This is a genomic window from Megalodesulfovibrio paquesii (genome assembly GCF_054653055.1).
In genome coordinates this window covers 669,743-783,798 of the sequence record NZ_BAAIGQ010000006.1, presented here as the reverse complement: position 1 = coordinate 783,798, position 114,056 = coordinate 669,743, and the positions used below count along the sequence as shown (strand labels likewise).

The 114,056-nt window shown below is 61.4% G+C and carries 103 protein-coding genes and 1 tRNA gene (2 of these 104 running past the window's edge); 19 read left to right on the top strand and 85 right to left on the bottom strand.

What is annotated here, in order from left to right; genetic code table 11:
• The 5 genes from ACYQ00_RS16365 to ACYQ00_RS16345 all read left to right on the top strand — a co-directional run.
• Positions 1 to 238, top strand: the 3' portion of a protein-coding gene (locus ACYQ00_RS16365; protein WP_460032544.1) for a hypothetical protein. The gene continues 2,051 nt to the left of window position 1, outside the view; 238 of the gene's 2,289 nt are visible here — the last part of the coding sequence; its start codon lies beyond the left edge, outside the window; the stop codon is at positions 236 to 238.
• Positions 239 to 247: 9 nt separating this feature from the next.
• The gene (locus ACYQ00_RS16360; protein ID WP_460032472.1) at positions 248 to 1,207 is read left to right on the top strand and encodes a tail fiber protein; all 960 of its coding nucleotides are present in this window, start codon (positions 248 to 250) and stop codon (positions 1,205 to 1,207) included.
• A 158-nt stretch (positions 1,208 to 1,365) separates the two neighbouring features.
• The gene (locus ACYQ00_RS16355; protein ID WP_460032471.1) at positions 1,366 to 1,845 is read left to right on the top strand and encodes a hypothetical protein; all 480 of its coding nucleotides are present in this window, start codon (positions 1,366 to 1,368) and stop codon (positions 1,843 to 1,845) included.
• A gap of 125 nt (positions 1,846 to 1,970) precedes the next feature.
• Positions 1,971 to 2,207, top strand: a complete 237-nt coding sequence (locus tag ACYQ00_RS16350) for a Com family DNA-binding transcriptional regulator (RefSeq protein WP_460032470.1) — start codon at positions 1,971 to 1,973, stop codon at positions 2,205 to 2,207.
• Complete coding sequence (locus tag ACYQ00_RS16345) at positions 2,204 to 2,935, top strand: DNA-methyltransferase (RefSeq protein ID WP_460032469.1); 732 nt, start codon at positions 2,204 to 2,206, stop codon at positions 2,933 to 2,935. The genes ACYQ00_RS16350 and ACYQ00_RS16345 overlap by 4 nt, the downstream gene beginning before the upstream one ends.
• Here the strand turns inward: ACYQ00_RS16345 and ACYQ00_RS16340 are convergent.
• From ACYQ00_RS16340 to ACYQ00_RS16150, 39 genes are all read right to left on the bottom strand, one after another.
• The gene (locus ACYQ00_RS16340; protein WP_460033168.1) at positions 2,870 to 3,913 is read right to left on the bottom strand and encodes a GGDEF domain-containing protein; all 1,044 of its coding nucleotides are present in this window, start codon (positions 3,911 to 3,913) and stop codon (positions 2,870 to 2,872) included. The genes ACYQ00_RS16345 and ACYQ00_RS16340 overlap by 66 nt on opposite strands.
• 482 nt (positions 3,914 to 4,395) lie before the next feature.
• Complete coding sequence (locus tag ACYQ00_RS16335) at positions 4,396 to 5,274, bottom strand: hypothetical protein (protein WP_460033167.1); 879 nt, start codon at positions 5,272 to 5,274, stop codon at positions 4,396 to 4,398.
• Positions 5,271 to 5,657: a hypothetical protein gene (locus ACYQ00_RS16330; protein ID WP_460033166.1), complete on the bottom strand. Its 387-nt coding sequence runs from the start codon at positions 5,655 to 5,657 to the stop codon at positions 5,271 to 5,273. The genes ACYQ00_RS16335 and ACYQ00_RS16330 overlap by 4 nt, the downstream gene beginning before the upstream one ends.
• Positions 5,657 to 6,652, bottom strand: coding sequence for a type III-B CRISPR module RAMP protein Cmr4 (cmr4, locus tag ACYQ00_RS16325; RefSeq protein WP_460033165.1), 996 nt, complete (start codon positions 6,650 to 6,652; stop codon positions 5,657 to 5,659). Before cmr4 ends, ACYQ00_RS16330 begins: the two co-directional genes overlap by 1 nt.
• Positions 6,649 to 9,657, bottom strand: a complete 3,009-nt coding sequence (locus tag ACYQ00_RS16320; protein ID WP_460033164.1) for a CRISPR-associated protein Csx11 — start codon at positions 9,655 to 9,657, stop codon at positions 6,649 to 6,651. Before ACYQ00_RS16320 ends, cmr4 begins: the two co-directional genes overlap by 4 nt.
• Positions 9,654 to 10,661, bottom strand: a complete 1,008-nt coding sequence (locus ACYQ00_RS16315; RefSeq protein ID WP_460033163.1) for an RAMP superfamily CRISPR-associated protein — start codon at positions 10,659 to 10,661, stop codon at positions 9,654 to 9,656. The genes ACYQ00_RS16320 and ACYQ00_RS16315 overlap by 4 nt, the downstream gene beginning before the upstream one ends.
• Positions 10,658 to 11,632, bottom strand: coding sequence for a type III-B CRISPR module RAMP protein Cmr1 (cmr1, locus tag ACYQ00_RS16310; protein ID WP_460033162.1), 975 nt, complete (start codon positions 11,630 to 11,632; stop codon positions 10,658 to 10,660). Before cmr1 ends, ACYQ00_RS16315 begins: the two co-directional genes overlap by 4 nt.
• Before the next feature lie 16 nt (positions 11,633 to 11,648).
• The gene (locus tag ACYQ00_RS16305; protein ID WP_460033161.1) at positions 11,649 to 14,561 is read right to left on the bottom strand and encodes an ATP-binding protein; all 2,913 of its coding nucleotides are present in this window, start codon (positions 14,559 to 14,561) and stop codon (positions 11,649 to 11,651) included.
• The gene (locus ACYQ00_RS16300; protein WP_460033160.1) at positions 14,558 to 17,449 is read right to left on the bottom strand and encodes a DUF1156 domain-containing protein; all 2,892 of its coding nucleotides are present in this window, start codon (positions 17,447 to 17,449) and stop codon (positions 14,558 to 14,560) included. Before ACYQ00_RS16300 ends, ACYQ00_RS16305 begins: the two co-directional genes overlap by 4 nt.
• Positions 17,446 to 19,512 (bottom strand): ATP-dependent helicase, encoded by a 2,067-nt coding sequence (locus tag ACYQ00_RS16295; protein WP_460033159.1) that lies wholly within the window; start codon positions 19,510 to 19,512, stop codon positions 17,446 to 17,448. The genes ACYQ00_RS16300 and ACYQ00_RS16295 overlap by 4 nt, the downstream gene beginning before the upstream one ends.
• Before the next feature lie 4 nt (positions 19,513 to 19,516).
• Positions 19,517 to 23,035: a helicase-related protein gene (locus ACYQ00_RS16290; RefSeq protein WP_460033158.1), complete on the bottom strand. Its 3,519-nt coding sequence runs from the start codon at positions 23,033 to 23,035 to the stop codon at positions 19,517 to 19,519.
• Positions 23,028 to 23,306, bottom strand: coding sequence for a helix-turn-helix domain-containing protein (locus ACYQ00_RS16285; RefSeq protein ID WP_460033157.1), 279 nt, complete (start codon positions 23,304 to 23,306; stop codon positions 23,028 to 23,030). The genes ACYQ00_RS16290 and ACYQ00_RS16285 overlap by 8 nt, the downstream gene beginning before the upstream one ends.
• 416 nt (positions 23,307 to 23,722) lie before the next feature.
• On the bottom strand, positions 23,723 to 23,875 hold the full coding sequence (locus ACYQ00_RS16280; protein ID WP_460033156.1) for a hypothetical protein: 153 nt from the start codon (positions 23,873 to 23,875) through the stop codon (positions 23,723 to 23,725).
• Between the two features lie 4 nt (positions 23,876 to 23,879).
• Positions 23,880 to 24,683, bottom strand: a complete 804-nt coding sequence (locus ACYQ00_RS16275; RefSeq protein ID WP_460033155.1) for an ExeA family protein — start codon at positions 24,681 to 24,683, stop codon at positions 23,880 to 23,882.
• Positions 24,680 to 25,936, bottom strand: coding sequence for a DDE-type integrase/transposase/recombinase (locus tag ACYQ00_RS16270; protein ID WP_460033154.1), 1,257 nt, complete (start codon positions 25,934 to 25,936; stop codon positions 24,680 to 24,682). The genes ACYQ00_RS16275 and ACYQ00_RS16270 overlap by 4 nt, the downstream gene beginning before the upstream one ends.
• A 1,020-nt stretch (positions 25,937 to 26,956) precedes the next feature.
• Positions 26,957 to 27,532: a gamma-glutamylcyclotransferase family protein gene (locus ACYQ00_RS16265; protein WP_460033153.1), complete on the bottom strand. Its 576-nt coding sequence runs from the start codon at positions 27,530 to 27,532 to the stop codon at positions 26,957 to 26,959.
• A 20-nt stretch (positions 27,533 to 27,552) separates the two neighbouring features.
• Positions 27,553 to 28,335: a class II glutamine amidotransferase gene (locus ACYQ00_RS16260; RefSeq protein ID WP_460033152.1), complete on the bottom strand. Its 783-nt coding sequence runs from the start codon at positions 28,333 to 28,335 to the stop codon at positions 27,553 to 27,555.
• Positions 28,335 to 28,835: a DUF5049 domain-containing protein gene (locus tag ACYQ00_RS16255; protein WP_460033151.1), complete on the bottom strand. Its 501-nt coding sequence runs from the start codon at positions 28,833 to 28,835 to the stop codon at positions 28,335 to 28,337. The genes ACYQ00_RS16260 and ACYQ00_RS16255 overlap by 1 nt, the downstream gene beginning before the upstream one ends.
• Entirely contained in the window at positions 28,832 to 29,902 is a 1,071-nt protein-coding gene (locus ACYQ00_RS16250; RefSeq protein WP_460033150.1) for an amidoligase family protein, read from the bottom strand. The genes ACYQ00_RS16255 and ACYQ00_RS16250 overlap by 4 nt, the downstream gene beginning before the upstream one ends.
• Positions 29,903 to 30,115: 213 nt before the next feature.
• The gene (locus ACYQ00_RS16245) at positions 30,116 to 31,429 is read right to left on the bottom strand and encodes a glycoside hydrolase family protein (RefSeq protein ID WP_460033149.1); all 1,314 of its coding nucleotides are present in this window, start codon (positions 31,427 to 31,429) and stop codon (positions 30,116 to 30,118) included.
• Positions 31,426 to 31,731: a VrlD gene (locus ACYQ00_RS16240; RefSeq protein ID WP_460033148.1), complete on the bottom strand. Its 306-nt coding sequence runs from the start codon at positions 31,729 to 31,731 to the stop codon at positions 31,426 to 31,428. The genes ACYQ00_RS16245 and ACYQ00_RS16240 overlap by 4 nt, the downstream gene beginning before the upstream one ends.
• 13 nt (positions 31,732 to 31,744) lie before the next feature.
• Positions 31,745 to 35,338: a DUF4815 domain-containing protein gene (locus ACYQ00_RS16235; RefSeq protein ID WP_460033147.1), complete on the bottom strand. Its 3,594-nt coding sequence runs from the start codon at positions 35,336 to 35,338 to the stop codon at positions 31,745 to 31,747.
• 11 nt (positions 35,339 to 35,349) lie between these two features.
• Entirely contained in the window at positions 35,350 to 35,883 is a 534-nt protein-coding gene (locus tag ACYQ00_RS16230; protein WP_460033146.1) for a hypothetical protein, read from the bottom strand.
• A gap of 13 nt (positions 35,884 to 35,896) precedes the next feature.
• Positions 35,897 to 36,358 carry a hypothetical protein gene (locus ACYQ00_RS16225; RefSeq protein ID WP_460033145.1) on the bottom strand — a complete coding sequence of 154 codons (462 nt, stop codon included), beginning with the start codon at positions 36,356 to 36,358 and terminating at the stop codon, positions 35,897 to 35,899.
• Between the two features lie 122 nt (positions 36,359 to 36,480).
• Positions 36,481 to 37,467: a hypothetical protein gene (locus ACYQ00_RS16220; RefSeq protein WP_460033144.1), complete on the bottom strand. Its 987-nt coding sequence runs from the start codon at positions 37,465 to 37,467 to the stop codon at positions 36,481 to 36,483.
• A 9-nt stretch (positions 37,468 to 37,476) separates the two neighbouring features.
• Positions 37,477 to 38,070: a hypothetical protein gene (locus tag ACYQ00_RS16215; RefSeq protein WP_460033143.1), complete on the bottom strand. Its 594-nt coding sequence runs from the start codon at positions 38,068 to 38,070 to the stop codon at positions 37,477 to 37,479.
• A gap of 9 nt (positions 38,071 to 38,079) precedes the next feature.
• Positions 38,080 to 39,651, bottom strand: coding sequence for a phage tail protein (locus ACYQ00_RS16210; protein ID WP_460033142.1), 1,572 nt, complete (start codon positions 39,649 to 39,651; stop codon positions 38,080 to 38,082).
• Positions 39,651 to 41,015 carry a baseplate J/gp47 family protein gene (locus ACYQ00_RS16205; RefSeq protein ID WP_460033141.1) on the bottom strand — a complete coding sequence of 455 codons (1,365 nt, stop codon included), beginning with the start codon at positions 41,013 to 41,015 and terminating at the stop codon, positions 39,651 to 39,653. Before ACYQ00_RS16205 ends, ACYQ00_RS16210 begins: the two co-directional genes overlap by 1 nt.
• Before the next feature lie 112 nt (positions 41,016 to 41,127).
• Entirely contained in the window at positions 41,128 to 41,583 is a 456-nt protein-coding gene (locus ACYQ00_RS16200; protein WP_460033140.1) for a GPW/gp25 family protein, read from the bottom strand.
• A complete protein-coding gene (locus ACYQ00_RS16195) occupies positions 41,583 to 42,527 on the bottom strand; it encodes a hypothetical protein (protein ID WP_460033139.1) in 945 nt (314 codons plus the stop codon). Before ACYQ00_RS16195 ends, ACYQ00_RS16200 begins: the two co-directional genes overlap by 1 nt.
• A gap of 6 nt (positions 42,528 to 42,533) precedes the next feature.
• Positions 42,534 to 43,175 carry a hypothetical protein gene (locus ACYQ00_RS16190; protein WP_460033138.1) on the bottom strand — a complete coding sequence of 214 codons (642 nt, stop codon included), beginning with the start codon at positions 43,173 to 43,175 and terminating at the stop codon, positions 42,534 to 42,536.
• Between the two features lie 76 nt (positions 43,176 to 43,251).
• Positions 43,252 to 43,578 (bottom strand): Ig-like domain-containing protein, encoded by a 327-nt coding sequence (locus ACYQ00_RS16185; RefSeq protein ID WP_460033137.1) that lies wholly within the window; start codon positions 43,576 to 43,578, stop codon positions 43,252 to 43,254.
• Positions 43,579 to 43,587: 9 nt separating this feature from the next.
• Positions 43,588 to 43,854: a PAAR domain-containing protein gene (locus ACYQ00_RS16180; protein ID WP_460033136.1), complete on the bottom strand. Its 267-nt coding sequence runs from the start codon at positions 43,852 to 43,854 to the stop codon at positions 43,588 to 43,590.
• A gap of 2 nt (positions 43,855 to 43,856) precedes the next feature.
• Positions 43,857 to 44,231: a hypothetical protein gene (locus ACYQ00_RS16175; RefSeq protein ID WP_460033135.1), complete on the bottom strand. Its 375-nt coding sequence runs from the start codon at positions 44,229 to 44,231 to the stop codon at positions 43,857 to 43,859.
• Positions 44,224 to 45,009 carry a glycosyltransferase family 2 protein gene (locus tag ACYQ00_RS16170; RefSeq protein WP_460033134.1) on the bottom strand — a complete coding sequence of 262 codons (786 nt, stop codon included), beginning with the start codon at positions 45,007 to 45,009 and terminating at the stop codon, positions 44,224 to 44,226. Before ACYQ00_RS16170 ends, ACYQ00_RS16175 begins: the two co-directional genes overlap by 8 nt.
• Positions 45,006 to 46,055 carry a phage baseplate assembly protein V gene (locus ACYQ00_RS16165; protein ID WP_460033133.1) on the bottom strand — a complete coding sequence of 350 codons (1,050 nt, stop codon included), beginning with the start codon at positions 46,053 to 46,055 and terminating at the stop codon, positions 45,006 to 45,008. Before ACYQ00_RS16165 ends, ACYQ00_RS16170 begins: the two co-directional genes overlap by 4 nt.
• Positions 46,056 to 46,070: 15 nt before the next feature.
• Positions 46,071 to 46,397, bottom strand: coding sequence for a hypothetical protein (locus ACYQ00_RS16160; RefSeq protein WP_460033132.1), 327 nt, complete (start codon positions 46,395 to 46,397; stop codon positions 46,071 to 46,073).
• On the bottom strand, positions 46,384 to 46,815 hold the full coding sequence (locus tag ACYQ00_RS16155; RefSeq protein WP_460033131.1) for a YcbK family protein: 432 nt from the start codon (positions 46,813 to 46,815) through the stop codon (positions 46,384 to 46,386). The genes ACYQ00_RS16160 and ACYQ00_RS16155 overlap by 14 nt, the downstream gene beginning before the upstream one ends.
• A gap of 13 nt (positions 46,816 to 46,828) precedes the next feature.
• Positions 46,829 to 48,094 (bottom strand): phage late control D family protein, encoded by a 1,266-nt coding sequence (locus ACYQ00_RS16150; RefSeq protein WP_460033130.1) that lies wholly within the window; start codon positions 48,092 to 48,094, stop codon positions 46,829 to 46,831.
• 218 nt (positions 48,095 to 48,312) lie between these two features.
• Here ACYQ00_RS16150 and ACYQ00_RS16145 point away from each other — a divergent pair, with 218 nt between their 5' ends.
• Complete coding sequence (locus ACYQ00_RS16145; protein ID WP_460033129.1) at positions 48,313 to 49,506, top strand: ATP-binding protein; 1,194 nt, start codon at positions 48,313 to 48,315, stop codon at positions 49,504 to 49,506.
• A 10-nt stretch (positions 49,507 to 49,516) separates the two neighbouring features.
• Here the strand turns inward: ACYQ00_RS16145 and ACYQ00_RS16140 are convergent, their stop codons facing one another.
• From ACYQ00_RS16140 to ACYQ00_RS16065, 16 genes are all read right to left on the bottom strand, one after another.
• The gene (locus tag ACYQ00_RS16140) at positions 49,517 to 49,807 is read right to left on the bottom strand and encodes a LysM peptidoglycan-binding domain-containing protein (RefSeq protein ID WP_460033128.1); all 291 of its coding nucleotides are present in this window, start codon (positions 49,805 to 49,807) and stop codon (positions 49,517 to 49,519) included.
• A complete protein-coding gene (locus tag ACYQ00_RS16135; RefSeq protein ID WP_460033127.1) occupies positions 49,804 to 50,274 on the bottom strand; it encodes a CIS tube protein in 471 nt (156 codons plus the stop codon). The genes ACYQ00_RS16140 and ACYQ00_RS16135 overlap by 4 nt, the downstream gene beginning before the upstream one ends.
• Positions 50,275 to 50,276: 2 nt before the next feature.
• Positions 50,277 to 50,588 (bottom strand): DUF7768 domain-containing protein, encoded by a 312-nt coding sequence (locus ACYQ00_RS16130; RefSeq protein WP_460033126.1) that lies wholly within the window; start codon positions 50,586 to 50,588, stop codon positions 50,277 to 50,279.
• Positions 50,589 to 50,595: 7 nt separating this feature from the next.
• Entirely contained in the window at positions 50,596 to 54,501 is a 3,906-nt protein-coding gene (locus tag ACYQ00_RS16125; RefSeq protein ID WP_460033125.1) for a phage tail tape measure protein, read from the bottom strand.
• A 145-nt stretch (positions 54,502 to 54,646) separates the two neighbouring features.
• A complete protein-coding gene (locus ACYQ00_RS16120; protein ID WP_460033124.1) occupies positions 54,647 to 55,324 on the bottom strand; it encodes a T4 family baseplate hub assembly chaperone in 678 nt (225 codons plus the stop codon).
• 16 nt (positions 55,325 to 55,340) lie between these two features.
• Positions 55,341 to 55,802, bottom strand: coding sequence for a phage tail protein (locus ACYQ00_RS16115; protein ID WP_460033123.1), 462 nt, complete (start codon positions 55,800 to 55,802; stop codon positions 55,341 to 55,343).
• Positions 55,803 to 55,813: 11 nt separating this feature from the next.
• Complete coding sequence (locus ACYQ00_RS16110; protein WP_460033122.1) at positions 55,814 to 57,670, bottom strand: phage tail sheath C-terminal domain-containing protein; 1,857 nt, start codon at positions 57,668 to 57,670, stop codon at positions 55,814 to 55,816.
• 3 nt (positions 57,671 to 57,673) lie between these two features.
• Positions 57,674 to 57,943: a hypothetical protein gene (locus tag ACYQ00_RS16105; RefSeq protein ID WP_459921947.1), complete on the bottom strand. Its 270-nt coding sequence runs from the start codon at positions 57,941 to 57,943 to the stop codon at positions 57,674 to 57,676.
• A 17-nt stretch (positions 57,944 to 57,960) separates the two neighbouring features.
• A complete protein-coding gene (locus tag ACYQ00_RS16100; RefSeq protein WP_460033121.1) occupies positions 57,961 to 58,509 on the bottom strand; it encodes a hypothetical protein in 549 nt (182 codons plus the stop codon).
• 74 nt (positions 58,510 to 58,583) lie between these two features.
• A complete protein-coding gene (locus ACYQ00_RS16095; RefSeq protein ID WP_460033120.1) occupies positions 58,584 to 59,069 on the bottom strand; it encodes a phage virion morphogenesis protein in 486 nt (161 codons plus the stop codon).
• On the bottom strand, positions 59,059 to 59,421 hold the full coding sequence (locus ACYQ00_RS16090; protein ID WP_460033119.1) for a hypothetical protein: 363 nt from the start codon (positions 59,419 to 59,421) through the stop codon (positions 59,059 to 59,061). Before ACYQ00_RS16090 ends, ACYQ00_RS16095 begins: the two co-directional genes overlap by 11 nt.
• Positions 59,418 to 59,876: a hypothetical protein gene (locus ACYQ00_RS16085; protein WP_460033118.1), complete on the bottom strand. Its 459-nt coding sequence runs from the start codon at positions 59,874 to 59,876 to the stop codon at positions 59,418 to 59,420. Before ACYQ00_RS16085 ends, ACYQ00_RS16090 begins: the two co-directional genes overlap by 4 nt.
• Complete coding sequence (locus tag ACYQ00_RS16080; RefSeq protein ID WP_460033117.1) at positions 59,863 to 60,225, bottom strand: hypothetical protein; 363 nt, start codon at positions 60,223 to 60,225, stop codon at positions 59,863 to 59,865. The genes ACYQ00_RS16085 and ACYQ00_RS16080 overlap by 14 nt, the downstream gene beginning before the upstream one ends.
• 12 nt (positions 60,226 to 60,237) lie before the next feature.
• Positions 60,238 to 61,101, bottom strand: coding sequence for an HK97-fold major capsid protein (locus tag ACYQ00_RS16075; protein WP_460033116.1), 864 nt, complete (start codon positions 61,099 to 61,101; stop codon positions 60,238 to 60,240).
• An 18-nt stretch (positions 61,102 to 61,119) separates the two neighbouring features.
• Positions 61,120 to 61,488, bottom strand: coding sequence for a hypothetical protein (locus ACYQ00_RS16070; RefSeq protein ID WP_460033115.1), 369 nt, complete (start codon positions 61,486 to 61,488; stop codon positions 61,120 to 61,122).
• Positions 61,489 to 61,498: 10 nt separating this feature from the next.
• A complete protein-coding gene (locus ACYQ00_RS16065) occupies positions 61,499 to 65,362 on the bottom strand; it encodes a DNA adenine methylase (protein WP_460033114.1) in 3,864 nt (1,287 codons plus the stop codon).
• A 243-nt stretch (positions 65,363 to 65,605) separates the two neighbouring features.
• On the opposite strand from ACYQ00_RS16065, the gene ACYQ00_RS16060 reads away from it, so the two are divergent.
• Genes ACYQ00_RS16060 through ACYQ00_RS16050 form a run of 3 tightly spaced genes read left to right on the top strand, consistent with a single transcriptional unit; the run spans position 65,606 to position 69,034 of the window.
• Positions 65,606 to 65,815, top strand: coding sequence for a helix-turn-helix domain-containing protein (locus tag ACYQ00_RS16060; RefSeq protein ID WP_460033113.1), 210 nt, complete (start codon positions 65,606 to 65,608; stop codon positions 65,813 to 65,815).
• Complete coding sequence (locus ACYQ00_RS16055) at positions 65,812 to 68,022, top strand: DUF1156 domain-containing protein (protein ID WP_460033112.1); 2,211 nt, start codon at positions 65,812 to 65,814, stop codon at positions 68,020 to 68,022. The genes ACYQ00_RS16060 and ACYQ00_RS16055 overlap by 4 nt, the downstream gene beginning before the upstream one ends.
• Positions 68,003 to 69,034, top strand: a complete 1,032-nt coding sequence (locus ACYQ00_RS16050) for a hypothetical protein (RefSeq protein WP_460033111.1) — start codon at positions 68,003 to 68,005, stop codon at positions 69,032 to 69,034. Before ACYQ00_RS16055 ends, ACYQ00_RS16050 begins: the two co-directional genes overlap by 20 nt.
• Here the strand turns inward: ACYQ00_RS16050 and ACYQ00_RS16045 are convergent.
• A complete protein-coding gene (locus ACYQ00_RS16045) occupies positions 68,970 to 70,601 on the bottom strand; it encodes a phage head morphogenesis protein (protein ID WP_460033110.1) in 1,632 nt (543 codons plus the stop codon). The two genes, ACYQ00_RS16050 and ACYQ00_RS16045, sit on opposite strands and share 65 nt — an antisense overlap.
• A complete protein-coding gene (locus ACYQ00_RS16040) occupies positions 70,598 to 72,202 on the bottom strand; it encodes a phage portal protein family protein (RefSeq protein WP_460033109.1) in 1,605 nt (534 codons plus the stop codon). Before ACYQ00_RS16040 ends, ACYQ00_RS16045 begins: the two co-directional genes overlap by 4 nt.
• A 235-nt stretch (positions 72,203 to 72,437) precedes the next feature.
• Here ACYQ00_RS16040 and ACYQ00_RS16035 point away from each other — a divergent pair, with 235 nt between their 5' ends.
• Entirely contained in the window at positions 72,438 to 73,751 is a 1,314-nt protein-coding gene (locus ACYQ00_RS16035; RefSeq protein ID WP_460033108.1) for an ATP-binding protein, read from the top strand.
• Between the two features lie 134 nt (positions 73,752 to 73,885).
• On the opposite strand, the gene ACYQ00_RS16030 is transcribed toward ACYQ00_RS16035, so the two are convergent.
• Genes ACYQ00_RS16030 through ACYQ00_RS16020 form a run of 3 tightly spaced genes read right to left on the bottom strand, consistent with a single transcriptional unit; the run spans position 73,886 to position 75,977 of the window.
• Entirely contained in the window at positions 73,886 to 75,412 is a 1,527-nt protein-coding gene (locus ACYQ00_RS16030) for a terminase large subunit domain-containing protein (protein WP_460033107.1), read from the bottom strand.
• On the bottom strand, positions 75,412 to 75,690 hold the full coding sequence (locus ACYQ00_RS16025; RefSeq protein WP_020046765.1) for a hypothetical protein: 279 nt from the start codon (positions 75,688 to 75,690) through the stop codon (positions 75,412 to 75,414). Before ACYQ00_RS16025 ends, ACYQ00_RS16030 begins: the two co-directional genes overlap by 1 nt.
• Positions 75,687 to 75,977, bottom strand: coding sequence for a hypothetical protein (locus ACYQ00_RS16020; RefSeq protein ID WP_460033106.1), 291 nt, complete (start codon positions 75,975 to 75,977; stop codon positions 75,687 to 75,689). Before ACYQ00_RS16020 ends, ACYQ00_RS16025 begins: the two co-directional genes overlap by 4 nt.
• Before the next feature lie 218 nt (positions 75,978 to 76,195).
• Between ACYQ00_RS16020 and ACYQ00_RS16015 the strand changes: the two genes are divergently transcribed.
• Positions 76,196 to 76,597, top strand: a complete 402-nt coding sequence (locus tag ACYQ00_RS16015; protein WP_460033105.1) for a hypothetical protein — start codon at positions 76,196 to 76,198, stop codon at positions 76,595 to 76,597.
• Entirely contained in the window at positions 76,551 to 77,510 is a 960-nt protein-coding gene (locus tag ACYQ00_RS16010) for a tyrosine-type recombinase/integrase (protein WP_460033104.1), read from the top strand. The genes ACYQ00_RS16015 and ACYQ00_RS16010 overlap by 47 nt, the downstream gene beginning before the upstream one ends.
• A gap of 311 nt (positions 77,511 to 77,821) precedes the next feature.
• Here ACYQ00_RS16010 and ACYQ00_RS16005 read toward each other — a convergent pair whose 3' ends face one another.
• The 19 genes from ACYQ00_RS16005 to ACYQ00_RS15915 all read right to left on the bottom strand — a co-directional run bounded on the left by ACYQ00_RS16005 (position 77,822) and on the right by ACYQ00_RS15915 (position 96,790).
• Positions 77,822 to 78,352, bottom strand: a complete 531-nt coding sequence (locus ACYQ00_RS16005; RefSeq protein WP_460033103.1) for a hypothetical protein — start codon at positions 78,350 to 78,352, stop codon at positions 77,822 to 77,824.
• Between the two features lie 84 nt (positions 78,353 to 78,436).
• Complete coding sequence (locus tag ACYQ00_RS16000; protein WP_460033102.1) at positions 78,437 to 78,703, bottom strand: hypothetical protein; 267 nt, start codon at positions 78,701 to 78,703, stop codon at positions 78,437 to 78,439.
• Entirely contained in the window at positions 78,700 to 79,557 is an 858-nt protein-coding gene (locus ACYQ00_RS15995; RefSeq protein WP_460033101.1) for a hypothetical protein, read from the bottom strand. Before ACYQ00_RS15995 ends, ACYQ00_RS16000 begins: the two co-directional genes overlap by 4 nt.
• 415 nt (positions 79,558 to 79,972) lie before the next feature.
• A complete protein-coding gene (locus tag ACYQ00_RS15990) occupies positions 79,973 to 83,293 on the bottom strand; it encodes a CHC2 zinc finger domain-containing protein (protein ID WP_460033100.1) in 3,321 nt (1,106 codons plus the stop codon).
• Positions 83,294 to 83,322: 29 nt separating this feature from the next.
• Complete coding sequence (gene recD2, locus ACYQ00_RS15985) at positions 83,323 to 85,551, bottom strand: SF1B family DNA helicase RecD2 (protein ID WP_460033099.1); 2,229 nt, start codon at positions 85,549 to 85,551, stop codon at positions 83,323 to 83,325.
• The gene (locus tag ACYQ00_RS15980) at positions 85,521 to 85,985 is read right to left on the bottom strand and encodes an ERCC4 domain-containing protein (protein ID WP_460033098.1); all 465 of its coding nucleotides are present in this window, start codon (positions 85,983 to 85,985) and stop codon (positions 85,521 to 85,523) included. Before ACYQ00_RS15980 ends, recD2 begins: the two co-directional genes overlap by 31 nt.
• Before the next feature lies 1 nt (position 85,986).
• Positions 85,987 to 86,481, bottom strand: coding sequence for a DUF669 domain-containing protein (locus ACYQ00_RS15975; protein WP_051445405.1), 495 nt, complete (start codon positions 86,479 to 86,481; stop codon positions 85,987 to 85,989).
• 24 nt (positions 86,482 to 86,505) lie between these two features.
• A complete protein-coding gene (locus tag ACYQ00_RS15970) occupies positions 86,506 to 87,285 on the bottom strand; it encodes an ATP-binding protein (protein WP_460033097.1) in 780 nt (259 codons plus the stop codon).
• 26 nt (positions 87,286 to 87,311) lie between these two features.
• Entirely contained in the window at positions 87,312 to 88,328 is a 1,017-nt protein-coding gene (locus ACYQ00_RS15965) for a PD-(D/E)XK nuclease family protein (protein WP_460033096.1), read from the bottom strand.
• Positions 88,328 to 88,642: a hypothetical protein gene (locus tag ACYQ00_RS15960; protein WP_460033095.1), complete on the bottom strand. Its 315-nt coding sequence runs from the start codon at positions 88,640 to 88,642 to the stop codon at positions 88,328 to 88,330. The genes ACYQ00_RS15965 and ACYQ00_RS15960 overlap by 1 nt, the downstream gene beginning before the upstream one ends.
• Before the next feature lie 137 nt (positions 88,643 to 88,779).
• Complete coding sequence (locus ACYQ00_RS15955; protein WP_460033094.1) at positions 88,780 to 89,367, bottom strand: sigma-70 family RNA polymerase sigma factor; 588 nt, start codon at positions 89,365 to 89,367, stop codon at positions 88,780 to 88,782.
• A 182-nt stretch (positions 89,368 to 89,549) separates the two neighbouring features.
• Positions 89,550 to 89,882, bottom strand: a complete 333-nt coding sequence (locus ACYQ00_RS15950; protein ID WP_460033093.1) for a hypothetical protein — start codon at positions 89,880 to 89,882, stop codon at positions 89,550 to 89,552.
• 308 nt (positions 89,883 to 90,190) lie between these two features.
• Positions 90,191 to 91,252, bottom strand: a complete 1,062-nt coding sequence (locus ACYQ00_RS15945; protein WP_460033092.1) for a hypothetical protein — start codon at positions 91,250 to 91,252, stop codon at positions 90,191 to 90,193.
• Positions 91,242 to 92,408, bottom strand: coding sequence for a hypothetical protein (locus ACYQ00_RS15940; RefSeq protein ID WP_460033091.1), 1,167 nt, complete (start codon positions 92,406 to 92,408; stop codon positions 91,242 to 91,244). Before ACYQ00_RS15940 ends, ACYQ00_RS15945 begins: the two co-directional genes overlap by 11 nt.
• Before the next feature lie 21 nt (positions 92,409 to 92,429).
• The gene (gene lexA, locus ACYQ00_RS15935; RefSeq protein WP_460033090.1) at positions 92,430 to 93,104 is read right to left on the bottom strand and encodes a transcriptional repressor LexA; all 675 of its coding nucleotides are present in this window, start codon (positions 93,102 to 93,104) and stop codon (positions 92,430 to 92,432) included.
• A gap of 233 nt (positions 93,105 to 93,337) precedes the next feature.
• Entirely contained in the window at positions 93,338 to 93,769 is a 432-nt protein-coding gene (locus ACYQ00_RS15930; RefSeq protein ID WP_460033089.1) for a hypothetical protein, read from the bottom strand.
• Positions 93,766 to 95,382: a recombinase family protein gene (locus ACYQ00_RS15925; RefSeq protein ID WP_460033088.1), complete on the bottom strand. Its 1,617-nt coding sequence runs from the start codon at positions 95,380 to 95,382 to the stop codon at positions 93,766 to 93,768. Before ACYQ00_RS15925 ends, ACYQ00_RS15930 begins: the two co-directional genes overlap by 4 nt.
• Positions 95,366 to 95,917 carry a DUF2924 domain-containing protein gene (locus tag ACYQ00_RS15920; RefSeq protein WP_460033087.1) on the bottom strand — a complete coding sequence of 184 codons (552 nt, stop codon included), beginning with the start codon at positions 95,915 to 95,917 and terminating at the stop codon, positions 95,366 to 95,368. The genes ACYQ00_RS15925 and ACYQ00_RS15920 overlap by 17 nt, the downstream gene beginning before the upstream one ends.
• Positions 95,918 to 96,714: 797 nt before the next feature.
• A tRNA-Asn gene (locus tag ACYQ00_RS15915) sits at positions 96,715 to 96,790 on the bottom strand.
• 272 nt (positions 96,791 to 97,062) lie between these two features.
• Here ACYQ00_RS15915 and ACYQ00_RS15910 point away from each other — a divergent pair.
• Entirely contained in the window at positions 97,063 to 98,490 is a 1,428-nt protein-coding gene (locus ACYQ00_RS15910; protein ID WP_460033086.1) for a M14 family metallopeptidase, read from the top strand.
• A 106-nt stretch (positions 98,491 to 98,596) separates the two neighbouring features.
• Here the strand turns inward: ACYQ00_RS15910 and ACYQ00_RS15905 are convergent, their stop codons facing one another.
• Positions 98,597 to 98,767 carry a hypothetical protein gene (locus ACYQ00_RS15905; protein ID WP_460033085.1) on the bottom strand — a complete coding sequence of 57 codons (171 nt, stop codon included), beginning with the start codon at positions 98,765 to 98,767 and terminating at the stop codon, positions 98,597 to 98,599.
• A 583-nt stretch (positions 98,768 to 99,350) separates the two neighbouring features.
• Between ACYQ00_RS15905 and ACYQ00_RS15900 the strand changes: the two genes are divergently transcribed.
• Entirely contained in the window at positions 99,351 to 100,661 is a 1,311-nt protein-coding gene (locus ACYQ00_RS15900) for a citrate synthase (protein WP_460033084.1), read from the top strand.
• Positions 100,662 to 100,748: 87 nt separating this feature from the next.
• Here the strand turns inward: ACYQ00_RS15900 and ACYQ00_RS15895 are convergent, their stop codons facing one another.
• Both ACYQ00_RS15895 and panB read right to left on the bottom strand, forming a co-directional pair.
• Positions 100,749 to 102,911: a tetratricopeptide repeat protein gene (locus ACYQ00_RS15895; RefSeq protein ID WP_460033083.1), complete on the bottom strand. Its 2,163-nt coding sequence runs from the start codon at positions 102,909 to 102,911 to the stop codon at positions 100,749 to 100,751.
• Positions 102,908 to 103,819: a 3-methyl-2-oxobutanoate hydroxymethyltransferase gene (panB, locus tag ACYQ00_RS15890; RefSeq protein WP_460033082.1), complete on the bottom strand. Its 912-nt coding sequence runs from the start codon at positions 103,817 to 103,819 to the stop codon at positions 102,908 to 102,910. Before panB ends, ACYQ00_RS15895 begins: the two co-directional genes overlap by 4 nt.
• A 236-nt stretch (positions 103,820 to 104,055) precedes the next feature.
• Here panB and ACYQ00_RS15885 point away from each other — a divergent pair, with 236 nt between their 5' ends.
• Both ACYQ00_RS15885 and ACYQ00_RS15880 read left to right on the top strand, forming a co-directional pair.
• A complete protein-coding gene (locus ACYQ00_RS15885) occupies positions 104,056 to 104,424 on the top strand; it encodes a hypothetical protein (RefSeq protein WP_460033081.1) in 369 nt (122 codons plus the stop codon).
• 191 nt (positions 104,425 to 104,615) lie between these two features.
• Complete coding sequence (locus ACYQ00_RS15880) at positions 104,616 to 105,347, top strand: S1C family serine protease (protein WP_460033080.1); 732 nt, start codon at positions 104,616 to 104,618, stop codon at positions 105,345 to 105,347.
• 96 nt (positions 105,348 to 105,443) lie between these two features.
• Here ACYQ00_RS15880 and ACYQ00_RS15875 read toward each other — a convergent pair whose 3' ends face one another.
• The 3 genes from ACYQ00_RS15875 to ACYQ00_RS15865 all read right to left on the bottom strand — a co-directional run bounded on the left by ACYQ00_RS15875 (position 105,444) and on the right by ACYQ00_RS15865 (position 109,784).
• Positions 105,444 to 105,791 carry a hypothetical protein gene (locus ACYQ00_RS15875; protein ID WP_460033079.1) on the bottom strand — a complete coding sequence of 116 codons (348 nt, stop codon included), beginning with the start codon at positions 105,789 to 105,791 and terminating at the stop codon, positions 105,444 to 105,446.
• Between the two features lie 142 nt (positions 105,792 to 105,933).
• Positions 105,934 to 107,268: a radical SAM protein gene (locus ACYQ00_RS15870; RefSeq protein ID WP_460033078.1), complete on the bottom strand. Its 1,335-nt coding sequence runs from the start codon at positions 107,266 to 107,268 to the stop codon at positions 105,934 to 105,936.
• Complete coding sequence (locus ACYQ00_RS15865) at positions 107,265 to 109,784, bottom strand: glycosyltransferase (RefSeq protein WP_460033077.1); 2,520 nt, start codon at positions 109,782 to 109,784, stop codon at positions 107,265 to 107,267. Before ACYQ00_RS15865 ends, ACYQ00_RS15870 begins: the two co-directional genes overlap by 4 nt.
• Positions 109,785 to 110,074: 290 nt before the next feature.
• Here ACYQ00_RS15865 and ACYQ00_RS15860 point away from each other — a divergent pair, with 290 nt between their 5' ends.
• The 3 genes from ACYQ00_RS15860 to ACYQ00_RS15850 all read left to right on the top strand — a co-directional run.
• The gene (locus tag ACYQ00_RS15860) at positions 110,075 to 111,115 is read left to right on the top strand and encodes a putative 2-aminoethylphosphonate ABC transporter substrate-binding protein (protein ID WP_460033076.1); all 1,041 of its coding nucleotides are present in this window, start codon (positions 110,075 to 110,077) and stop codon (positions 111,113 to 111,115) included.
• Between the two features lie 97 nt (positions 111,116 to 111,212).
• Positions 111,213 to 112,364 (top strand): putative 2-aminoethylphosphonate ABC transporter ATP-binding protein, encoded by a 1,152-nt coding sequence (locus tag ACYQ00_RS15855; RefSeq protein ID WP_460033075.1) that lies wholly within the window; start codon positions 111,213 to 111,215, stop codon positions 112,362 to 112,364.
• On the top strand, positions 112,361 to 114,056 hold the 5' portion of the coding sequence (locus ACYQ00_RS15850) for a putative 2-aminoethylphosphonate ABC transporter permease subunit (RefSeq protein ID WP_460033074.1). Its footprint extends 98 nt past the window's final position; the window shows 1,696 of its 1,794 coding nt (coding positions 1-1,696); it begins with the start codon at positions 112,361 to 112,363; its stop codon lies off the right edge, out of view. Before ACYQ00_RS15855 ends, ACYQ00_RS15850 begins: the two co-directional genes overlap by 4 nt.

Genomic DNA, 114,056 nt, shown 5'->3' with positions numbered 1-114,056 from the left:
TTGGGACGCGGCCAAGCACACCTGCGAGGTCAAACTGCGCAGTGGCGCGGAAACCTACACCGGCACGGTGCAGGATCAGGCCCTGGACGCCACCACCATCCGCCGCACCGTGACCTTCACCCCCACCTCTCCGGAAGTCCCGGACGGCATCGCCTCCTACAAGATCCAGATCGAAGGCACCACCACCACGCCCCTGAGCTGCTTCCACGTGGCCCAGCGCATGGACGTGGCGCTGTAGGAGGCCGCAATGACGCTGGACCTGGAAAAATTCGTCTTCATCGACGGCAAGACGCCCCTCAGTGCCGAGGAACTGAACCGGCGCTTTTACAGCCTGGTCCGCCGGCTCCATGAGCTGGAGCAGCTCAAGGTGGACTGGGAGGCCGCCGTGGCCGAGCTGCAAAACGCCGGCCTGGAACGCATCAACTCCGCCGTCATCCCCCTGGTGGACGATCTGGCCGCGGACCTGGACGCCCTCATCGAGGTGGGCAACGCCAACCTGGAGGCCTGGAACGGCACCGTGACCGATTCCCTGGCCGCCTGGGGCGCGGCCGTGGACGCCAAGCTGGCCGAGGTGGACGCCGCCCAGGCCCAGCTGACGGCGGACCTGGCCGCGGCCATTGCCCAGGCCCAGGCCGATGTGGCCGCCTGCGTGGACCAGGCCCGGCAGGACGTGGCCGTCGCCGTGGCCACTGCCGAAGCCGCCGCCACGGCACTGGCCGCCATCCTGCCCGCCGGCGCGGTGCTGGCCTTCGCCATGGCCGCCGCGCCGGCGGGCTGGCTCAAATGCAACGGCGCGGCCATCAGCCGCACCACCTATGCCGCCCTGTTCGCGGCCATCGGCACGGTATTCGGCGCGGGCGACGGCTCCACCACCTTCAATCTGCCGGACCTGCGCGGCGAGTTCGTGCGCGGCTGGGATGACGGGCGCGGGGCCGACGCCGGGCGCACGCTGGGCAGCGCCCAGGCCTCGGCCAACCTCTCGCACTCCCATGGAGTGAATGATCCATCACACCGGCACACCACCAACTACAGCGGCTACAACCCCGGCAGCACCCCCGCCAACCAGGTGATGACCAGCGTCGGCAACTATTTGTTCGGCGTCAACAGTGTCAGCGAATTCAGCGTCACCGGCATCTCCATTGCGGCCAACGGCGCGTCCGAGGCCAGGCCCCGCAACATCGCGCTGCTGTACTGCGTGAAATACTGAGGAAACGGCACAAAAGAAACGGCTCTCGGGGGAACACCGTCCCCCCGAACCCCCCGGATAGGGGGGGAAGGAAAGGCAAGTGTTGTGCGTGAACCCATAGTTGGAAGGGGTTTGGGGAAACTCAGTTTCCCCAAGAAACTCTTAAAAAGGAGCCTCTTGTGATCGTGTACCAATTAGACGCCGCCGGCTACTACCTCGGCGAGGCGGTGGCCGACGAATCGCCCCTGGAGCCTGGCGTATGGCTCATCCCGGCCGGCTGTGTGGAAACACCCCCGCCGGCCATCCCTGAGGGCCAGCGGGCGCGCTGGGAGGCCGGGGAAGCCGGGGAGAATGGGGAGGCCGGCGGGGCCTGGATCCTGGAGGCCATTCCAGAGCCGGAGCCAGAGCCCGACACGACCGAGCCCGAACCCATGGACCGCTCGCGCATCCTGACGCGGGTCGAATTCATCCGCCGCCTGTCGCCCCAGGAATGGGCCACGGCCAAAACCAGCAGCCTCCCGGAAGTGATGTACTTCACGGACCTGGTTCTAGCGGCCGCGGAAATCGACCTGGACGACGCCCAAACCCAGGCCGGCCTGGCTGTGGCCGTACAGGCCGGGGTGCTGACCAGCGAGCGGGCCGCACAGGTGCTGGCATGAGGTGAGATGAGTTGCGGGCGTTAACAGCGCGTTAACGCCCGCCAAAACGGAGGCGCAGGCGGGGTGGTGACACACCCCACCGGCCCGGTGCGACAACACCGGACCACGGCCGAGGCCGCTGCGCCATGCGGAGTCCAGAGCGTACCCCCGGACGCCGCATGGGTAGCAGGCCCAAGGCCCAACAATCAAGCAGGGATATGGACCAAATCCGATGCGGACAGTGCAATAAACTCTTGGCCAAAGGCGAAGCCCTGAACCTCGCCATCAAATGCCCCCGCTGCGGGGCCATGAATCACGTGCGGGCCGCGAGCCCCAGGCAAGAGGCCCGAGAGGCTCCAACGGGAGCAGGCAAGTGCGGATGATCTTTGACAATGGCAAAGTGTTTCAAGGAGAGGCGGTCACGGTGTTGCGGGACCTGCCGGCGGCCTCGGTGGATGCCGTGGTGACAGACCCGCCGTATTCCAGCGGCGGCACCCATGCGAGCGCCCGGCGGCGTGATCCGGCGACGAAATATCAAAACACCGGGACTGCCAAGAGCTACCCAGCCATGCTGGGCGACAGCAAAGACCAGCGCAGTTACGCCCTGTGGGCCACGCTCTGGCTGGCAGAGTGCTGGCGCATCGCCCGGCCTGGCGCACCCTTGCTTATGTTCACGGACTGGCGGCAACTGCCCCTGGCCTCGGACGTGGTCCAGGCCGCGGGTTGGGAATGGCGCGGCCTGGTTATCTGGCACAAACCCAGCGCCCGCCCCATGCTCGGGGAGTTCAGACGGGACGCCGAATATGTGGTGTATGCGGTCAAGCCGCCGTTTCAGCGGGTGCACGATCGCTGCCTGCCCGGCATCTTCCGCCACGCGGTCAACACCGCCGCCAAGGTGCACCTGACCAGCAAACCCATCCCGCTCATCAAGGATCTGCTAGCTGTAACGCCCGAGGGCGGCACCGTCCTGGACCCGTTCCTGGGCGGCGGCACCACGGCCCTGGCCTGCATCGAGACCGGCAGGCAGTTCGTGGGCGTGGAGCTGTCACCAGAGTACGCAGCCCTGGCGGCAGACCGGATCAGACAGGCGGAAGAGGGGATGGGAAACTGAGCAAACACCATGCCGTGCATAATCCATCCCGCAACAGGAGGTGATAAAAGCACGTGCAGGTTGTGATAAAAGCAATCGCTGGCGTACATCAGCCATCTGCAGAGTTTCAAACAATCCACTGGAAGGCAGGATCACGACAAATTCCTCTCCACCCCAACGCCCCGCCACATCCGTGGCCCGAATCACCCTTCGCAACACCTTCCCGAACTGGCGTAACACGGCATCGCCCGTGGTGTGGCCATGCTGGTCATTGACCGTCTTGAAATGGTCCAGGTCGATCATCATGAGTGTGACCGGGTACCCGTAGCGATTGAGGCGGGCCACCTCCTGCCGGGCAACGGCCTCAGTATGCACGCGGTTCCAGCAACCCGTCAGCCTGTCCTGCATGGCTGCCGTGAGCAGCTGCTCGTCGGAGCGGGCCTTGGCCATCAGGTAATAGCCGTTGGAAACAAAAAGAATCGACACAAAAGACGACAGATAGGTGACCACCTGCACCGGCGAGACCTTGAACAGGGCGTCCACCTCCACGGGATGCAGCAGTGCTGCGCCGGTTCGCCAGAGTGTGACCGCCATGGTAAGGACCAGGCCGAACAGCATGAGGTTGCGTCCCAGGGAACGAAACGTGAACCGTTGGGAAGCCAGCGCAACAATAACCAATGCATTCTGCAGGCAAAAAATACTGTTGCCGATGAGCATGCGCGGCCGGATGCTCTCCAGGGACAGGCTGAAGGTGATGGCTATCACCACTGCCGGCAGCCACTGTGGCACCGGAGAAAGCGGCCTCCCTGTAAATATGTGAATTGCTTTTAGAAAACTTGAATAAGCCAGAGCAATGCACACATTTGCCACAACAATGGAGCTGAAGTCCCAGATGACCCCGCGCAAGGCGAACAACCCGTAGCCTGCGGCATGAAAACACAGGGCGATAGCCCAGGTGCGCAACCCGTCCCGATCATCGTTCCAGACCACCCAGCCCACGGAAAACGCCTGGGCCAGGGAGGCCAGTATGATCATCACGAAAATGGTTGGAATGTGCAGACTCTCCAGCATCCCCCCGCTGCTCCTCCGCGATCCCCCCCCGGGGCGCAATTCATGCGTGCATGAGAATTGTTGTATTGCACGGAGCGAACTGGATCACAAGCGGGCGGGAATTTTTCCCAGGGCCTGCAACGCAGAAACGCTCCGGCCTGAGCGGTCCGGAGCGTTTCTGGAAACAGAGGCCGACATGCGTCAGCCGTATCGTCTGGCTCCCCGGGCGCAACCCTCTTCATAACCGTTCTCCATCGAGCTTCCGGCTCCTAAGCCCTTATTATATCACGAGTTATCAAAGAGCAGGCCGTTCCAGACGGACCGGAAGCGGTGTCAATGTCGATTTCCTAACCATGCGACCGGAAGCGGATGTCGCAAGTCGAGTCGTGAGTTTGTCGCAAGTTGTGTCGCAAACCTGTCGCGAACATCGGCTATTTATTGTCCTGATGCATCCAGTATCCATACTTGTCTATCGACCAGGCCGCTGAACGTTCCAAAAATGATCCGGGAGCCCACGTAAGTGCTCCTCTCCACGGGCTACCTTGGTCCCAGCCGCCAAGAAGCTCTTTTACCCCTTGAATTCCCTGGATTTGATGTTGACCACCTTCCAAGGCATGTCCCCAAACGATGTCGCTCTGTATTTCGGGATGCTCTTTATCCAGATGAACTCGTTTCCCGAAGACGGACAAGTCACCGGATGCCTCGTCCCATCCCACACGGCATATTTTTCCAAGACCGTATCTGGTGTCCCCTCCGACAAAGAGGGTATCGATATTGTCCAGCTGCCTGCGAAAGCCGTTGTTTCTCAAGAAGACGTACCCTAAAATCAGCATGGCATTCGTTTCTCCCTGACAGTTGGAATCACGCCACCAGGGATTGATACATTCTGTCTCCCGGAGTGTGCCTTCAGATGCCGAGTCCGATTCGGGAGCGATTGCGGTGCCGGGCCGGGAGTCCAGCAGACGACGTCTGAAGTCACGGTCCGACAGACTTTCTTTGCCGCCGTGGCAGTACCATTGGACGCCGCTCATCCTCTCGAATTTCGGCATCCAAGCCAGGAATTTGTCGCCCCGTTTCTCGGCGGGAAAGAGATAGGTGAAACGGCAGTTGAGAGCGACTTCCCATCCAAGTTTGCCATAATCCGGAAAGCTCTCACCGTTTCTTGATCGAGATATCTCAGCAGTCACAGCTCCCCAAAGCACACGCGCCGGGACATAGGGTCTACAGCGGTTCAACGCCCCTGCCGGAGGCATGCCGACGAAAAGCGGCGCTTCCAGTCGCCAGACCCATCGAAGTGCCGTCCAGGTCATGTCCGCACCTCGCTCTTTTGTGGCACTCGCGCGTGATAGCGGGCGTAGACGAGTGTTTGCCGGACCAGATCACGGGCCAGCAGTAGATTGTCAAGGTCCTTGGCCATCTGCTGAAGCGAGGTAAAGACGTCAGCATTGTCAGAAAGTAAAGGGGCCTGCTTCGGCGTTACTTTCAGGAACTCATAAATATTCTGGTTGACATTTTCGGCCCCACTGCCACCTCGCGTTTTTAGAAAAAGAAACAGAGCATAAATTCCTTGCTCTTCCAGAACAGCGAGCGCGCTCGTAACGAGGTCCTCAAGCTCCTTTGATGGCCTCTCCGCGATAGTCTTACCCACCTTGGCACAAGCAAGGTCCAGGGTTTCGAAGGTCGGAGCATCCATTACAAGACCTCCTTTCCTGGTTTATCCGCATCGGCAGGCTTCTTCGTTGCCAGCACGCGCAGCCGCCCCATGCCCCGGCTTCCCATGCCGCCGATGCCGAGATGTTCCAGATAAGAATGGGCGTCAGTAACGACATCTCTTACCTTCTCCAGTGAGTCGACCGCCTGCACATCATTTTGATTGATCTTAAAGTGCTTTGGATTCCGGCAAGTTACCTCCCAGAAAAGCGCTGTGCCTCGAGGAAGGGCCTCATAGGTGAACAGCGCCCCTTCCTCGGCCGCTCCAGTGGCCGGATCGATGGCGACCGAGGTTCGTACTTCGAGGTTGCTATTTACGATATGGGTGAACAGCTTGTCCGAAACGACACCCAGGCGGCTGATGATGTAACCCGGTATCCCCAGCGCTACGATCTTTTGAGCAATCTCGCTCAGTGGCTGCCAATCCGTCTTGACCGGCAGAAGAAGCCAGCCGAGATTCAATGATGGCTGAGCTGCCGCCCCGTCCGCTTTGCGGTAAACGACTTGCTGCTCAGGCAGATCATCCAGTTCTGAGAATTCCACGATGCTGGTTTGCCGCAATGCCATTGGACACGTGATCCATTGCGGCCCCAATTGCGACGCTACAGGAAAGAGCAGCACATGCATATCGCTGAATGCAGCCAGTCCCGCGAACCCGCCACTTGCGCCTATGCCTTTTGCAAACCCGAACACGGTACACACCGGACAATCGGCCTTTCCGCAATGACCACCTGCACCGTCGCGCTGCGGCTGACCAAGGCCTGCGCAGTTGGGGTATTTCCCCTTTGCCATGGCTGTGTAGGCTCGCATGACTCCCGCGATGCTCGAGCCCGGAACCTTCGGTATCCGCGTGACCGGATCGCGCACGATGGTGTTGTCCACCCGGCCCAGCCGAGTTCCGCCCGTACCTACATGGATGGGATCGAGCGCTATGCCGGCAAACGGAAATGTCAAAAAACTCTGATTATTTGTCGTCATCGGTCACCTCCGGACACTTGCTCTTTTAGTACACTCATGTGCCATTCCAGGCTCCAGTCCAGGAGTCCGTCTTCGGCGGCTGCCACCAACGTCTCAAGACAAGCACCTCGAACACCCAGACGTTCATGGAACACCGCACGTGCGAAATCGAGCCATGCCGTCTTTCCTCCCTCGAACCATGTTCCGTCCGGCCCTTGCCATGCCTCACGCCGCTCGACAATTTCCGACCATGCGCCGCGGAGCGCGGTCTGACTTGGTACATGTCGGCTCATTAGCCTCCGGAGATCTCTCATCCGCAGCCATTCCGTTAGGTTTCTGCGACACAACGGTTCGAAACGTCTGGCCGTGCCGTCCATGAAGAGAGTGGCGATGAGCGAGGGATAAACGAAAATACCGTCCCCGCTTCGCAAATCTTTCACGTGCCTGAAAACCCGGCCGTCGGGATGTCGGAAATCCAGAGGAAAACGAGCCTGTCTATCTTCCACGGCAAGGTACGGATAAAATACGTCTTGCCGTCGATCGGGGAGTCTGATGGGTATGGTCTGAAGAAGCTCTTGCCGATGATCCAGGGACTTGATGCTGAGAGCGGTGACGCTCTCCCGTGTTTCGCATCCCGTGACCCGCCATGTTTCAGGCTTCTCAATCCCATCCAGATCACCCTCGATGTTCCGTGCCGCTTCTATCACGGCCTGAAACGGCGTCATCCTGGGAAAGGCCACGACGCCGATCCGAAGCGGCAGCCGGTCCCAGACACGGGCGAATTGATCTTTCCATTTGTCAATCGCTCTATCTACACAATCCGATGCGGCTTCAAGCGGCAGAAGGACCCGAAAACGCACTGGGGAAAGCTCAAGGGGGATCACCGGATGATAAACGCCCAGAGGACCTGCGTAGTCCTCTGTCGAACGGACCACGAGTTGTCGGGCCTCCATGCTGTCATCCGCTTTCAACTCCAGGGTGATTCCGCGCAGACTGTCCTTGTCTTGCTCCGGTTTCAAAAGTCGGGCCAGGTTGCAGATGGTGAGGAAGTCCTTGGTCTGTTCACGATACAACAGGCTTACGGGAGCATCCCCATAACATCCGCCATAGGTCTGCCGGTCTTCCCACGAACCGGAAGAACCGTTGTCCGGCTTGATAACCAAACGGCGCACGCGCCAGCGGTTCTGGTCTGCGGCCGCTATATCGCGGAATTCATCAAGCATAGCTTTGAAGAAATCCTCAGCCTGCCGCCAGAAGCGATAGATACGACCAGGTGAGGCGAGCTTACGGAACAACTGATGGGTGAGCCATCCAGTGCGGCCGCTCTCGTCAATGGTGTCCCATTGGGGCGAGTCGGTGCGATCCTCGACGATTTTGGAGAAAAAAGATGGCCAATCTGTCTCGTGCTGGTACCCCTCCTGTAAGCTGCTCAGCACGGGGTCCGCCTTGTCAAAAGACTGGAGTTTTCCTTTGATGTGCTGATAGAGGCTGCCGAAACAGGTGGAGGGATCAATGGGGTTTGGCTGGTTTTTTAAGACAGGATTGAACTTGCGCCATTCCAGAATGGCCTGCGTCCTGAGCGCGTCCAGGCGGGTTCCGTCAAGCCAGGGCTCGATGTCCAGGCTCATCGTGACAAGGGCGACGCGGTCATTCGCATCGGCTACCTCGCTGATCCAGATGGAGTCTGATCCGAACTCCCCCTCCAACCACATGTCCAAACGGTGAGTCCGCCGCGCCTTGCACGGATCGCAAGGCCTTTGCTTGTCTGTCCCTGAGCGGCTTCTACGTACAAGACATACCGGGCAGACATGGCCGTCCGACGAATCCTGGCCGGGAATTTGCCAATTGCGGTGCAGTGGCACGATCACCGTCTCCCGCGCCTTCCGGATTTCCTCCGTCATCCGCACAAGAGATCGGGAAGGCTCGCTGATGCTGCAATACGGGGGCGTCTCGAGGTTGGCATCGCGAGCATAACTGTCAATCTGCTCCATCAGCCAGCGTTGCCACTCGGCAATCTGCAAATCACCGCCTTGGTACCCTTTTTTGTCGTGGCCGGATCGCTCCCCTGGGAACGAAAAGACACAAGTCTCGCCATCCCTGTATAGCAGGGAGCCCACAGCGAGATCGACCTCAACGAGCTTGCGGACTTTGGTAAAAAACTCGTCCAGCGCCAGTCGCGCCCCGGTCCAGTCACCAATCTTCACGGCCCGGGCCTCGTAGTGATCCGCGCTGATCCCGATGGTTAGGAGCCGCCAACGAGTCTGTTGTTTGAGTCCATTGTTGGACCAAGGGAACGAGCTGCCTTCCAGAATCGCCCCGGCCGCGGCGCTTTTGAACAAGGCGGCCGCGACATAGGATTGGTCAAAGAGCGTGACGTCGTTGTTCGGCAATCTGGTTTCGGCCAGGGTGCTCGTAAAAGTCCTGCGAAGCCACCCATCAGGGCCAACCGTGGCATCGCGCCAACGCCACCAGCCATCAATGTCGTTTGGGGAGCCATTGCCGCCAAGCTGCTGCAGCTCGGTGAGGAGATTCCGTACCTGCTCAAGCAGCCGTTCCCAACCAGATTCAGGCAGCAATTCAGGCGGATCGGCTAACAGATTGCGGACAGGGTGGCCGAAGGCCGTGGACAACCACATGTGGGTGACATCCTGGCCCAGGTATTTTGCGGTGGACGACGGAAGATTCTTTTCGATACCCGACGCCATAGCGTGGCCAGCCTGGAGTAAGCCAAGCACCCCGCCATCTCGGCCAGGATGTCTGGAGAGAAAGTCTGAGAAAGTTCCGGGCCACGCGTTATTACCCAGGCTGAATTTACCCTTCACCCATTGCAGCAGGTTATCCCAAGGAAAGGGTGGGTTCTCCTGCTCAGGCCACTTCTTGTAATCATAATCGTTCTTCTGTCCACCGTGCTCCCGCAGGAAATCGATCCTGGCCTTGCCCGTCATATGAAGCCAGCCGATGGCCTCACACGCCAAAAGCAGAGGGCGATGTTGCCGCAACGTGTCCGGAAGTTGAAATCCAGTCATTGGTCACCTCCCTTCCGGGCAATACGGCTTTTCATATCCGATTTGAATTCTTCCGCGTCCTTGAGGGTGAAGGAACCTGGTGGGATTTGCTCACGTACCAGAGTGCCTAGGTCCTGGAGGCTGTGGAGAGTCTTCTTTGGGGATCGCGGCTCAACCTTTGCGGGTTCATCGGAGGCTTTCACAAGTCCTGTCCATGTATCGATTCGAGCAGTGCCCCATCCGGCAGTGCGTTTGGCGGAAATGCCATACGTTTCGAGAAGCGCCTTTATGCTGTCGATGAAGCTACTGATGAGGTCGGCGGGCTTGACTTTATCGTTTTCGATTTCTCCCGGCAGAGGCGCGTAGAGCAGCCGTAGCCTGCCTTTTGTCCCGGCCGGGACAACCTCATAGTAAATGGGTTGAGTCCCGGTCCGGCGGCTACGGCTGTGGGGATTGATCACCTCAAAGCCGATTTTGCTGAACCAAGTGGGATAACAGGCAAGGGTCCCGGATCGAAAGCCCTTATCCCCTCCTTTCTCATTGCCGAAGAGATGGACGATCCAAGAAGGGTCCTCCCAGCCATCCATTTTCATATCGTGCTTTTCAAGATGATCGGACAAGCCCGCCTGCATCCGACAGGCCCAGCGAAGAAGTCCCTTCCAGGAAGCCGCTGACATGAACGGCGCTCCGAAGACCCGATCCTTGCGTACCGGGTTATCAAGCACGTGAAAGGGGCGGTCGTCCTTCGAGTACCAGGGTGATGTCAGGGTGAAGGATACATCGATGCCGAACCATGTCGAATCCGGCAGGGAAGCATGATTCCGCTCAAGGTGAAGGTCCGGAGGGAGATTGAGTTCCAGTTCAGCCGCCCGTTTCATGTAGCATTGACGCGCACTGTTCTTCTCCCCGTCACGACAGGACCAGACTACGCATCCATCCCCAAAGCCTGAAGCAAATCCGCCTTCGTTCACCTGTTTCGGGCAGGCTTTCATTTCGGCCAGGGAGGCGTAATAATCGAAACTCATGAGCTGCCCTCCTTCCCGGCGAATAGCTGGCCAATGATCTCGTCACCGGTGAGGAAATCCCAGCCGTTCTGTCCCCAAGCATTCGTCAGACGTCCTTTCACGGCGTTGAAATCGAACAGTCTGGGTTTCACGAAGCCAAAGGTTCTCGCGGGGTTCTGGAAGCTGAACACCTTTTTGCTCTCAGCTTCAACGTTGTTTCTTCGATCAGGCCGGCGACCAGCGATCCACGAATCGTTCTGACTGCTTTGTTGCTTCGGCTCGGGGCGCTCGATTACACGGTTGAATGAACTCGAGTTGCCGTTCTGTCGAGCCAGATACTTTCCATTCACGCACCAGAAGTGCTGCAAAGAAGCCCAGGCGAACTCGCCGTGGTTGAGCTTCCGCCATTTGGACAGATATTTTCCCAAGTCATCACGACCTGTTCCATCGAATTGCTGAGACGTGGATATCTGCACCAGGCCATAGTCTTTGTGATGCAGCATGCCAGCGCGACTGGATTCGTCCGTTGGTTTGAATACCGTTTTGCCGCCGATGGCCCCATATTCGACGACCAGGCGAAGGGTGGCGTCCAGGAGGGCCCACTCTTCTCCGCGAATCGGACGGAGGGGTGTGAAGCGAAGACTGAAAGCCTGGTTTTGTTTGATCTGATCTGTCTTGATATCGCTTTTCTCATCCAGGACTTCAAATTTGAACTTCCGCGCCCAGCCTGTGCAGCCGAACAGTTCGCAAACAACACAATGGTTCCGGTCTTCGCATTTCGTATCGGTTGGATCGCAGGCGCTGCCTCCCAGACCACGGACCAATACCTCGAACCACCAGCGGATGGAGCCGAGCAGACCGGTGGTGATAAGACGGTCCGGTCCAGTTTTTTCCTTTATCTGGCCGTTTTTTTCTTCAAGAGTGACCGAGCCGGTCCACAAGTCCGTTAGGGCCTTAAGTTGATAGGTTCGTTCGCCATTTGCCATAGTCATGGCGCACCTCCTTATGTCATTCCTCCACAGTCCGTTCGATATCTGCCTCGTCCAGCGGTTCGTCCACGGCATTGCGCAGCCAGGATGGATCGAAGCCGACAGCCGACGAACCCTCGATGCGGATTCGAACCCTGGCTCCGTCAGATTTGTCGGCTAGATTCGCAATGGCCGGGAACGCCTTGAAGACCTGTTCTCTGGTGGCTTCGAATGTCAGTGCGACCCGCTTCTTCCGACCGGCGGCATCCGTGCCCGTCGTGACTGGTCCAGTACCGGTTCCCACATCAATTCCGCCCGGGCCCTCATGGACGCTCGGTGGGGAAACTGCGCCTGTATCGACGGGGAAAGCGCCTGCTGGTTGGGCCGCCGGGGCTTCCGGGATCGCTGCCGGCATCATGAGAAAGCCGGAATCGAAATCGACTTCGTCATCGGCAATGGAACGACCGAGAATCACCTTGTCGCGACTTACCTGGTATCTTCCATCAGGACCAAGAACGGGACTGCCTCCGCTCGCATAGGCGAAGACGCTTTCCGATACACCTCGAGCGATCCCCTTGCGCAGGACGGATGCGGATTCCAACCGGGGCGGCGCAATATCCCGGAAAAATGATTCAAGGACATCGGATGCCTTGATGCCCATGAGCGGCGATTCACCCTCGCCCAAGGATTCACCGAGCCGCACCCGCTCGGCGATTTTCCGCGGCGTAACCGAGCCGTGAATGCGCGGCGTTCCCACACTGGTAAGCAGCTCCATAATGCGCTCGTGGACGCCGGTCGCCTGAAGTGGTCGCCCGCCCCGTTCCACTTTCTCTATTTCCAGTTCGCCATCCTGCACCCGAGGCAACCAGACGGCCGTGTAAAGCTCCCGGAAGCATGACTCGGCCGCTGCCTGCTCGGTGCGTTTCCTCTCCCGGAGTTGATCAAGCTGGTCCTTGGTGAGCCGGAGTTGCTGCTTCTTGGCTTCTACGCGGTCGATGGCAAGCAGGTATCGAACAGCGCGCCGCAGTGCCTCGATTTGTTTCTTCTCGGGTATCGCGAGTCCCAGCCCGTTGCGGAATCGCCTGGGACGATCCCCGTACTTGGTCAGGCACTCCTTGGCCTGGCGATCCTGTTCCGACCTGCCCTCGGCAGCGAACTCAAGGGGCAGGTAGGCGACGAGGAAGCGCGGGTCCTCATCGGGAATGTCCTGGCTTTTCGCCGGCCAGACGATGGCCGTGTGGTGTCCGGCCAGGCGGGCATCCAGCATCTCCTTGATCTGGCTTCGGACCGGGCCATGCCCGCGCGACTGGGAATCCTCTCGGGCAACGGTCTGCTCCGCGTCCTCGATCAGCTTGGTGACATTCGGGTCCTTTTTGAAGCAGTAGCGGACGCCGTCGTAATGCAGGTACAGGCATGTGTTGCGGAGCTCGGACAAGACGGCCGTGGCCGTAATGTTATCCAGGTCGGGACCGACGCAGGCCGCCAACAGTTCGTTCTCCGTCACGCCTGGCGGCAACGTCTCGTCGCTTCCTGAGCCTTCGCGCCTCAAACCGCCAAACGAGTACAAAAGGATAGCCGTGGCAATGCGCGTGGCAGGTTTCACACTGGCAAGCGCAGGAGTTTCGCGTGCCATCCTGTCGTCGATGCGTTTTGCCCGGGCGTTTGGACCGTCGATGTCCGCCGTGATGACCGGGTCGTAGTCGTTCTGGACACCCAGCTCTTTAAGCATCTTCACCCGGACATCCACGTCCTTCACCGGCACGTCTCCAGGCCCAAGAAGTGCCTTTGCTCCGCCGTTCTTCTTGAGGGAATGCATGCAGGAGGCAAGAAAACGCAGCGCGCCGCGTGTCCTCTGGAAGGCATCCACCGCGGTCCAGCGTTCCCTCATGATGTCGATGAGCGCGGGATGGAACGGATACGCCGCCCGCATTCGATCCCGCAACAGACGGCCTTCCTCCTCGGCTTGCTGGCGCTCGGAGGGGGTTTCGGCATGAGCCCGCTGCATGCCGGTCACGACGTCCTGATATGCCGTAGACACCTCGGTGGCGGAGGAAGGATCGGGAGCGCCGCCCAACAGACGCCGCTGAAGGATCGGAAGGACCTCATCCCCTGAGACAGGTTCCCTAAGTTGGTCCACCCGAGATGCGAGCTTGTCGATCTCGGCAAGCAGCCCGACATTGCCCAGGGCCTCCCTGGCGCTCCAGGTGAGGGAATAGACGAGCGCTGCCTTCTCGCTCCCGGCCACCTCGACGGTCAGATTCTGGAAGAAATCCTTGGCCTGTCGCTGGAGGGTGGAATCAAGGACACTAACCGCCGCGGACCGCTCCATGTACTTGAGCACTTCGTCGAGGAGGATCAGAACCGGCCTGCCGCTTGCTCCATTGGTAAGCAACTCGCGGATCACATCTCCGCCTGGGGACACACGGTCCTTATCGTGCTCGGCGACGAGGGGGAAGGCCTTCTCGGGATCGATCTGCCATGCGATCCAGCCCCACATGGTCTGTATCGTCCGGCCGTCTTCCAGCGTCTTGCCGTTACGGGCATCGAATTTCTCGCCGTCGAAAACCGCCACTGCCACATTGCCGGGTCGGGCGAATTCCTTCGCCTCCGGGATTCCGTCCAGAGCCTCGCGCTTTCGCGCGGCATGGAACAGCGACGCCAGGGTGTGCGACTTTCCGCCGCCGAAGGGCACCCGGAGTTTCAATACCCGGTTGTAACCGGACTTGCCGGAAAGGGATGCCAGCACTTCGTCCAGGAGCTTTCGCAGATCGGCCGTGAGGTAGGTCGCCCGGAAGAAGGCTTCCGGGTCCCGGTTGACCACGGGCACGTTGGGATCATTGGCGGCGATGGCTCCGAGATCGATGGCGAACACCGCCTCGGTCAGCGCACCCGCTTCCACGTCGGGATGGAGCTTGACCAGATCGGTCCAGGGACGAAGTGCATGTGTGCTCACTTTTTGGCCTCCGAATTTCGAATGAGTTCAAATAGGGTTCCTTCCCTGGCGGCCAGCCGCTGGTCGATGAGGGCCCGCCAATTGGCGACGAGTTTCTTGAGCGCAGCCCCTTCCGCCGGCGTGGTCGCAAGAAGGTGTTCCGGTCCGTCGTCCTTCCTGCCGGCCAACGCAGTTCCGGCCAGGGTCTGGGCCACCAGACGCAACCGCTCCCGGTCCGGTCTCGCCTCGTCGAGGAAATCATTCAGCTTGCGGGGTTCGTTTTCCACCAGCCAGAGGATGCGGTGCAGGATGTCGATCAGCGGGGCGGACTTGCCATCATCCTTTGGCATTCCCAGCTTTTCGTCGTCGCCCCGTTCGGCGAAATCGCGCAGTCTGTACTTGCCCTTCTTCTTTTCGACCAGCGCGCGGCTGCCGGACGAAAGGCCGTTCTGGCCGTCCAGCTCCACGTTCTGGCCATAGGTGAAAACGATGGCCTCGCCCGCGTCCATCTCGGCCGCCTTGTAGGTGTAGCGCCAGAGCACGTAAAACCGGCTCGGACCGTCCACCGCGGCAACGCCGCTTCCGGTCACGCCGAAGATCTTCTCAAGAAGCGTCTCCAGCACGACCCCTTCCACCTCCGCCAGAAACTTCTCGGCCGGGACCTCCTCACCGTTTGCGTATTCCACGCGGGAGAATTTGGTGAAGGCGCGAAGACCCGCGCCCACGGCGGCGATGACCAGGTCCGCGCCGGTGATGCCCATCTTCCAAAGCGAATCCACGCGCTCGCGGACGATCTTCTCCAGGTCTTGACGGACCTGATCCTCATACGAGCCTGTCTCAGGTGCTTCACGCCGCCGGGCTACGAGAAAAATGCTTGAGGCAAGGGCTGCGTCTCCTTGGTGAGCCACTCGGGCCTTTGTTTCGGTAGTAAGAGGCCAGGCTTCGGCGACTTCATAACCGGCGCGCCGAAGCGCATCCACAAGGGTCGCCCAACCGAGAGTGGTCTTATGGGCATATACGACGATCAGGATACCGCCAGGTTTCGTGACGCGATGGGCTTCTCGCAGGGACTGAAACAGGGTGTCCTCGTAATAGTTCCGCGCCTGCTGCTTTCCCCCCTGGCGATACGCGGCGGCCACGCACTCCTTTTTCTTCGGCGTCAGTTGGCCGGCGAAATGTTCAGGGTAGAGAAAGCCGATGGTCGGCCGCAACCAGACGTAACAGACATCGGAAAGCTCTGAGTAGCTCTCGTTGTCGTAGTAAGGGGGATCGGTAATCACCGCATCGAAGATGCCGTTGTCATATGGCAGTTCAGCGGCGGAACCACGAATGGCTTTAACAGGGTTCCGGAATTGCCCTTCACGTCTGACAGCAGCGGTAATGTATTCGAGGCTACCCCATGCATCTCCTGTAGCGCCACCGAAGAGATTCACTTCAGGAAAATCCCACATCATTGCGAAACGCTTCATCGATGTGAGACTCTCAATGGTTTCACGACCATTATTCCATCTGGCTAATCCATTGCACTTGTCAGTCAGACGACTGACCCATAACCCCAGGTATGTCGCGATGGCTTTTGCACGTTCCGGTTCCATCCCCTGTTCAAGCATTTCTTGGTAGGCACGGCGCACTTCCCGGGCCATGGTCAGGAGGATGTACCGCTGGCGTGGGGTAAAAGCCTGGCGGAACGTCCGGATGCCATAAAGGTAGCTGTTTCCCGTCGCGAGCCCCGCGTTGCCGGTCGGCGGAATCTCTTCATCCAAACTGCTCGGTCCAAGTTCGCGCTCGATCTCCGCTGCGCGCTGCTCGGATATGGCTTGATGCTCGGCCTCGATGGCTGCAAGGGATTCATCGACAAAATACAACTTGCCGGGGCCGTCGGGATTGAGCGCGATCACGCACATGAGCTGCTGGCCGAAGCCTTTCTCGTCGCCATATCTGCGGACATAGGGACCATCGAGAGCGGTCTGACAAAAGGGGCATGCCGTGGATGAACCAGCGCTCCCGGTGGACGGATCAAAGCCAAGCGCTGATGCGGATCGAGCTTCGACCACCTGAAAACGCATGATGCGTCTGCCCATGTCCGGCACCGGCTTCAAGGCCACGTAGCCGGAGGATTTGTTCCTCAACCAAGTCTGTCGATAGAGCGGTACGGTTCCTTTGCACTGTGGATTCGGACATGGGATGGTCCGCGTCCAGTAGTAAGCGACGACAGAATACTCGTCGGCTGGCGTTTCATCTCCATCCCCAAGGGTTCTTTGGATCGCCCTCTGTTGCTTTCGTGCAACCGGTATGCGTGCAAGGACGTCGGACACGGCATCTTGCGTCCGTTTCAGAATGGTTTTGCCCCACTTCTCGATATCGTCGGCCAGCTCCGCTCCGAATTGCTGCGGGAAGGTGACTGTGCAAAGCTCGATGAGATACGCGACCGGATTGAGGTCCAGGGCATGCGACTCACATCCCAGTCGGGCCGCTTCAATCGGAATGGCCCCGCCGCCGGCGAACATATCCAGCACTTTAGGGCGCGGCGCTTTTCCCGCCTCGATATCTTCGAGCGTAACAGTCTTGCCCGTCTCCCTCGTCAAGCGCTCAGCATGGGATTCGAGGATGTGCCTCTGCGCGTCTTTGATGACGGTTGGGTTGCCCGGATACTTGCAGAGCCGCTCAAAGAATTTGGCTGCGTTAGCCCGGCCCAGACTCTGTTTCTTGTTGTCCGGTCCATTCTCCGGGATAAATAGCGATGCCGGCACCAACGCCCCGTACACCGCAGCCCGGCATGCCACCAAGGGCCGCCGCGCACGCCACACGTGTAAGGTCGAAATGTGCCCCTTAGTACGGGGCTCACTCGAAGCCGCTTCCCCGACCGAGTTCACGGGCAGGAAGTCTTCTATGAGTCTGCGGTCGTTCATAAGTTGTTCACCTCTGCGACTATTGCCGCCGCTTCGGCCTGGCTCAACCCGGTGGTTCGGGTAACGCTTGGGACACTCATCTCGTTCAGAAACTGAGAGCGCGTTAGACGTGCAACAGGCCTCTGAGTCAAAGCCATCGCTTGGGCACCCGAATGTTGAGCGGCGTGCGACGCGATGCAGCAAGCCATGGCCCGGGTGACGGATACGTAAAAAAGACGCCGCTGTTCAATAAGCAGTCCGGTGGCCTGCAAGGCCCTGAAGTTCGGCATGAGGCCTTGTTCCACCCCTGGGATGAACACGACTTTTCCACTGAGCCCCTTGGCCCCATGCATGGTCAGAATCCTGATGCGCTTCTGAACGGGTACTTGGGCTTGAGGTTGAGCACCGCCAATTCGCTGGTTGACCAGATCAAGGATGGCCTGCTGATCCGACTCGCTGTCGGCCGCAAGAAATTGCAGAAGCTCTTCAAGTGTCATCTGGGCCGGAAGCGAGCCTATCAGGGTATTCCATATCGACAGGCTATTGGCAGCATTTCGCCCTGATGTGAACACCTGCGATGATAGGAGGGTCGTGATGTCGCCGCTCCGAGCTGCCAAGGTGTCGCTCATGCTCCACGTTCTAACCGTTTGAACGGTTGCCATGACACGCTGAACCGCCGAGGGGCACCGTCCGGAAAACCAGGTCGGGCATGTTGGCAGATAAAAGAGCTGGCGAAAGTTCTGGTTGTTGGAAATGCAGGCATCCGCGACTCCTTTAGCCGTGGCGCTTCCGACACCGGAGAGAACCTCAAGCAGGTCCCGATGCGCCGGGTAGTCTTCTTCACCGGTTGAATTATCTCTGGCGATCCGGAGAATCGAATAGACAGCCCTGATGGCCTCATATTCATTTGTGAGCGCCGCGCCGCGAGGAGGATCGTAGGGAAGGCCGAGGTTGCCAAGCTCCTGGGCCAGCATGTCGAGCTGGACCCGGCGATTAGAGATCAGAATGAGGATTTCGTCCTCCCGCCCAGCCATGCCGGCGTTGATCAGCGCCTGACAAGATTGGGCAACGGCGCGTGCCTCCTCCTGTGCAGTCTGGAACGACCAAACCATCATGCGGCCCTGAACTGGCGGCGTGGCAGAGCCGTAAAGCGACGTAAGATTCTTGGGTACCCGGTTCAAATTGAAAGTGATCAGTCGGCTGGCCGGCCCAAGCACTGCCGGAGTGCATCGGAAACAGTCTGTCAACACATGTGTGGCCGATGCTGGGTAGGCGGTTTGAAACTGGACGATGCCATCAGGATTGGCATGCCGGAAAGAATAAATGCTCTGGTCGTCATCCCCGGCCACGAATAAAACTGTATTGTTTGAAGACAACAAGCGCACGAATTCCTGGTCGCACGCATTAAGGTCCTGGAATTCGTCAACGATCAAATGGTCGATTTGCGGTAATTGATTTGGCTGCAATGCGCCTTGCTGAAGCGCATCGACACACTTGTAAATCACCTCGCCCGGGAGGACACAGCAATACAGGTTGGTCCGAGCCGAATGAAATGCGTTGAATCCTTGGACCTCGGCAGGAGTTATTTGCGCCTGGTTTACGTATTGCGGATTCAGAGTCTGCCATTGTGCGTCGTGTGCAAGTCTGATCTCGGCGGCTCGAGACGGAGTACATCCCAGACTCCCGGCGAATTCTCTGTCATAAACATTGGTCTGCTCCCAATCGTCCAACATGATTGGCGTGCCGGGATACGAGGTGAGCAGATTGGCACGTCGCAGAATTCGAAGCGCAAGGGAATGCATGGTTGAAACTCGCACTTGCGTCGCCGCATTTGCACAGGGGAGAGTGCTGCAAAAAGCCCGGATACGTTCAGTCAGTTCGGCGCACGTAGCCCGAGTGAATGAGATGACGTAGACGTTACCGGGAGTTGCTCCATTGGTCAGAAGATCAGCTACCCGCTTTTCAATCGTATGAGATTTGCCTGTGCCCGGGCCAGCCACTAGTCGCACCTGTGGTGCACCGTCTCTTGCCGCGGCCCACTGGCGTTGTTCAGCTTGTGCTTTTTGTGCAGCGGTTATCGGCATTTTCTCACCTTTGGCAGTCTCCACACTGAGTTATGGCCTCGGCAGGGATTTCGTAGAATCGCGCCGCCACGATTTCCCTCTTGGCATGGTCGAGTTTGGCAGCAGGATTATGGATGCGCACCAGCTCGGGGGAATCGTCCAAGGGGTCCCAGACCACATAGAGCCAGTAGGTCTCGGCCAGTTGTTGGGCCTTGTACCACTCGTTGGTGGTAAGCCTGACCGGCTGCCCCCGCAGGCGTCCTTTAACCTCGACTCTCTTGACGAAGACCTCGCCGGTGGCTTCATCGGCGATCTTGTGGGCGCGGATGTCGAAGCCCAACTTCAGATGGCCGACCCGCTCGATTCGGTCCTTCGGGAAGCCCTCCGCAACCAGCGCTTCAACGACCTTGTCTTCTGCGGCAATCTCGCTCTGCCGGCGGATATTCGGATCGAGTTCCTCGGCCAGATCGGCGAGCTGGGTTTGCGTGTCGGCATCGGGAGCGAGCACAAAGGCCGTCCCCACATGCTTGACCGGCCCGGTCCTGGCAATTTCAAGCCGTTTTAAAGCATCGAGGCGTTCCCGGCGTGCGCGCTGAAGCTCTTCTACATATTTCCTGGCCTCGTCCGCAGGTAGCTTGTATTCCGGTTTCGAGAAGACCTCGGCGGCAAGCAACATGGCCCGCTCCTGGGCGCGGTCGATCCGGGCTTTGAACGACTTTTCCAGGTATTCCCGGCAAACCCGCGCGAAATGCTGGCGTTCACTCTGACAACGGGCGCGGCATTCGAGCTGATATGTCGCTTTAAGAAAATCGGTGGCCGGCAGCAACGGAGTAGGTTCGATCTTTTGCGGAGGATGCGGATGCGCCGCCAGGTTGAGCAGAATGTCGCTCGGGATGACTTCGTAATGCCCACGCTCTTCCCGAACGGCCACGAGTTCGCCATAAAGCGGCACGTCGTTTCCTTTCGAGTCTTTGCCGCGAATCGAAATCTCGAAGAAATGGATACGGTAGGGTTCTCTGCACAGAGGATCGACGAAGAAACCGATGCCTCCGATCAACCCCGTCAGCCGCTCGTTGAGTTTCTCGTCCACCGCTGCATAAAGCGGATGTCCCGGCCCCATCAACACGGCGTCCAGATGGGCATCTTGTTCAAGATGGTGCTTGTGAAAGGTGATTTTGCGATAGGAGGATTCCGCTTTTCCGATCTTCTGGACAGAGTGGAGCCGCTCCGAACGTAAATCAGCAAGCACATGCTCGACCCGCCACAACCCGTCGGCCCTCGCCTCGACCCGGAGGCCGACCTCACGGGCGGCTGCAACGAATTGCGCTTCGACATACCGCGGCATCAGCCTACGTTCCTCCACCTCAAGATTCCGGCGCTGGAAAGCTGAAAAATCCACGTGGCTCCGGGCAAGGGCGATTCCTGTGGCCTCCTCGTATTCTTTAAGTTTGGCCGGATCGATGCGGTCGATCTGATCGAGGTATTCGTCGAGCCTCCTGGGGTCATAGGCCGCATCTCGAAGCATGTCCGGCAGATTCACATCGTTGAGTGACAGCACTTCGCCGATCACATCGAACACGCGGCCTTCGAGGGCCTCGTTCATCTGGTCGAGCTTTTCCAGAAGGCGATGGAGAATCCGGCCTTCTACGATGGGCTGGCCGTCCTCGGAGTCCGTGGCCACGAAGTTGAAAGCATAGACATCCCGGTCCTGACCGATGCGGTGGATGCGGCCCAATCGCTGCTCTAGCCGGGTTGGATTCCAGGGCATGTCGTAGTTGATCATCAGGTGGCAGAACTGGAGGTTGATCCCTTCGCCGGCGGCCTCCGTCGCTATGCATACCTGCGCACCGGTCCGAAAGACCTCCTGAGCTTGTTTGCGTTCATGGGGGTTCATGCCGCCGTGGATTTCGCAGGTGGAAAAACCCCATCGTTCCAGGTGATCGCGCACGTAGCCAAGGGTATCCCGGTGTTCCGTGAAGATCAGGAGCTTTCCCCGGCCATCCTTCAGGTCCATGAACTGCGCCTCGCCGAGACACTTCTTCAATGCGGCCAGTTTGGAATCGTTCGCGTTTTCACGAACCCTTCGCGCCTGCTCGACGAGATCCTTAAGGGCGGAGATTTCCGCGCGCAACTGTTCAAGCTCCAGCGCAGCCGTGTACTCATCGACCAATTGATCACGTACCGCATCGTCGAGATCGTCTTCGTCCTGCTCGGCATCCGGCAGGCGACCCTGCAAAGCAGCCAGCCGTTTGGCGCGCTGGGCCGGAGTGAGACCCTCAAGCTCTTCCAGGAGATCTTCCTGTTTTTTCAACCGCCGCTTGATCGACTCATGAATAGCGCAGGTGGAGCTCACCAATCTGCGTTGCAGGACCGTTCGGGTCAGCGCTGCGGAGGAACGTCTTTGTCCGGTCTGCTGCGGGATAAACTCGTTGATGTAAGCGGTAACGCTCTTGTAAAGGGTGTACTCGTCGTTGTTCAGGCAGAAAGTGACGGTGTTGGTATGCCGGTCCGGGAAGAGCCGTTTGCCATTCGCGTCCTTAAGATCTTCTTTCAGCCTCCGGAGAGACCACGGCGAATCCTTACCGAGGCGGAAAACGTCTTTGCGGATAGCGGTGGCCTGTTTCCCGAGGCGGTGTGGTTCCGGGAACAGGTCTGGATCAATGAGCCGAAGGAAATGAGCGAACTTGTCTTCATCCCCATGGTGGGGTGTGGCAGTCAGGAGGAGGACATGGTCTGCTTGGGATGTGAGACGCGACGCCAGGTCATAACGTTTCGTTGTTGCAACCTTGGATTCTCGATTCTGTCCACCTGAGGCTGTCCTGGCGGAACACTTGTGGGCCTCGTCGATGATGACGAGGTCCCACCGCTGTTGCCAGACACGCTCGCGCACGTCATCTTGCTTGGCGTAGTCAATGGAAGCAATAATTTGTGAAGACCTCTGCCATGGATTGGTCAATTGCTGTTGGTCGACAGCGGAAAAGATAATGTCGAAAGGCTCACCGAACCATCGGAGCATCTCGTCCTGCCACTGTATGGTGAGCGGTGCGGGGCATAGGATGAGAATGCGATCAATCGCCTCACGCAGCTTCAGCTCCTTTACAAGGAGCCCGGCCATGATCGTCTTGCCGGCTCCAGGATCATCCGCCAGCAAGAAACGCAACCTGGGTTGCGGAAGCATCGCTTGGTACACCGCTTCAATCTGATGTGGCAGGGTGCGGATGCCCGAAAGACTTACGGCGAACTGTTGGTCATGAGCGTAAGCCAGACGCACTCGAGCCGACTCGATCAGGAGTCGAAGCTTCTCGGCGTCCACAGGAGTCTCTGCTTTGACTTCTTCAGGCCCCTTTCCAAGGACAGCCACGACCTCTTCCGCGGAGATGACGGCCTCTTCCAACGAGCCGTCGGGAAGACGAACGCGACATTCATAGCCTGCCGAATCATCAGAACCGAGCGGTCGCGCATCTTCCAGGACAACGGGCACATCGAAGTGCCCGGGGAGAAATATCCGCTGCCCGATCTGAGATGTGAGCAGACTGCTACTCATTCCCGCCCCTCTTCCGTGAACGTGTCTTTGGTGTTGATCGATTCGTCTGGGTTTTCGAGGAGGGTCGGCTTTGGACGGAACTTGGAGTCTTCTCTCGCTCGTTGTCTTGGCGCACCCACTCGTCTATTTCGGATAGCTTGAAACGAAAGAGCCGCCCCACACGGTGAGCAGGGAGCCCCCGTTCATCGATCCATCTATAGACCGAGTCCTTGGCCACCCCAAGGTGGGCTGCCACATCGTCGACGCCAACCCAGCGTTCTTCAGCGGCCATTTCAATCCTCTCGTCAGTTGTCAGAATCACTGCCTATGTATGCCAACCAAACCAGACACAAGTATACGAAACCTGTCCATTCCAGTCAAGGACAAACTGATGGAATACCGGGAATCTGCTGCCTGCATGGCTCCACATGGCGACTATCTACCGGGGCTTCAGCGCCAGATTCCGCCGGTTAGCTCCTTGACGCTCTGTTGATTACCTCCTAGATTTGACGGTGTTTTGATGGATTGATCTGACCGACAGGGGAGTGATTTTGAGGTCCTTTGACAAAACGATTGTGAAGGCGGTGAGAGTTTTTCACTGCAGTAAGTTAACCGAAGAGATAGAAGAGGCAAGGACCTTGATTTCCTGCCTCTTGGGAGGTGATTTTTGGAGTTGGTGGGTGAGACGAGATGTGCTGAGCTAATGTGTCAGTTTTTCCAGGGTTCATTCGGATTTCGATGTTCATGCTCCCTGATGTCCCTTCTGAAGTCCTCGTGGTAGTACTCCCAGATAAGATCGGCGACGGCCTCGATGAGCTCAAGGATGTGCCAGGCAATCTGGACTTCTTTCGGATCTCTCATGGGTCTATCCCTCCAGGGTTTTCACTTTGAGGACCATCTCCGGGGTGACAGTTCGTTTTTGATCGAACATGGCGTAGGTGAGGGCGGCCTCGGTTACGGCTCCTATTTTTCTGGGTATACCGAAGGAGACCTGGTGGACGGCTTGCAGGGCCTGATCAGTGAGGATGGGCTCCTTTGCGCCTGCCAGTTTGAGGTGATGGGTGATGTAGCCCTTAGTTTCGTCGGGGTTGAGACCGGGCATGTGGTAACGCATGGCGATACGCTGGTTGAAGGGCTCCATGACGGCAAATTCCATGACTCTGCGGAGGTCGGATTGTCCGGAGAGGATGAGGATGAAGGGGTCGTAGGAGTCCATTTTGAAGTTGGTAAGCAACCTGAGCTCTTCCAGGGGACCCGTCTGAAGGAGATGGGCCTCATCGATGATGAGGAGGATGGTTTTTCCGGATTGCTCCTTGGACTCCAGGAGGGCCGATTGGATCTGATTGTAGATGGCGCTCTTGGAGAGCCTTGGGGCGAGACCGAGGAGCCGATTGATGTGGTAGAGGAGGTCGGCGCGGCTGAGGGTGGAAAGGGGGGTGTAGAAGGACTTGAACAGATTTTCGTTGAGGCTGTCCACATATCTCCTGAGGGCGATGGTTTTGCCCACTCCGGGATCTCCGGTGAGGAGGAGTATTCCCCCTCTACGTTTGATGTAGTCGAGGCGTGCGGAGCACTCCTTGAGGGGGTCGGCGTCGAAGAGATCCTGGGGTTTGATGTTCTTGTCGAAGGGGAATCGTTTCAGACCGAACCAGGCGAGGAGGTCTTTCATGGCAAGGTCCTCCCCTTGTGGAAGGAGAGGTTGGTGGGGACCTTCTGGGGGCGGAAGGTGCGAGCGTTTTCCCCTTTGTCCAGGAGCTTGATCCTGCCCACCCGGATTTCATTGTCGTAGAGATAAAGCTTCTGGGGGTCGTCGACGGGGTGACGGAGCTCGATTCTCTGGCGGATGTAGGCTTGTGGAACCTCGTAGAGGGCGCCCTTGAAGCTGATGGTGGCATCGTTGTTGACCACGCGCTCGTGGCGGACGAGGAAGATCTCATCGAGCTCTGCTTTGGAGAGTCTGCGGATCTGCACTCTTGCAACGGATGCATTGTAGCGGTCGATGGGTCTTTCCCCGATCCCGCTGTGGAGTTTATGGTGGTAGTCATCCTGGAGCCACAGCCAGAAAGCCTCGTTGATCTCGTGAAGACTGACTCCGTCCTGGAGGCCGGAGAGGAAACGTTCACGGACCGTCCTGAACAGTCTCTCGATTTTCCCGCGTGAGGGGCTGTCGTAGGGTTTGGAGTGGATGAGGGAGATGCCGGCCAGGGCGCAGCTTTTGGCGAGCAACTCGGAAGAAAACCCGGGGCCGTTGTCCACATAGAGTCTCTTGGGTATGCCGTGGGCGAGGAAGGCTTCCTTGAGAACAAGGGTCAGCGCGCTAATCGCCTCGGAAGCGCTGAAGGCATGGCCCACCACCATGCGGGAGTGGTCGTCGATAATGGCGCAGAGGATGGCTTTGACCGTGCGGTTGTGGGAGCGGACCTGGGGACCGTGCATGAAGTCGCAGATCCAGAGGTCGTTGACATTATCTACTTCAAAGGCTTTTCGCACATCGGTTCTCTGTTTGACCGAGAGCCAGCCTTGGGTTTTGACCACCCGCAGGAGAGTGTTGTAGTGGACCGGGGGATCCCCCAAGAGCCCCTGATCCCGGAGTTCTTCGTAGAGTTTTTGTGCGCTGTAGTAGGGGTAGGCCTTGCACTTGACCTCGATCACCTTGAGCCGTTGATCATCCAGGCGCCTGGGTCTTCCCCCGTCTGAGCGGTCCCTGGGCTTGAGGGCGTCAAAACCGTGTTTGCGGTACTCCCTCAGCCACCCCTTCATGGTGGAGACGCTGACCTTCCTCTGGCCGTATCGGGGGAAGTCGTGTTCGTGCTCGGCCTGTTGGCGGAAGTACTCGTTCTGAGCTCTTGCAGGCTCGGCGAGCACAGGAGAGATGATCTGGTAGCGTTTGAGGGCGATTCTTTCTCGGATGTCTTTTTCCATGGACTTTTTCCTCCTCGGATTGTGATAGATGGCCCATGGATAACCCTTTCAAAAGAGGAGAGTTAGCAAAGCTCTGTACAATCGTTTCCGAAAACAGGATCTCGTCTTTTAGGGAAGAAGGCCGGTCCACGAAAAGAAAGAGATCCGAAGGAGAACAAGGTGAGGGATGTGAGAACAAACGGGCGGAGCAGGGGTGCTGCTATGTCCTTCCAGAGAGGGCACTGCGGGGAAAACTCATTCTCCCAAGCGCTCTTGAGAAGGGGTTCCGAAGAGAAAGCGTTTCGCAGTGCGGCTGTATCGCTCAAGAAGCTCCCGGAGCAGAGGCGGCCAAGGGGTCTTTGGCTTCCAGCCAAGGGAGAGAAAGTAGCTCGATATCTCCTCCCACGCTCCAGGCTTCTTTGGGGTGCGCACGGAGCTCAGATCATACCATCTTCTCAGCACCGCGTGAGCACGCTGAAGTCCTCTAAGAACCACCACAAGCCAGCAGGCAACCAGCCAGGGAGTGACGAGACTGTCCTGATCAACTTCAACCGAGGCGCCGTGGAACCCCCTCTGTCCCATTTGCCAGCATCCCAACCCCAAGAGCAAAGTCCCCAGGATGGCATTGACCGTGTACTGGCAATAGGGGATCAACTGAACCGGCAACAAGGAGAAGGTCCTCGACTCTGTTCGGCAAAGAAAGCGCGCAATGGGGATGGGCCTCTTCTCAGACCCCGGAAACAGTTCGATTGCATGCCTCCAGTAGGGGGTAATTGCACGATAGCAATGCTCCTTTTCACAGATGGGGCAAGCAGGGCCAATAAGGGAGGGAAAATCTATCCGACCGGAAAGAAACGATTCCTTGTATTCCCAAATCGTCTCAAGTGTGTTAGGGTATGGAAGCTGAATCGTTCGGCTGCCTTGCCCACGGGGGGCAGGTCTTCGGCTGCCACACCTTTGAGTCTGCTCCCCTGTGGGGCTTGGTTATTTTTCCGAGGTCAATTCCTTACCTCACAAATTCGCCCACCCTTATACCATCGGTCAGGATACCGTGCAAACACTCAACTCCATTCCTTTGCTATATCGAGGGAGATAACAGCTCCCGGTCCAGCGATCCCCCACCGCATAGAGCCAGGCCGGGAGCCTGGTTCCGTTTGCCAGGACAGGGACCAGAACACGGCGGTAGAGGCAGGGGCCGCCGGGGTGAAACCCTTCCAGCCGGTCGATGGCCGGAAGGCGGTTTTCGGGGTCGTCGAAGGTCAGAAGCTCCCCGCACACGGGGCCCCAGGGCGCGCCTGTGCCCTTCTTCGGGAGCCGGTCGGGGGTTGGCTCGGGATTGGACATGCGAGCCACGACGCGCGCTTGTGTGGCCACGTCGGCGAGCGGATTGGTGGTCCCGACAGCGAGGATGTCCTCTTCCGGGACCTCCAGGACCGGGATTCCGGAGGATGTCTCGAAGAGGCGGCCGCGGACCACGGCGTCCTCCATCGTCAGGACGCCCCGGCAAAAGCGGTCGTGGTTCCAGAAACCGCGCTTCAGTGTGCCGTAGACGAAGAGCCTCAGCATTCCGTTTGTGTTCGGCTTCAAGGGTTCTTTCGGGTTCATTGCCTGGTTCATGGGGTTCATTGGAGTGTCTGTCATGGCTCCGCGCCCTTTCTCTCCTGGGCGATGAACTCGAACGGCTCCACCGAATACGCGGCCAGGTCCTCGCGCCGGAACACCATCAGGCTCATTGGCGGGACCGCAATCTCACGCCAGCCTTTTTCCTCCGCAAGCACGACGTCGAGGTATGCGGGGTCCGACGCATAGAGAACCGCCTTGCGGCGGGGATGCCAGCGCAGTTCAAGCGGCCGGTTGCCCTTGAGCACAAAGACGGTGCCCGGGTCGGTCCGGCAGGCGATGACGGCGGTGATCTGCCCGCGGCAGCGGCGGAGCCGCGCCTTGAACCGCTCGATATCCATAGCCCCGTCCCGCGCGGCGTTCGCGGCCAGGCGGAACAGAATCTCGCTGTCCACCTCGGCGAAGCGTCGCAGCTTCCAGCGGCGGAAAAGGTAATCGGCGTTGTAGATGGTGCCGTTGTGGGTGCCGATCACCTCCCCGGCGCGGATCGGGTGGTTGTTGCTGTTGATCCGTTCGTCCCCTCGGGTGCGCCACCGGGTATGGCCGAGCAGGAGCGTGGCGCGGTTGTCCATGGAGGCAAGGAGTTCGGCGAAGGCCTTGTCTGTCACGAACCGCTCGGCCGTCACCGGGCGTTTGAAGAGCCGGTGCCCGCCATCGACATCGAGCCATGCCGCGCCCGTGGCATGGGGCCCGCGCTCCTCGCTCAGCAGCAGCAGGCGGGTGAAGAGCCAGGCGAGGTGCTCCCGCTCCTCGGCGCGCCGCCGTTTTTTTCCGAAGATGACGCCCGCGAGCCCGCACATCAGGGTTTCCCTCCCTGCGGATCGACGATGAACCCGCGGAAGACGCCTTCGGCGTATTCCTTCGGATGCTCATCGATCCAGCGCGCGGCGTCCGGCCAGCCGAGCTCTCCGGCCAACCGGGCGACGACCGGACGGTCGAGCATGTTGGTCAGCCCTGAGAGCCGGACCGCGTCGATGCCCTGCCAGACCAAGGCGGGAATCGGTATCCGCGTGGGTTTGTCGTCCTGCACCTCGGCAAAGCCGTGTTTGATCAGGGCATCAAGGAAGGATGCGGCCTTTTCCTCGGGCGTGTCGCCCCTGACTGCAAGCTCGACGCCGGACAGCATCTTGGCGTTCCGCAGGACCATGTCGATGTAGTCCTCGAGGTCCCGCTGGTCGGAAAAAAGCGTGGCCCCTTTCATGGCCAGGACCACGTCGGTCACCGTCGCCCCGCTGAAGGCCTCGCCGTCGCCTTCCAGCGGCCGCCCATTGAGGGCGGTGTTTCGGATCAGCACTCTCATGACGCGCCTCCTTGCGTCCCGCCGGTCTCGTCCCCCGAAAACGCCGGAGGCCGGGGTTGACTCGGGCCATCCATGGCCCTCGCCCTTCGGGCGCGCCCTTGGCGCGTCCAATCCGGCTGTCCTGCCGGATTGTCGGGCCCGGCCTCCATGAGGGGTTCCGCCTTGGGAGCGTTTTGTTCATCTGGTTTCACCCTGCCGCGTTTGAAGGCCGAGTCCCCTGGCAGGGCGGCGATCAGATGCTTGCGCGCGGTCTTGAACTCGTCGCCGATGAGCCCCAGGTGGAGCAGGAAGACCCGGAAGTCGTACCGGGCGCTCTGCGGGTCGAAGGACCGCTTGCGGCTCGATGCCGCCCGGCCGTTCAGCGCCTTGGCCGCCACGGCCAGGACCAGTTGGATGTAGGCTTTCACCTTGCCCGCGTGGAGAGTTCCCTCGAACCAGCGGAACTCGACGGTGCCTCGGTACCAGACGTTGTGCAGGTTCACTCCGTGGTATCGGGTGCTGTCGTAGTGCTGGGGCTGCCGGTTGTGGTAGCCGTACCAAATGTGGTTGAGCTGGTCCCTGGTCCTGGGACGGCGGCGCTCGATCTGGGCAATGAGGTCGTCGCTCACCGGTTTGCTGTAGTTGCGGCGGCGGGTCTCGTTAACACCCAGGGCGGTGAGGATGAGCGCTTCCTGCTTGTAGACGATCTTGGCGAGGTTCGCGAGGGTCCGGCCGTCAAAGGCTGTGGCGTCGACGTGGACATGGATGCCGCAACGGTCGTCCACCTTGGCTCCGCAGGCCCGCAGCGCCCGGACGACCTCCTGGAGGACGGGGATCTCCTCGTAGGACAGGACAGGGCTCACCACCTCGGCCCGCAAGTGTACCGGCACATTGATGAGCGAGCCGTCGGATACCACTTTCCAAACCCGTCCATGGTCGTCGGTGACCTCCCAGGGGTCGAAGCTGCCCGGGCTGCCGATGTGGCGGACCTGGCCGCCCACCACCGATTGGATCGCCTGGGCGACCCGCTCGCGCGTCCGTTTGACTGTCTCGATCTCGATTCCGAAGTTGATCCGGCGTAAGTCCATGGTCTCTCCTTACGTTCTGTAAGCCCGTTCCCGGCAAGGGATTGGCTCTTGTGTTCACACACATACAGGCTTCTTTCCGAACAGAAAGCAAGGCGAATTCGACACATAACCCCTTTGATTCCAATGAGTTATGTACATTGAGACGCAACCAGCGGAAACACGCGGGATTACGGGATTCCCTGGCGTCCGAAGAAAAGAGAGGTGTTCCGGGGATCAGCTCCGCTTCCAGTCGGTGCCGGTGTGTTTCTCCCACTTGCCGCCGCCCGCGAGGTCGGTGTTGAACCACTCGTCGCCCTTGGACGGGTTCGGGAGAGCGGCGTCGCGTTCAGCCTGGGTGCCGACGCCCCGGTGGATGGCCTCCCGCGCGGTGAGCCCCTGACCGAGCCGGTCCGGGCCGAGCAGGTCCCGCCATCCGAGGGCCGGTGCCCGCAGACGGGAAACGAAGGTCCGGTAGGCGGTCGCGTCCTTGGCCGCGCGGTAAAGGAGCATCGAGCCGTAGGCGTCCCGGACCAGGCTCGGCGTGTAGCAGCGCTCGAGGAACGGCCCGCTGCCGTTCTTGAACACGGGGTTGATCTCCGCCTTGCGCCAGTGGACACGGTCCCAGGACCATGCATAGCCGATTCCTGCGTTTCCCGCGGAGCCCCCGGAGTAGAGCATCCACCATCTCCCGTCGGGAAGCCGGTCGACGTGGGCGGCGGAGACGTAGCCGTTCACGCCTTCCCAAGGCTGCGGGTCGATCAAGCCGGAGAGGATCGGACCGTTCCCGAACAGCTTCCATACGACCGCATCGTGGGAGCAGGCCAGACCGAGGCTGTCGTTGCCGCCGGTCGAGGCGATGAAATACATCGCGTAGCGCCAGGTGAACGGTCTTCCTTCGACCGAAGTGGGCAGCGGGTTGTACCAGAGGAACGACGGCCCGTAATGGCCGCGATTCCAGACCTGGACGCTTCCCTCGGTCACCAGGTCACCGAAACACGGGGTATCGCCCGTGAACGCGGCGGGGGCAACCGACGGATCACAGACTGCTGTGCGCAGTCCGGCCATGGCATAGGGCTGGTTGGGAACGTCCGGGTTCCAGTAGAGGATGCGCAGCCGGTCAGCGGCCTCCAGCGCGCAGACCACGTGATAGCCGTTGGCCGCGATGCCGGTGACTTTTTTCTCCGTGTCCCAGGAGAGGCCGTCGTCGGAAAAGGCACAGCTCATTCCCGCGCCGTCGCCATAATATGCGATGAAGTCCCGAACCCGAGTCCCGTCGTGGAAACCGCCCGGGGTCCGGAGGACGCGGACATAGTAAGCACGAGCTGCCGTCAGAGGTAGGACGTGCGGGTAGCGGTGGTCGAACACGACCGGCGGCAGCCCCTCGGGCGGTTCCGCGCCGGAGGGGACCAGCAGCAGGCCGAGGTCAACGGCGCGCAGCAGGTCCGGGGTCATCGCCTGAACGACGGAGTTCTTCCCGGGGCCGAGCGTACCCGTAAGCCCGGGCAATTCCAGAATCGTATCGGTGTTGCTCTTGATGGTGATGCTCATATTTGGTTCCTCCCGGCCTGCGCCGCAAGCGCGGCGGCGGACAGATCTTCATGTAGGTATCCGGCGTCCATCAGTTCCCGGTTGATCCGCCCGGCTTCGATCTCCTCCCGCCGGATGCGGGCCATGAGTTCGGAGAACGTCTCCGCGGCCTCCGGCTCGATGCCGTGTCGCTCCTCGATGCGCCGCATGCGGGCGTCGAGGTTGGCGAGCAGTTCGAGGGTGTGGTCCCGAAGGACACCGTCGCGCTTCTCTTGGGGTGATGGAATGAACTCCGTCAATCCGCCCTGTCTTCGAACGATCATGACATCCCTCCGATCAGCTCAGCGTCGCGCCGAGGGTGTGAATCCTCGGATACACCAGGTTGTTGCCGGTCATCTCCGCCTTGTAGCGGACCTTGTTTCCGTTCGGATCGGAGAAGGTTCTCGTGAGCGTGTACTCGGTCCACTCCTGATCGATCTCCCGCGTCGTTTGGATCGACATCGGTTCCCAGGTCGCTCCGCCGTTGTTGGAAGCGAACCAGTTGATGGTCGTCCCGCTAGGGATGTTCATCTGGGTGTAGACCTTGGTGGAGGACACGCCTTGGGTGAGCTCGTTCTCGCGGTTCAGATATGCCCCCGCAGGGTCGTTGAGATAGCCGATGAGATTCACGTCCTTGTAGTTCAGCGCCGGGGAATCGTTGACAGCGTTGCTGGAGAAGATGGCCCTGAGGAGCACCTGTCCCGCAAGGTTGGGCAACCGTTCCTCTTCCGCGGGCACGATGGCATCCCAGATGACACCGCCGTCGGTCGAATACTCCCAGACGATGCCGCAGCCTTCCGGAATGGAGGAATACTCGTCCAGGTTCAGATCGCTGAACTGCACCCCGGTGATGGGCTGAAAGCGAACTTCGCCGGTGGACTGGAAGTCATAGCCGTAGATTCTCATGGTGAGATCGGAGCCGTTGAGCGGCGTCCATGTCTCGGCGTTGGAGCTTTCCAGCAGCACACCGGCCACATAGGTCTGCCGGGTGATGACGCCGTTCTGCCCCAGTTGCCCCAGGGTGGCGATGCGCACGCGGTAGTTGGTGCTGTTGGTGAGCAGCACGACCGCGTAGCTGGTGTCCGCCTGGGCATAGAAGGGATCGGCGAAGACGATTTTGGTCTCGGCGTTCAGGTTGACCTCGCCCGGGGCCACGACCTTTTCGGCCAGCACGACCTCGTTCGGCAGTCCGGTTGTGACTCCGCGGATTTGCACCGTCACGGGCAACGTCGCGTCTTTCTGAGTGAACCAGACGCCCACGGCGGAGATGATGCGGTTTTCGGTGAAGCTGAAGGTCTGTGCCAGGGGATCGCGCCTACGGTTGCGGAGCTGCCATCGCCAAACGATCCGCTCGACCGGGACGCGGATGATCCGCGGCGGCGACGGCTGGACGATGATCTGCCGCTGGACGATGGTCCGCTCGACCACGACCCGCTCGATGCGGGTGATGATCAGGGGATCGTTGATCTGCAGGTTGGCCTGCGCGGAGTAGACGCCGTCGGTTATCTCGACGATACGGTTGCCGTTGCGCGCGTTCTCGGGGATGACGAACGATGCGGTGACTCGGCCCGCGGTATCCGCGTGGACTCCCGACGCCACCACCTGGCCGTCGCAGCGGATGGTCACGTTGTTCGCGTTGGACAGGAAGTTGGCCCCGATCACGGCGATCCCGGTCTGGCCGCGTCTGCCGATGTTCGGCGTGATCTCCACTGAGGCGTCGGGTTTTTCGAACACGGCGTAAGGGTTGATGTTCTTGACCTCGGACCAGTCGGTCTGCTCGATAAGTACGCGCTCCGTGGCCGGGAGGAGCGCGAGGCTTCCCTTGAACAAAGCGTTGCTTGCGGAGGGGTTCACCTCGAGCACGGTGGCCGAGGCGGCCCTGGCCGGTGCGGCGAAACGGCGGACCCGGTCGATGCGGGCGCTCCACTCGCTATGGTAGACATCGGATTGAGCGTCGTTCGAGAAGTCGTCGGAATAGACGCCCTTCTTGGTCTGGGCGTCCCGGTTCTGCAGCTCGTTGTTCATCTGAAACTGGGCGTCGTTGTATTTGAGGTCCTCGACGTCCTTGATGATCTCGTGGATCTGGTCCATGGTGATGCGTGTCAGCCCGAAATTGACGACCGTCAGGTCCACCGAGTTCGGCGGACAATCGACGCTGCACAGTCCGAGGGTGCCTTCCGGGACGATGGGCAGCTTCGGCCAGTCGGCCGGAGAACCTTCCAACCGTTTGATCTCGCGGGTGGTGGCGTAAATGATGTCCTTGCGGCCGATGTAGTAGTCGTAGTCGATACTGCAGTTGGAGCCGCCCACCGGCTCGTCGCCGATGTTCGTGCGGCCGAAGTTGATGATGGATAGATTGCCGGATTCAACCTGTACGGGAGACATGGTCAGGCCGCTCGTGTTGGAGGCGGGCGGGTTGCCGCCCACGATCTCGTCGACGCCGTCGTCGATGTAGGACGTGACCCCGGAGGCCACGTCCTTGAGCCGCTGGAAGTCGGCGCGGACCGTGTTCTGAGTGCCGCGATAGATGCGGTATCCGGTCGCGCCGCTGACCGGCAGCCAGGAGAGGCGGTTCATCTCACCGGTCAAAGTATCGCGCGACACGACCTTGGCCGAGTCGTACTGAGTCTCTCCGGTGGCGCTCTGCGCGGTGACCAGATAGAAATACTCATCCGCCGCCGGGTGTCCTGAGCGTCCGAACCAGCCGCCGTCCACATAGTCCGTCCCCTTGATCATCTGTTTGGTGTAGGTCCAACGGACGGTGTAGGTTGTGCCGATGGCAGGTTCGTTGCCCGACCCCAGCCAGTCGACGTAGTTACCGGACTGCTGCCAATCCGCACCTTCCTGAAAGACTGTCGCGCCCTGGCTCACCTCGAGGATATCCACCACTGGGTTGGGGACGAGCAGGTCTTCGCCGCCGCCCACCGACCCGCGGGTGATGTTGGAGACGATCTCCACGATGGCCTCGACCTGAGTGGTTTCCTTGAGAGGCGTATTGTTGAGGGCATAGCGCCGGGTGCCGACCACGTAGGTCTTCTGTTCGCCGCGGACCGACTTGACCGCCGTGGACTTGGGCACCAAGGTGGTTGTGGGCATGTCCTTCTGCAGGCGGAAGCCCTGGATGTAAGCGCGGCCCGCGTTGGTGATCACCTCGACGTTCGCGCCGTCGTTGTCGCCGATGAAACTGTCGAGCCCCTTGACCAGATAACTGCCGGCCTGGTCATAGGTCCGCTCGGCCAGGTTCTGGAGAAGCGAATTCAGCCCCTCGGCGGCGGCGAAGGCGAGTTGGTCCTCCGTGATCGATGCGACCGTGATCCGGCTTCCGGGCAGCGTCCCGAGCAGGTCCTGCAGGTAGAGATTCGATTTCTCTCGGACGGTCGCCGTCACGTCGCCGGTTTCACGGTCGAACTTGTGGACCGCGACCACCTTTCGCTGGGTCACGTTATTGGGCAAGGCCTCGCCGCTCGTGTCGTGGTCCTTGAGCGACAACACCCACTTCTCCCGCTCGGCGGTGGGTTCGCCGGTGGCTGGGTTGATGAGCACGGCATCCTGGTTGTATCCGTAGTTGTACTTGAGCAGCTCGACATAGACGTAATCCGCGCCGCTCGTCTTGGCCGGGTCATAGGTGAGCACCGCGCCGGGCACGCGCTCCAAGCAGCCGTCGATGTAGACCAGCCCTTCGGCCACGGTGAGCACGTTTGCCGCGACCGTCACGCCGAAGCCGCTGACGATGGCCCCCTCCTTGAAGAGGATGTCCGCGAGCTTCCTGCGCTCCTGGTTGATAATGTCCTGCTGCTCGTTGAGCTCCGAGTCGAGCAGATCCCGGTCCTGGTGGTAACGGACCCGCTTGTAGTTTTTTGTCGGGTCGAACGTATCGCGCGAAATGGACATGGTCTTTCCTCCTAAATCTTGATGACCCCGACCAGCTCCACCCGCGTATCGGAGGTCTTGTTGAAGTCGGGGATGTTCTTCACTTCGTACAGGTAGCCGGGATCGAGTACCTCGCCGGTCGGGTTGGTGTCGGGGTGGTAAGCCCCGTTCGCCGCATAATCGGACTGCAGTCCGGCGATGTAGGCCACGTCACCGCCGAAGAAGCCGTATTCCCGGATGGTGATGCCGTTGGCCTCGTTCTCCTCGAAGCGGAAGAAGACGCCGATGGTCTGGGTCTCCTCGGCGGTTTCGATGTAATGGATGCCGTTGACGATGAGCGTTCCTTCCGGGTCTTCTTTAAGAAAGGTCCGTTTGTAGTGCTTTTTGCGGGCCCGCTCATTCTTGAGCGTCGTTTGGTCGATGTCCGGCGCGGGCGGATTGATGGGATCGGTGAACGTGGCGTCACCGTCTCCGATGGCGCAATGGGTGATGCCCTCGATGGGGTCTCCCATGAGCAGCCGCGCGGTGAGGATGCGGCCCGTTTTGACGATGAGTCCAAGTGACATTCGTATTCCTCCTTCAGGTCTGTATCGTGTGGCCTTCGCGGATCAGCACGGCGAAGACTGTCTGGCGCACTTCCGCATGACGGGCTGTCTCGCGCACCACAAGCTGTTTCGAATCCGCCGTCCGCTCGATCTCGGCGAATACCGCGCAGCGGGTATCGCTCCGCCGTTCGACCGGCCGGTGAATCCGGACGGCTGCGTCGGAAAGGACCGTCGGGAAACGGACCATCCATCCCCGCAGGTCAAAGCTCCGCAGGACCGGCCGCACGATCACGGCCTGGATGTCGGCGGGGGCATCCACCTCCGCCGTGATCCTCAAGGCCGCGTCCGTGTCGCGCCGGATTGTCCGGGTCTCGGATACCGCGCCGACGGCCTCGAAAACGACCGCCGGGAAGGCCGGCATCCGGGCGCGGTTCATCGGAACCACGGGGCCCGCGAAAGGCGCTCCGGCGAATCGATTTCCGCTACGGATTGCCACGTCTCAGCCTCCCGGTGATTCTGTTCGCCTTGCCGACGTTCCGGACCACCCGGAACATCGGGGTCAGGCGTCGGGCGTTCGCCTCGATCTCCTTTTTGTTACCTTGCCTCACCGCCATGGGATCACTCCTTCACTGCGCACCAGCCTGGGCCGGACAGGTTGAAAATCTTGTAGGTGACTCCGCCGAGATCGAGGACATCTTCGGAGTCCGTAACACCTCCCCCGTGTGCGTAGACCTCGATCAGTTCGCCCCGCAGTTCCTTGTAGGCCGCCGTCGTATGGGCGGCGAGCCACGGAAACAACGTGATGAGCCCCTGGCGCTGGTCAGGATTGCAGGCTGTTTGGAATCCAGCATGGGCAGCGCCGCACGAACCGGTCTGACCGGTCGCACTCGCCCAGCCGTCGAACTTGTTGAGAGCGTAGAAGCTGCCCGGGGACTGGTAGTGGCCGACGACGACCGGCTGCGGGTCCTCGCCGATCTTCGCCCCCGAGGCATAAGCCGCGACAAGGCTCGCCAGGGTGACGGTATTGGGGGATGCGACCGTATCCACCGCCGTCACCTGGACTCGTTCGATTCCGGCGTTGTCCTTGATCAGGTAATAACCCCCGACCCTGAAGATGGAGGCGTCGTTGACCTGCAGTGTGACGCCCGCTCCCGGAGATGCGGCCGCCTGCGTGACGGCGACGGCTCCGGACCAGAACCGCTTCAAGAGCCCGCAGTAATGCGCGTAGTAGACGGCCGCGATCTTGGTCACGATGAAGACGTGATCCATGTCCGCGTAAATCCAATACAGGAAGGCGGAAGCATCCACGGTCTTGATGTAGGTGTAGCTGGTGTTGAACGCCTCCTTCACACCTGCGTGCGTCGCCGCGTCCCAGTACAAGTAGGCGCGGACCGCGATTCGGTCCGCTGATGTGTCGTTGACGAACCGCAGGAAGATGTCTTCGGCTCCGCTCTCTCCCGTGGATGCCAGCACGTAACTGGGCTCGGCGTCGCCGGAGCGGTCGTCCCGAAGCGTCCAGCCGACGGTTCCCACGAGGAAATCTTTCAGGCGGACGAGGAAATCCGCGGTGTTTGAAGCGGTGCCGGATGTGCTGTGATAGGCCATACGTTCCTCCTACAGGATCGGGTTTTCCGTACCGGTGAGCCGGAGTTTGAGGTCGGTCTTGTTTTGTACCGGCGTTCCGGACGGCACCGTACAGCGACGCCAGAACGAGAGGGTCACGTCGTGGGCTTTATCGCCCAGGTTGAGAGGTGCGCCGCCGACGGCGGTGGCGAGACCCGCCTGGGTCAGGGCCAGCGCGTACCAATCCGACTCGTCGCCGCCGGCGACATCCACGGGTTCGATCACCAGCCCGGTATAGTCGTACCCGGAATAGACCGCGGCACCCGGATCATGGGCGGCCGGGGTTGTGCCGCCGTAGCCGCGTTCCACGGCGAGGACGGTCGTCTCACCGCCGCTCAGGATGCGCATCTGTTCGTCGTCGACGATAATGATTTCGCGGTCGGTGAAGCGCGGCGCCGAAAGTTGCAGGGAGGTCGCCCCCGATGCCAGGGCCGCGGCGAGGATCGTCTGTTCGTTGGCCACGAACAGCTCCTTGTCTTTCGCTTCCCCGTCAGTGCCGTTGTAGGTGTCGTCATCGGGGTTCGCGAGGTCGCCCTCGGATATCCTCTGGGTCAATGTGATGTCTTCGTACAGATGTATCGCCATCGATCTCTCCTATGCCGCCGGCCATTGCGTGACCGTGTATTGGTTCGCCGCCGCCTCGAAACCGGCGGTCGCCTCGGCGTGATCGTCCCGCTGCCGGTAGCGCCAGCGAAGGCAGGGCTTCGACTTGCGGAAGCCCGAGGCGTTGAGCGGCATCGAGCCGAGCCGCATGGGCCGGGTCCGGTCCACGGACAGGAGCAAGCCTGTGTGATTCAGCCTGCGGCGGTTGAGCAGAAGCGTCTCCACGCGTCTTCTGCGCGGAATGCCCGTGTCCACGTCCATCTCGAAGGATGCGCGGGCCTCGGTCACATAGGCGTCGGTCAGTTCGGCGATGTTGAGCGCCTTGTTGTTCAGGGAGAAGCCGGGCCTGCGGGCGCGCCAGCGGTCGACGAAGTCCCATGCGCCGGATACCTCCGACCACTGCGCGTCGGCGTAAGCGGTGATGAAAAGGTGACGGCCCACGGCAGCGCCGGAGACCTTGTCGTCCCTTCCGAGCCTCGAATGCCCGACGCGGAACCAATGGGAGAGCCGCGACCGCTTCCCGTACCGGTGCGTGCGGCGGTCTCCCGTGAGGTCTGGCGCATCCTGGACGGCTTCCGAGAGCATGTCTTTCTGGCGGAACTTGATCCGGCAAGGCTGCGCGGAACGGTTCAGGCGCGAACGATTCAGGTCCTGGCCCGCCAGCCGGATGAACGAGACGCCGGGTTCCACTACGGGTTTGGTTTCGATCTCGCAGCAAAACGCCGCACGTCGTTCGCTGATCCACAGGTTCGGCAGACGTTCGGCGTTGAGGTTGCCGGTGTTCAGGCGAAACCGGGGCGAGCGGCCATGCCAGCGGGAGACGCACACCGCGGCTCGCTCGATATCCTGCATTAGGGTGGTGCCGTCGGTGATCCGCCACCAACCCCAGGTCTTGTTCTTGCGGGTGAGATGGAAATCCGTGTTCAGGGCATTGTGGTTGACCACGAACGTTTCGTGCAGATGCGCGAGGCACACCCGCTCGACGACCTTCTTGATGACCGCCTCGAAATCCGACTCCATGGACAGGAGCGTGTAGAGCCACTGCAGGAAGAAAACCCGCGTGCCCGCGGGATGATGAAAGGGCAGCGCGTCCCGGACTCCCTGGACGAGGTTGTCGCTGTCGATGCGGTAGACGCCCAGGCTGTAGATCAGCCCCGGCAGTTTGGCCCGTCCGACAACCGAACGGCGGTTCAGACGCAGCGCCTTGTGGAAAGTCTCTTCGATGCGCCCCTCCCACCCGATGTCAACGAGCGAGCGGCCGATGGCGGGGATGGTGCCCTTGCGCCGGTAAATCTCCACGGCCTCGCGGATGAGACGCCGTTGGGCCGGCGCGTTTACGGTGGGATCGAAACGGTGGCCGACGATCCCGCCGAGAAACGGCAAGAACCTTTCCTCGCAACGCCCGACGTCGAAGATCTCGGGGAAACGCTCGGCCAGCACCTTGATTTCGTCCAGGCTCACGGCCGGGACCTTGAGAAAGGAATCGAGATCGCCGGACTCATCCCGTTCGCGGTAGAGCGGCGGAAGCAGGTCGATGAGTTTCTTTTCGAAGTAGGAGGACATCAGGACGCCCTCCGCACGTCGAGGTTGACCTGACCGAGCGCCGCGATCTGACCGGCGTGGATGTCGACGTCCTGGGTCGGCCTGTACATGCGCACGTGGCTCACGCCCCGCACGCCGTCCAGAAGCGCCACCAGATCCGAGTAGTGGACCGGCGCGCCGAAGCTCATGCGGTCGAAGGCGAAGAAGTCCGCCAAGGTCTGTTCGACGCGGCTCCGAACCAGGTCGAGGTCCTCGCCGGCATAGGCGAACACCTCCGCGTCAATCGATACGGGACGGTAGACAGGATCGAAGAGGTTGATCTCGACGGTGATGACCTTGCGCGATTCCAGGTATTCGGCGAGGTCCTGCTTGAGAAGCGCTGACGGCGGACCGCCGCCGTCCGGGGCCACGGCCAGGTTGACCTGGTAGTAGCGGATGTTCTTGCAGTCGTTGACGTCGAGTACCTGGGCTTTGGCCACGCCGGGAAACCCTTCGGCCAGGGCGAGGTAGTCCTCCTTGCTGACCGCCTTCCAGAGCGAGCGGACCTCGGCCGGGGCCTGGCGGCGGGCGTGTTCCAGAGTCTCGCGGTCCGCTCCGCCGGTGGCCGGGACCGGGTTGGTGACCGCGAGGGGAACCAAACCGCCGTCGAGGTAGATGGCCGTGAGAAGCTCGGTGACGAGATTGGGACCCAGGTTGCCTTCGACCCCGAGGGTTTCGAGGTACTCGACGCGGATTTCCGCGCCGGAGTCGGGAAGTGCTCCGCGCAATCCGTCGCCGAAGACGATCCGGGTGATGTCCAGCGCGTCGGTCTCCGCCATGAAGTGGCGCGCGTCGGAGCCGCTTTCCTGGAAGTGGGAGACCTCGGTCCATTCCTGGTCCTGCACCCACACACGGATCGAACCGTGAGCGATTTCCTTTCCGGCCAAAATGATCGGATCGCCCGTGTCCCCGTCTGCCGTAAAGGTCTCGGTCTTGCGTTTTCCCTGGCGCGCGCCTGTATCGACGCTCGTCCGGCTCCGAGGGATCGTCGCGTCTTCGGCCGTCTCGAACACGATGTCGTTTTCTTCCAGACGGGCCCTGCACGTCGTTCCCGCCGGGATCACCAGATCCGCGTCGAGGGGCGCGGCCAGGGAAAATCTCAAAGCGGTCGTCGCGGCCACCGGCCCGTCGAGCCGGTAGCTGATGAGCTTGCAGAGGTTGATGACGTTCTGCCGCTGGCGGGCGGTGGGCAGGAAGGCCTCCGCCGCCTGGGCGTCGAGGTAATAGGCCAGCATGTCGCCGATGCCGCAGAAGAGTTCCAGCAACACCACGCCGAGGTCGGACGCGTTGAAGTCCGTCCAGCGGTCGGTGAGCTGCGGCACCCGCGCCAGCAATTCCCGGCGCATGGACTCGTAGTCCTTGTTCGTGTAAGCGATGCTTGCTCTGCCCATTTCCGTTCGTCCGTTGCGGTTCGGTCACAAGTGGTCCCGCCGGACGAGCCGGACGAGGACCCGCTTGTTACTTACCGGCGACGGAGCGGAACTGTCGGGGCGGAGCGGATGGGCGCGGTTCGCGGTAGAAGGGATAGACCAGGTTGCCTTCCACCTGGCTTTGGATGACGCGATAGGCGATGCGGACCGGAAGAAGATTGCGATCCTTGTTCGCGGGGGAATCGTCGAAGGAGACGCCGGTGATGACGACCCGTTTCTCCCAGCGCTTCACGGCGTCGATCACGTAATGGCGGATCAGCCCCTTCAGCACCTCATCGTTCGGCTCGAACACCAGGTCCTTGAGTTTCGAGCCGAATTCCGGGCGCATGAGGCGTTCGCCCGGCCGGGTGGCGAGAATCTGGATGATGCTCTCGTGGATGTGTTCGTGCTCGGTGGAGGTGGCCGAGGAAACCTGCGCGCCACCGGATCGCCGCTGAAAGCGGAAGGGGAACTTCAGCCCGCGTCCGAGAAAATCCAAGGCCATCAATCACGCTCCTCGCAGATGCAGGCGGGCGGTTCACCCGAACCCGTGTCTCCATTGGAGTCATCGTCGTCCGGGAAATGAATGACCAAATCCAACCCGTTCGTCATGGCGACATGGATCGTGCCGTCGGCCTCGATGACGCCCTTGTGACCGCTTTCCACCGCAGCAAAACCTTTGGCCCCGCCGGGAACCAGACGAATCTCGATATCCTCGCCCACGCCTTCGATCCGGGAAATCCCGAGCACCACCGAGGTGCCCGCGGGGTTGCAGATCATGGCCGTGCGCTCCGGCTGGAATACATCCAACCGGTATCCGCCCGGCAGCTCGATGCGGTAGCGTCCTTGCGCGGTCTGCATCGGATCGATGTCCAAGGGCAGCCCTTCGATTCCGGCCGCTTCGTGAGTCATACGCACCGCCTCGGGCTTGAGCATCAGCTCCCGGCCGTCGGGAAGCGTCACCACGCCGCCGCGCGCGGGTTCGAGAAGGGTCACAGAGCCATCCATGCCGATGGCCGTCAGTCTTCCATCCGGTCCCACCCGAACCATGACGCCGTCGGCGAGGGTGAAGATGCGTCCTCCATCGGGGAGGTCTCTCACGGCGGTGCCCGCCGGCATGGCGACGAAGGGGTCGAAGTCCGGCGGCATCGGTTGATCAACGGCCTGCATGTATTGCTGCGCGCTCTCGGAATGCGCCTCCAGTACCGTTTGAGCTTCCGCCCGAAGGGCTTCGGAGGCGTCGTGACTCTGCTGCAGAATGCCTTTGATCTCGGCCAGGCCGTCTCGGATCTGTCGGAGGTAGGGCTCCTCACCCTCGCCGTCCGTCACGCCGAGACCGGCCGCGAGCAGACGCGCCAGCGCCATGATCTCGTAATGGGAGGGCGACGAACTGGTCTGCTCGATGATCGGCCCGCCGCCGTCTTCTCCGTATCCGTTTCCGACAACCATGTTCCGTCAACTCCCGATGGGTATGAGTTCGATGTTCTGCACGAACCAGCCGGCGAACTTCTGGTAAAGGCCGTCACCCGTGTCCCAGAGAAACCGCAGCGTGACCGTGCCGCCCGTGAACTGAGACAGGTCGATGGCCTCGGTCCTTCGTGGAACGGGGTACGGCTGCAGCGGAGCGCCGTTCATGTCGTAAGTCGGATTGAAGCTCTTCATGAACCACCCGTCCACGTACAGCTCGAGCCGGTCGAAGTAGGGTCCGTCCACGCTCTCGATCTCGCCCCAAACATCGAAGCGGAGGAGGTAGTCCCGGTCCAGGGTCACCTCCGATGCAAGCTCTCCGGTCACGCGGATATTGCTGCCGGAAGCGTCGTACCAGCCGGTGTAATAGTAAAAATGCCAGGTTCCGTCCGGCAGAAGCTCCACGTAGCCGGACGGTCTCCAGTCGAGCACCGCCGCGGCTTTGGGCTTCTCCACGTCGACCTGGATGTATCTGCGGGATGACACCACCTCGTCCCGGATCGCCTCGGCCACGATGATGGTCGCGCCGGGTGTCGCGCCGAAGCGCAGCACACCGTTCTCGACCCTGGCGATTTCCGGATGGACGGACTCGAACCGCACCTCGCCGCCGGGCGATCCGATGACCGCCACCGGGACCGCTTGTTCCGTCTCCCGATACGGCTCCCGGATCAGAGAGGGAGCGACTTCCCAGAAGGACAATGGAAGGTTATGTGGGGTAGTCATAGCCATACCCGTCGTACCCTCCGCCTCCGCCTTGTCCGTAATCGACGACCTCCACCTGGATGTAGCGGACGCTGTCCCGATTCTCCGAGTCGTAAGCCATGACGACCGTCGCACCCGCCTGCCAACCGAGGTTCAGCCTTCCGTCTTCGTCCACCCAGGCGATGTTGGAGTCGGCGGATTCGAACTCGATCTGTCCGGTGGGAGCGCCGCGCACGGAAAGCGGTATCGTCAACGACCAGCCGGTGAGCGACACCTTCACCGTTTTGGGGAAGACGTCCCAGTAGTGAAACTGTGTTTCCTCGAAATCCATCCTCGGTCCTCAGTCGTCATTCGTGTTCAGGCTGCCGGTCACGATGATCGCGCCGCAGGCCGTGATGTCGCCGATGCGTGCGTTGGGCAGCCCTTCCGTCGCAGTGTCGAGGCTGCCCGTGACGATTGGCGTCACGCCGTGGCCCGGTATCGGGCAGACGTGCAGATCGCCCAGCCGCGCCGCGGGTCTTCCGTTGACGACGGTGCGAAGCGCGCCGGTGACGATCACGCCGCCGTGACTGGAGATGTCGCCGAGTCTCGCCTGGGGTCTTGCCATGGTTATTTTCCCGTCAGGACGTGGACCAGAAAGCCGACCACGCCGCCCACGGCTCCGCCGACAGTGAGCACAAGACCAACCACTTTCCACATGGTCTCGACGCCCATTTTCTCGTTGATCCCGGACTGCAGGTTCTTGATGTCGTCGGTATGGCGGCGCAGATCGTCCTGGATGCTGCGCACCAGAAGGTCCACGTTCTCCTTGTCCGACTTCTTCTCGATTTCGCGTTCGATCTTTTCAAGCCGCGCCTGGATTTCCCGGCGGTGGTCTTCGAGGATGCTCCGGAATTCGGCCCGCCAGGATTCGAAGGTCCGGGCCAGCATCCGCTCGCTCTGGTTCCAGTCGCACGGGGCGCTGTCATGTCGGGTTTCATCCATTCGTGTTTCTCCTTCTCAGCGAAAAGCGTCCGCGTATCTGCAGATCGATCTCGAACCGGTCGGACAGGCCTCGCCGTTCCAACGCACGGGCCACGGCGTCGCGGGCGCAGTGGATCTGTTCGATCCGCATGCGCTGGGAGATGGAGTCCGCATGGATGCGGTAGTAATAGAGCGGTCTGCGGATGTGGCGGACCTCGGTGAGCTCCCCCATACGCAGGCAGAGGTCGTAGTCCTCCGCGCAACGGAAGCTCTCGTCGATGCCGCCCGCCGCGTCGAAGGCCGAGCGCCGCATCAGGCGGAAATGGAAAGTCATGAAGTCGAGAAGCATCCGGTCCTTGGAGAAGGGAATCCGGCAGCGGTTGCCGTAGCCGCGTGCCTTGCCGTCCTCCCCGATGGTCACGTAGTCGGTGTAGACCAGACCTACAGAGGATTCCCGGTCGAGAACCGCGGCGGTCTCTTCCAACGCCGTCGCGGCGAGAATGTCGTCGCTGTCGACCCAGCCGAGGTACGGCGCGGTCGTCTCCGCAATCGCGGCCTTGAGCGCCGGGGTCCGGCCCAGATGCTTCGCAGCGACGACGCGCACGCGGTCGTCCAGCTTGGCATAGTCACGGGCGATCTCCAGTGTCCGGTCAGTGGAGCCGTCGTCCCAAACGACCAGTTCAAAGTTCCGCCGGGTTTGGGCCAGAACACTTTCGACCGCCTCGGCGAGATAACGCTCGCCGTTATACACGGTCATGACCAGGGATGCCGTGGGGCTTGTCGTCTCGTTGTTTGTCATGGGTTGATCAGCACCTTGTTCGTCGAGCGGATGACGATGTTCCCCATGACGGCATCCATGAGGATCACGCTTCCGGATTTGTCCGTGGCTTGAATGCGCTCCTGACCGGCGGCCGCGTTCATCACGACGACCTGGCCGGCCTTGTCCGTGAGACGGACCATCTCGGTCCCGGCGGTGGAATCGATGAGGATTTCCTGCGTGCCGCAGAGGCCCCAGATGTGGACCTTCTCCTTGCCCTTGGTGGTGTCGATGAGAATCTTCTGCCACCGGGCACGGGACTTGTCGCAGGACTGGATATGGATTTTCTCCTTGTCCTTCCACGCCTCCCAACGCACGAACTGGCGGCACAGATCGGTGATCTCGATCCGGGCCTTCTGGTCCTTGATGTCCGAGTCGATGTCGAGTTGGTCGCCCTGCTCGGCGTCCTTGGTCCCCCGGCGGCGCGCATTGCCGGTCTGAACGTCGCGTTTCACGCGGCATTCCATGTGGAGAATCTGCCCGGCCCGGTCGATGACCTTGAGGAACTCCTCCTCGTCCCGGTCGTCGAGAACGATGGCGTGACCGGTTTCGGTCTTGAGAAGAACCTTGCGGCGCGGGCAGTAGTACGGCGGATGGCCGTGGTGTTTTTTGTGCTCCAGGTCGTCCCGCCGGTCGGGCTTGTGTTCGAGCTTGTCCTCACAGTCGGTGCAGGTCGGATCGGAGCACAGGCGCTTCGATTCTTCCGGTTGTTCGCCGGGGTTGGTCTTGGCCAGCCACACGCCGGACCAGATCGGGTACTGGACGTTGCCGCCCTCGAACTCGGCCCAGACGGAAGCCCCTTCCTCGGGGATGAGAAACACGCCGATGTCTTCGTTTCCGCCGTAGGCAAAGCAGGGCCACGCCCATTCCGACCAGTTCTCCTTGCCGGTGCCGAGCACGGCCGGGATTTCGAGTCGGCAGCGGCCGAGCCGCTCCGGATCGTTGTTGTCCCGCACGAACGCTCTGTACTTTCCGTACCACCGGTTTTTGTATCGTTCCTCGTGCTGGCGGTCCTGTGTCTCGATCACTGTCCGCCCTCCGGATCACTTCAACGGAAAGAGGCCGCGCAACACCTCGCGCACGATGCGGGTGACGGTTCCGTCCGGCGTCTTCTTCGGATCGGCCTTGGCCACGGCATGACGCAGCGCGTCCTGGGCTGCGGCTTCGAGCTTGAGTTCCTGACCGGCGACGCCGGTTTTGACCTCTTTCGCGCCGAGCCGCTCGATAACGCCGATCACCGCGTCCAGGGCCGCGGCCTTGGCCCGACCCCAGGCGGTGAGCTTGACGACGGTGAGGAGCGTCACAAACAAGGTCGCGATGAGTTCCTTGTGGTCCAGGATAAAGGTCAGAATCTGTTCAAACTGCTGCATTGCGGTCACCTCCATTGGTTGTCATGGCTTCTTCGAACGAGACGTATTTGCCGTCGAGGTATCCCCATCGGGTCCGCCCCTCGCGTATGTCGACATGAATGAATCCCCGCTCCGGGTAGACGCCGATTCCGCCGTTACGGAAGGCGGCCACCTGCTCGGCGAGTTCATACATTCCGGCGACGGACAAGCCCTTGATCACTATGTCCGCGGCATGTCCGAGCAGATGCCGGCTCTGTTTAGCACCGCCCACCGCCCGGTTGTGATCGGGGCAGCGGTAGCCGCTGGTGACGCGGATTGGAGCGTTTGCGAGGTCTCGCAACTCCTGGAGCGCATCCACCAGGCGTGGATCGATCTCGGTCTTGCCGCAGCAACGGCAGGCGAACTCGCTTCTGGAGAAATTCCGGCTCAGATCTCCCATGTGTCTCTCCTCCTTACAGCCTCCGCCCGCTGTCCGCGTCGATGGTCACCATCGGCGGCGGCTCTTCCTTCGGCGTTGGCGGAGCTTCCTGGTCGTTCTGCTTACCCTTGGCCTCGTCCGACTTGTCGCCCGCCCCTTTGCCCAGGGCGTTTTTCTTGAGTTTCAGTTCGCAGTGATATCCGCCCTCGCCGAAAGCGTGGCGGACCGAATGGCAGTAGTAGACGCCCGAGAATTTGCGGCCCACGCCCTTGACCTCCACGTTCTGCTTGGCGCGCAGCGCGGGGATGCCGATGGTCACTGCGTCGGCTTCCACCTGGCGGAGCTCGGCCTCGCGGAACTTCCCCTCGGAGAGGTCCTGGGCCGGTTCCTGTCGCGGCTCCTCGTGAAAGCCCTCGGAACGGTCAAAGGTGGGGACCACCTGCCCGGACTCCTGTTCCTTGTAAGCACCCTCGCCGGTGTTCCCATCCACCAGGTAAGTCCGCTTCCCCAGCGAGGTCCGCTCAGGAGTGGTCTTGTTGTTGGCCTTGTGCTCGACCGGCTCCTTCTTGCGCGGGTCCACGCCCACGGCCTTGGTCTCGACGCCCGCGCCTTTCGCCCCCTGCGATTGCGTCGAGGGGCGGAAGGAACGCAGAACACCCTTGCGGTCGGTGAAGTACTCGAGGATCGCGGCGGGCTTCTTGTCCAGTTCGCGGGGATGGAAATGCAGCTCGTCGTCCTGGATGTAGAAGACGTATCCGGTGACGCCGTCGCCGTCCTTGTCCCGCGCCTTTCCGGCCAGTTCCTTGAGGAACTGGGCGTCGGAAACGTTACTCTGGGTTACGCGCAGATGACGGGCTTTCGTGGCCGTGACCACCGGAGTGAGGCCGTTGGCCCCTGCGATCTCCTCGGCGATCTCGGAATAGAGAATGCCGGGAGCGGGCTTCTGCCAGACCTTCTGGTTCTCCTTCCCGGCCAGCTTGAAGCCTTTGTCGTAGGCCTTGATATGGATGGTCGGGTCACCGTCCTCCGGGAAGTCGTAATCGATGTCCTTGATGACGGCTTTCTTTCGCGGCGAGAGATTGCCGACATACCCGAAGCGGGCGACGATCTCGTTGCCCTCTTGGAACAGGGGATCGTCGACGAACTGGAGGTTCCGGTCGGTGACCGCGAGCTCCAACACGTCGAGTTCCTCCTCGTTGTCCTCGAAGACGAACGAGGTGATCTCCTGCGTGATATCCGCCGAGAGGGTCTGCCCCTCGATCTGGATCAGAAAGGTCGGTTTGAAGGTGTCGATATCCATGCGCCGGTCTCCAGTCGGTCCGCCTGAAGGACGGACTCCACCGGATACTTACCGGCTCGCGGCGCGAGGTGTCGGGATGGACCTGGAAGCGGGTCGGCGAGGAATTTCCGGGCTTATGTGGATGCGATCCCGCGAAGGCGGAGCCTGACTCAAACCAACATCTGTGCAAATCAAAAGTATAACTTGCTTTTTGCACAGACTTGCCGTATCATCATGCCATGATCACTCGAGATGTCACCCAAGAGCTGTTGCGATCCGCCGCCGAGTACCCCGTGGTGACCATCCTCGGGCCGCGGCAGTCGGGCAAGACCACCCTGACCCGGATGACGTTTCCGGACATGCCGTACTTTTCGCTCGAGGACCCGGATGTGCGCATGGCGGCTGAGGCCGATCCGCGGGGTTTTCTCGCACAGATGGAAGGCGGCGGCGTCCTGGACGAGGTGCAACGGCTTCCGGTTCTGCTTTCCTATATCCAAGGCATGGTCGATAAGACCAGGAAACGCGGGCGGTTCATCCTGACCGGCAGTCATCAGCCGCAACTCCATGAGGCGATCAGTCAGTCCCTGGCGGGCCGGACGGCCATGCTGGCCCTATGGCCGTTTTCCCTTCGCGAAATCCGCCGATACGATTCGGCCCTTGAACCCTTCGATTTGATCTGTCGTGGTTTTTTCCCCAGGCTTCATGAAGAAGGATTAGAGCCGCGTCGGTTTTTCAACGGCTATCTGCAGACCTACGTCGAGCGGGATGTCCGCGCCTTGATTCAGTTGCGCGATCTGTCGCTGTTTCAGAAGTTTCTGACCCTGTTGGCCGGCCGGGTGGGACAGATCGTCAACCTCGCCTCGCTGGGAGGCGACGTGGGCGCTTCCGCCACGACGATCAGAAACTGGCTCTCGGTGCTGAAGGCTTCGTACGTCGTGTTCGAACTGCCCCCGTTTTTCGAAAACGTCCAGAAACGGGTGATCAAGTCGCCCAAGATATACTTCACCGATGTAGGGCTCGCCGCCTTTCTGCTCGGCATCCATACGGCGGAGCAGGCTTCCCGCGACCCTCTACGGGGAAACCTCTACGAGAACCTCGTCATCGCCGACATCGTAAAAAGCGCGATGAACCGCGGGATCAGGCCGGAGATCTATTTCTTCCGGGACTCCCACGGCAACGAAATCGATCTGCTCATCAGGGAAAAGGGAATGCTCACGCCGGTCGAGATCAAGTCCGCAGCGACCTTCTCCACGGATTTCGTCAAACAACTCGAATGGTTCCAAACACTAGGCGTAAAGCGCGTCCTGCCCGGCACGGTCCTCTATAACGGCGAGCGGCCGTTCGACGTCCGGGGCGTCCGCATCCTCAATCCGCTCCATGTCGAGGATGTCTGGGAAACGCTGACCGAACCTTCCGAAAAAGGAAAGCGCTGATCTCACGATATCAGCCAAGCAGTCTCATCAGTGCATGTTCCGCCGAGGGGATGCGTAGGATGGTCCCCGGCGTCAGTTCCAGGGGAAAGAAGATGTCGTTGTAGTCGCAGATGATCCACCAGAGATCGGCCTGTCCCAGATAGCGATGGGCCAGCAAATCGACCCGGTCCCCCTCGATCACCGTGTGAAACCGGTCGTCGTGGCGTGGCTTGCCTGCTGTCGGAAGACGCGTGCCCAGGAAGTCTCCGTCTCCCGACGTGTAGAGAATGGATGCCGCGTATCTGGATCGACGTCCGATCATCCGCGCACCTCCGAATAGTCCACGGACTGGTCGATGTACTCCTCGAGCATCACGTCCACTTCGGCGTGCTGGGGCAGCAGGTTGTCCCGGTCGAACATGTGGAAGAACCGGGCCTTCACCTGGCGGACGACGCAAAGCACGCCCGGATAGAGGTCTCCGAACATGAAGATCACCCGGTGCGGGGTGTTCTTGAGCATGGTTCCGGCGTGTTCGGGATAGAGCAGAGAGCGCAGCCAGTCCACCGACTCCTTCACGGCCCCCTTGAAGAAGACCAGCTTGAAGCCGATCTTGCGCGGCTCGCCGGCCACGTACTGGTAGCGGGGATGGCTCATGCCCGGAATCTTGATGGCCGCGTAGGCCGTGCTCTTCTCGTCGACGATGTCGTTCGGGTTGTACTGGAAATCGAGGTAGTCGCCCGTGTCCACGTCCACCAGGTACGCGGTGATCTCTTTCCGGTCCCAAGCCACGGCTACATCACCTCCAGCTCGATTACGGGCTTGCCCAGACGCCGGGCATGATCGACTTCCCGGCGCATGCCGTCGGAAAGGCCTTCGCCGGTGAACACCCAGACCTCGTCGCAGATCTCCATGAACGTCAGGCCGCAGGCGATGCCCGCTTCGCGTTCGGATGCCTTTTTGTCATCCAGGAAGCGCGTGTAGAGCAGATGCGGCGCGAAGGGCGCGCAACCGCGTTCCACCGCCTTCCGGCAGAGCCGTTCGGCGGTCGCCGTGTTCCGGGGAACGTCCCCGGCGTACCGGCTGCAAATGAATACTCGTTTCATGCGCTCCTCACAGCGTCTCGTAGTTTTTGATCTTGCGTTCGCGCAGGTCCCGGTACACGGAACGGGCCACCTGCCGTCCGTCGAGCAGTGTGGTCACCGACACCTCGATGGGCCGCTCGCCGAGTTGCTCCAGCTTCGCCAGCAAGGATTCGAGCACCGGGCGAAGCGTATCTCCTGGAGGTGCGGACGGCATGCCGGACTCCGGACCGAGCGCTCCTTTGGTCTCGCCGAGAAGACGGGCCTGAGCGGTGGGGAGAGAAGCGGCCGGTTGCTCCATCGGAACCGCCGCTCCGGTGCTTTCCAGGGAAGAGGCAAGCGTCGGTGCTTCCGCCGCCATGACCGGGGTGAGCGCCAGGGTTCCCGCCAACATTGCCGGAGCGGCGATCTTTCCGGTCAGCCCGGTCATGAACCCGAATGCGCGCGTCATGGCCTCGGCGGGTGCGGACGCCGCCTTGGTGATGCCTCCGGCCAGGGTCTGAATCAGCGCAGCACCGCTTCGGGTCAAGTCCGCGAGCGGGCCTTCCTTGGCATCGGAGAAAGGCAGCAGATTCCGCACGAACGAAAGGGCCGACTTCGCCGCCTGATAGGGCGCGCTCACGGCGGACTTGATACCCTCTCCCACTGCGGTCATGAATGCTCTGCCGCTCTCGAAAGCAGATCCCGCCAGTGCGGACACGCTGGACGCCAGAGATCCGAAGGCGCTCGATGCGGAGGTGTTGATTTGTTCCCATGCGGTCGATGCGACCGATGCCAAACCCTCGAACGGGGCCTTGATCCACTCCCAGGCGCTCTGCGCCATGGTCTTGATGGTCTCCCATGCCGTCGACGCCGTGCCGGTGATCCGGCTCCAGGCGGAGGCAGCGCTCCCGGCGATCCAGTCGAAGGGCGCGGAAAGCAGCGGCCAGGACGACTGGAACAGCGAACCGATCCGGCTCCATCCACCCTGCAGATGGTTGGCGATTCCATCCCAGGCCGCGCCGGCTGAGGTTTGAACCCGGTCCCAGGCCTCTCCCGCGGAACTTGCGATCCACGAAAAGGGCGTGCTGACGAGCGACCAAGCCGTGCGCCCGATGTTCCCGAGATTCCCCCAAAATCCGGTTGCGGCGCTTGCGATGCCGTTCCAGGCGGTCCCGGCTGCGGACTGCATCCATTTGAAGGGCGCGGCCAACACGTCCGCAGTTCCACGACCGAGCGTTGTGATGCCGTTCCAAGCGCTCGATGCCGCATTACTGACAGTACGCCAGACGGCGGACGCGGCCTCCGCTCCTTTCCTGAACGGCCAGGTGACCGCGGAGAGAATGCCGCTTCCCAGGCTTTTCAAGCCGTTCCCTACCCAGCGGACCGCATCCATCATCCCTTGCAGCGCCAGATCCAGCACCTTGCCCGGGAGAGCAAGAACACCGAGCATTCCCTTGGCCAGCGTCTTGAGAAGGGACGCGCCGAAAGCGGTGAGGTCCGACAACGGACCGGTCTCCGCGTCTGAAAAAGGCAGCAGTCTGCGGAGCCACCCGAGAGCCTTCTTGAGCATCTCGAACGGATAAGTGACCGCCGACCAGATGCCTTTGCCGACGGCTACGAGCATCGCCTTGCCCGCCTCGAAGAAAGTCGTGTCGCCGGATAGGAATCCCCGCACCGCGCCGAAGACCTCGGCCAGTGTCTTGACCAGAGGTAGGTTCATGAAAGCGGCCGCCAAAGACGATGCCTCGGAAGCAAAGAAACTTCCAACGGCGGAGAAGAGTCCCTTGATGAAATCCCAGACACCGACGATCACGTCCCTGGCCCAGCGGAACGGCGTGGCCAAGAAATCAAAGACCGCGCCGCCGATGGCCTTGAGCCCGTCGAGCACGGAGAGGTCGCCGGTGAGGACCTGCCAGACTGTATGGACGACCCGGGCCGCCATGCGGAGCGCCTCGACCAAAAGCCTGACCGGCAGGAAGAACTTGTAGATGAACTTCCCCGCCTCGATGAAGGCGGTGACGATGGTCTTGCCGAGCCAGACGACCGCGCGCACCACCCAAGCCACCACCGTGATGACGGCCGCCAGGTTGTAGATGACGAACTTGAGGAGATACGCGCCGACCTTGGCGATCACACCGAGCACCGTGCCGAGTGTCTCGCCGAGACTCCGGTAGGAGGAGGCATCGGCGGAAGAGGCCGCCAAGCCGAAGATTTCAAGGACCGAGAAGATCGCCTTGTACAGCATGCCGTAAGCCTGCATGAGCACCCGGACCGCGGGTTCGAGAATCGCCCTGATCTTTCCGAACGCGTCGGAGAATGCCTCCCACAAGCCGGTCAGAAACCGGCGCACCCGGTAGTGGATGCGGAAAACCGTGACCACCAGTCCCATCAGTCCGGCCTGTTCGAGCTTCTGGGCCAGGTCGGCCGACATGGTTCCTGCTCCGCCGGAGAGCGAGGTGACGAGCGCCCTGATTCCCTGGAATACGAGTTGCACCTTTTCCCATGCGCCGAGGACGGTGTCCCTGATGCCGGCGAAGTTGGTCTCCCAAGCCCGTTTGAGGAGATAGACGGCGAGCACCACACCGCCGATGATCGCTATCACCGGAAGGAAATATGCGGCGAACGTGCTTCCCACACCGGCGATTGCCGCGCCCATGGCGGCAAGCCCCGCCTTGATGGCGGGGAGCATCAAACCGATGGTCCCGGCCGCGGCGATCACTCCACCGACGACGACCAGCACGGCACCCAGGGCCATGGACAAGGTCAGGAGGACCCTGGTCAAGCCCGGCATCGAACGTGCGAGCTTCTGAAAAAACAGGACAGCCTTCGATATCCCCTGGATGATCGGGGTGACCACCGGCAGGAGCGTGCGGCCGAGGATTTCAGCGAGGTTTCCGACCTGCTGGCGCAAAAGCTGGAACTGACTCCCGATATCCATGTTCATGGCCTTCGCCATTTCCTCGGTGACGGCGGTGCCGCTCTTCATCGCTTGTTCGATGGAGCTGATGTTGCCCTCCAGGGACTCCATCCCCTGGGACATTTGGAGCAGAAACTTCACCGCCTCGTCGGAGCCGAAGGCCTTCTTGATCTGCACCTGTGCGGCTGCCTGGGAAAGGTCCGGGAACCGCGATTTGATCTCTTGGAGAATGGGAATGATCCCTTTGAGTCTCCCGCTCGAATCGATGAACGAGAGCCCCAACTGCTCTCCAGCTTCGGCCGCCTTCATGATGAAAGCCTTGTAGAGTGTTCCGGCTTCCGAACCGGGCATGGTGGTCTGCAATTGTCCGAGAATGGCGAGTTGTTCCTGCAGCGGAATGTTGGAGGAGGCGGCCACAGCGCCGATGTTCTTGACGGCTTCCGCCATCTGCGCGCCGGTGGTCTTGAACGACGCCACGGTCTGGGCCATGGCCCCGGAGAAGGCCTTGGCCCACTCCATGTCGGTCATGTCCGCCATGATCGGCTTGAAGATGCCGTACCCGGTGGTGAAGGTGCCGACCATCTCCTGGATGCTGGCCTTGGTGGCCTTAGCGGTGAGCGCGGCCATGGCGGAGAAGGTTCCCACGGCTTCGTCGCTCAAGCCGGCGAGCGCCGACTTTACGTCGTAGGCCGCCCCGATGAATTCGGCCTTGCTGTATCCGGCCCAGGTATTGGTGAAGCTCTCGGCGGCGTCTTCGAGAGCGCGCAGGTCCTTGGTGCCGAGCGATGCCATTTCGCCCAGGGCTTTCTGTGTCGCGGCGGTGGAGGCGATGAGTCCGACGGGCACGGCCATGAGCGCCAGCCCCGCGCCGATCATCATCGTGCCCTTTTGGATGCGGTCGAGGTTGCGCGTCATCCGTTCGCTGGAGGCTGCCACCGTCGCATCCAAGGACTGCATGGACGACTGGACCCGGGCCGCGTTCTGCGAGAACGCGTCCTTCATCGAGACGATGACGCCGAGTCCGAGATCTCCGTTCATGTGCGCCTGCGCTCCATTTCTTCACGCTCAAAAGCAAGCTGCCGCTCCAGTGCCTCCACGAATTCGCGGCGGACCGAGAGCGGCAGCGCCCGTGTTTCCGAGAAACTCCAGTGGAGCCCGCCGTAGGCGAGGAAAAACGCGTCCCTTACAAGCGAACTCCGGGGAATAAAAAACCCGGCTCCGCCTCCAGCCGGGTGCGGATGCGCGTCCCGCAGGATTGGCAGTCGGTTTCCACGGTGGTGTCTATTCCCGCGTCCACCCGCAGCATTTCCTGCCGGAGGGCGCTGCGGTCACGCATCGACATGTCGTTCATGAGTTTTTTGCTCGGCGGCGCTCCGTCCACGTCGATGATCCGGATCAACATGGCGGAGGAGATGGAAGGCTCTTTGAGTGCGGCCAGCCGTTTCTCCTTGTGGCCGTCCAAGTAACCGAACCGGATCTTGCCCCCGGAACCGGGCAGCGTGAACGCGAACTCCCGTTCCTCTCCGTAAGGCGTGACCTCCAGTTCGTCCAGGTTGACCGTCACGGCGTTCGACGCCCGGCAGGCGGTGTTCGGGCAGGTCAGTTCCAACTCGACCTCGTCGCCGAGCGAGATCTGACGGAGCCGGACCAGAATGAACAGCCGGTCCCCGGAGAGGAGGTCCAGCACATCCTTGACCGTCGGTTCGTCATTGTCCCCCAGCCGCACGATGCAGTTCTTGAGCGCCTGGTTTACGGCGTCGCCGGTGCGGATGAGACGCTGGTTGGTGAGCAGTTCCTCCTCGGCCCCGGTCATTTCCCGGAGCTCGATCTCGAGGCCGCTCGGCAATTCAAAGGTGTGCATGATCTACCTCCTCGGATCAGGTCCAATACTGGAAGCAAATGCTGAGCTTCTCGATGGTGTTGTCCGTGTTCGCGCCCTCGAGTTCGTCGTACTCCAGGACCTTGATCCACGCGCCGTGCAGGGTCCATCGTCGCGTTTCGTTGCCGGCTCGGTCGTAGCGGACGAGGTCGATGTCGCGCATGTAGTCGTTAGGCAGGCCGCCGACCACGGCGTTGACGTCCACCTGTTTCTTGATCCACTCCCTGGCGGCCTCGTCGGAACCGTCCTGGAGAATCCCTTTCTCCAAGGTGATGTCCTCGAACTTGACCCGTCCGGCCACCTTCTGGTCGAACATGGAACCGGCGGGAGCGAAGGCCACCTCCTCGAACTCGGTCTTGGGTTCCTGGCCCTTCTTGAAGAGCGCCACGTCGAAGCCGTTCACCTCGACGGCGAATTGCCAGTTCTGATACAGACTCTTGGGCATGTTGCCGCTGCGCATGGCTTACCTCCTTACCCGGTCTTGAAGATCTCTTTGAAATCGGCCCCCGTGGCGGTGAGCACGAAGTTGAGCTCGATGAATTCCGCCGTCTTGGTCGGCTTGACGAAGACGCGCGCCACGAGTTCGTTGCGGTCGATCACGGCCGGGGTGTTGGTCTCCTCGTCGCACTGGACGGCGAAGTCGTAGAGCCCGCCCTTGTCCTTGATGTCCTGCATGAAGGGGTTGATCAGCCGGATCAGCGCGCGCCAGGTCTGCGGGTTGTTGGGTTCGAAAACCACGAAGCGCGAGGACTCGGCGATGGCTTCCTCGATGAACATCATCAGCCGCCGCACGTTCACGCGGTCCAGCGCCGAGGGCTGGCTTTGCAGCGTCTTCTGTCCCCAGATGTTGATGCCGCTGTCGGGGAAGGAAGCGATCACGTTGACGCCTTCGGGATAGAGGACGTCGCGCTCGCCCCGGCTGGTCTTGTAGCCCAGGGACAAGGCGTTGAAGACCCGGCCGCGGTCGACGCCCGCGGGCGCGTACCAGACATGGGTCTTCTTGTCGCTGCGGGCGTAGCACCCGGCCACGGCTCCGCTGGGCGGAACGAGCTTGCGCTTGCCGGACACCGGGTCGTTGATCTCGATCCAGGGATAGTAGAGTGCGGCATAAGACGAGTTGAACGCCCCGTGGGAATACATCCCCTGGCCCTTGCGGAAATCCACCGCTTCCAGGGGTTCGAGGTGGATGGGTGCTTCGGCCAGAAGCATCAGGTCCTGGCGGTTTTCCGCGTAGGTTATGCCGGCGTGGATCACCTCGGCGGTCGTGACGCCCGGAACCATGATCAGATTCAGCGCGTCGATCTCGTCGAAGGCGTAGAAGCCTGTGTGCTGGGAGGGATCGCCGGAGTAGTCGGTGTCGTCCAGCCCCGTAAGACCGTCGTCTCCTCCCGAAAGATCGAACACCCCGATCACCGGCCGGTCCAGCGGAAGGCCGGATGCGGTTCCAAGGTCCTCGACGGTGATGAAGCCCGACCGTTCGTTGACAGCCAACTCCACATGATTCGGAGCCGCTTCGTCCATCGAGAGGTCCTTGAAGACCTCAACGACCTCACCCTTGTGGCGGACCACCAGGTTGAACGCGCCGCTCGGATCGAGGGAACCGTCTTCGACCTGAACGGAAAGACGCGCGCCCCAGGTTCCCTCATCCGCCGCCCGCACCTTGAGCGTATCCATCGCGTCTATGCCTCCGGACAGGTTTGCCGAGGCTGCGGCTTGGACGATGCCCGCGTCCTGCGTTTCCGCCGTGACCAGCGCGGATGCCTCCGGAGACCCGACGACCGCCGCGACCACCTGGTCCGCTGTGGATACCGGATCGCCCGCCCCGTCGGTCGCCAGGTTGACGGTGATTGCTTGTCCCAAGACCTCGACGGAGAGCGGCGTGTCGTTTCCCGAAACGACGAGTTCGACGGAGACGGCGTTTCCCGCGGCCCCCGGCTGAATCGGCCGCCAAGCGATGCGATCCGTGCCGACGGTTCCGGTTACGAGTGACGCCGCCGCCACGCGCCGGTCCTTGAGGACAACCTGGGCTTTCAGGGCGGTCAGGCTGTTCCGATCCGTGGGGTCGGTCAGATGGGCGATGCGGTTGACGTAAAGAACGGAGCCGCCGTTGTCGAAGAACGCCCTTGCGGCGTAAGCGAGGTATCCGGCCTGCAGGTAGGAGCCGAATTTGTTGATGAACTGCTCCCAGCTCGTGACCAGAACGGGCTTATTGATCGGGCCGCGTTCGGCCACGCCCACCATGCCGCAGGAGGAGGTGGATATCTGCTTGACGTAAAAGCTGAAGTCGACTTCGCGGGTATAGATGCCCGGTGAAAGATACGTGCCCATGGGTTACCTCCGTTTCCGACGTTTGCCGCCGTTTGCGCCGGTGTTTTCCGTCTCGGTCTCGACCGGCTCTTCCCGCGCCGTCTCGGGTTCGGGAACGGTCGGCGTCGCCGGCGTCAGCGACACGAAGCCCCGCTTTGCCGCGGCATCGATCTCGGGGGAAATGTCGTCCTCTCCCAGCGTTCTGCGCTCGCGGGGATTCAGATGAAGTCCCCGGCCGCTTCCCGCGAGGTGGAACGTGAGCGGTTGGAACAGAAGATTCTTGATCTCGATCACAGTGGTTCCTCCTTGTTTCATGGGGTATGGAGCCGATCCTCCTCGACGCCGTCCCGGAACTCGAACCGCCGGTCTTTGATGAGCGGGCCCGTTTCGACGAGGCCGTCGTAAACCGGGCAGTCCTCGATCCGGCAGCGGCCGCTGCTCTGGCGCAGGTTGGACAGGTTCACCCGTCGCAACCCGCCCAAGGGGACGATCTCCGTCAGGTTGAGGGAGCCACGGTCTTCCACGACCAGGACCGGGTGGAGCTGATAGAAACGGGCCACCCGTTCCTGGAGGTCCAGCAGATCGCCTTCATGGCCGGCGGTGACGATGACGTCGAAGTCGAGGTGGTAGAGCCGGGGATGCCGACACTGTTCATAAACGAGGTTCGGGACATCCTTCTCCACTATGTGGGCCATGGTGCGGCGGTCGCCGTTTTCCGCCAGCGTCGGTCCCTGCAGGATCAGGCTCGGCACGTTGGGCACCTCGAAGACGTCGTCCGCGGCGACGAGCACCGCGTCCGGGTCGATCTCCGCTTTGACCAGGCGGATCAGGTTTTCAACGACTGTGCGAACGGTTTCCAATTCCGGTTCCTCCGGTTCAAGCGAACGTTTCCGCTGGATACCTACCGGAGCCGGACGGGAAGTGTCGGCGGGGATCAGAGCGCAGCGCGGATGGCCTGGCGGTAGTTCTCGACGATCTGCTCGCGGTACTTATCCATGGTGGGATGCAGGAAGGGACGGGGCGGGATGACGATCACCGCGCCGTTGGGATGCTGGATGGTGGTTCCGTACTCCATCACCGCGCCGATGTTCACCAGGTCGTCGCCGTCCTTGTTGACCGTGCCGCGCAGGAGTCCCACGAACGCCCGGTCGGCGAGGATGCGCTGAGTGATGGAATTGACCAGAAAGCCGGTGTCGATCAGGGCCTTGCTGGAGCCCTTGCGCGCGATGGTGCTCTCGGCCAGCTTAACGAACGCCTTGCCGCCCGGTGCCTGGGAGCGGATGCCGCGTTTGATCTCGCGGACGAGTAATAGCGCGTTCTTGATGGTCGCCTGCCGGATCGCCAGGGTGAGCCGGGCTCCGGGATTGGCGGCCAGCTTCGCTTTCGCCTTTTTCCAATCGCCGAAACGCTTAACTCCCATGGATGCGCACCAGCTTCAGCACCTTGTGGGTCACGACGCCGAAGAGACGCTCTTCCACTACGGTCTGAACCCGAAAAACGTCCGCCCCGCTGCGCACCCGGTCTTCCGGTCTCACATCCAGGGCGGGGAGCACGCAGGCCATGGCGTCGATCTTGTTGGCGAGGTCCTCCGGCGGCGTTTCGATGAACTCGATCGGAAAGGTCTCCACTTCAGTGAACGATGCGTCGTCCGATCCATACAATCGCTCGCCCGGAACGGTGCGCAGCAACGCCGCTTCCTGCCCGCATGCAAGGATCAGTTCCTTTACGTCCCCGGCGGCCGCCGCTTTCTCGGGATCGCTCAAGAGGGTCACAGCTCAATCTCGCTTCCTTGATCGTAGATGACCGGCGCGAGTCCTCCGGGGGTGATGATGTAGTCCTCGGGGGATGCGGCGGCTCCCGGTTTGATTTCACTCAGCCGCTGCTTGTACACGGCCTTGAGGTCTTCCTCGAGCCCGGCCCAATGCTCGGGTTGCTTGGTTTTATCCACCCGCTTGTCGCCGCTGGAAAAGGAAAACGCATTGGCGGTCTGGGCCCGCATGACTTGGCAGGCATGTATTTGGCCAAGTAAAAGCAGCAGTTCACGAGTCTCGCCTTCCGGCTCCGGAACCACCTCTTCGTTCACGACGGACATGGAAAGCTCCAGGTCGCGCGCCAAACGATACACGCCCTTCAGGATGCATCGGGAAAGGACGTCATCGGTGAACAGCTCGCCTTGGAGATCGGACAGGTCGGTCCGGAGAACGGCTACGAGATCAGCCAGCGCCACCTTCCACCTCCGTCAGCCGCTTCTTGAGGGCGTCGATCACCGTCCTGCGTTTTTCACCCGCCAGGTGGGCTTTGAGCTTGTCGGGATCGCCTTCTATGCCGATCCGGGAGATAGCTTCGGCTGCGGTGAGTCCAGAAAGGTCTTCCTCTTGAATACCGGTTGGATGGCTTTCGTCCTGTTTCCGGGGATCGTCCTTGCCGTCCATCCGCGCGAGCCTTCCCGCGGACAACGCCGATTCCATTTGGGGGGAAAGCGCGTCCGTTTCAAAGGTCTCGCCCGGATCGAGACGCAGCTTGGCGTCGGCGAGGATCAGGACTCCCGGTCGGATGTTCTTGAGTTTCACCGTCACGGTTCACCTCCGTCAGCCGAGAATCTTGATCTTGGCGAGAATGTCCGGGCGGGTGATGCCTTGCCCCAGTTCCGACCAGACGAGCCAGCCCGTCTTGAAGCGGGTCTTCTGCTCGATGGCTTCGGTCTTGAGGTTTTCGCGCACCGGCAACTTGCCCACTTCCTCGTCGGGGATGAGCAGCACCTCGTCGATGGCCTGCGCGGCGGTCAGCAGAATGCCGCCGGTCCCGTAGTTCTTGATGACGCCCTTGGCCCGCAGTTCGGCCTTGGTTTCCGGGTCGAGGTTCCAGCCCCGCAGGTCGTTGAAACGCCGGCCCCTCATGACGATGTACTTCACCGTCAACTCGAGATCTTCGATGATGGAGATCGCCTCGTTGAGCGCCTCCTCGGTGAGGGTCGCGCCGGTCACCTCCACGGTGTTGGCCGCGGGAACCGCCGCCGAAAGCACCGTAATGGTCCGCTTGTCGATCTCCTTGCGGATTTCGTCCGCGGCCGAGGTCTGGATGTCCATCAAAGTGCCGATGTTGCCGTTCTTGAGCACCGAAACGTCGACCATAGGTGCGGAGTGGATGCGGTTGGTGGGAAACTCCACTTCGTCCTTGCCGACTTCCTGCTCCTGAGCCTCGCCTTCGGTGGAAATCCAGTAGGCCTTCACTTTGGGCTTCTTCTGGTAGAGAGGACGCTCGCCCTTGGGCAGAGTGTGTTTCGTGAGCAGGAGCGAAGAGATCTCCTTGCGTTTGATTTCCTGTTCGATGGGTTCGGCGATGGCCGCGGCCAGTGCGCGCATCCCTTCCGGGGACGCCAGCGCCTCGGACATCAGGCGCGCCATCGTCTCCATGTATTCCTGGCTGTGCACGTTCATGCGGATCGTCTCCATATCCTTTTCCTCCTGTAATCAGATGAGCAGCCGGAACTTGATCGTTCCGCCGGAGACGGAGACGGCCCGGGCGATGACTTCCTCGCCCGCCTGCACGCCCGCGGTGAGTTTGCCGTTGGCCGAAACCTTCAGGTCGTCGCCGGGATTCACGGTCCCTTCGAAGACGTCGGTCTCGTATACGCCGCCCATGCAGTAGATGCCGGGCATCTCTCCGTTCTTGTAGTCCTTGATCAGAATGCCGAAGGACTTGGCCGTCGGCGTGGTGTTCACGGCGAAGAGGTCGTTGCCGACGATCCTCACCACCTGGCCGAGTTGGCCGTCGCCCTGCAGGTAGCCGTCGCCGTATGCGAGGCCCCGGTGATTGGGATTGATGAAAGCCATGGTCATTCCTCCTTTGTCAGTTGGTCGAAACCGGTTCGCCGGTCGCCGTCGCCACTCGTTGTCGGTAGGCGGCCATGAAACCGCTCTTCAGCCGGTCCTCGAGGCTCGTCTTTTTGTCTTCCACGTCCTTCGGACGAACGCCCGCGTCGCTGCGCAGGGGCGGGTCGTCGCAACCGCATGACGCCTTCGCGGTTTCCGCGCCCGCTCCTCGGTCCTTGGCATCCTTGTCCTCGGAGTGACCGCGGGAACCGGCCTTCATCATCCGCTCGAAAGCGGCTTCGCTGGCGGCGAAGGCCTCGTCGGAAAGACCGGCCAGACGGCTCAGCTCCTGTTCGCGCTCTTCGTCGGACTCGAAGGACAGACCGTTTTTCTCGATCTTGCGCAGAAGCTTCTGTGCCCGGCTCCGGTTCGCGGCGGCTTTTCTTTCGGCCTCCAGTTCCTCGAGCTGCTTCTGCAGCGCGAGAACCTGCTGTTTGAGTTCCTTGTTCTCCCGCTCCAACTCCTTGAGCCGGGTCTTGTCATCGGGCGCGGTCCCACCGCCGCCGTCGTCCTTCTTTTTAGCGGCTTCCGCTGCCCGTTCCTCGGTATCCTTGTGTTTCTCGTCCATTGTCGGACCTCCTTCAGAGTGGGTTGTCGAACCATCGTTTTCCGCCGCGGCGACTTTCAGGATGCGGGCGTTCTCGTCCGCGCCTTTGCGGTCGAGAAGCCCGAGCCCGGTGAAAGTGACGCCGTGGAGGATTTCGTAGACGGGTTGCCCTTGGAGCTCACCGCCCTTGTTCTTGCGCAGGTGAACGCAGTAATCGCTCTTCGAAACGACGCGTTTGCCGCAGATCGAGCACTCGCCTTCCTCGTAGTCGCATTCCATGGAGACCTGGGAGATGATCCCTTTGCGGATGAGCTTGTAGGCCAACTGAGCGTGCGGGCTGTCGGAGACATAGAGTTCGCCCGCGCACTCGATCCGGCCGCCGCTTTCGTCCTCCACGTAATCCGCCCCCACGATGCCGCCGACGATGTCGGTGAAATCCTGGGAATGCTTCAGGTCGATCTTCTTGTTGACCGCCGTCATGTAACGGGCGGCCAGTTCGTCGGGGGTGAAGTGGTCGCCGTTCTTGTTCGTGCCGGCCCGGCAGAGGATGAAGGTGAACTGCGGATCGCCCGCGGCCTGGTCCAATGCCGCCGCTTCGGTCTGGAGCCCGGTGAACGTATCGAGCGACAGCTCTATAGGGAACGAGGTGTGACATGCCGCCGGTGCCCGCGTATCCGCTTTGGAGCGCGCCGCACCGCGTGATTTGGAGGCGACGAAGAGCAGTTCCCGGGCGTGTTTACCTTCCCGGCCGATGTCCTTGGCGATGTTGTAGTCCACCTCCATGCCGCGGACACGGACGAGACCGTAGTGCTCGGCGAATATCTCCTTGATTTCCTCTTCCCGCGGGAAAGCCCGGTCGCGGTACGAGAGGAGCACCGTGCCGTATTTGCCCCGGGCGTCGGCTGCCATCGTCTCCATCAGGGAACGGATCGATTCCTTGGTGTAACGCGTCCGGGACGGATAGTTGCGACGGGGATTGTCCTGGAGTTCCTTGTCCGCCCAGCGGGTCATGAGCCCTTCGATGAAATGCAGGGAATCCTCGTAATCGTTGCTGCCGAACTCGGTGACGTAGGGCGGGTCCAGATACAGAACGTCCGCGCCGAATCGCCGGACCGCCTCGGCCGCATCCAGGTTGAACGCCTTGCACTCTTTGCCGTTGTCGAAGACCAGCCGGTTGAGCTGGCCCACCGAGCGTCGGAACGACTCGATGAACTTGGACAGCGGTGGATTGGAGAGCTGGGATTGCTCCAGGCTGGCATCCGTGTCGAGGTCTGCCTTGCGGTGCATCTTGGACCGCGAGAACTGACCGAAGGCGCTCTTGGCCTTCACGGTGGTACCGAGCGCGGCCAGCGCCAGATCTTTCTTGTAGCCGTGAAGCTTCTGGATGTTCGCCCAGACTTGGTCGAGCCACCGGAGCACCGGCTTGGTGTAGTAGTAGCCGTAGAAGTGATCGACGATAAAGGTGCCCGCGTCCGCATTGGGGGCGAGGATTCGGTCCACGTCCTCGTCGCTCAGAGTCTCGCTGGAGTTCTCCACCACGGCCCGCGCCAGATGGTGGGGATACCGCAGGAGATCGTTGGCGATGACTTTCAGCCCTTTGCGTTTGAAGTGATAGGCGACATTGGCCCCGCCTGAAAAAGCATCGAGGATGCTCTCCGCGTCCTTGGGGACATGGCTTTCGATCCAGCCGAGCATCAGGTATTTGCTGCCCATGAAACCGGTGACGCGGACCGATTCCGCTTTCCCGGCCTGGCAGCTCAAGAGGTCCAGCGATTCGCCCAGCGGCGCATCCGCCAGAGCGATCAGGTTCTCCTCCACGCGCAGGGCGGCATCGACGGCCCGTCCGGCTTCGTGCTTGTCGATCCACTCCTTGGCTTTTTCCATGGTCCAGCCGTCCGGGTTCTTCTCCGTCTTGCGGACGAACCGGTAGGCCTGCAGCACCATGGAGCGCGGATTGCCGCCCTCGGGCAAGAACTCCTTCTTCAAGCGTCCGATGATGATCGCCACGCCGTCGACGCCCTCCAGGGGCTTGCGGCGGAAGCTGTCGGGTTCGAACTCGTCCGGGTTCCGGACGCGGTAGCGGACCTCATTCTCGGTTTCCTCCCAGACGGCTTCTACCCGCAGGCTGTCCTCCGCGGACGCCTTGGCGGACCGCTCCGCGCCCTCGGCTCTGCGGCAGATGAACAGACGTTCCTTGGCGTGGGACGCCTCGCCGTGCCGGGATGTGATGGCGTAATGGTGATCGTGGGAGCGCATCGACGAATCCCGTCCCAGGGAGGCGATGATCCGCCGCATCTCCGATTCGTTCGGATAGGCGTGGTCGCGGTATGAAATGAGCCAGTGCGGGATGTGCTTGGCGTTGCCGAGGAAAGACTCGAAGAACTCCGCGGCGTTGGCGCGGGTCACGGTCTTATGGTCGGTCTCGTAGTGCTTGGTCTTGGAGTCCTCGACGAGGGTCAGCCCCTCCCAATAGGTCATCAATCCTTCCACGAAGTGGTAGGACTTCTCGTAGTTGGTGGTCGAAAACTCCGTGGCGTAGGGCGGATCGAAATACGCCAGGTCGGCCTTGGCCTCCGGCAGGAAATCGTTGATGTCTTTGCGGAATGCCTTGCACTCCTTGCCGTTGTAGAAAACGAGGGCGTTGATGCGGGCCACGTTCTTGCGCAGCCGCTCCTTGAATTCCTCCGGGGTGTCCTCGCGCTTGCCGTAGCGGGTCGACGACGAGAAATGCCCGAAGCCGCCCTTGCCGGACATGCAGGTCTTGCCCAGGGCGAAGAGAGCGATGTCTTTCTTGAAGCCCGAGAGCTTGTCGACGTTGGCACGGATCGTGTCGATCAGGCCGTGGACGCCCTTGGCGAAGAAGATGCCCTTGAAGTTGTCCCGGACGAAGGTTCCGGCCTTCGCGTTGTCCGCGAGCAGCGCCTCCAGGTCCTCATCGGAGAGACGCACCTTGTCGTTCTCGATGATCGCCCGGGCCGCGTGGTGGCAGTAGCGCAGCCGGTCATTGGCCAGGACCCGCAGGCCCTTGGTCTTGTACATGTAGGCCACGACAGCCGAGCCGGAAAACGCGTCGACGACTGATTCCACACCGTCCGGGGTGTGCTTCCAAATCCAATCCACCAGCTTCTGCTTCGAGCCGATGTAGTTGGTGATGTATTTCGGCCGCTGTTCCGGCGACGGCTCCTCGGCAGCGGCCTCGGCCTGGGCCTCGAGCGCTTCGAAGTCCAGGTCAAGGGCGGCGTCGGTTTCGAGGAGGAACGCCAGCCGGTCACGGTCGGTTGCGAAAAGCTCCATTCGGTTCTCCGGTCATGTCGCGACAAATCCGGTTGATGCCGGTGAGCGGTCGGCCCGTGCCCGGGGTGAACCCCGAAATCAGGCCGAGAGCCCTGTCGCTTGGATACCTACCGGAGACCGTCGAAAAGTGTCGGAGGGTGGATCAGGAGAGGCGGCTGGTTTTTGGTTTGACACGGAATGTGCCGGATGTTATCATTCTTTATCGTCTTATGGCGAAGGCTTGCACTCGAGATGAGGCTTTCAATGGACCGGACAAAGTGGTTGACCATAGAGGAACTGGCCGAGTACCTGAAGATGGGCCGGACGAAGCTGTACCGCATGGCCCAGGAAGGGGGCATCCCGGCTTCCAAGGTCGGCAATCAATGGCGCTTCGACCGCGAGGAAATCGACCAGTGGATGAAAAATCAGCGACCTGTCAGCGCCGATCAAAGGCAGGAAGGTGTTCCCAGATGATCGAGAAAAACTTCGAAATATCGTTCATCGCAGATCTTGCCTTGCGGGAAAAACAGATTCAACAGAATTACCGACCAATCATCGCTGTGCACAAGTGGTTTGCTCGTAGACCGGGTACACTGTTTCGGGGGCTTTTGCTGGCCGAATTCTCACAACGTCCTCTGCGTGAAGCGTTTTATGATGCCCACGACTTTACAGGACGCCGGATCGCCGACCCCTTCATGGGCGGAGGCACGCCGCTCTTGGAAGCGAACCGTCTTGGTTGCGACGTGGTAGGTTTCGACATCAACCCTATGTCCTATTGGATAGTGAAGCAGGAGATCGAGCACCTCGACCTTGCAGCCTATGACGAGGCGGCTGATTTGCTGCGCGCCGAGCTTGAAAAGGAAATCGATCACCTCTACCGGACGAAATGCGTAATCTGCGGAGGCGAAGACGCCCATGTAAAGTACTTCCTTTGGGTAAAGACGACTGACTGTAAGAGCTGTGGTAAAACCATTGATCTTTTCCCTGGCTATCTTCTTGCGTCCGATGCAAGACATCCGAAAAACGTCTTCGTATGTCCCTCGTGTGGCCGACTGACGGAAACCACGGATCGAAAGAATCCCGGTCAATGCCATTATTGCGGCGATTCGCTTGCAGTGGATGGGCCAGCGCGCCGGAACCGTTGTATGTGCCCCCACTGTGGAGCGGGAAACAGTTTTCCAAAAGCATCCCTTGGGCCTCCAAGGCATCGACTTTTCGCAATTGAGTATTATTGCCCCTCCTGTAAGAGTGGCCACGCAGGGCGTTTTTTTAAGGTGCCTGACAGTCAAGACCTTGACCGCGTGTCGGAATCCGAGACTCGATGGATGAAAACGCGACCTCGGTTTGTTCCCGACGATGAAATTCCTTCCGGCGATGAAACAAATCGCCTCCATCGATGGGGATATAGGTGGTACCGGGAAATGTTTAACGCCCGTCAACTTCTTAGTCTTGAACTCTCCGCGCGGATCATATCCAAGATTACAAACGAGCGTGTCAAGAACGCCTTGGCGACCAATTTTTCCGATCTTTTGCGCTATCAAAACATGCTTTGCCGTTACGACACGATGGCGCTTAAGTCTCTGGATATATTCTCAGTACACGGGTTTCCGGTGGGGCTCATTCAATGCGAATCCAATTTTCTGGGGATAGTGGAAAAGGGGAAAAATGTCTGCGTCGGGAGCGGAGGATGGAAAAACATCACCGAAAAATACCGAAAAGCAAAGACCTACTGTGATGAGCCATTCGAGGTTCGGCATAAAGGGCGACACAAAGAATTAGTGCCGATCAGGGGCGAATGGATTGGTGACCGTCTCAACGGTGGCCGAACAGGGCGACATAGGCTTGTAGAGATTCACTGTGAAGACGCGGCATCCGTCAATTTGCCCGAATCCTCGCTCGATGCGGTGTTTACCGATCCGCCCTACTTTGGAAATGTCCAGTATGCGGAATTGATGGACTTCTGTTACGTATGGTTGAGAAAATTGATAAGCGAAAAGGTGAAGGCGTTCCGGCACCCATCGACGCGAAGCCAGTATGAACTAACCGGCAACATAGACATGGGAAGAAATCTGGAACATTTTACGGAGGGCGTATCCTCGGTCTTCCAGCGGATGGCAAAGGCGTTGAAACCAGGTGCGCCGTTGGCTTTTACGTATCACCATAATGCGCTCGAAGCCTACCTGCCTGTTGCCGTCGCTATTCTTGACGCTGGATTGGTTTGCTCCGCCGCCTTGCCTTGCCCTGCCGAGATGGGTGCCTCCATCCACATCAACGGCACAGGTTCTTCCATCATAGACACGGTTTTTGTGTGTCGAAAGACCGGATTCGTTTCAAAAAAGAGTTTGCCATGTTCAGCGGCAGGAGTCGCCAGTCTGGTGTGCGAAGACTTAGCTGAGCTTCGGAAAGGTAAGGTATCTCCTTCGATTGGGGATACTCGCTGCATTGCTTACGGTCACCTCGTCCGCCTGGCGATATGGAATCTTCGGACCAGGTGGGACAAATCGGCCAACACATCAAAGAGATTGTCAACAGTGGCCGATTGGCTCCAAGCATTCGGCGGATGGTCTGAAATTGAACGGCACCTCAATGTAATAAATGGCGCTTGTCATCATGAACCGCTGCTCATAGTCAGAGAAAATGACACCAATTACGGAGTCGAACATGCCAACGTTTCCTTTTGAAGTCAGTTTCGAAGATATTCTCAAAAATCCGGAAGGCTATGTCGACGCCGTATTTTCCTGCCTCGAATCGGAGTTCCTGATCATGCCGAAAGGCGCGGGGTTTGTCGAATACCCCGTTTTCGAGCGCGGCTACGAAGCATTGAAATCAGCCACCAAAGGGTTTACGAAATTCGATCTGATGTCTGTTCTTTCTGTAACCATACAGGAGCCGATCTCCATTGTCGTGCTGCGAACCATGCTCGGTTTCACCCCTCCAGAATGGGGTTATGTGACGACTCAAAGAACCGGAATTGACGTGGCACAGGGATTTGTGCGTTCTCTTGACCGTAAGATTCGCATGTCTCCCGAAACGCCACTGAGCGTCAACGGCGTCACCAAGGAACGACTTGAGGCCCTGGTAAAAACAGCATGCACGTTACTCGCTGAAGGTGTGCCGGAAGTGGATGTTGATCAGCTTCACCGACTCGATAAGGCCGACACGAGACATGGCATCGAAAGCCTCTCAAATCTCGCCGGCATGGGTGTCCCATACGCAATGTTGCTTTATGAGCGCTTTCTCGGAAGGCCATTCGCCGGTCATCGTGATTCAGTGAGTGAATTGGTCGGCGACAGCCTTGAGTCGGCCATCGAAGAAGTCTTGTCCAAGGCTGGAATTAGTTTCCGCAAGACGAAGCGTGCTGAGCGCATCGAGGGTTTCGACCAAACCCCGGACTTCATAATTCCGAGCGAGTTTAATCCACAGATCATCATTGAGGCAAAGATTACGGAAGACGACGGTACGGCGCGTGACAAAGTGACCCGTATTCAACATCTCGGCGAACTGAGCCTCGCCGGACGTTCATCAGACAACCCGAAATATGAAGTCATAGCTTGTATCGGCGGGCGCGGTTTTGGAGTTCGCCGCGAGGATATGAAGAAAATGATCCTTGCAACCAGGGGGAAGGTCTTCACGATGAAGACTCTGGATCGGCTTGTTGAAAATACTCGCCTGAAGGAATTCCGTACAAAATAGATCCATCGCGTTTTTCCCGCCATTTTTCCGCCAGTTCCTCACCGACCGCCTTTTCCAGCGCCTTGACAAGCTGCTGCTTGTTTTTGAGCGGGCCGATGTGGTGCTTCTTCTTGGCGTCGATCAGGGCCGCGCCTTGGAGCGTCTTGTGATCGACGCCGGGTTCCAACTCGTCGAGCAGGTCGATGACGTCCTGCTTGGTCATGTTGAGGGAGACTCCCTTGGCCTTGGCCATCTCCTGGAGTTCGACCACGGTGAGGTCATGCAGCCCGCCGCTCGGCGGAATTTTCTTGAGCTGGTCCGCCAGTTGCTGCGCCTGCTTGAGGGAAGCCTGCTTCTGTGCGAGAAGTTGAACCAGGTCGTCCTTGGTGCGGAGCAGGCCGATCTTGTGTTCCTTGAGCTTGGCGTCGAGCGCGGCTCCGGCAAGGCTGGAGTGGTCCACGCCCGGCTCCGCCGCATCGAGCAGCTTGATGAAGTCGGTCTTGGTCCTGGCGATGGAGACGCCGTTCTGCTTGGCCAGGGTCTGGAGTTGCTTAACGCTCAGAGTGTTCAGGTCGGCGATCTGTCCGCCTTCGAAGGCTGCCTTGAGCTTCGCGTCTTCCGTCGCCTTGGCCTTCGCCTGCTCTTCGATGGTCTGGGGCGGGATGATGCACGCGGCGGGTTCAGCCGCGGCTTTGGCCCCCAGCTCTCCTCCGCAGATCGCCAGGGGCCATGCGACCACACTCGTGCAGCGACAGTTGGGATGGGCCGGTTGCTGGGGAAAGCGGTTCGTGTCGAACACCTTGCCGTCCAGCGGCCCGCAGACCGGGCAGACCCGCTCGTCCTCCATGGTCATCCATTCGAGCTTCCGGACTCCGACGTGGTCGTGGAACTTGAGTCGCCCCTGGTTATGGGCGCGCAGGACCTCCGTGCGGGCGATCACCTCCATGCGGTACTGGGCCTTGGTGAACACCTTGGAACCGGCGTAGCGGAAGGACTCCGGGTCTTTCACCACTCGCCCGAGGTCGCGGACGATGTCCTCGACGCCCTTGCCGGTGGCGACGCCGCCCATCACGACACGCTTGATGCCGTCGGCCAGCTCGCGGTTGACGTCGCCAGCCAGGACCAGGTTGTAGTTGGTCATGAAATCGAGGGCATCCGTGTCCACCAGGGTGAACACTCGGGTGGCGAGCTTGTCGATACCCTCCGGGGTCAAGTCACGGTAGAAGGGAAGCTGGGCCGCGGCGAACTCGTCGATGCCGCGGTAGACGCCTTGGCGGAAGGATGTCTTGGCCGTCTTCCGGAAAAGCAGCGTCTGCTCCCGGTGCAGGCGGCTCGTGGTCTCCTGGATGTCGGTTTGCAGTTTCTTGAGGCCTTCGAGAGCGGCAAGTTTGTTGTCAGGGAGGGAGCCGAGGCTCTTGTAGCGAAGGATGGCGCGGCGCACCTCCTCTTCGGCGGCGGCGAGCATCACGGTCAGATCGGCGACCGTTTGCTCCGTATAGAGATTGCGGGCGCGGACGCTTTTCTCCGTGGCCAGGCGGATGGCCTCGGCTTGGGAGAGCGGACGTTCGGCCGCGAGCGCACCGATCATCCCCCGCACTCCCGGCACGCTGCCTGCCGGGATGTCGGTTCCTTCTCCCGGTCGGAGCCGCGTTCCATCGCGGCGGTCTTCGGGTCGAAGAAACGGCAGACCGGTGTATCGAAGGTGGTTTCGTTTCGTTGGACCCGGCAGTGGTTGAGATCGCCGTCGAAATGCGCGCAGTCGTCGCAGACGGCGGCGACGCTTGCTCGGGCGAATGGTCCGGCCCACGATGCCTCGGCGCGGCTCCCAGCCGGGTTCTTCGCCGGGTCTAGGCCGAGCATCTCCTGCGCCGTCTCGACGCCCATGATCCCGGCCGTCACCATATCGACGATGGGCTTGATCTGCTTTTCGTCGAGCATGTCCACCGAGCGCTTCTCGGTCTCCCGGTTGGCGGCCTCGATGTCAGGGTCGAGGTCCATCTTCAGTTGCAGGCTCGAACGGCTGATTAGCTTGCGGTCGTAGAGCTCGATGAGCAGGCGCTTGAAATCGACCGCGTCCGAGGGATCGAGGTCGTTGAACAGGAACTGGAGCGTCTTGTCTTCCCAGCCTTTGAGCTCCAGCCAGTCGTTGAATATCCAGTTCAGGATGATCCGGGCGGCCTGCTTGATCTCCCGGATCATCACCAGCATCTTCTGGAGACTCACCGATGCCGTGGCGAAGTTAGGGCCGTCCCCGGTCACCAGCGACCGCGAGAGGCCAAGCGCCACGACGATGTCCTCCTTCACTTCCTTGACCTTGTCCTCGACGTTGAGGACCTGCCCCTCGGTGCCGTGGGTCTCGACCGTGACGTAGAAGGGGACGACCAAGCCGCTCTTGAGGTCCATCTTGTTGACCATGTCCCGAACCTGTTCGAGCATCTTCTGGTCGGGCATGACCATCTTCTGGCCGAACGCGCCGCCGACCTTGAGAAGCCTGAAAGGCGTGGCCCAGCGCTTGGCGATGGCCTGCTCGGCCCGGCGGTAATCGCGGAGGAGTTCGATGGACTGGAACGCGGGAAGGACGAGCGAGTTGCCCCGTGGCGAGAAGGCCGGCGCGTCCCACTTGAGATGGAGCACCTGCTCCACCGGCAGGTCCAATCCATCCGACGCACCTGGATTGTCCTCGGGGACCTGTAAAACCTCCACGAGTTGTCCTTGGGCGTACCTGACCTTGACCGAAACCGGATTGACGCAGACCAGTTCCTCCAGGTCCTTGCCGTCCTTGGTGTAGCGTTTGAAGCCGACGGCGTCGCCCTTGACCAGGAGTTGGAGAACCATGTCCTTGACGAACTCGGAGACGCCCAGGCGCTCGGCGACATCCACAGCCTCCCACTTCACCTTCTCGTCATCGCCCGCGATCTTGATCTCTTCGCCCACGGCGAAGGTGCGCCAGGAGTTGACGCAGTTCTTCACCAGCGGCTCTTCGAGGTAGTACTCCCAGGCCTTGCGCGCCCGGTCCTCCCAGGAGGCCGGGATCGCTTCGGAGGCGCTGACCTTGCTGAACACGGACGGGTCCAAGGCCGCGGCGGCTGCCAGAGGGACGAGCACCAGACCGTCCGCTGAAAGCGGCGTCGGCTCAGCGCCCGATCCGGATGCCGGGCTGTCGGGTGTCGGGTTGGATCGTGTTTCCACCGGGGGCCTCTCGGTTTCTTGCCCTTGTGGGCGCGACATTCGCGCGTGTGGCGGGGAAAGCCCGCCCCTGGGGTTATCTACCGGAGGCGGGGAAGGAACGTCGGTGGGCGGGTGGTCGCGCTGGGAAAGTTTGGACCGAATCCGGAAATATCCCTTGACACCTATAGGTCTAACCGGCTATATTTATTTCCGGCTGAGGCTGCAACTGGAAAGAACCATGACCAGGAGTGAACCTATGATAGAAACGATCAAATCCATCATCCTGGATTTCCAGGAAACCCGGCTGGAGACCGGGGTGCCCCGGCGTTTGCGTATCGAGACGGTACACGGCAAGGCAGCCGTCTGCATCGGTGTGCGGCGGAGCGGCAAGTCGACTTACATGTTCCAGGTTATCCAGCGGCTGTTGGACGGCGGGGTACCACGGCAGAACATTCTGTACCTGAACTTTTTCGACGACCGGCTCCACAACCTGCGGCAGGACAATCTCGGCCTGATCGCCGAGGCCTATTACTCCGTATACCCGGAGAAGAAAAACACCGAAGTGGTCTTCTGCTTTTTCGACGAGATTCAGGCCGCTCCCGGTTGGGAGCCCTTCGTCGACCGCATGATGCGCACGGAAAAATGCGAGGTGTACCTGACCGGTTCGTCGGCAAGGATGCTGTCAAAGGAGATCGCAACGCAAATGCGCGGGCGGGCGCTCTCATGGGAGATGTTTCCGTTCTCGTTCAGGGAATTTCTGGACTACAAAGAAATCGAGAGCGAGGGCGCGCTGTCGACTAAAAAACGGCTCCTCGTTCAGAAGGCCTTCGAGGAATACTGGGAGACCGGCGGCTTCCCAGAGGTCGCCGGTCTTGGCCGAAACCTGCGGATCAAAACCCACCAGGAATACTTTCACACCATCCTGTTTCGGGATTTGGTCGAGCGCCACGACGTTTCACACCCAAAGGCGGTGACCGATCTGGCGCACTGGCTGGTGGACAACACGGCCTCTCTTTACTCCGTCAACAGCCTTACGGGTTATCTCAAGTCACTGGGCCACAAGGCTCCGAAGTCTGCGGTGTCGGATTACCTGGAATGGTTCGAGGATGCCTATTTCCTGTTCACCGTACGCATATTCGACCCGTCTCTCGCGCGCAGCAACACCAATCCGAAAAAGGTCTACTGCGTCGATCACGCACTTGTCACTTCGGTGTCGTCCGGAATTCTGGTCAACTCCGGCCATCTCCTTGAGAACCTCGTGTTCACTGCGCTCCGACGTCTTCACCCGGAGATCTACTATTACAAGACCAAGACCGGCCGGGAGGTCGATTTCATCGTCCCGATGCACGGCCGGTCCAAGATGCTGGTCCAGGTGTGCGAGTCCCTGGCGGAGCCGCAGACGCGGAAACGGGAGACTGCGGCCCTGAGTGAGGCAATGGCCGAACTGGACCTGAAAACCGGAACCATCGTGACCCGGAACGAGGACGAACGGATCGATGCCGTCGGCGGGACCATCGAAGTGGTCCCGGCATGGCGGTTTCTGTTCGAACTGCCCGAATCTACGGAATAGCCGCTTGAGATTCCCACTGATCAGCGACGGGAATTGACATCGGTACTTAAAACCCAGGGAATAACCTTGGTTTTGCGCATTTTCGTCAAGTCCAGTGTCTCCAAGAAAAATGGTAGAGGCTCTGTTCGTTTGCCTCAAATAAACACCGGCTCGGTCGTCAGCGGTACCAGAGAGACCGTCTCCTCGCCCACTTGGTTGAGGACGGACTGCTCCCGGGCCAGCATGGCGCAGCGCACGGCGTCGATGACGTGATCGTTGCCCTTGGAATAGACGATGCGTCCGTCGTGCAGCGTGTAGGTGTGGGTGGTGAACTGGTCCTCGATCTCCAGGTCCTCGATGGGGAACACAATCTGACGTCGCTGCAGCGCCCCGGCGATAAGGCTGGTCATGAATTCCTTGGTCCGCTTCCTGACCTCGTGGCCGTCGCGCACGGCCAGGGTGGTCATGCCCCCGAAGTCGTAACCGCGCAGCCGTCCCTGAAGAGCCAGGTCCTTGTACTTGTCCAGGGTAAGCAGTTCCTGCACGACGGCCATTCCGTTGCCGCCGTTGTCCACGCCGATGCCCGCGGCGGTGTAGTAGCGGTCCAGAAGCGCGATGGTCTGGGCGATGTGGGGATAGGCCACATGCTCCATGCGGACCCGCAGGACCAGCTTGACGATCCTGCGCTCGGGCAGTTCGATTTCCTGGAACACGACGATCTCCGTCGGGTCGTTGGTGTAGCCCAAGTCTCCTCCGATCCAGAAGACGCCGGTCCGCGGCATGAGATTGAGCAGCATCTCCAGGCGGTCGTGGGATTCCTCCTCGGTGGCGCAGCCACGAAGTTCCTCGCCGGTGACGACGACCTTCTGGTACTCGACCACATCCTGTCGGCAGAGATTGAGGTGCTCGACATTGAACGCGCCGTAGGAAGGTTTGCCGTGCTCGCCGGCCACCTCGTGCTGCCAGCCGGCGCTGTCCCGGCCACCGTAGAATTCCAGCAGCTCGGCCTCGCGCTCCTGGGTCCACGCCGGGTGCAGCCAGGAAGGCCAGCGGAACACCCGGAACTGGGTCGAGCCGGTCAAGCGGTAATAGGTCGTGTCACGCAGCCCGTTGGGCGTCGAATAGATGCGCAGTCTGCCGCCCGACTTCAGGCACTGGCGAAGGGCTTTCCAGGCCCGCTCGGTGAGCCACGCCCCTTCGTCAACCCAGACCCGGTCCACATGCAGTGAGCGGAAAGCGTCGCCGTAAGCCCCGGCGGGACGGAAGTAGAGGATCGCGCCGTTGGTGAATTCGAGTCGGAAGTAGGGTTTGCGGTGAATCTTGGGCTTGCCGTATTTGGTGAGAGCCACACTGACCATGAGGTCCGGGTTGGCGTCGAACTGGAACTCGATCTCCTCGATCAGCGTGTCGAGATGCCCTTGGTGGGGCGCGGCGACGAGTCCCTGGCAGCCGCGGTTGGTGAAGGCGAAATGCAGGGCATCGGTGGTGATGCAGACGCTCTTGCCCACATCGCGCCCGTCGAGGTGGATGATATTCTTGTCCGGGCAGAGCAGGTCTTCCGCCTGGTGCGGCCAGTAGACCCGTTGTCCCCCGTCGCGGTTGCGCAGGTATCCCTGTCCCCAGAGGACCGGGTCCGCCAGGGTCTCCGCCAGTTTGCGCTCCTTGGCGGATATCCTGGCCATCAGGGCAGCCTCGACCTCAAGACCGACCCGAGGACCGTACCGACGATCTCGGCCAGGATGTGCTGGACGGCGAGCATCCCTTCGCGGTCGCGGATCACCCCTTCGATATCAGCCGCGGCTTGATCGAGCTCCTCCCACTCGGGGTAAGCTTGCCGTGCGGTATCGAGCCGGGCCAGGGCATCGTCGATCTTCCCGGCAGCCAGCTCCGCGCCGATCTCGACCAGTTGCCGTCCAGCCTCGCGGACAGCCTCGCTGTTCCGCTCCAGGATTTCCTTCATCGCTTGTCCCCCTCCGGCGTTTTTTCCTGCCCCGACGCCCAACGGTCCAGGGCTTCCATCACCGCAGCCAGCCGGTCGCCCATGCCCCTCAACCGCTCCCGGTCCGGGTGCGCCGCGTCGGCCAGGGCCTTGTTGGCCTCGGCCACGTACTCCGGCATGTAGCGGTTCGCGGTGTGTATGGCGTCCTGAATCCGCTGAGGCGGCCTGGCAGCGGCGCAACCCAACAGGGATGCCGCCAGACTCGCTGCCAACAGCGCCTTCAGGATCGTTTCGACTTGTCTTCTCATGATTCCCCTCCCGGCCCGCCCAGGGCCTGATTGTTTCTCTGGAATGTGCATGGAACGCCTTGACTTCCGGCGCACACGAAGCCTGTATGTGAATGTGCGTAGAGCCTTGATTTACAAGGACTTGAGCCGTTTGAAAGGAGGTGCCGAATGCGCGTTTTCGACGTCGGGACCATCCGGTCCGGGAAACACGAACTCAACGAACGAAAGGAGAACGAGTCATGAACGAGACCCTGCATCAGGCCGCCCAGGCCTATCTGGAACACCTGCGGACCCAGGGGAAGAAGGAGCGGACACTCTACACCTACGGCAAGGACTTCGAGCAGATCGAGGCCTTCTTCGGTGCGGAACGCAAGCTGTCCAGCGTCCTCATTCCGCACGTGGGAAAATTCTTCAAGTCCGATGCGCTGCTCAAGCTGCCCAACGGACGGGAGCGGTCCGCGCCCACGGTCGAAAAGACCAAGCGGGTGCTCCGCATGTTTCTGATCTGGGCCAAGGATACCGGCCGCATCGACAAGCTGCCCCTGCCCAAGGACACGCCCATGGGCCGGAGCGCCAAGAAAGGAGGAGAGCGTAATGACGAACACGACAGCATCGAGTCTCCGGCTGCTGAGCAGTCCTGAGCCTTCCAGCGCGCGGCCCGGTTTCACCGAAGCCTTGGAAGCCTTCAGCAGAAGGCTCGCGGCCGAAGGACGTTCGGAGAACACCATCAGTGCATACCTGCGCGACCTCTCGTACTTGTCAGAGGCGCTCCTCCGGAGGCATCCGGGAGTCGTCCCGGACGAGGTGACCAACGCCATGGTCGAAGAGGCGTTGACCTCACCGCAGGTGACGACCTCGGCTGGAGGCGGCGTCCGCTCGCCGGCGTCCATGCATCGGTTCAAGGCGGCTGTCCGGTCGTTCTTCACCTGGGCCGAGCAGAACGGGATCGTCCAGGAGAATCCGGCCGGGTCGTTGACCCTTCGCAGGCTTCCCCGAACTCCGCCCAAGTTTCTGACCGAGGCCGAGAAGCGCCGTCTGCTCAAGGAACTTCGCGGCAGGGCATCCTCGCTGGCAGTCCGGGACCGCGTCATCATCGAGGTCTTCCTCGGGACCGGCATCCGGCTGCAGGAACTCGTCGACCTTGACATCGAGGACGTGGACCTCGACGCCAAGCATCTCCGCGTGCTCGCCAAGGGCTCCGTCCCGCAAGTGAAGTTTCTAAAGTCCACTCTGCGCTCCCTCCTGCGGAGTTACTTGGCCGAGCGCCGACGCCAGGGCGACGGCGAATGCCGGGCCATGTTCCTTTCCAACCGCGGGGAGCGACTCTGCGAGCGGCAAGTGGCCAGGCGACTCCAGTATTGGCTCAAGGCCGCGGGCATCGACAAGAAGCTCAGCCCGCATGCGCTTCGGCACACCTTCGCCACCCACCTCTACAGCCGGACCGGAGATATCCTGGTGGTCCAGCGGGCCCTTGGGCACCGGGACCTGTCGACCACCCAGGTCTACACCCACCTCGTGGACGGCGCGCTGGAGGACGCCCTCGAACGCCTCTGATCTGCCGCCGACCATGGAAGCCAAGCGGTCCACCCGGGCCGCTTTTCCATTCCCGCCTTCGGACAGGCAATGACAGAGGCAAGAGACAGTCAGCCTACAGTCGCGTCCCCGAACACATCCGCAGGCAATGATGCGGGCAGCATCGGAGCCTTCGGGAGCCGGGCGGAAGCATTGATTGAGGAAACTTTCCGCCGTCCGGCGGCTTCGGAATGTCAGAGAACACGTCTTATCCGACATTCCCAGGTCGGGGGTCGCCGCAAGTCCGCGTGTTTCGCGGGTCGCTGCATAGCATGCGGTGGTGTTATCCGACCTCATTTCCGTGTTTTCCCTCTCGCGGTCGTTTTCCGGGCCGGTTTCTTCTGGGACTCCGCCAGCTTTTCAAGCAAGGCCGTGGCCCACTCGGCCGGCGTCGTCTCCGGTCCCTGGGACGCTTCGCCCTCCCGGGCGATTTTCGTTGCCTTGAGGTCCTTGAGGTGGCAACGGATCATCCGGTCCAGCCGCTCGGCGGCGTCCCAGTCGCCGGACTCCTGCGCCCGTCCCAGCTTGAGAAAATAAACCGCCACCAGCTCGACCTGCATGAAGTCAGAGCTCTTGTTGAACACGAAGTCATGGTAGAGCTGGCCGATGATGGCCTCGAAGAGGGGACGCTCCTCCGGTGAGAGGAAGCGGTCGGCGTAGATGCCGTGGCGCAGGCTGTTCTGGTTGCCCGGAGCCGCGCCACTGCCGGTCCGAGCCTTGGCGGTCTTGCGGACCTCCTGCTCGGGCGCGGCGTTGCGGTGCCAGCGGTTGAGCTGACCCGCGTCGTGTTTTCCAATCCTGGTTTCGGCCTTGTCGTCTGCCATGATCACCGCGTTTTTCGTTTCGGCACCTCGGGGTTCGGGGCGGAAGGCGGATTTCGCCCTCTCCAGGGAAAACCCCTTCGATACCTACCGGAGCGGATCGCGATGCGTCGGAGTGGATTCCGCGCGACCCTGAGCCACGATCTGGCGTACACGGCGGGGCGTCACACCGGAAAGCCGGGCGATCTCGCGGGTGGGAACCCCTTGTCCCTTGAGCGCCAGCACGAGCTTGCGGCGTTCCTCGTAGAAACCCACGTCACTCGGCACCCAGAGGAGACCGGTGAAATGCCGCCGGACGGTGTCGAGCACCTCGGATGGCAGGACATCCCTGGCATTGGCGTAGGGCCGTTTCATGTTTCCGGATTCGTTTTTTTGAGCCATGGTTGATCCACATCCGGGTTGTGAAAACGAAGGCGGTTCTCCCGCGGGGTCGGACCGATGATCTCGATGTACTGCCGGGTCACGTCGCCGATGCGCTCCTTGGCGTCGACGAAACAGACGAGACCGTAGTCCTCGCCGCACGGGAAACGGAACCGTCCCCGGTTCTGATAGAGCCGCGCCTCGGACCAGCCGAGGGAGAGCGCCTGGTCGCGGATGGCATCGACCTTGTCGATGGCCGATTGCGGGACCTTCTCCGTGAAACGCCACTCCCCGTCCTTGGGGTAAAGGTATTGCTCGACAGCCGGCCCAGGGGGACATGCAACCGGAGAGACGGGTGCGGCACAAGCGGGACGACTCTGGGCTGTCTGGTCAATCGCCGGCGGCGGATAGGTCTTGGGATCGAGGCTCCGAACGGCGGCGAGAAGCTCGTTCTCACCGAAACGTGCGACAGCCCATGCATGGATGTCGTTGAAACGTGTCCGCAACCCGTCGAAGGCTGCGGGACCGAGTCGTCCCGTCTCCAGCGCTTTTTTGGCCAACGCCATCTTGTGCCGAAGCCATGCGTAGTATTCCGGGTCCAGACGGCGGTAGCAGACGCCGTCCATGCCCACGTCCCGCGCGAAGTATCGAGGTTTGTCGGTTTCCCATGAGTCCAGGTTCGTGGCCGCGTAAAGGGCGGTGCCATCGGGATCGATGGTTTCCTGCGGATCGTTGCGCTCCGCTGCTTCTGTTGTCTCCGGCCTGGAGACATCGACCGACGGATTGCTCGTCTCGACAGGTTCCGGCGCTCCGGCGGTCTGTTGCATCATGAGTTCGAGAAGGCTCACGTTCCCTGCTCCAATCGGGTGGTTTCCGTTCATGGGATACCTACCGGAGCGGGGTCCGTACCGCCGGGATGCGAAGGTGCGAAGGTCGATGAATGCGGTTCGAACCTTCGCAGAGGCCTTCGCAGTGCCGTAGCTGATTGATATTGCTGATAGATATGAATAAGGAATGCGAAGGTGCGAAGGATGTAGAGGATGTCACTCCCGCGCGGACCGAAAAAACAACCGGTGATCCGGCGAGAGACACGGGATCACGGTATGCGGTATTTTTTCTGAGTAAGGGGGTGAATCCCTGAAACCCTTCGCACCTTCGCACTCTCGACGTAACAGCTTGATATGGCTTGGTTTGCAGACGCGAAGGTCCTTCGCGGTTTGCGAAGGGTACCCTTCGCACAAGGGGGTGGCGGCAGGGAAAAGCTCAGACGAGGTAGGTGATGTCGTAGGTGGCGGTGCGCCGGACGGAATGCTCCGACCGGTTGACGGCGATCTCGAACCCGGCTTGTCGGATGGTGTCCAGGTCGTTAGAGAAACGCTGGGCGAACTGCTGCACCGAGTTCATGCTGAAGGACAGCCCGAAATCCTTTGACAGCCGTTTGACGGCCACGAACAGGTCGCGGGCCAGAGCGCCCTCGACGGTCGTCTCGTTCCGGAAATCGAGCTGGTAGCGTTCGAGGAAGGCCGCCTTGTTGGTCTTGGCGACGTTCAATGCGGTACTTTCGCGATCCGCTTCGAGCGCGTGCCGGTAAGCCTTGAAGAGCGCCGCCAGGCAGGTGGCGATGGGATTGGACTCGCGGGCGGTCTCGAGGCTGACGTTGTTGAGCGTGGCGATCCGGCCCACAAACTGCGGATGAAGTTCTTCCAGCGCCCGGTCGATCACCTCCTGCTGCTCCCCGGCGAGCATCATCAAGTACATGAGACTCAGGTAGTCGTTGCATCGCCGCTTGCTGTGGTTTCCGAGGCTTCGGTGCAGAAGCCGCATCACCTTTTCCTGAGCGCCGGCCCGGAGCATGGCCAACAGGTGGCTCGTGCGCTTCATCAGGGAAGAGACGATCAGATCGCGGTGCTCCCGGAGCGCGGCCAGAATTTTCGCTTCGAGGAAACAGTCGCTCGCCTGCTCGTCCATGTCGAAGCGGATGATGAACGAGCGGGACAGGATTTCCGCGAGCTCCCCTCCCAGCGGTTCGATGCCCGTGGTGTTGAGCAGGCACTTGGTCCGCTCGATGACCGTCTCGGTGTCCGTGCCGCTCTTGCGCTTTTCTTTGGCGATGCCGGTGATGCTGGTCAGGATGAAGGTCGTCAGGTCCTCGGTCATCTGTTTGACCTCGATGTTGTCGAGGACGATGAGCGGGTTCTGTGACCCGTCGGTGTAATTGGCCGCATCGGTACTTTTCTTCTGCTGGGGCTCGCCGTACAGCAGGGCCGAGATCAGTTTGCTCGCGGTGGTCTTGCCCGAGCCCGCGGGGCCCTCGAACCGGGTCATGGGCCTCGTGCCGGCGAAATCGATCAGGAGAAAGCAGGAGAGCCACGAGAGGATCAGCACCCGATCCCCCGGCGCGCAGGTGAGATTGTCGAGCAACAGCTCCACCAGGAGCCGGTCGGCTTCCGCGGGATCGGCGTCGGCAAGGAAGCGGATCGGTGCCATCTTCCGCGAACCGTCCAGGATGACCCCGTCGGCGTTGCCGCCGTTCTTGAGGATTTCGACTCCCTCCGGGGTGATCTTGGCGATCTCGTGGTCGGCGTTGTTCAGGTTGAAGTAGATCGTTTCCCTGGCCACGTCCGTGTGAAGCCAGGAAAAATGCTCCCGCACCTGTCCGCGCTCCACCGCCAGGTTTGACAGCACCTCGTAAAACGTGCGGCCGCCGCCGGTGGTCTGTACAATTCCGGTGTGCTTGTACATGAGGGAGGCATATAGTCGTTTACGGCCCCGGTCGGGCGTGTCCATCCACAGGATCGTGTCCTCGAAGAACATGAACGGTTCGCCCTGGGGCGTGCGAAAGAACCTGGCCCCGTGGGCTGTGAACCATTCGTAGGCGGCTTCGGCTGCGAGCGTGAAATCGGGCGCGCCGCGTTCTTCTTCGGTCGCAAGCAGGACTTCCTCGATCCGTGCCCGGCACGATCCGGGAGATGCGTCCGATGAGCGCTTTTCCCGCTTCCGTTCCTGCCTGGCCTGGGACCTCTGCTCTTTCTTCACCGCCCGTACTTGATCGCGCAGCGTGGCCAGCGAGAGCCCCGTCTTGCCGAACCGCTCCTGAACAAGTTTCAGATGGCGGTTCTGCTCCAGCGGGGAGAGGTATGCGGCTTCGCGCAGGATCGGTTCAAGCAGCCGATTACGTTCCTCCTCCGAGACGTCGGTCGGCAGATGGGAGATGCCGAACTCCAAGGGCGTTTCCGCCTTCGCCAGCAACTCTTCGAAGTCTTGGGCGGAGTGACCGGCCACGAAATAGTCGTTGACGTCGATTTTGGCTTCGGAGAGCAGGCGCTCGGCCTCGCGGATTTCATCCGGGGTGCGGCCGTCGAGGCGCTTGGCCAGTTCGCGGGCACCCACCGCGGCGTCGAGACCGAACCGCTCCCGCAACTCCCGGCGGGCGTTCTCGCGTCGTTCGTCCAAGGGGAGAACGGCGAGCCGGGTCTGTATCCGATGCTCGGAAAGGACCGTTGCCGTCTTGAGCGCGCCGTTCAACCCGGCCTGGGAGATCTCGTTGTCCTGGCAGACGTAGACCGTCTTCACGTTGCGAAGGCGCGGCAGCAGCCGCTCCCAATCCGCCTCGCGGATACGGACAGTCACCGGCGAAACCGCCGGGAAGCCATGTTCCATGAGCGAGATGCAGTCGGTCACGCCCTCGGTGATGATCAACCGCTCCGGGTCGGCGAGCAGACAGTCCTCGTTGTAAAGGTGGCTGTTGTCGATGCACGGGGCGATGTGCTTGCGGGTGTTTTCGTCGTGGACCGGGAGCTTCTTGTATTTTCCTTGTTCCCATGGCTTGTCAGGCGTCCACGGTGTCTTGCGTCCGATCATGAAAACGACGCGACCGCGGCTCCAGTAGGGAAATACGATGCGCCGGTCGAAGAACGGATCGAGCCCGTCTTGGTTGGTGGGACGGAACGCGCCGGATGCCGCCAAATCCCGCGGGGAAAAACCTCGCTCCTTGCATGTCAACTTCCGGACGATTCCCTCGTCGCCGTCGTTGTCCGCATAGCCGATGAGGAGCCTGTCGACCGTCTCCGCGGACAGACCGTACTTGGACCGAAGCCATTCGAGGACCTCTGGGTTGTCCTTGAGCCGCCCGTGATAGTGTTCCGCCAGGGTCGTCAACACCTCATGGACCCGCAGTTCGACCAGGCGTTGGGCCTCCGCTTCCGCCAGTTCCTCTGGCGAGAGGCCGTGCTTGGCCAAAGACGGCAACCCGGCCTTGGCCGCGAGGAAATCGCGGGCATGTTGATGGCTTTCCGGCATGGGACCGGACTGGCCCCGCGTCACCCGGCCCGACTGAATGAACTCCACGAGCTGGAGCACGTCGCCGCCGACGCCGCAGCCGAAGCAATACCAACCCTGCTTGTCGAGCATGACATGAAGGGACCGGTGCGATTGGCTGCTGTGGTTCGGGCAGTCGCATTGGAGCAGGCGGTCGGATTCATGCAGGACGTGAGCGCCGAGCAGCTCCCGCGCGACCATACCGATGTCGACCTCGGTGATCCGCCGGTAATACTCCCTCACGTTGTCCTGACGTTCGAATGCCATGCGCGCTCCGCTCCAAGAATGTCCATTCGCTACCGGCCGGTCGTCGCGGGAACACGGGATTCCTCAAGGCGACCTGCATCCAGCAAGAGGGAGAGGAACGTTCGGCGGTCGTCCTGTTTCCGCTTTCTGGCGCAGTTCGAGATGCCCCAGTGGTCCCCGACGAGGACCGTCGTCTGTCTGGCCCGCGTGACGCCGGTGTAAAGAAGGTTCCGGTGGTGCATGAAGGAGTGGGCCTTGTGGACCACCACCACGACGCACGGAAACTCGGAGCCCTGCGCCTTGTGGATCGTCAGGGCATAGGCGAGTTGGATGTCCTGCAGGTTGGGCGAACCGGCCTCGATCTCCACCGGGATGCCGTCGAAGTCCACGATCAGAGAGCCGTCGCGGCCGACGTGGAGCACCACGCCCATCGCGCCGTTCATGACGCCGATCTCGTAGTTGTTCCGGGTCTGGATGACCTTGTCATGCACGAGAAACTTGGGCCGGCGGCCGGGGGGCGTCGGGGGCGCTTCGACATTCCAGAGTCTGCGCTGCACCAGACGCTGCAGCTCGCAGTTGAGATCGCGTGTTCCCAGCGGTCCCTTGTGGGTCGGGGTCAGAAGCTGGACATCGGTCAACAGGTCGAACCCGAGGCGTTCAACGAGCACATTCTCGAAGAGGTCCAGTACAAACCGCTGCGCATCCCATTGATCGGTGAACTGATCCACGACGTACCAGGCCCGTCGGCCGGAGGGTTCGGCTTCGCTCGTCTTGCGGATCTCGCCGTTCAAGACGGCGATGCTGTTCTCCTTCAGGATGCCGGCCTGCCGAACCACCTGGTCGAGGAGCACCGTGGGAACCATCCGCGACTGGACTAGGTCCCGCAACAGATTGCCCGGTCCGACGGGAGGCAATTGGTTGTGGTCTCCAACCAGCACCACGGCGGTCCGCTCAAGATCGATGCTCTGAAAGAGGTGCCAGGCCAGGGGCACATCCACCATCGAGACCTCGTCGACGATGATCACGTCGGCGTCGATGGGATCGTCCGGTCCCCGGGCGTAGTCTTTGCCGTTGAAACCCAGCAGCCGGTGGATCGTACCCGCAGGATGGCCGACGACCTGTTCGAGACGTTTGGCGGCCTTTCCCGTGGGCGCGGCCAGGACGACGCGCAGTCCCTGTTCTTCGTAGACGCCGGTGATGGCGGATACGGTGAAGGTCTTGCCGCTGCCCGCTCCGCCGGAGATGAGCGAAATCGAATGACGAAGTGCGGTGACGGCGGCCTGCCGCTGGCCCGCGTTGAGCTGCGGCGCGGTTTCCGCGACCATGTCGGGCAAGCGGTCTCGGTCGGGGAAGTGCGGGTTGGGCGCTCCGCCGTTCCGGAAGACCTTTGCCAGGTACTCCTCCATTGCACGGATTTCGGGTTTGGCGACGAGGAACCTCCCGCCGTGGGAGACGCAGACCAAGACCTTCTCGTCGATGAGCCGGTCAAGCGCCTGCTCGATGCGGTCCCGGCTGTCGAGGACGTCCATGACCAGCAGTACATTGGCTTGATCGACCAGCTCCTCGAACTCGATCCAGCAGTCGCCTTGGTCCAGCGATTCATTCACGCAGTGGAGGACGCCGGCCCGGATGCGCGCCGCGTCGTCTTTGGCGGTGCCCATCTTCCTGGCGATCTTGTCCACGCGCTTGAATCCGAAGCCGCGGACCTCGCGCACGATGATGTAAGGATCTGCCTTGAGCAGGCCCAACGCGTCGTTGCCGAATTTCTTGACCAGGCTCGTCACCTGGTGATGGGTGAGATCGAAAGCGGCCAGCCAGGTGATCGCCTTGTTGGTCTCTCGCGTCTTGAGCCACTCCACGCGGAGCTTCTGTACGGCGTCCGGTGACAGCCTTGCAACCTCGGCGATTTGTCCGGGATCGTCGGTGATGATCCGGTCGAAATCATGACCGAAGCGGTCGGCGATCAGACGGGCCTTGACCGGGCCGATGCCTTTCATCTCCGGGTGGTTGGCCAGGTAGTTGGCGAGACCGTCGGCGTCCAGATCGAGGTCGTATTCCATACCCTCAACCTCGAATTGTCGGCCGTACTTCGGGTGTGTCACCCAGCGGCCGTTCAGCACAACCGGTTCGTTCTCACGGGCGAAGAGCCTTCCGGCGAACTGCACCTCGTCGCCGTCTGCCGTCCTGAGGCGGCCTGCGGAAAACCGCGGCCCGGCGCAAAAGACCGTCTCGACGCGGCCGCGGACGGTTACGGATTGGTTGTTTGATCTTGTTCGCATCGTCTCGATACCTTCCGGTGATACCTGTGTAGAAATTCCTCCACGAACCGGCAGGTAGCCTGCCGGTCGGAGCAGAAAAACACCGGGATGCCGAAGTCGACGACGATGGAAAGCAGTGCGCCCAGGACGGCGTTGGGATGCGCTCCGGAGCGGTAGCGGCCTCCGAGGATGTCCCGGAGATCCGCTTCCACCACGACGCACGCGGCGTCGTATTCGGAGAGGCGGCGCAGTTCCTTTGTGAACCGCTTTCGAGATCGGATGACGGTGGAGACGAAATCCTCGAGGGTCTTTCGCTCCACCGCCACGGAATCCTCATGTCCTTCGACGGAGTAATCCCCGGCGGGGAGGGCGCGGCGGACGACCTCCGTGCAACCGGATTCAAAGGCGTAGGGTTCCTGCTCCCGCGTGTCGACGACGACGGTGACCCGGTTCACGTCAGAACGGGGCCAGGGCGTTGCGAGCCGCCGAGTCGTATTCGTCTCCGCCGTCTTCGAGCACGATGCGCCGGTTGATGTAGACGTTCTCGTTCTCGCCGCGCGTGCGCTTGGTGATCTCGAGCTTGACGTTGATGAGCTTCTCCAGGTTGGCCGGAAGCTCGGAGAGCTTGTCCAGATCCAACCCGCAGGTGTGCAGGTCCGTCTTGAGCCACTTGATGTTCTCGCGGGTGGCCATGACGTTGTTGCGCCACAGGAGTCTTCCCCGGAACTTCGGGGCGAGGATTCGCAGCGTCCACTTGAGCATGGGATTTCCCGAGGTCTGGGCCCGGGTCAGTTCCACCCGCTCGACGTTTACCTGGTACTTGCCGTCCGGGATGGTCTCGAACTCGCGTTCCTCGACCTCGGCATGTTCGAAATCGTCGTCGAACTGTGCGAGGTCGATGTCCTCGGTGCCGCGGGGCTGATCAAAATGTCCGTAGTCTTCGTTCTGCATGGTCTGTTCCTCCATCTATGGGGTTTATTTACCGGCGGGTGCGGGCTTCTTGTCCTGCCCGTCCCCCGGTGCCGGCACCGACCGCGGGGCACTCGCCCTCGGCGCGGCCGCCGGCCTGTTGAACGCTTCAATGAAAGCCTGGAAATTGAGGTCGATGGTTTCGGGAAGCCTTCCCGTGCGGTCGCCCGCCTCGTAGTGGGGGCTGGGCTTGGTTCGCATGACGCGGCGGTAGACCGGTTTTCCGCTCTCGTCGCTCGTCACTTCCAGATCGCAGAAGAGGATCAGGTCGACCATGCCCAGCACGATCTTGCGGGCTTTGTCGGGGAGCGTCGGGATAATGCGGATGTACTTGCCGGTCCGCGTCTCGATTTCCTTTTCCTGGGAGTGGGATACCAGGAAGAGGCCGTAGGGCAGGAAGGCCAGTTTGGTCAGGACACGATGGAACTCGTTGTTGATCAGCGCCCAGCCCTTGCCGTAGCCGAGATCGGACTCGTGTTCGATCTTGAACTTCGTGCAGATGTAATCGCTGCACATCCGGTAGGCGTTGTCGACCGTGTCGAGAATGACGGTCTTGTAAGGATGTTTCCCCTCGGCGATCTCGCCGCAGGCGGCGAGCAACTCTTCCCAGCTCCTGATGGGGACTTGAAAGACATCCAGCGAATTCAGCCCCGGTTCGGTGGCGAGAAACAGCGCGCCTTCGGACCGGGAACACCAGGTCGATTTGCCGATCTTGCTCGGGCCGTATACCAGCACCGTGAGATCGGCGTAATCCTGCTTGGGGGGACTTTTCTTCGTAGGCAACATGTCGGTTCTCCTTTTCTATGGGGTCCTCAAAAAGCCGAAGCCTCTTCGAACGAGGTCTCGTCCCGCAGCTCTTCGTGCGGGGGGACTTTGCGGTAAAAGTTCTCGATGACGTTGGTGCTGCCGTCGGCGCGGCAGAGCGGGAAGTAGGCGCACGGACGGTGGTAGTGGAAACAGAAGGCGGTGTTCTGGTAGAAGACGCCGCGACGGCGCGCGTCGAGAAAGGCCTGGGTCAGTTCCCAGAGTTCGGACTGCAGGGTCTCGAACCGGTCACGGGAGAGATAAAGCATCTCCCGGTGGAACATGCCCGGCTCGGTGTACTTGGCGGCCAGCCGCGCCTGAAACTCGTCGTCGCTTTCCGGCAGCCTGCGTTTGGCACTGCTCTTGCCGGTCTTGGATTTGGCGATCAGATCGGCCCGCCGCGCCTCGAACTCGGCCTCGGTTTCCCCGCGTCCCTGTTGCAGACGGGCCTTGACCAGGATGTTGTAGAGGACACCCGCGATGCGGATGCCAAGCGTCTGTTCCACATAGCGGGAGTAGAGGACGATCTGGAAGTCGGTCCAGAGCCGCTCCAGGTAGTCCGCGTCCACCTGCGAGGCGGTCTTGTGCTCGATCAGGAAATGCTCGTCGCCGATCCTGACGACGCCGTCCACCTTTCCCGCCAGCACGAAGCTTCGGGATGAAGCGCCGGTGGCCGGGTTGACGATGCTCCCCTCGAAGGTCTTTTCGAGGGCGACGACATCGAATTCCTCGCTCGCATAGCAGGCCGCGTAGCCTTTCATCATCGCTGCGGCCAGGTGCCAGTCCCGCTTCTGCTCTTCCTCCTGCGCGCGGTTGGGATAGGTCCGGTCGATGAAATCGAGGACGGGCCCCAGGTCCCTGCTGCTGTGCCACATCTCCAGGCACTTGTGGATCACCGTGCCGAAGGCCAGGTTGTGGTCCCGTTCCAGGGGAACCAGTTCCTGGATGTAGCGCCACTCGCATGCCTTGCGGCAGTTGCGGAACAGGCTCCACATCGAATAGGTGGTGGTCGTCTTCGCTTCCATCAGGCGGCCCCAGTGGCTTTGAGTTCGGGGCTGATCGCTGGGCCGTCACCAACACGTTCGACTTTGAAAGCCTCTTCCCCGAACTCTCGGGTGAGGAAGCCGGTGAAGATGCGGGCGATGGCGCGGCCGACCTCGGTCGCAGCATCCACGACGCAGGAGCGCTTGTGCGAATCCAGGCAGAAAGACGCGTCCAACCGAACCAGCGACCGGCCGTGAAGGCTCTCGGCGGCGAGCACCGCCAGGAGCAGGGACTCCTCGATGTCCCGGATCGGGACCTTGGAGTCGAAGTTGTATCGGTAAAGTTCTCGGTTCATGATCTTGCCTCCATCCCGTTCAGTAAGGTCCGTTGGAGGGCGCGCCCGGGCCGGATGCTTTCGGCGACCTCTCGGACGCCTTCCGTGCATCCGACCCGCTCATTACCTACCGGAGGCGGACCCGGACCGTCGGATGATCAGAGGTAGTCCCTCAGTCCGGCGTCCTCGAAGATCGCTCGCAGCTTCTTGATGGACTCGTAGATCGTCCCTCGCGGAATCCCGGTGTCGCGGGAGATCTCCGTAACCGTGTCGGTGTCGAGACGCCGGCACAGTTCGCGCAGCTCGGGCGGAAGCTTCTCGATTGCTTTGCGAACGTCGAGGGAGAGATCGCGCAACTCGGAGGCAGGGCGTGAAAGTCTGCCCGTGCGGCGCAGGTAATCCTCCTGATCGATGGTCTCCATACGCTCGACGGAGCCGCCTTCCTCGTCTTCCAAGCGGTCATTGAGCGAACAATTGCAGAGCCGGTAATCCCGCAGTCCGGCCTTCCTCGCCTCGATGATGGTGGCGATCTTATGTTCCACCACACGGGCGATGAAGGTGTTGCGTTGGGCGCGGTCGGGGTTGTACTTGGGCAGGCGTTGGAGCAGGTCCATCAACATCTCCTGCTCCAGGTCATCGCGGTCGGACTCGGTGAAGCCCACCCGTCCGACCAGTTGTCTTGCCTTGTACTTGATGATCTGAACGGCATACTCGTCGATTCCTTCGTAGCGTTTGTCGAAACCCATCTGAGCCTCCTCGGGGCCGAGGAGGAGCTCGTGTGGGTGTCGACCTATGCCGGGACGACCGCTCTAAACGAAGCGAGCGGAGGAGTTGCGAGTACGCCGGTATCGGCGACACCCACAACGACCTCCGCTCTGCGGCCAGTCTGTTGTCTGGTGATGGACCGTGCTCTATGGCCGGGTCTGAATCAGACCCGGACCGCGTCCGCCACGGTCATGCGGACGGGCAATCCGTTGTCGATCATGAGTTCCTGGATCGAGAGCGAGCGCTCCCGGTCGAAGACCTCGAACAGCTCCGCCACCTTCTTTTTCAGGGCGAAGCCGTCGTTGCCGCGGGATTCGTTCGGCCCGTTGTCCTTGCCGAACAAAAACAGCCGCAGCACGGTGGGCGGAGGATCGAAGACCGGCTCGCCGTTTTGGACGCGCAGTCCCTCGATCCGTCCGTAGTTGACCTCCTGCATCAGCTCGACCAGGCGTTTCCTGGCAGGAGTCAGGGCCGCCTTTGTCACAACATCCGTCATACCGGACCTCCTTTCACGCACTTGGGCGCATCAACGAAAAGCCCCCTGAGAGGCGGGTCCGGCGAATGGACCTCCCAGGGGGCGCTCACCCGGATCATCCGGGCGTTTCTTCCAGGGTGAGGGTCTCGCCGGACCGTCACCCCTCTTTGGCGAAATTTCGATGGGAGGGGCGGGACGGCCCGGCGCGTCGATGGCGATTGCCAGGAAAATGCAGAGATTTCAGGTGGATGCCTGAGCTACGGAGGGGAAACTTCTTTTGACTTTTTTTTCCGGATGCCCAGCGAAAATTCGCTGGGCCGGAAGATAGGCTATTCGTCGGGGGAGATGAGGAAGCGTGCCTGCCAACCTTTTCCGTCATCCGTCAGGCGGAAGGGATCGCCTTCGATGCGGAAAAAGTCGCGTAGGTCGGCGGCGAGAAGCTCGCGGCGTTTCTGGTTGCGTCTGTGGGCCTTGTTGCTGCTCCAGTCCAATACTCCACGTTCATCAGCGAATACCTTGAGCAACTCCCATTGAACGGTGGGGTTCCCATTCTTCTTATTGGCCATGCCCATCTGCGTGTAATTGAACACGCCTCCGGCCGTTTTGACTTTGACCGAGACGGTATGCCCGTCCTTGAAGCGGATCGACACGTCTCCCCATGACGCATCCGGCGGTGTAGGGAAAAAGGCTGTGGCACCATCGTCCTTTGGAGGCGGAAGATTGACCCCGCGGAATTGCATCAGGATTTCATCAAGTGGACGAAGGAGCCGAAGTTGTCGCTTGTCACCGATGGCAACGCTTTCCGACAGGGACACGAAGCCCGACCGCTTGTCGGTCAGGCGCTTCTCCGTCTTCGCGGAGCAGAGTTCCCGCGTAGGAGACAAGAGAATGAACGGCATGCCATTCCTCCCCAGGAGACCATCCACTGTCTCGCTGAAATCGTCGGGCTCAATCTGGATGGCCAGGTAGACCGGGAAACGGTATCCGGCATATGGAGAGTAAACGCCGATGCGCGTCGTTCCGGGGAGGTCGGTTTCCGCGTCGGTTTCTTCGATCAGGCCGAAGACCTTGGCGAGCGCCGTGTCGAGGGCCGGACGATCCAGCTCACAGACCACTATGTCGGATCGTTGCAGGGCAAAGGTCTCGCATCCACGTTCGCACCTGCAGACAGCAACGATATCCTCTGAATCGTGCACGACCACTTCGTGCTCACAACCGCAGCCGCGTTGAACCATGCACGGATATGAAGATGCCAGTTTGCCGTTCGGACGAAGGAAGGCCTTCGCCGTCCCATAATCGTTCCCGAACCGGGCTTTCCACTCGGCATCCACCGCGGCCGCGCCGGGGACGGTTTCGAGTGCCTGCCAGAATCCGGTCGGTCTATTCCTCATCGTCTTCCTGCTCGGCAAGGATGAACCCGCGTTTCGTGAGCCAGTCTTCGACAACGGCGGCGTCACTGTCCCTGGTGTACTGCGCTACGTTCGAAGGCCGAATGGTCACGGTCCTGGCCGTCTTGGAGTCGGTGAATTTCACCTGAAAGCTCGCCCGGATGATTCGTGCCTTCTGGGGCATGGCGCGGCCGCGGCCGGCATAGGCGGCGAACACGTCGTTGGCCTTACGTATCTCGATCTCCTTTTCGGAGCCGCCCCAGAAGAACTGAATCTCCTTTAGGCGAACCCATTCCATGCCGTCCACGTCGGTGCAGACGATGGATGTGTCTCCGCCGTTTCGAAGCGGCTCGAGCGTGTATTTGCCGGTCTCAGGGAAGAAATCCTCCTTGCTGAACACATGGCGGCCGAACTGCCGGCGGAAGAGGTCCTTTTCCCCTTTTCCGCAAGCATGCATCCGAATCTCGCCGATGGTCGGTTCGTAAACCAGCACATCGTATTTTTCGGGACGGTAGAAGACGCTCGAAGCCTGACCGCCGTCGAGGCTGCCTTCGCGCCGCAACGGATCACCGTGGCGCACCAGAAACCACACGGAATCCTTCTTGGGGTAAACGAAGACCTTCGATCCCCGTCCGCGCTTCTTCTTCTCGAACCAATCGTCGAGGTCCTTCTCCAGAGCCACGAGCGCTTTCGCTGTCGGTGGTTTGAACTTGGGGATCGGATGTGTATCAGTCTGAAAATACTCGAAGGACCGGGGCTTCATGAGATACTGCTCGGCGTGTTTGCGCTCCAAGAGTTCCTTGTTCTGGAGATAGATTTGGACGGCCACGTCAGCCGCGGTGGGGTCCGGGTTCCCGTTGAGGGATATCCCGTTGTTCTCCGCTTCCTGGAGGAGGACGTCCATGGCTTCCGGCGTGGCCATCTCGTGCACGAAGTAGAGGGCGTCTATCAGTCCCTTCGGCGTGTCCGTATCCGGGTTCATGAGCACGTTGACGAGTTGGTCGTAATCGATGCCGTCGGAGGCGGACGGCGGCGGTAACGTCAATCCTCGGCCATCGAAGTAGGGCTTGTGAGGGTTCAGCAGAGCCAATAGATGCTCACGCGCGATGGCCTTGAGACCGTCGGCATGGGCAAAACGCCTGAGATTGTACGTCGCCATTCGTTATTTCCTCCTTGCTTCTTATTGCCAGGCCGTCCCCGGCGTTTGAGTGTTCGAGCCGGGCCGCCTGACGGCGACAACCTTGCCGAGGATGCGGAGCCCGTCGTCGGGTCCCACCGGGATCGGTCGATGGTTCGGGTTCTCCGGTCTCAGTTCGATTTTCTCGTCACGGATGAAAAGCCGTTTCACTGTGGCTTCGTCTTCCAATAGGGCAACCACAATATCGCCGTTCTCCGCCACGGCTTGCTCGCGCACCACCACCAGGTCGCGATCTCGGATTCCGGCGTCCACCATGCTGTCGCCTGTCACCTCGAGGGCGAAACACCGACCCGAGCGGGCGATCCCGCCTTCGACCAGCAGCTCGCCGACGATGTTTTCCTCGGCCAAGATGGGCTGGCCGGCCGCCACCCGGCCGACGATGGGGACGGCCACCAGATCCGGAACGTCATCCTCCGGATCGCGCAAGATGACGATGCCGCGGGCCTTTCTCGCCTCCCGCTTCAGATAGCCCTTCCGCACGAGCTGGCTCACTTGGCCGTGGGCGCTGGCATGCGATATTCCGAGGATGTCCGCGAGTTCCTTCATGGTCGGGGGGAACCCCCGCCGGTTCGTGAAGTGGCGGATTTCCTTCAATGTACGGCGTTGCGGCTCTGTTATTTCCTGAACGGGGCGTCTGCCTCGCGGTCTTTGACTCATGTGTATCCTCAACCATCCAAATGGCTTACTTATGAACGCCAATGGCCGCAGGGCCCGGTCAGGGCAAACTACGGCCACATTACAGGCTGATATTATATGACCTGATAGGCATCAGGTCAATAGAAATAATGTACGTGAATCAGGGGGGTTGGTGAATTGCCGGCGGGGATGAGAAGAAGGACCGGTGGTCGGACCCGGGCATAATGAAGCTGCTGGTTGCCCTGAGCGGATCGTCAGCTCATCCGCTCGGCGGTCAGCCTTGCCCACATCTTTCGTTGACGTGACCAGTGAGCAACGGCGGCGATGGGACGAACCTCTTTCTCCCGAATCTGGTCACGCCCCTTGACCGTCCGGGGCAGGAAGAGAATCGCCTCCTGGATGTCAGGAGCCAGGTTGAGCAGGTTCATGATCTGGGTGATGCGTGCGCGCGTCACATAACCGAGTCTGGCCAGATCAGCGTAGTCCCGCACCTCGCCGCGCCGGACCAGTCTGTCGAAGCGGATCGCCAAAGCCATCAGCTTCGAGACGCGGGGCAGATTCCCCGGCTCGATGCTTCGGTCTTCCTCGCGGAGATGGTTGTCGCTCTTTCTCCTGTTCTTGGGTTTGAAGCTGAAGGAGATCTCCAACCGGCTCAGCCCGATTCCGTCGGACGCGGTATTTTTCATACGGACACCTCCCGATTGCGGATGTCGGCCTCGCTGCACAGCGCCTTGACTCCCGGTGAGCGGAAGGTCACGGTCACTCTGCCGTCCCGCCCGTCATACCCGACGCGCTCGACGAGGAGTCGGACGATCCTTGATTGTTCTCGGGGAGACAGCGACTCCCAGACCGGGTCGAAGACCGCAAGCGCCCGGGCCATGTCCCCTTCGTTAATGGTTTCTCTCTGGATGGTGATGACTGCTTCGCGTATGGTGGTCATCCGCTGTTCTATGGTTCGAATCCGATCCTGAAGGTCGGCGAGCTGGTCCATGGCCGCCCCTCCGTTCGAGGCGGCGGTGAAGGACTCGCTCACCAGCTTCTGGACTCTGGTGTGCAGCCGTTTGAGTTCATGCTCGTGGCCGCGTTGTTCGGTCTCCAGTTCCGCCATGCGCTTGCCGCTCTCTTCCCGAATCTTCGCAGCCGTCGCTGCGATGATTTCCTCATTCCTGCCTATGCCACGAATGTGTTCGACCACCGCGGTTTCGATCTCGTGCGCATTGAGCGACTTGGTCGGACAAGACGCCCAGCCTCGTTGCTGGGCGTTCAGGCAGACGTAATAGCGATACCGTTTGCCGTTGTCCTTTGCCGTGTAGGTATGCACCATCCCTGTGCCGCAGGGAGCGCAGTAGAGAAGCCCCTTCAGGAGGGCTCCGTACTTGTTGCGCACCTCCTTGCCGCCGGTGCTGCCGTTCCGCCGTAAAGCATCCTGCACCTGCTGCCAAAGATCGATGTCAACGATCTCAATGTGTTCGCCGTTATAGATGGTTCCTTTGTAGTCGACCTTGCCGGTGTAAATCATGTTGGTCAGGAGCCGGAAGAGGCTGTTCTTGGTGAAAGGCTTTCCGCCGCGCTCCTGGCCCTTCTTGGTGGTCCACCGCTTGTTTTTCCAGCCGCGCCGTTCGATTTCCTGAACGACTGGGATCAAGGCTTTGTACTCCAGGTAAAGCTGGTACATTCCCCGGACCTGTGCAGCTTCGTCTTCGTTGACGATCAGCTTTCCGCCTTTCGGGTCCACGTCATACCCGAGAACCGGCATCCCGCCGACCCACTTGCCCTTGCGCCGCGCGGCGGACATCTTGTCGCGGGTGCGCTCCGAGATGATCTCCCGCTCGAACTGGGCAAAGGACAAAAGGATGTTCAAGGTGAGCCGCCCCATGGAGCTGGTCGTATTGAACTGCTGGGTGACCGAGACGAAGCTCACGGAGTGCTTGTCGAAAAGCTCCATCATGCGGGCGAAGTCCAGGAGGGACCGGCTCAGCCGGTCCACCTTGTAGACCACCACGCAATCAATTCCGCCCGCCTCGATGCCGGCGAAGAGCCGCTTGAGGGCGGGCCGCTCCATGTTGCCGCCGGTGAAGCCGCCGTCGTCGAAACGATCCGGGATACACACCCACCCCTCGTGTCGTTGGCTCGCGATATAGGCTTCAGCGGATTCCCGCTGGGCGTCGAGGCTGTTGAACTCCTGCTCCAGCCCCTCGTCAGTGGATTTGCGGGTGTAGATGGCGCAACGGATGGTCCCGTTGGTTCGTGATGCCGACTCCAAGGCCTCTCCCCGGCCGCGGTTATTGTTTTTGCTCATTCGTTCCTCCTCTCTCGGGTTTGCGGCTCCCGCCTTTGGCCGCGGCATCGGCGATACCGAAGAAGAGGAACCCGTTCCACTTGCTCCCGGTGACCTCCTGGGCGATGACTGAGAGGGACTTGTACCGTCGGCCGTCGAACTCGAAGCCGTTGTCGAGGACCTTGACCACAATGTCGCGGCCTTGGAACTCGCGGGCGAGCAGAGTTCCGGGCAGCGGCAGCCTCGGGTCGTGCGACGGGGATATGCGGCTGGTCGCCGTTCTCGCTTTGACCTCGGCGGAACCCGAGGCGACCGGATCACGCGGAGACCGCGTTCTCAGGTCGGCGTCATTGGCCAGTTCCTCAGCCCTGCGCCGGGCCCGCTCCGAAAGGTCACCCTCCGCCAGCGCCTGGATTCGCCAGGCGATTCGCTTGCGAAGAAACTCCTTGTGGTAGGAGCGGGTCTCTTCCCCAAAGACCTCGAGGTATTTGTCCCGGAGTTCTCCGACGGTCATCCGGGAGAGCCCTTGGACCTCTTGATACGTTGTTGCTTCCATCCGAAACCTCCTTGGTTCATGGGCTTCGCCCCGCGGGCGGCCCGTCCGCACCGCAATCTCAGGGCGTTAACTCGTGAATGAATGAAGGCTTCGGTGGCCCGGAATATCAAGGCGTTTCTCCGTAAACGCCTCAGATTCTTCAACTTGCGCCACATGCTCTGCCCCACTGCCGGAATCTGGGGCGATTCGGCGTCCGTTTCGATGGCGCATGTAACCCCGGGCAAGGATCGTAGCGATCTCCGATATCACCTCGTCGAGAGAGATTGGGACGTGTTCGTTGGCCGGCATCCGGTCCTCCTTTTGCGGGAGGCCGCGGAAGGTTTCCGTCATGGATGCCGCGGGACTGGATAGGCCGGTCATCGAGAAGGCCGTTGGAGCCCGTTCGACACCGCCTGAAGGCGATGTCGCCGGCACCCACAACGGTCTCCGATCTCACGGCTGTTTCCGCTGTCTGGTAATCCGCTTGCGCCGGACCCACTGGTCCGGCTTTCGGCAGATACCTACCGGAGGGGAGTTCGAAATGTCGAAGAGGGTGCAAGGATGCAACGGGGCTGTTAAACAAGGCGACTCGAAAAACGGAGAACGAGAGAATTCGGAAGGGACATTTTCGGTGAGCGCCCGCAACCCCCAGGGTTGCACCCGGCCCCCGGACTGCGGGCTTCGAAACGGAGAATCAAGGTAAATGTGCGGGAGGGCGTAAGTCGGCGTGGACACGCCGGAAACGACGAGACCCCGAGGGGATCACCCCACGGGGTCTCGTGTTAAACAAGAACCGCTGAAATCAGCGGATTGAATTTTGGCTCCCCGGGACGGACTCGAACCGCCAACCTAGTGGTTAACAGCCACCCGCTCTGCCGATTGAGCTACCGGGGAATGCACTGCCGTGGTGCGTCTCATGTGCGGAGTCGCCCAACGGAGAGATGCTTTCTATGCAAACCGTCGTCGATCGTCAAGCACATTTTCGAGTTTTTTTTCACGCTCCGTTTTCCGGGCACCCAGGCCGGGGGCGGGCCTTTCATTTCCGGGCAAAGTGGGCTAAGTTCTCCCCCATGCAGCACCGGGGCTGTGCGCATTGCGTCACGCAACCGTGCGTGCTGACAGTTCAAATTATCCGGGAACCAAAAGAGGACAGAAGGGGCGAACGCGTGCCGATTTTGCACTGCAGACTGTGGACCACCGCTTGGTTGTGCCTTGTGATGACGGTCTGCCTGTGCCTGAGCACGGCAGCGCCCTCTCATGCCGACCCGTTGGGCCCCCTGGATTACACCATGCACCGCATGGGCACGGGCGAGGGCCCGACCTTGCTGGTGGTGGGCGGCATTCAGGGCGACGAGCCCGGCGGCTTTACCGCCGCCTCCCTGCTGACCACGCGCTACCGCTTTACCAAAGGCAACGTCTGGGTGGCGCCAAATCTCAGTTTCCCCAGTATTGTCCTTTCCACGCGCGGGTTTCATGGGGACATGAACCGCAAGTTCGCCAGCCTGGCCCCGGACGACCCGGATTACAAAACCATCACCTCCATCAAAAACACCATCCTCGCCCCCGAGGTGGATCTGGTGCTCAACCTGCACGATGGCAGCGGGTTCTACCGCCCCACGCCCATCAACAGCATGCTCAACCCAGCTCGTTGGGGCCAAAGCGTGATCATCGACCAGGAAGAACTGGACAACTGCCCAAGCCAGAACCATCCCGGCAACCTCGGCGTCACCGCCCGGCACGTGGCTGCACAAATCAACAGCAAGCTCCTCAATGCCCTGCATGTTTACCATGTCAAAAACACGGAGACGCGCCTGGGCGATACGGAGATGGAAAAAACCCTCACCTACTTCGCCATCACCAATGGCAAGCCGGCTTATGGCATTGAGGCCAGCAAGGATCTGCCTGCCGCCCAGCGGACCTATTACCATCTCCTGGCTCTGGAAGCCTTCATGCGCCGCATGGGTATTGGCTATACGCGAGATTTTGAACTTACCCCGGCCAATGTGGAACGCGTGATCAATGAAGGGGTGAGCGTTGCCTTTTACGACAATCGCATCTTCCTGGATTTGGAAAATATCCGCAGTCAGCTCAACTACTTCCCCATAAAAAAAGATTCGGACATGCCCTTTGCGGCGTCCAACCCGCTGGTCACCGTCGTGGGTGGCGGCGATACGTATACCGTCTACCATGGCAACAGGCTGCTCACCCGCCTGCGTCCGGAGTATTTTGAGTTTGATCACACCCTGCAAGCCGTGCCGTTGCGCATTGACGGCCAGCGTCAGATGGTGGGCGTGGGGCAGATGGTGGGCGTGCGGGAGGCCTTCCTGGTGGAGCCCACGCCCGGCGTGCGAGTCAATGTTATCGGCTATTCACCCGCTTCCGGCAAGGAAAGCGAGGACGGCACGCTGCTGAAAAGGACCGATATCCAAAACCGTTTTTCCGTGGATGAAGACGGGGCGATCTATCGGGTGGAGTTTTACACCGGGCCGAAGTTTGCCGGTATGATCCTGGTGAATTTCCGGGGCCGGCAGGCAGCGCCACCCGTGCTCTGCACGGCGCGGGTGCTGACCTCCCCCTCGAACGCCGGACGGTGATCCTGCTGCGGATACGACGCGGGCACGCCGCCTGGGCTTTCCAGCTCTGTGCCCGACCGTGGCGAGAATACTCCGGCCGAGGTGCCTGCCAACGCGGGCCAGGTGGTTATTCTTCCAGAGGAATCACTTCCACTTGTTCAGGCAGCCAGTCGTCATCCGCACTGCTGTGCTCCTGCACAAAACGCTGTCTGACCAGGCGTTGGGCCTCGCGCAGGGATTCCGCTTCCAACTGAAAATGGAAGACCTTGCGTTCCGCCTGACGGAGCCCGCCGGACACCTCGCGGCTCCTTCTGGATGCGGTGACAAAAGCCTTGTAACGCGGCATGATGGTGTGTGTCCCCCTCTGGAACTCGTTGCCCCCCATGACTGTCCCTGCCCCCTGATTGCCGTGGCCCGCGGTCTTGGTGCGCGGCCCAGGGTAACCTGTTTGCACTGTGCTGCCACTCTGCTGACCCATCGCGCTGGCGGACGGTTACCTCTCTTCCTGTGAACAGGGCGAATCGGGCGAACAGGGGTGCGCCCCCTTTCAGGCCGGGCACGCCGGGCGACACGCGGCCACACGTGGCAATACACAACGGTACGACAGTTTGCGCCGCAGTGCAATTAGTCCGCGTTCACGGCAAGCCAAAATCCCGCAAAATACCGCGGGAGAGCCCACGGGATGCGTCGTTGGCGCGAGTTCCCAGCCCCTGGCTGCAGGCCTCGCACGGCCGTCTCGGCTGTCCCGTCAGGGCAAGGGCAGCCGGCTGGACAACAGGCCATGTTATTGCATATGGTGCGGTCTGCCAAGGCCTCACCCTGCGCGGTTTTTTCCGACCATAGCACCGCAGCCGCACGCTGCGCACAGAGGAGTCCTGACGTTGTCCGAGGACAAAATCACCACATCCGCACGCACGGCCACCATTATTCTCGACGGCCAGCACTATGAGTTCCCGGTGGTGGAAGGCAGCGAAGGCGAAAAAGCCATCGACATTTCTTCCCTGCGCTCCAAAACCGGCTATATCACGCTCGACCACGGATACGGCAACACCGGCTCCTGCCAGAGTACCATTTCCTTCGTGGACGGCGAGCAGGGCATCCTGCGGTATCGTGGCTACGACATTGAAGAACTCGTGGACAAGAGTTCCTTCATCGAAACGGCCATGCTGCTGATCTTCGGCCGCCTGCCTACCGCCGTGGAGCTGGACACCTTCCGCAACATGCTGCGGGAGCAAGAACTCCTGCACGAGGATTTGCTGCATCATTTCGATGGCTTCCCATCCAACGGGGAGCCCATGGCCATCCTTTCGGCGGTCATCAACTCCCTGGGGAGCTACCATCCGGATCTCTACACGATCGCCAACCAGGACGAGTTCACTCGCGCCGTGGCCAAGGTGATTTCCAAGGTGCGGACCATTGCGGCCTTTGCCTACCGCAAATCCCAGGGGCTGCCCTTCATCTACCCCAATCCAAACAAAAACTACTGCGCGAACTTCCTGCACATGATGTTCTCCGTGCCCTACCGGCTCTATGAGCCGCCCCTGGGCGCGGTGCGGGCGCTTTCGCTCTTTCTCATCGTCCATGCCGACCACGAGCAGAACTGCTCCTGCTCCACCGTGCGCATGGTCGGCTCCTCCGAGGCCAACCTTTTTGCCTCGGTCTCGGCCGGCGTCTGCGCCCTCTGGGGCCGGCTCCATGGCGGGGCCAACGCCGCGGTGGTCCAACAGCTGCAATACCTGGTGGACCACAAGGTCGATATCAAGGACTACCTGGAAAAGGTCAAAACGCGCGAAATCCGCCTCATGGGCTTCGGCCACCGGGTCTACAAGAACTTCGACCCCCGCGCCCGGGTGCTCAAGGAGGCTGCCCACAACCTGCTGGAAAACATGGGACAGGACGACCCGCTCATCCATGTGGCCCAGGAGTTGGAAGATGCCGCCTTGAACGACGAATTCTTCAAGGAACGCAAGCTGTATCCCAACGTGGACTTCTATTCCGGCATCATCCTGCGCACCCTGGGCATCCCGGTGCAGATGTTCCCGGTCATGTTCGCCATCGGCCGCATGCCGGGCTGGATTGCCCACTGGTATGAAGAATACCAGGGCCCGGCCAAGATCCACCGGCCGCGGCAGGTATACACCGGCCCCACCCGCCGGGCTTACACGCCCATCGAGGAACGCACCGGGGCATAGGGCGTAGTTGCATTGCGGAACAGCACACGGGGCGCCTCGCAGACGAACTCCTGCAGGGCGCCCCGTGTTGCGTCGCCGACCCGTCTGTCAGGCCATCAACCCAATGCGTTCGGGCTTGACCCTGCCCAGGCGGGTACTGATCTCCCGGGTCAGGGCGAGCATGGAGGTGGAGGCGTAGAACTCCGCCGTGTTGATGATCTCGGGGTGGCACAGGAGGGCCTTGGTCAGCCAGCCGGCGGCCGCGGATTCGTCCTGCTCCAGCTCTTTTGCCCGCAAGGCCTGGCTTTTATACCGCAAAAAGGCAATGAGCCGCTTGTTCAGCTTGCTCTCGCTGCGCAGGGTCAGCTGGCGCTGGAAAAAATTCCCCAAAAACTGCGACCCCGCCTTGCTGGAGGCCTGCAACTGCCGCACGCGGCGCTGCATGAATTCCGTCAGGGTCTTGCTGGCCATCACAAGCTCGCGCTCCATGAAATCGGGCATTTGCGAGGCGATGTGCCACAGGAGCCGCAGGGCGCGGGTGTCTTCCCCGGCCAGGATGGCCCGTTCCAGATCTTCCTGCAGGGAGACGGCCTTTTGCACCAGCTCCGGCACGGCAACCCGGCGGGCGCGCTTGTCCACATTCTGGAACAGGGACACGGCCCTGGCCAGGACTTCATGCAGCTGGGCGTTGCGGTAAAAGGCTTCGTCATCCGGCAGGGAGGGGTCCAGATACAGGGCCTGGACGATGGCCCCTGCGCCTTCCAGGTCGCGTTTTTCGGCACAGTACGCCACCGCCAGATTGTAATGCACGGCAGCCTTGCGGGGTGGATCCAGCTGCAGAAGTCGGCGATAAATCTCGATGGCCTTGGCCACATTGGCTGATTTGCGGGCCACGGTGCCCATGTAGATGATTTCCGAGCAGGCTTCCTGAAAGTATTCCTTGTCCTGCGCGGCACGGAAGAGCAGGCGCTCGGCCTCGTCAAACTGCAGTGAATCCAGCGCGGCCAGGCCCAAAAAGATCAGGTGCGGCGCGGGCAGTTGGTCCACGTTTTCCGGGGCCACGTCCTCGATGGCCGCGCGGGCCAGAGCCCCGAGGGACTTGACCATCGGGTGGCCCTTGCCCAGGGAGGCCTTGAGATCCAGCTTCATGAGCTCGCCGGCAATGCGGGCCACCACCTCCCGGCTGCGTTTGGCATCTTCTTCTTCGGCCGCCAGGGGTTTGATCTGCCGGGCCTTCTGCAAGGCGATTTCAAAGTTGGCCAGGGCATCGTTGAGCAGTTCCAGCACTTCGGGGCTGGAGGGAGAGTCCCCCTGCTCCAGCCGTTCCTGGACTTGCAGCACGCGGACCATGCCGATTTCCTTGTTCGGCTCGGGCATGAATTCCGCCACTTCCTCGGCCTGGCCAAAGCGCAGCAACGCCCTGGGATATTTGCGCAACCGCACATACACCCGACCGCTTTCCAGATAGGCGATGGGATCTTGCGGATACAGGTCGATGGCCCGTTTGTAGCAGAGCACGGCCCGTTCCCAATCCTTGGCGTCCCTGGCGCGTTCTGCCTCGCGGCACATGGCATCGGCCTTGGCCTTGCGCTCGCTGAGCTCAATCTCCTCCAGCCGTTCCTGCACCATCTCGCCGGCTTCTTCCAGCTGCGGTAAAAACTCCTGCAGGTATTCCCGCAGCTCGTGGTAGCGCTCCATCACCTGCTCTTGCATGCGGATTTTGCGAAGCTGAGGCGAAAGGGAGCCCAACGATTCCTGCTTGTTCAGAATGAACGCGCCGGCAACGCCAAAGCGGGCCAGCTGCAGGATGGTCAGCTCACGTTTTTGCGGGAACTGAATATCCTGGAACACGGGCACGCACTTGGCCATCACGGTCTTTTCCTCGCGCCTGGCCTTGCCCAACAACACCTTGAGGCTGGCGAAAAAGTCCGTGACGTCCTTGGCCACCCGGACCTTGCCCCCCTGAGACACGGCAGCCTGGGGCGGGTTGACCAGGATAAGCCCGTTTTTTTGAAGCAGCAGCTGGGCCAGGAGCTTGACGCTTTCCAGATACCCACTGCCCGGGGAGTGCTCAATGACCTGCTCGAACTTGAGCGCCGCAAAGATGAGGCGCAGCTGCTCCCGCAGCATTTTGTCATAGATGAACAAATGAATGGGTGTGGCGCGGTACGGGCCCAGCGGGTCGTCCACTGCGCTCCCCGGGGGGGCGGCAGGTGTCCCCTGCGGCGATCCTGCCGGCGGGGGGCCGGGAGGCCGCTCCTGAATGCTCATGCGTCAGACTCCGTCACCGACAGCGACCCTGTCTGCCCGGAGACGTCATTAATGGAAGCGCCGACGGGGAACCCATCGATGGTCAACCCCTCCAACACCAATGAATCCATGGAGAAGCTATGCTCCGGCCCAGGGAATGCCCCCTGGCGGACCTCGGCGGCATACCGGCCCAACGCCTCCCGGGCCGCGACGCCCAATTCGGCATAGCGTTTGACAAAGCTGGGGCGCAGGCCCTCGTGCAGGCCAAGGACGTCATGCACCACCAGTACCTGCCCGTCACAATGCGCGCCGGCGCCGATGCCGATGGTCGGGCATGGCAACGCGGCGGTGATGATCCGCGCCAGATCGGCAGGCACGCACTCCATGACCACGGCAAAACAACCCGCCCGGGCCAGGGCCAGGGCATCGTCCAGCACGGCCTGCGCGCTTGCCGCGTCACGCCCCTGGACCCGAAAGCCACCCAGCCGGGCCAGACGTTGCGGGGTAAGCCCCACATGCCCCATGACCGGAATCCCGGCCATGAGCAACGCCTCCACCTGGGGCAGCACCTCGCGGCCACCCTCCAGCTTCACGGCGCGCACGCCGCCTTCCTTGACCAGGCGGCCTGCGGCGTCCAGCGCCTGTGCCGGGCCGGCCTCGTAGCTTAAAAAAGGCAAATCACCCACCACGAGCGCGTGGCGGGCCGTGCGGCACACGGCCTTGCAGTGGTGCACCATCTCCTCCACCGTCACGCTCAGGGTGTCCGGGTGGCCCAGCACCACCATGGCCAGGCTGTCGCCCACCAGGAGCATGTCTGCACCGGCCTCTTCGGCCAGGCGGGTGGTGGGGGCGTCATACGCCGTGAGCATGACCAGTCTCTCGCCGCCTTTGCGGGCGCTGATGGACCGTGCGGTCTGCCGTCGTGTCATGTGCGTCGTCCTTGTGCGCGTGAAACGTTGCCGCGTGCGCGGCTTCAGAAAGATGGCACGTGACCCGCCGGAGGGCAAGGCCTGGAGGCGGAAAATCCCGGCGGCCGAAGCAGTTGGGCTGTCGCAGGGCACTTTTTTTCACAGCCGGGCATTGACCCGCCCGGTGCAGACCGGTACAGCCAGGGAGACTCCCCCATTTTCCCGGATGGCATATCCGGTTTTTTCAGGAGCACGCCATGCATTCTCGCATCATTTCCCGTCTTGCGGCCCGGCCCATCCGCGCCGTCACACTGACTCTGAGCCTGACCCTTGGGGTGGGGCTGGCCATGACATTCCCTCTCCCTGCCGAAGTTCTGGCCCAGCAGCTGACGGCAACCACCTCTGTGGATCGGGTCTTCGAAGCCGATGGCGCCGTACAGTTCACTTCACCCATGGGTGTCTGGCAACTGGATTACGAGGCCGGCGTCGAGGCCAACACCAAGGCCCTGGCCACCTTGCAGCGCCTGGCCGGCACGGGGCAGACCATCACCTTCACCTATTTTACCGACGGGGCAGCCCGAATTCTGACCAAATCCTCCGTGGCCAAGCTGGCCTGGATGCAGTAGCCCTGACGCGAGTGCGCCGGCCGGTGCTGTCCCGGCCGGCGCCGTTGCGCCAGACCGGGTTCTTTCGTATAGTGGATTGGCGCGTTGCAGTGGCAACGTGCCTGCCCGCCCATATTCCGCCTCATGCCCCGTTCCTGGTCCTGTTCCAGGTCCTGCCGGGCGCATTTCGGCGTCCACCACGGGAGAGTACCATGCCTACCCCCCCTTGCCTGCACCGCCCCAATCTGGCCATGTTCCTGTGCACGATGGCGTTGCTCGGCGTTTTTGCCGGCATCGCGTATGGCATCGACGCCCAGAGCCTCTTCCAGCGCTCCGGGCCCTCGGTGGTTGTGGTGGTGGGCAAGGATAGCGCGGGGCGGGATGTGTCCCTCGGCTCTGGCTTTTACGTGCAGAACAATCTGGTGGTGACCAACAATCACGTGGTGGAACGGGCCAGCAGAATTGAGCTGCGCCACGGACAGGAAAAGCCCGTGCCCGTCAAGCGCGTGCGCGCCGTGGACAAGGAAAACGATCTGGCCCTGCTGGAAGTGGCCGCTTCCGGCGAGCCTCTGCCCCTCAAAACCGGGCACCCCAGCGTGGGCGAGGAAGTGCTGGCCATCGGCAACCCCAAGGGGCTGGAGCGGACCATCTCCCCCGGCATCGTCAGCGGCCTGCGCAAGGACAAGCAGGAGCGCATCCGCTACCAGATCACCGCACCCATCTCCCCCGGCTCCTCGGGTGGCCCCATCCTGGATGCCGACGGGGAGGTGATCGGCCTGGCCACCTTTTTTGTGATGGACGGCCAAAACCTGAATTTCGCCGTGCCGTCCTTGTATGTGACGCAGCTGATCAATGGCGGCCGGCCCGCGTCAGATTCCCCAAGCCGCCCCGGCAAACGCATTGAGGTGAAGGAAGACCCTTCCGGTGTGATCACGATTAAATAATCACCCAGGGAGCCTCGTTCACCGAGTCAATAAGGAAGCGCCCCCGAGCCGTGATCTGCCACGGCCCGGGGGCGCTTTTGCACGTTCAGGGAGGAACTATTCCAGCGTGGCGGAGCCGTCACTATGCAACGTGACGGTGGTTACCTTGCGCAGGTCCAGATTGCTGAAAGTCACCTGCGTCCCATCACCGTCCACGGCGGCCAGATCCCAATTATTGGCGCTGCCGGAAATAGTAATCTGTACGCCCTCATCTGGCTCCAACACATCATCCCCCATCAAGTCTTCTCCCCAGTTGTTGGATTCGCTGGGCGAAAGCATGATGGAGTGAATGTCAAAGTCGGTGCCGTTCATGATCACCACTTGCTTTGCCAGAGCCACGCTGGCAAAAGCCAACACCATCACGATTGCCAGGATGGCACGGCACAGCATTCCTGAATGTTTCATCTCGGTTCCCCAATACGCGCTTGGTCACAGTGTTTAACGCCAGACGAGATGCCTACATCTATCAGTAAATACAACTATTCCAGACATCTCTGTACCGGAAAAACACGTTTCTGACAATACGCAATCGAGGTTGCTGCACCTGTCAGGGACAACCACCCGCGCACCTGCCTTCGGCACGCCTCCAGGCCGCCAGTGCCTCCTGGTTTGGCGGGACGGTGGCGTCGAAGAAGCCGCAGGCCTTGTAGTAGCGCAGGTCCTCCCACCAGGTGCGGGCCATTTCCGGGTCCTGCCGCAGGCGGGACAGGGTCCGCAGGGGATGGCGCAGGCCGTCCACCAGCGGTCCCAGAAGCTCCGAGGGGTCGCGGAAACATTCCCAGTCGCAGCGCGTGCAGTCCGGCGCAGCCGCCAGATCCTCCAGCTTCAAGTCCCAGAACTTGCCCAGGTTCTCCTCCCCACGGTAGCCGCAGGGGTAGGTGTTCAAATCCTTGGCATCCACAAAAAAGAAGTCGATGCCGCCCCGGCAGGGATAGGCCGTACGTTCGCCGCGTTCGTACTGCCGGATGAGGGCCAGCAGCGAGGCGCGCGGCGAAAAAATGCGCAACAGGTGCCGCCGCCGAGGAATCACATCGTACAACGCCTTGAACAACTGCACTTTTTCCTGAGGGGTAAAGCGAATCATGTCCGCGCCGGAGGTGGCCGTGTACACGGCGGCGTCTTCGGCCTCGGCTTCGGGCAGGCTCATGGGGTAGCAGGCATTGGCCATGGTGAAGCCAAGCTCGGCCACGGTATCATAAAATCGCTCAAAGGCGGCCACGGCATGGGCATGAAACTCGGCCGGAGGGGCAGGATGCAGGTAACGCGCGCCCAGGCCGCCGGTGCTGCGGTTGATGCCCAGATTGGCCGCCGGGTACAGGCCGGCGGCATGGAAGCGTGGCAGGGCCTTGCGGATGCCGGCCACCACGCCGGGCAGGCCCCGGTTGCCCTCGTGGGCCTCGGCCTCGGCGGAATCCAGACTGATCCAGAAGGTGTTGATGGCGCTACGGGCCAGCGTCTCGGCCACGCGGTCAATTTTATCCAGAAAATCAGGAGCTTCGTGATTGCGGAAGATGAAGCCGTTGGTGCCGGTGCGGATATAGCGGATGCCCTGGGCCCGGGCGTAGTCGGCCAGGGCGGGGATGTCTTTGAGATAGAGCAGGGGCTCGCCGCCGGTAAAGGAGATGGCCTGTACGCCACGGGCGGCCATGGCGTCGATGAGCCGGCGGGCGGCGTCCGGCCCCATGGTGGAACGGGGGAAGACATTGTCCACGCGCATGCCGCACTGGGCGCAGGCGGCGTTGCAGCGGTCCGTGTACTGGATGACCACCTGACCGGGCACCCGGCCGCGCCAGAAGGCGGCCAGGGTGGAGAGCACAGGTGGGGCGGGACGGGTGGAACGAACGGCAGGATCTGCGGTGCGGGAGCAGGAAGGGAGGATCATTGCGGGAATTTATCCTGGGCTGATGCGTGGATGCAGGTCTCGGCGCCGTAGAGGGCAAAGGCCTGGTCAAAGGCCCTGGCCGAGGAGCGGGCTTCCATGGCCTTGCGGGCGCTGGCGCCCATGGCGCGCAGGGCCTGGGGATCGGCGGTCAATTCCACCAAGGCCGTGGCCAGGGCGGTGGCGTCTCCAGCCTGGACGATGCGGCCGGTGACGCCATCTTCCACATTCTCCTGGGGGCCGCCGCGATCGGTCACAATCACCGGCAGTCCCGAGGCCTGGGCTTCCAGCACCACCTTGCCGAAGGTGTCCGTGCTGGAGGGGAAGACAAAGAGATCCGAGGAGGCATAGGCCGCGGCCAGATCGTCTCCTTCCAGAATGCCGGTAAAGAGGCAGGGCGTGCCCTGCATGGCGGCTTCCATCTCGGCGCGGTAGGGGCCATCACCCACCAGCACCAGTTCCAGCTGTGCAGCCAGACCCTCGCGCTGCAGCAGAGCCTTCCAGGCCTGGGTCAGCAGATGGAGATTTTTTTCCTTGGAGATGCGGCCCACGTAGAGCAGCCGCAAGGGCTGTTCCGGGTGCTGCCGCCCGGCGTAGCGGTCGAAGAAGCCGTTGCGCTTGGCCGGGGTGAAGCGCAGGGTGTCCACCCCGCGGGGGTAGAGGGTGATCTTGTCCCGATGCACACCCTTGGCCCCCAACTCTTCCCCGAAGGCGGCGGAAGGCACGTAGACTTTATCCATTTGGTTGTAATACCAGACCATCGCCTTCCACATCAGGTCTTCCATGCTCTCGTCGCCGGTCAGGGTCATGGCGTACTGGGGCAGGGCCGTGTGGTAGGTGCCCGAGATGGGCAGCTTGAGAGTCCGGGCGATGAGCAGCGCGGCCACGCCGATGGGGCCTGGAGTTGCCGAGTGGATGTGCGTGAACTCGTTCTCGTACACGTAAGCCAACATTTCCAGGAACGGCGGGTAAAAGAGCTTGAGTTCCGGATACTCGGGCAGCTCGTAGCGGCCGATGGGCTTGAAGTTCTGCACACCGGGACCGGAGGCGAGGCCATCGTGCATGGTGGTGCAGCCGGGATCGCAGGTGATCACCGTGTAGCGCTTGCCCGTGGCCTGGGCCAGACGGACCTGCTCCTGCAGGGTCATGGCCACGCCATTGGTTTCGAAAAAGGTATCCGTAAAATGGGCGATGTTCGGCTGCGTGCCCGCATCGCCCGCGCCCTTGAACCGGGTCAGGGCCTTGCGGCAGAAAACGCGGTCCTTGGTGAAGACGGAATAGCTCACAAAGTACGGCGCCAGCATGGTGTACAGGGTTCCGGCCGAGGCCAGGCCCTGGAAGATCTGGAACACATCCGCATTAACCACGCGGGTCATGAATTCATCGGCATAGTGTTTGAGCAGCCGGTTGGAGGTGGCCTTGACGTAACGGAACCACTTCTTTTCTGCCTCGCCCCAGGGCATGCGGCAGACCGGCTCCAGGGGCTTGCCGCCAGTGCGGGCGTAGAATTCCTCCTCGGCAAAGGCGCGGATCAGGGCATGGGTTTCCCGCGGCGGCCCTTTCTCGCGCAAGCCGCCCAGCCCGGCCACGGTCCTGGCTGCGGCGCGGCATACGTTGCGCGTTTTGCGGAAGAGACCATCCACGGGCGTGGCCGCCGAAGGCAGCGGTGCGAGAAAATGATCCAGAAAGGTCAGGAACCGGTCCTTGTGGACGAGTTTGTCCAGATTCGACTTGGACTTGTAGAATTGATAGCCGATCCCATACAGGGTGTGGGCCAGTGTTTTGGGGTTGGAATACACGCCTACGGGCTGGCTGCGTCCGGCCTTCAGGCCCAGGAAGAAGGCCTCCAGCGTGTCCGGGCCTTCGATCTGGGTAAAGGTCCGGGCCACGTGCAGGCCGCTATGGTCATCTGAGCCACCCACCAGATGCTTGTGCCAGGGGGCGTGGTCCGTGGGGTCGTAGCGCGGGTCCAGGTCGTGTTTGTTGGCCAGTTCGTCGAGCAGCGCCGGGGTCAGCAGGGCCAGGATGGCCTTGACGCTGTTGTTCTGCATGCCATCGCGGGTGCCGTTGACCTCGAAGGTTTTGAAGAGCACCAGCAGCTTTTCCAGGTGGGCAATGGTCAGCCGGTCGTTAACGGCATAAAGGGGATGGGCCAGGGCGTGGGCTATGCCCGAGGCACGCAGATAGGCCGTCAGCTCATAGATGTTGCGGCGGACTTTCTGGATGTCCTCATGCTGGGCCTCGGTGATGTTCCAGGAGAGGACATGCACCTTGCAGCCATCCTCTGGAAAATGGGCGGTGATTTCCTCGGAAAGAAAGGTGTCCGGCAGATGGGCGATGGCCAGGCTGCCGCCGAGGGTGTTGTGGTCGGTCACCGTCACCTTGTGCATGCCGCGCAACTTGCAGAGTTCGTAGACTACAACGGGGTCCACGAAACTCTCCGGTGCGCCAAGCTTGCGCAGGGCCCATTGGGAGGGGCGGTCCGAGTATCTGGAATGGACGTGCAGATCGATTTTCATGGCAGCTCCGGGGGGGAAGCACGCAGGGGGCTCGTTGCGGGGGCGCATACATCGCCAAGGATGCAATAGGCACGCTGGATGACGAATCGATGACGAATGCCGGCCGTTTTGGTGACGTCTTGACCATTGCATGACTTCGTCTCTTCTGGCGTTGCATCTGGCACGACACGTCACCGGAGTGACACCAAGGCGACACGAGCCTGTCACGCGCACCTGCCACAAGGGAACACGATCCGTTCGTCCACTCACTCTTCACGCTCACCGCACGTTGCGCCTTACGGAGGCCTGCCATGTTCGTTTCGTCGCGTCGCGTCCTGCCCCTGACCCTTGCCCTGATGCTGGCTCTGGGCCTTACCCTCGGGCTGGTCGCCCTGGCCCAGGCCGAGGAAATCCTCGTCTACACCGCCCTGGAAGATGACGAGATCCCCGGCTACCTGGAAGACTTCAAGGCCAAGCACCCGGACATCACCGTGAAGATTGTCCGCGACTCCACGGGCATCATCACTGCCAAGTTCCTGGCCGAAAAGGACAATCCGCAGGCCGACGTGGTCTGGGGCACCGCCGCCACCTCCCTCATGCTCGCCAAGCAGGCCGGCATGCTGGAACCCTACGCCCCCCAGGGTCTGGACAAGGTCCGCCCCACCATGCGCGACACGGCTACCCCCCCGGCCTGGGTCGGCATCAAGGCCTGGATGACCGGCTTCTGCGTCAACACCATCGAGGCCGAAGCCAAGAAGCTGCCCGCTCCCAAGAGCTTTGCCGATCTGATCAAGCCCGAATACAAGGGCCTGCTGGTCATGCCCAACCCCGCCTCCTCGGGCACGGGCTTTCTGACCGTCTCGGCCATTCTGCAGCTCAAGGGCGAGGAAGAAGGCTGGAAGTACCTGGATGCCCTGCATGAAAACATGGCCCAGTACACCCACTCCGGCTCCAAGCCCTGCAAGATGGCTGGCGCGGGCGAGACGGTGATTGGCCTGTCCTTCGGCTACCGCGGCATCATCCAGAAGCAGAAGGGCGAACCCGTGGATACCGTGTTCCCGGCCGAAGGCTCGGGCTGGGATGTGGAAGCCAATGCCCTGGTCAAGAAAAAGACCATCAAGCCCGCGGCCAAGGTCTTTCTGGATTGGGCCATCTCCCAGAGCGTGATGGGCCTGTATGGCAAGGTTTACCCCGTCACTGCTTACGACTCCGGCCAGCCCATCCCCGCCGGCTACCCCGCGGCCCCCGAAAAGCAGATGATCAAGAACGACTTTGACTGGGCCGCCAAGAACCGCGACCGCATCCTTGCCGAGTGGACCAAGCGCTACGACGGCAAGAGCGAAAAGAAGTAACCTCCACCATCCACCCTCCACACCAGCCCGGCGCGGGCCTGCCCCCTTCCCCTCGGGCAGGCCCGCGCCGGCGGCATCCGTGCCGCAAGGAGCCGCCGTGTCCGCTTCGCCCTACCTGCGCGCCGAGGCCGTCACCAAACGTTTCGGCAGTTTCACCGCCCTGCGCGACGTCAGCTTTGCCGCCGGCAAGGGAGAATTCCTGTCCATCCTCGGTCCCAGCGGCTGCGGCAAGACCACACTCCTGCGCGTGGTGGCCGGACTGGAACGTCAGGACCAGGGCGCCATCTTTGTGGAAAATCGTGATGTCTCCGCCCTGCCCGTCTCCCGGCGGCGGGTGGGCATCGTCTTTCAGTCCTATGCCCTCTTCCCCAACCTCACGGCCGAAGAAAACGTGGGCTACGGACTCCGGAACCGCAGGATGGACCGCACCGCCCTCTCCCGCCGGGTGCAGGACCTGCTGGATCTGGTCGGCCTGCCCGGCATGGGCCGCAAGTTCCCGGCCCAGCTCTCCGGCGGGCAGCAACAACGCGTGGCCCTGGCGCGGGCCATGGCCCTTTCCCCGGACCTGCTGCTCCTGGACGAGCCCCTCTCGGCCCTGGACGCCAAGGTGCGCGTGATGTTGCGCAGCGAGATCCGCCAGCTGCAGACCCGCCTGGGCGTGACCACCATCATGGTCACCCACGATCAGGAAGAAGCCCTGACCATGGCTGACCGCATCCTGGTCATGGACCACGGCGAACTCGTCCAGGAAGGACCGCCACACGAAATTTATGAAAAACCGGCCACGCCCTTTGTGGCCTCCTTCATCGGGGCCATGAACTTCCTGCCGCAGGCCGTGCGGGAAAACGGCGCCCAGCTGCGCGCCGGGGCCCTGCTGCTGCAGGTGGGGGATCTGGCCACGGTGGCCGAGGGTGCGGCGGCCACAGTGGCCATCCGCCCCGAGGACATCAAACTGCTGGAAGCCAGATCGCCCGACGCCTCCCCTTCCGCCAGCAAGGCCGACACCGGCCGGGACAATATCTTCGAAGCCCGCGTGAACAGCCTGGAATACCGCGGCTCCCTCTACCGCCTGCACCTCAGGCTGCCCGGAGCTTCCCGCGAGGAACGCGAATGGGCCAGCCTGCACGCTGATGTCCCCGCGGCCGACTGCCGCCGGCTGGGCGTGCGTGAGGCCGATCGCATCCGCGTCCAGCTCCCGGCAGACCGCCTGCACGTCTACCCCGGCCACAGGGAACAGGGCGCGGCATGAACGACGCCGCCCTGGCCATGGAATCCCAGGCCGCTCCTGCGCCATCCGCACCGCGGCCGAACCTGTGGCAGCGTGTGGACGCCGAGCAATGGATCCGCATTGCCTGCATCCTCGGGCTCTGCTTGTGGATGACTGCCGTGGTGGTCCTGCCCCTGGCCAAACTCCTGGGCAAGAGCCTGGAAGCCCAGGACGGCAGCTTCGTCGGTCTGGCCAACTTTGCCGAATATTTCAGCAACCCTGCGTTATGGAACTCCCTGGGCAACTCCGTCCGCGTGGCCTGCTGGACCACGCTCCTGGCCGTGCCCCTGGGCTTTGCCTATGCCTACGCCCTGACCCGCACCTGCCTGCCGGGCAAGGCCGTGTTCCAGGCCGTGAGCATGCTGCCCCTTTTTGCCCCCACCCTGCTCAATGGCATTGCCCTGGTGTATCTGTTCGGCAAAAAAGGACTGGTCACCCAGGGACTCTTCGGCCTGCTGCCCGGCCTGGATATCGGGCTGTACGGCGAGACGGGTATTGTCCTGGCCGAGGCGGTGTACGCCTTTCCCCAGGCCGCGCTCATCCTCACCGTGGCCCTGGGCATGACTGACGCCCGGCTCTACGAAGCCGCCGCCTCCATGGGAGCCTCGCCCTGGCGGACCTTCACCACCGTGACCCTGCCCGGCGTCAAGTACGGGCTCTTCTCGGCCATCATCGTCTGCTTCATCCTGGCCTTCACGGACTTCGGCGCGCCCAAGGTGGTGGGCGGCGGGTTCAACATCCTGGCCACGGACATTTACAAGCAGGTCATCGGCCAGCACAATTTCGTCATGGGCGCGGTGGTCAGCGTGGTCCTGCTCCTGCCCACGGTGGGGGCATTCCTGCTGGACCGCATCGTCCAGCGCCGCCAGACCTCGCAAATCGCCGCGCGGTCCACGCCCCTGGTGCTCACGCCCAGCCCGCTGCGGGACCGCATGGCCCTGGCTTTTTGCGCGGGCATCGCCCTGCTCTTGCTCAGTTTTTACGGCACCGCCCTGCTGGCCGCCCTGGTGAAGGTCTGGCCGTACAACATGGAACTCGGCCTTGGGCATTTCGCCTTCAAAGGCATGGGCGGCGGAGGCTACGCGGCCTTGTGGAACTCCATCCGCATGAGCGCCTTCTCGGCCGTGGTTGGCGCGGGTGTGACCTTCGCCAGCGCCTATCTCATCGAAAAAACACGCGGGCTCAAGGGATTGCGCCAGGGGGCGTATTTCCTGTCCATCATTCCCCTGGCCCTGCCGGGGCTGGTCATCGGGCTGGCGTACATCTTCTTCTTCAACGCGCCCACCCTGCAGCTTCTGGGGCTGACCATCCCCAACCCCTTCAATTTCCTGTATGGCACCATGGGCATCCTGGTGCTCTCGAATCTGGTGCACTTTTATACCGTCAGCTTCCTCACGGCCACCACGGCCCTGAAGCAGCTGGACAAGGAATTCGAGGCCGTCTCGGAATCCATGGCTGTGCCGTTCTACCGCACCGTCTGGCGGGTGACGCTGCCGGTCTGCCTGCCGGCGGTGCTGGAAATCGGCATGTATTATTTCGTGAACTCCATGGCCACGGTTTCTGCGGTGATTTTCCTCTATTCCGCCGACCTGCCCCTGGCCTCCGTGGCCATCGCCAACATGGACGACGCCGGGGACACCGCCCCCGCCGCGGCCATGGCCATGCTGGTGGTGG

What these genes read in the sequence shown, in the direction of transcription:
- ACYQ00_RS16360 (WP_460032472.1), top strand. Translation starts at nt 248, where the DNA reads ATGACGCTGGACCTGGAAAAATTCGTCTTCATCGACGGCAAGACGCCC.
- ACYQ00_RS16350 (WP_460032470.1), top strand. Translation starts at nt 1,971, where the DNA reads ATGCGGAGTCCAGAGCGTACCCCCGGACGCCGCATGGGTAGCAGGCCC.
- ACYQ00_RS16345 (WP_460032469.1), top strand. Translation starts at nt 2,204, where the DNA reads ATGATCTTTGACAATGGCAAAGTGTTTCAAGGAGAGGCGGTCACGGTG.
- ACYQ00_RS16335 (WP_460033167.1), bottom strand. Translation starts at nt 5,274, where the DNA reads ATGACCTGGACGGCACTTCGATGGGTCTGGCGACTGGAAGCGCCGCTT.
- ACYQ00_RS16330 (WP_460033166.1), bottom strand. Translation starts at nt 5,657, where the DNA reads ATGGATGCTCCGACCTTCGAAACCCTGGACCTTGCTTGTGCCAAGGTG.
- cmr4 (WP_460033165.1), bottom strand. Translation starts at nt 6,652, where the DNA reads ATGACGACAAATAATCAGAGTTTTTTGACATTTCCGTTTGCCGGCATA.
- ACYQ00_RS16320 (WP_460033164.1), bottom strand. Translation starts at nt 9,657, where the DNA reads ATGACTGGATTTCAACTTCCGGACACGTTGCGGCAACATCGCCCTCTG.
- ACYQ00_RS16315 (WP_460033163.1), bottom strand. Translation starts at nt 10,661, where the DNA reads ATGAGTTTCGATTATTACGCCTCCCTGGCCGAAATGAAAGCCTGCCCG.
- cmr1 (WP_460033162.1), bottom strand. Translation starts at nt 11,632, where the DNA reads ATGACTATGGCAAATGGCGAACGAACCTATCAACTTAAGGCCCTAACG.
- ACYQ00_RS16300 (WP_460033160.1), bottom strand. Translation starts at nt 17,449, where the DNA reads ATGAACGACCGCAGACTCATAGAAGACTTCCTGCCCGTGAACTCGGTC.
- ACYQ00_RS16295 (WP_460033159.1), bottom strand. Translation starts at nt 19,512, where the DNA reads ATGCCGATAACCGCTGCACAAAAAGCACAAGCTGAACAACGCCAGTGG.
- ACYQ00_RS16290 (WP_460033158.1), bottom strand. Translation starts at nt 23,035, where the DNA reads ATGAGTAGCAGTCTGCTCACATCTCAGATCGGGCAGCGGATATTTCTC.
- ACYQ00_RS16285 (WP_460033157.1), bottom strand. Translation starts at nt 23,306, where the DNA reads ATGGCCGCTGAAGAACGCTGGGTTGGCGTCGACGATGTGGCAGCCCAC.
- ACYQ00_RS16280 (WP_460033156.1), bottom strand. Translation starts at nt 23,875, where the DNA reads ATGAGAGATCCGAAAGAAGTCCAGATTGCCTGGCACATCCTTGAGCTC.
- ACYQ00_RS16275 (WP_460033155.1), bottom strand. Translation starts at nt 24,683, where the DNA reads ATGAAAGACCTCCTCGCCTGGTTCGGTCTGAAACGATTCCCCTTCGAC.
- ACYQ00_RS16270 (WP_460033154.1), bottom strand. Translation starts at nt 25,936, where the DNA reads ATGGAAAAAGACATCCGAGAAAGAATCGCCCTCAAACGCTACCAGATC.
- ACYQ00_RS16265 (WP_460033153.1), bottom strand. Translation starts at nt 27,532, where the DNA reads ATGAACCAGGCAATGAACCCGAAAGAACCCTTGAAGCCGAACACAAAC.
- ACYQ00_RS16260 (WP_460033152.1), bottom strand. Translation starts at nt 28,335, where the DNA reads ATGTGCGGGCTCGCGGGCGTCATCTTCGGAAAAAAACGGCGGCGCGCC.
- ACYQ00_RS16255 (WP_460033151.1), bottom strand. Translation starts at nt 28,835, where the DNA reads ATGAGAGTGCTGATCCGAAACACCGCCCTCAATGGGCGGCCGCTGGAA.
- ACYQ00_RS16250 (WP_460033150.1), bottom strand. Translation starts at nt 29,902, where the DNA reads ATGGACTTACGCCGGATCAACTTCGGAATCGAGATCGAGACAGTCAAA.
- ACYQ00_RS16245 (WP_460033149.1), bottom strand. Translation starts at nt 31,429, where the DNA reads ATGAGCATCACCATCAAGAGCAACACCGATACGATTCTGGAATTGCCC.
- ACYQ00_RS16240 (WP_460033148.1), bottom strand. Translation starts at nt 31,731, where the DNA reads ATGATCGTTCGAAGACAGGGCGGATTGACGGAGTTCATTCCATCACCC.
- ACYQ00_RS16235 (WP_460033147.1), bottom strand. Translation starts at nt 35,338, where the DNA reads ATGTCCATTTCGCGCGATACGTTCGACCCGACAAAAAACTACAAGCGG.
- ACYQ00_RS16230 (WP_460033146.1), bottom strand. Translation starts at nt 35,883, where the DNA reads ATGTCACTTGGACTCATCGTCAAAACGGGCCGCATCCTCACCGCGCGG.
- ACYQ00_RS16220 (WP_460033144.1), bottom strand. Translation starts at nt 37,467, where the DNA reads ATGGCCTATCACAGCACATCCGGCACCGCTTCAAACACCGCGGATTTC.
- ACYQ00_RS16215 (WP_460033143.1), bottom strand. Translation starts at nt 38,070, where the DNA reads ATGGCGATACATCTGTACGAAGACATCACATTGACCCAGAGGATATCC.
- ACYQ00_RS16210 (WP_460033142.1), bottom strand. Translation starts at nt 39,651, where the DNA reads ATGTCCTCCTACTTCGAAAAGAAACTCATCGACCTGCTTCCGCCGCTC.
- ACYQ00_RS16205 (WP_460033141.1), bottom strand. Translation starts at nt 41,015, where the DNA reads ATGCGCCGGGAATTGCTGGCGCGGGTGCCGCAGCTCACCGACCGCTGG.
- ACYQ00_RS16200 (WP_460033140.1), bottom strand. Translation starts at nt 41,583, where the DNA reads ATGGCCTTGGATTTTCTCGGACGCGGGCTGAAGTTCCCCTTCCGCTTT.
- ACYQ00_RS16195 (WP_460033139.1), bottom strand. Translation starts at nt 42,527, where the DNA reads ATGGTTGTCGGAAACGGATACGGAGAAGACGGCGGCGGGCCGATCATC.
- ACYQ00_RS16185 (WP_460033137.1), bottom strand. Translation starts at nt 43,578, where the DNA reads ATGGATTTCGAGGAAACACAGTTTCACTACTGGGACGTCTTCCCCAAA.
- ACYQ00_RS16180 (WP_460033136.1), bottom strand. Translation starts at nt 43,854, where the DNA reads ATGGCAAGACCCCAGGCGAGACTCGGCGACATCTCCAGTCACGGCGGC.
- ACYQ00_RS16175 (WP_460033135.1), bottom strand. Translation starts at nt 44,231, where the DNA reads ATGGATGAAACCCGACATGACAGCGCCCCGTGCGACTGGAACCAGAGC.
- ACYQ00_RS16170 (WP_460033134.1), bottom strand. Translation starts at nt 45,009, where the DNA reads ATGACAAACAACGAGACGACAAGCCCCACGGCATCCCTGGTCATGACC.
- ACYQ00_RS16160 (WP_460033132.1), bottom strand. Translation starts at nt 46,397, where the DNA reads ATGCAGCAGTTTGAACAGATTCTGACCTTTATCCTGGACCACAAGGAA.
- ACYQ00_RS16155 (WP_460033131.1), bottom strand. Translation starts at nt 46,815, where the DNA reads ATGGGAGATCTGAGCCGGAATTTCTCCAGAAGCGAGTTCGCCTGCCGT.
- ACYQ00_RS16150 (WP_460033130.1), bottom strand. Translation starts at nt 48,094, where the DNA reads ATGGATATCGACACCTTCAAACCGACCTTTCTGATCCAGATCGAGGGG.
- ACYQ00_RS16145 (WP_460033129.1), top strand. Translation starts at nt 48,313, where the DNA reads ATGATCACTCGAGATGTCACCCAAGAGCTGTTGCGATCCGCCGCCGAG.
- ACYQ00_RS16140 (WP_460033128.1), bottom strand. Translation starts at nt 49,807, where the DNA reads ATGATCGGACGTCGATCCAGATACGCGGCATCCATTCTCTACACGTCG.
- ACYQ00_RS16130 (WP_460033126.1), bottom strand. Translation starts at nt 50,588, where the DNA reads ATGAAACGAGTATTCATTTGCAGCCGGTACGCCGGGGACGTTCCCCGG.
- ACYQ00_RS16125 (WP_460033125.1), bottom strand. Translation starts at nt 54,501, where the DNA reads ATGAACGGAGATCTCGGACTCGGCGTCATCGTCTCGATGAAGGACGCG.
- ACYQ00_RS16120 (WP_460033124.1), bottom strand. Translation starts at nt 55,324, where the DNA reads ATGCACACCTTTGAATTGCCGAGCGGCCTCGAGATCGAGCTCCGGGAA.
- ACYQ00_RS16115 (WP_460033123.1), bottom strand. Translation starts at nt 55,802, where the DNA reads ATGCGCAGCGGCAACATGCCCAAGAGTCTGTATCAGAACTGGCAATTC.
- ACYQ00_RS16110 (WP_460033122.1), bottom strand. Translation starts at nt 57,670, where the DNA reads ATGGGCACGTATCTTTCACCGGGCATCTATACCCGCGAAGTCGACTTC.
- ACYQ00_RS16095 (WP_460033120.1), bottom strand. Translation starts at nt 59,069, where the DNA reads ATGGGAGTTAAGCGTTTCGGCGATTGGAAAAAGGCGAAAGCGAAGCTG.
- ACYQ00_RS16075 (WP_460033116.1), bottom strand. Translation starts at nt 61,101, where the DNA reads ATGGAGACGATCCGCATGAACGTGCACAGCCAGGAATACATGGAGACG.
- ACYQ00_RS16070 (WP_460033115.1), bottom strand. Translation starts at nt 61,488, where the DNA reads ATGACCATGGCTTTCATCAATCCCAATCACCGGGGCCTCGCATACGGC.
- ACYQ00_RS16065 (WP_460033114.1), bottom strand. Translation starts at nt 65,362, where the DNA reads ATGGAGCTTTTCGCAACCGACCGTGACCGGCTGGCGTTCCTCCTCGAA.
- ACYQ00_RS16060 (WP_460033113.1), top strand. Translation starts at nt 65,606, where the DNA reads ATGGACCGGACAAAGTGGTTGACCATAGAGGAACTGGCCGAGTACCTG.
- ACYQ00_RS16055 (WP_460033112.1), top strand. Translation starts at nt 65,812, where the DNA reads ATGATCGAGAAAAACTTCGAAATATCGTTCATCGCAGATCTTGCCTTG.
- ACYQ00_RS16050 (WP_460033111.1), top strand. Translation starts at nt 68,003, where the DNA reads ATGCCAACGTTTCCTTTTGAAGTCAGTTTCGAAGATATTCTCAAAAAT.
- ACYQ00_RS16045 (WP_460033110.1), bottom strand. Translation starts at nt 70,601, where the DNA reads ATGATCGGTGCGCTCGCGGCCGAACGTCCGCTCTCCCAAGCCGAGGCC.
- ACYQ00_RS16035 (WP_460033108.1), top strand. Translation starts at nt 72,438, where the DNA reads ATGATAGAAACGATCAAATCCATCATCCTGGATTTCCAGGAAACCCGG.
- ACYQ00_RS16030 (WP_460033107.1), bottom strand. Translation starts at nt 75,412, where the DNA reads ATGGCCAGGATATCCGCCAAGGAGCGCAAACTGGCGGAGACCCTGGCG.
- ACYQ00_RS16025 (WP_020046765.1), bottom strand. Translation starts at nt 75,690, where the DNA reads ATGAAGGAAATCCTGGAGCGGAACAGCGAGGCTGTCCGCGAGGCTGGA.
- ACYQ00_RS16020 (WP_460033106.1), bottom strand. Translation starts at nt 75,977, where the DNA reads ATGAGAAGACAAGTCGAAACGATCCTGAAGGCGCTGTTGGCAGCGAGT.
- ACYQ00_RS16015 (WP_460033105.1), top strand. Translation starts at nt 76,196, where the DNA reads ATGAACGAGACCCTGCATCAGGCCGCCCAGGCCTATCTGGAACACCTG.
- ACYQ00_RS16010 (WP_460033104.1), top strand. Translation starts at nt 76,551, where the DNA reads ATGACGAACACGACAGCATCGAGTCTCCGGCTGCTGAGCAGTCCTGAG.
- ACYQ00_RS16005 (WP_460033103.1), bottom strand. Translation starts at nt 78,352, where the DNA reads ATGGCAGACGACAAGGCCGAAACCAGGATTGGAAAACACGACGCGGGT.
- ACYQ00_RS16000 (WP_460033102.1), bottom strand. Translation starts at nt 78,703, where the DNA reads ATGAAACGGCCCTACGCCAATGCCAGGGATGTCCTGCCATCCGAGGTG.
- ACYQ00_RS15990 (WP_460033100.1), bottom strand. Translation starts at nt 83,293, where the DNA reads ATGGCATTCGAACGTCAGGACAACGTGAGGGAGTATTACCGGCGGATC.
- recD2 (WP_460033099.1), bottom strand. Translation starts at nt 85,551, where the DNA reads ATGCGAACAAGATCAAACAACCAATCCGTAACCGTCCGCGGCCGCGTC.
- ACYQ00_RS15975 (WP_051445405.1), bottom strand. Translation starts at nt 86,481, where the DNA reads ATGCAGAACGAAGACTACGGACATTTTGATCAGCCCCGCGGCACCGAG.
- ACYQ00_RS15970 (WP_460033097.1), bottom strand. Translation starts at nt 87,285, where the DNA reads ATGTTGCCTACGAAGAAAAGTCCCCCCAAGCAGGATTACGCCGATCTC.
- ACYQ00_RS15965 (WP_460033096.1), bottom strand. Translation starts at nt 88,328, where the DNA reads ATGGAAGCGAAGACGACCACCACCTATTCGATGTGGAGCCTGTTCCGC.
- ACYQ00_RS15960 (WP_460033095.1), bottom strand. Translation starts at nt 88,642, where the DNA reads ATGAACCGAGAACTTTACCGATACAACTTCGACTCCAAGGTCCCGATC.
- ACYQ00_RS15955 (WP_460033094.1), bottom strand. Translation starts at nt 89,367, where the DNA reads ATGGGTTTCGACAAACGCTACGAAGGAATCGACGAGTATGCCGTTCAG.
- ACYQ00_RS15950 (WP_460033093.1), bottom strand. Translation starts at nt 89,882, where the DNA reads ATGACGGATGTTGTGACAAAGGCGGCCCTGACTCCTGCCAGGAAACGC.
- ACYQ00_RS15945 (WP_460033092.1), bottom strand. Translation starts at nt 91,252, where the DNA reads ATGAGGAATAGACCGACCGGATTCTGGCAGGCACTCGAAACCGTCCCC.
- ACYQ00_RS15940 (WP_460033091.1), bottom strand. Translation starts at nt 92,408, where the DNA reads ATGGCGACGTACAATCTCAGGCGTTTTGCCCATGCCGACGGTCTCAAG.
- lexA (WP_460033090.1), bottom strand. Translation starts at nt 93,104, where the DNA reads ATGAGTCAAAGACCGCGAGGCAGACGCCCCGTTCAGGAAATAACAGAG.
- ACYQ00_RS15930 (WP_460033089.1), bottom strand. Translation starts at nt 93,769, where the DNA reads ATGAAAAATACCGCGTCCGACGGAATCGGGCTGAGCCGGTTGGAGATC.
- ACYQ00_RS15925 (WP_460033088.1), bottom strand. Translation starts at nt 95,382, where the DNA reads ATGAGCAAAAACAATAACCGCGGCCGGGGAGAGGCCTTGGAGTCGGCA.
- ACYQ00_RS15920 (WP_460033087.1), bottom strand. Translation starts at nt 95,917, where the DNA reads ATGGAAGCAACAACGTATCAAGAGGTCCAAGGGCTCTCCCGGATGACC.
- ACYQ00_RS15895 (WP_460033083.1), bottom strand. Translation starts at nt 102,911, where the DNA reads ATGAGCATTCAGGAGCGGCCTCCCGGCCCCCCGCCGGCAGGATCGCCG.
- panB (WP_460033082.1), bottom strand. Translation starts at nt 103,819, where the DNA reads ATGACACGACGGCAGACCGCACGGTCCATCAGCGCCCGCAAAGGCGGC.
- ACYQ00_RS15885 (WP_460033081.1), top strand. Translation starts at nt 104,056, where the DNA reads ATGCATTCTCGCATCATTTCCCGTCTTGCGGCCCGGCCCATCCGCGCC.
- ACYQ00_RS15880 (WP_460033080.1), top strand. Translation starts at nt 104,616, where the DNA reads ATGCCTACCCCCCCTTGCCTGCACCGCCCCAATCTGGCCATGTTCCTG.
- ACYQ00_RS15875 (WP_460033079.1), bottom strand. Translation starts at nt 105,791, where the DNA reads ATGAAACATTCAGGAATGCTGTGCCGTGCCATCCTGGCAATCGTGATG.
- ACYQ00_RS15870 (WP_460033078.1), bottom strand. Translation starts at nt 107,268, where the DNA reads ATGATCCTCCCTTCCTGCTCCCGCACCGCAGATCCTGCCGTTCGTTCC.
- ACYQ00_RS15865 (WP_460033077.1), bottom strand. Translation starts at nt 109,784, where the DNA reads ATGAAAATCGATCTGCACGTCCATTCCAGATACTCGGACCGCCCCTCC.
- ACYQ00_RS15860 (WP_460033076.1), top strand. Translation starts at nt 110,075, where the DNA reads ATGTTCGTTTCGTCGCGTCGCGTCCTGCCCCTGACCCTTGCCCTGATG.